Here is a 115343-nt window from a genome sequence, read left to right as displayed (position 1 = left end):
GGACGGCCGAACTCGCCGACGAGGACGTGCACATCTTCCTCCGCGACACCGCCGGCGGAGTCGTGGCCGAGCACCTCACCTACGGAGAGCTCGACCGGGAGGCGAGACGCATCGCCGCCTGCCTCCAGGGGTACGGGGCGGCCGGTCGGCCCGTGCTGCTCGCCTACTCCTCGACGGTGGAGTTCCTCAAGGCCTTCGCCGGCTGCCTGTACGCGGGGGCCGTCGCGGTCCCCGTACCGCTGCCGGGCGAGGCCGGCCGCGACAAGCGGCTCAACCGCACCACCGCGGTCCTCAAGGACACCGGCGCCGAGGTGGTGCTCACCGAGACCTCCGCCGCGCCCGAGGTCGCGCTGTGGCTCGCCCGCAACTCCGGTACGAACGCCGAGTGCCTGGCCACCGATGTCGCGGAGATCGGTGACGCCGACGGCTGGCAGCCCGTCGCGGCCCGCCCCGACGACCTCGTCTTCCTCCAGTACACCTCCGGCTCGGTCTCCGAACCGCGCGGGGTGACGGTCTCGCACCGCAACCTCCTCGCCAACCAGGCCGGCCTGCGCACGCTGCTGGGCACCACCCGCGAGGACGTCTTCGGCAGCTGGCTGCCCTACTTCCACGACATGGGCCTGGTCGCCCACTTGCTGCACCCGGTCTTCCTCGGCAGCCACAGCGTGCAGGTCACCCCGCTGTCCTTCGTCAAGCGCCCGCTGCGCTGGCTGCGGGCCATCGACGAGTACGGCGTCACCGTCGGCGGCGGCCCCAACTTCTGCTACGACCTGTGCGTGCACCGGGTCAAGGACGACCAGATCGCCTCGCTCGACCTGTCCCGCTGGCGCCTCGCCCTCAACGGCGCCGAGCCGGTGCGCGCCGAGAGCCTGGACGCCTTCGCCGAGCGGTTCGCCCCCGCCGGGTTCCGCCCCGAGGCCCTGCGCCCCTGCTACGGGCTGGCCGAGGCCACCCTGGTCGTCTCCGGCGGCACCCCCGGCACCCCGTACACGCGCAAGGTCTTCGACAGGACGGAGCTGGAGCACGACCGGGTCGCCGGAGCCGTCACGGAGGCGCGCCACCAGACCCTCGTGGGCTGCGGCGCCCCCGTGGACATGGAGGTGCGCATCGTCGACCCGCTGACCCACCACGAGCTGGCGCCCGGCGCCGTCGGTGAGATCTGGCTGCGCGGCTACAGCGTGGCGCGCGGCTACTGGCGGCGCCCGACCGAGACCGTACGGACCTTCCGCGCCAGCCTCAACGACGAGGAGAGCAACTTCCTGCGCACCGGCGACCTGGGCATGCTGGTGGACGGGGAGCTGTTCGTCACCGGGCGGCTCAAGGAAGTCATCATCATCAACGGCCGCAACGTCTACCCGCAGGACGTCGAGTGGGCCGCGCGCACCGTCAGCCCCGCCCTGACCTTCGGCGCGGGCGCCGCGTTCTCTGTGGACGCCGGGCGCGAGCACCTGGTCCTGGTCCAGGAGGTGCGCGGGGTCGGCAGCACCGAGCTGCGGACGGTCGCCCAGAAGATCCAGGCCCTGATCGGCCAGGAGTTCGAGATCCCGGCGGGCAACGTCCTGCTGGTGCGCCCCGGCACCGTCCGCCGCACCAGCAGCGGCAAGGTCCAGCGCACCCTGATGCGCAAGCTCTTCCTCGACGGTGTGGTGCGCGGCGAGTACGAGGTGCTCACCCCCGACGTATGGGCGCTGGCCCGTGCCGAGGACGTGCTGTTCGGAGGCGACCTGCTGCGGCCGGAAGGAGCCGACGGAGGAAGGCGGTGGTGACGACCCTGCTCGGCGAGCGGCCGGAGGCCACCGCCGGCGCACGGCGGCGCGAGAGTGCCGTCCGGGCCCGGGTGGCGGAGCTGGAGGCGCTGCTCGGCGACCCGTCGGACCCGGCCAACCCGGCCGGCTACACCGCGCTGCTCCAGGCCGACCGGGCGGCGGTGCCCTTCGCCGAGGGCGAGGCGCTGCTCGACGCGTTCGGGATCGTCGACGAGTACGTGCCCCGGTCGCTGGGCGGCCGGCTCGACGCGATGGACACCCTGGTCAGGGTCATGCGCCCGGTCATGCGCCGGGACGTGGGCCTGGCCATCGGGCACGGCATGACCACGTTCATGGCCGCATCCGACGTCTGGGCGGCGGGCAGCACCCGGCAGCGGAACTGGCTGGCCGGGCTGTTGCGCGCGGGCGGCAAGGCGGCCATCGCCCAGCACGAGACCGCGCACAGCAACGACTACGTACGCAGCCAGGTCACCGCGCGCCGCGGCGGCGACGGCTATCTGATCAGCGGCGGCAAGCCGATGGTCAACAACCTCGAACGGGCCGGCGCGCTCGTCCTGTTCTGCCGTACGGACCCGGCGCCCGGCAGCCGCAGCCACTCCGTGCTGCTGCTGGAGCCCGGACAGCTCACGGACGCCCGCGCCGCCGTCACCGCCCGCCGGACGCCGGTCGGGCTGCGCGGCTGCCGGTTCGCCGGGGTGGAGTTCGACGACTGTCCGGTGCCCGCCTCCGCGCTGCTGGGCCCCGAGGGCAGCGGCATCGAGACCGCGCTGCGCTCCTTCCAGATCAGCCGGACCGTGATCGCCGCGACCGCCGTCGCCGCCCTCGACACCAGCCTGCGCACCGCCGTCCGCATCGACCGGGAGCAGTCCGGCGGCTGGCAGGGCCGGGGGACCGACGGCAGCCGCACCGGCGCGGCCCTCACCAACGCCTTCGTCAGCCTGCTGCTCTACGACGCGCTCGCGGTCGTCGCCACCCGCGCCCTGCACCTGCTGCCCGCCGAGACGAGCGTCTACTCGGCGGCGCTCAAGTACCTGATGCCGCGCGTCCTGAGCGAGACCATGTACGACCTGTCCATCGTGCTCGGCTCGGACTTCTACACCCGCGAGGGCACCCTCGGTATCTTCCAGAAGCACGTCAGGGACGTGCCCGTGCTCAGCCTCGGCCATGCCGGGACCGTCGCCTGCCAGGCCACTGTCATCCCGCAGATGCCCCGGCTCGCCCGGCGCTCCTGGTTCGTCGAGGACGAGGCGCCCGCCGGTCTCTTCCGGCTGGACGGGGACGTGCCGCCGCTGCGCACCGAGCGCCTCGCGCTGGCCTGCGGACGGGACGCGCTGAGCGCCTCGATGCTCGGGGTCGCCGCACGGATCGACGGCCACGGCCCCGTGGAGCGCGCCCTGCGCACGCTGGCGGGGCTGCTCGTCGAGGAGTTCCGCGATGTGCGGGGCCGGGTGCTCCGGCTGGAGGCGGCGGGCCCGGCCACCGGCGCGCAGCCCGCGCGGTTCGCCCTGATGGACCGCTACACCCTGCTGCTCGCCGGGGCCGCCGTGCTCGGTGTGTGGGACCAGGCCCGCTACGGCTCCGACCCGTTCCTGGCCGACCCGTCCTGGGCGGCCGCCGCGCTGCACCGCATCTGCCTGCGGCTCGGCACCCGCGTCACCGACCTCCCGGCGGAGTGCGAGACCCGCATCCGGCACGAGGTCCAGCTCCGCTTCTCCACCCGGACCAGCTACGACCTCTACTCGACCCCGATTCCGGGTTGACCGAAGGAGTCCGCCATGACCATTCCCACCGGCCGGCACGCCGTGGCCGCCGACACCGCGAAGGCCGACGGCGTGTACGCATGGCTGTCGGCCCGCCTCTCGCTCTATCTGCGACGGGCGCCCGAGACCATCGACCCCACCGTGCCGCTCGCCGAGTACGGCATGGACTCGGTGGCCGCGCTCAGCCTGTGCGGGGACCTGGAGGAGGAGTTCGGCCTGGAGGTCGAGCCGACCCTGCTGTGGGACTTCCCGACGGTCGCGAGCCTCGTGCGCCATCTGACGGCCGTACTGCCGGACGCGCCCGCGGGCACCACCGCGGACCCGGCCCCCGCGCAGGGCCGGCACTGATGGGCGGCATCGCCGTCGTCGGGATCGACTGTGCGTTTCCCGGAGCGGCGGGCGTGCGGGCGTACTGGGACCTGCTGATGGGCGGCCGGGCCGGCATCGGCCCCGTGCCCGGACAGCGCTGGGAGGCGCGGGACTTCCCGGCCGTCGGCGACAGCGGCGGTTTCCTCGACGACGCCGATGTCTTCGACAGCGACTTCTTCTCCGTCACCCCGCGCGAGGCCGCGGCGATGGACCCGCACCACCGGCTGCTGCTGCCCTGCGCCTGGCGGGCCCTGGAGGACTCCGGCCGGGCGCCCGGGGCCCTCGCGGGCACCGAGACCGGGGTGTTCATCGGGGTGATGGGCGGCGAGTGGGGCCGACTGACCATGAGCGACCTGGCCAGGGTCACCCCGCTGCTCGGCGCCGGCAGCAGCGCCGGCATGGCCGCCAACCGGATCTCGTACCACTTCGACTTCACCGGGCCGAGCCTCGCCGTCGACACCGCCTGCTCCTCCTCGCTGGTCGCCGTGCACCTCGCGGCCAACTCGCTGCTCGCCGGGGAGTGCGACACCGCGCTGGCCGGCGGGGTCAACATCGTGCTGTCGCCGTCGCTGGGCCTGGTCTACGGACAGCTCGGCCTCGCCGCCGCCGACGGCCGCTGCAAACCGTTCAGCGCGGACGCCGACGGGATCGGCCGCAGCGACGGCGTCGGCCTGGTGGTGCTGCGCCGCCTGGACGACGCGCTCGCGGACGGTCAGCGGATCTACGCCGTGCTGCGCGGCAGCGCCGTCAGCCAGGACGGCCGCAGCAACGGGATGATCGCGCCCAACCGCTGGTCGCAGGAGCGCGTCCTGAAGTCGGCCTACCGGCGCGCCGGTGTCACCCCCGACCGGGTCGCCTTCGTGGAGGCCCACGGGACGGGGACCGTGCTCGGGGACGCCATCGAGTGCGCGGCCCTCGGCTCGGTGCACGGCGTCCCGCGCGAGAGCCCCTGCGCGATCGGCTCCGTCAAGGGCAACCTGGGCCACACCGAGGGCGCGGCCGGCATCGCCGGGTTCATCAAGACCGCGCTGGCCCTGCACCACCGCATCGTCCCCGCGAGCCTCTTCGCCGACCGGGAGAACTCCCGGCTGCGGCTGGGCGAGCGCGGTCTGCGGCTGCTGAAGTCGGCCGCCCGGCTGCCGCGCGGCGAGAACCTCGCGGGGGTCAGCAGCTTCGGCATGGGCGGGACGAACGCGCACGCCGTCCTCGCCAGCGCCCCCCGGACCACTTCGGCCGCCTCCGCCCGGACCCGTGACGACGCCGGGGCCGTCGGGGTGTTCACGGTCAGCGCCGACACCCCCGAGGCGCTGCGCCGCAACCTCGCCGCGCAGGCCGACGTCCTCGCCGCCCGGCCCAAGGGCGGGGCGGCCGCGCTGTGCTGGAGCAGCAACCGGGTCAAGACCGGTCTGCCGCACCGGTTCGCGGTCACCGCGCGCGACACCGGCGAGCTGGTGGCGGAGCTGCGCCGGGCGGTCACGCTGCGGACGCCCGTGTCACCGGAGGCGGCGGCGCCCACCGACCGCCCCTGGGGCCGGCCCGTGGTGGCATTCCTCTTCACCGGGCAGGGCAGCGAGTTCCCCGGCATGACGGCGGGGCTGTACCGCGAGTCCCCTCTCTACCGGCGCCACCTCGACGCGGCGGACGCGGCGCTCGCCGTGCATCTCGGCTCCTCCGTGCGGGAGATGATCCTCGGCGGCGAGGACCCGGCGCGGCGGCCCGAGGCCGTTCAGCCGGCGCTGTTCGCCGTCGGCTGCGCGCTGGCCGGGACCCTGACGTCGCTGGGCGTCACCCCGGCCGCCGTGCTCGGCCACAGCCTGGGCGAGTACGCCGCCGCCGTCACCGCCGGCGCCCTCGGCCTGGACGAGGCGGCCGGGCTGGTGGTCCGGCGCGCCCGGCTGACGGCCGCGCTGCCCTTCGGGGGCGGCATGTTCACCGCCGCCGCCGGGGCCGACGAGCTGGCCCCGGTCCTGGCGGCGGAGCCGGAGGTGGTGGCCGCCGCACTCAACGGGCCCGCGGACACCGTGCTCTCCGGACCGCTGGACGCGCTGGCCCGGGTCGGCAAGGAGCTGGCCGGGCTCGGCATCCGTACCCGTGAACTGGCCTCGGCCCACGCCTTCCACTCGCCCCTGATGTCCCCGGCCGCCGCCGGGCTGCGCGCCGCCCCCGTGCGGTGGGCGCCGCCCGCGCTGCCGGTGGCCTCCGCCCGGTACGGCCGGATGCTGCGCGACGAGCCCCTGGACGCCGGCTACTGGGCCGGCCAGATCGAGGAACCCGTGCTGTTCGACACCGCGATGGGGGCGCTCGTCCGTGACATCGCACCCACGCATCTGATCGAGATCGGGCCGCAGCCCCAGCTCACACAGCTCGCCGTGCGCGGCGGGCGCGTGGGCGGCGCCGAACTCCTGCATCCGGCGCCGGGCCCCGAGGGCACCGGCCGGGAGCTGGCCGAGGTGGTCGCCGCCCTGCACCGCTGCGGACTCGACCCGCACTGGGACGAGCTGTACGCACCGCAGGACCGGCGGACGGAACCGCTCGGTCCGTACGTCTTCTCGACCGCCCAGCGCTACTGGGACCGGCCCCCGACGCCCCCGGTCACGGCGCCGGCGGCGGCCGAGGCCTCCCCGGTCCCCGAAGCGCCCGAGGTCCCCGTCGTACGCGACGTGCCCGCCCCCGGCACGGGCGACCCGGTGCTGCTCGCCGTGGTCGAGGCCGTCACCGAGGTCGGCGGCTATCCCACGGAGCGGGTGGTGCGCGAGGCCCGCTTCCACGAGGACCTCGGTTTCGACTCCGTGATGATCATGCAGCTCAAGAACCGTGTGGAGGCCCGGCTTCCGCGCGTCGGCGAGGTGTCGGTCCAGCAGCTGCTGCCCGCGCTGCGGTCGGTCGGCTCCCTCGCCGAGTTCCTCGACGGCGTCATCATGGCGAGGTCGGCATGACGGCCGCCGTCCATATCGCCGCGACCGGCACCGCGCTGCCCGGCGACCCGGTGGACAACACCGCGCTCGGCGCGATGCTGGGCGTCGGCAAGGAGTGGATCGACCTCTTCGTCGGCACCAGGACCCGGCACTTCGGCTGGGACCCGGTCACCGGCGAGGTCCGCGGCTCCCTCGCCGATCTGTGCGCCGAGGCCGCGGCGCAGGCCGTCCGCGCCTCCGGGCTGGACCTCGCGGACATCGAGTTCCTGGTGCTCGCGACCGCCACCCCCGACACCCTCCTGCCGACCACCGCGACCGATGTCGCCGACCGGCTCGGCCTCGACCATCTGCCCGTCTACCAGCTCCAGGCGGGCTGTTCCGGCGCCGTCCAGGCGCTCGACCTCGGCCGCAGCCTGGTCCTCGGCGGCCGCCGGGCCGGGCTGATCATCGGGGGCGACGTCACGCACCGCTTCCTCTCGCCCCGCCGGGACGCGGCCCGCATCCCCACCGAGGAGCTGGTCAACTACGTGCTGTTCGGGGACGGGGCCGGGGCCGCCGTCCTCACCGACGAACCGGAGGGCGAGCGGATCGCCGTCCGGGCGGTGCTGAACTCCTGGACCGGGCGCGGCCGGGCGCCCGGCCAGCTCATCGACTGGTACGGCACGACCGACCGGGACTCGGACCGGCCGATGCTCGCGGAGGACTACAAGGCGATCGAGGAGCAGGTGCCCCCGATCGCGGCGGAGATCCTGTGGGAGCTGCTCGGCGGCCTCGGCTGGGGGCTCGACGACGTCGGCTTCCTGCTGCCGCCCCAGCTCTCTGAGCGGATGACCGCGCGGATCGTGGAACGGCTGCCGGCCGGCGCCGCCCAGCAGATCTCCTGTGTCGCCGACACCGGCAACACGGGCAACGCCCTGCCGTTCCTCCAGCTCGACCGGCTGCTGCCCCGGTTCTCGGTGGGGGAGCGGGCGCTCGGCCTGTGTGTGGAGTCCAGCCGGTGGATCAGAGCCGGGTTCGCCCTGGAGAAGGTGTGAGGCACGGATGACCACGGCCCTGGACCGGCTGCGCGACCTGCGCGGCAGAGGTCTGCTGGAGAAGGCGTACGACCGGGTCGCGGGGGTGCTCGCGCAGGAGGAGGCGGACGGCGGGGCGCCGGACGCGGCGGCCGCCGGCCGGCTGCTCGGCGGCGTCGACCGCGCCGCCGTGCTGACCCACCACCCGGCGATCCCGGTCGTCACGGTGGCCGTCACCGGCCAGTCCACGGTGGGCCAGGTGCTCGACCCGCTCCGGGGCGAACTGGCCCGCCACGGCATGCTCCTGCACGCGGTGCTCGGCGAGCACGGCACGTATCTGCGCGACCTGACCGACCCCGGGGGGGAACTCCACCGGGCCGCCCCCGACCTCACCCTGTGCCTGCTGGACGCCGAAACGCTGTTCGCCCAGGTGCCCGGGGTGTGGCGGCCCGAGGACGTGGCGGAGGCGGCGCGGGACGTGCTCGCCCGGTGCGCCGCGCTGGCCGGCGCGGCTCCCGGCACCCTGGTGCTCAACACCCTGCCGCTGCCCCGGACCGCCCTCCACCAGCTCGTCGACCACCGCTCGCGGGCCCGGCTGGGCGCGGTATGGCGTGAGTTCAACGCCCGGCTGCTGCGGCTCACCGAGCGGTTCCCCGCCCTGGTGGTGATCGACCTGGAGCCGCTGATCGGTGAGGGCGGGCCGGTCACCGACGACCGGCTGGCCCGGTACGCCAAGGTGCGGCTCGGCGCGGACCTCCTCGCCCGCTACGCCCGCGAGGTCGGCCATCTCGCCCGCGCCCTGCGCGGCGCGACCCGCAAGTGCCTGGTGCTCGACCTCGACCACACCCTGTGGGACGGCGTGCTGGGCGAGGACGGCCCCGACGGCATCGCCGCGGCCGGCACCCTGCGCGGGGAGGCCTTCGGCGCCTTCCAGAAGTGCGTGAAACAGCTCGCATCCCAGGGCGTGCTGCTCGCCGTGAGCAGCAAGAACGACCAGGAGCCGGTGGAACGGGTGCTCGCGGACCACCCCGATTTCGTCCTGCGGGAAAGGGACTTCGTCGCCGTCCGGGCCAACTGGGAACCCAAGGACGGAAATCTCGCGGACATCGCCCGGCAGCTGGACCTGGGCACCGACGCCCTCGTCTTCGCCGACGACTCACCGGCCGAGCGCGCCCAGGTGCGCCACGGCCTGCCCGGGGTCGCCGTCGTCCCGCTCGGCGAGGACCCCGCGACGCATGTGGCGCGGCTGCTGGCGGACGGCTGGTTCGACACGATGAGCCTGACCGAGGAGGACCGGGCCAGGACCGGTGAGTACCGGGCCCGACGGGAGCGTCGGGAGCTGCACGCCGGCGCGGGCTCGCAGGAGGAGTTCCTGCGGGCCCTGGACCTGCGCCTGGAGGTCGGCCCGCCCCGCCCGCACGAATTCGCCCGGATCTCCCAGCTGACCCTGCGGACCAACCAGTTCAACCTGGCCGGGGGCGGTCACCCCGAGGCCGTGCTGAGTGCGCTGGCCGCCGACCCGGGGCGCCTGCTGCTGGCGGCCCGCAGCGGGGACCGGTTCGGTGACAACGGGCTGACCGGGGCCGCGCTGCTCACCGCGGACGAGGGGCGCTGGCACCTGGACAACCTGTGGCTGAGCTGCCGGGTGCTCGGTCGTGGCATCGAACAGGCCTTCCTCGCCGTACTGTTGAGTAGGGCCCGGCGCCTCGGACTGAACACAGTGAGCGCCCGCTACGTACCCACCGTACGCAACCACCGGGCCAGGGACTTCTACCCGTCCTGCGGGTTCGTCGCCCGTGATCTCCCGGACCGGGAGGCGGACGGGGACGGAGCAGCCGTCGAGTTCCACCACGACCTGACGGTGCTCCCGGACATCCCGGCCCATGTCCGCGTCACCGAGTCCGGAAGGCGGCCCGATGAGCCCCGTTGATCCCGACGGCCCGGACGCGTTCCTGCGGACCGTGGGCGACGATCTCGGCCTGGATGTCGAGGGGCCCGCCGGAGCGGACACCGCGCTCGCGGACCTGCCCGGCTGGGACTCGCTGAATCTGCTCCGGCTGGTGGCCCTCCTGGAGGAGTCCGGCCACCGCGTACCGGTGCACCGTCTGCTGGAGGCGCGGAGCCTCCGGGACATTCACACCCTTGTGAAGGAGTACGGATGACCGCCCCGGGCAGCGTCACGCTCGGTTCACCGCTCGGTGAGCCCGTCGCCGTGGTTCCCGGAGGGGATTCGTGGGACAGAGTCAGAGAGGACCTCGCCACCCACGGGAGCGCGCTGGCCTACGCCTGGCTCAAGGACCTGGAGCCTGAGGTGCCGTCCGGTGACGGTCTGCGCGAGCTGCTGGGACGCGACTGGACGCGCTATCTCGACCTCACCCACGCCGATGTGCGCGGCCGTTACGTCGCCTCGCGGATGCTCCTCAAGCACGCCGCCGGGGCCGTGCTCGCCAGTGAACCGGCCGATCTGGAGCTGGCGTACGGCCCGACCGGGCGCCCGTACCTGCGCGGCTGCGACCAGATCGACATCAGCCTCAGCCACACCGAGGACCTCTTGCTCGTCGGGCTGACCACCTGCGGGCTGATCGGGGTGGACGCCGAGCGCGCCGACCGCGACATGTACGGCGGCGGACTCGTCCGGCACATCTGCACCCCGTACGAGGCGGTCCTGCTCTCCGGCATGCCGGAGAAGGAGCGCAACGGCGCCCTGGTGCGGCTGTGGACGCTCAAGGAGGCGTACAGCAAGGCGATCGGGCAGGGCATGCAGTTCCGCTTCACCGAGTTCGGCTTCGGCCCGGACGGCCGGCCCGTCCGGGTGCAGCGCCCGGACGGCACGGCGGGCACGGGTGAGGAGTGGACCTTCCGTACGTTCCCCGTGGCCGACGGCTATGTGGTCAGCGCGGCGGTGTACGACGCGGGGTTCGGCAGGCTCCAGGACGCCCATGTCACCACGATGCTCGACCAGGACTGCGTGGACGCGATCACCGAGGCCCTCGACTCGGACACCGACCCGTGAGGCCCGTGCGGCGGATGCGGCCCGTGCGGCGCGGGCCGGTGCCGGAGTCAGAAGGACTGCGTCGTGTCGTCGGGCAGCATCTCCTGGCGCGCCGCGTTGTACCCCGCCTGGAAGCGGCTGGTGGCCTCCAACTGCTCGGTGATCTCCGCGATGTGGCGCCGGCAGGTGCGCACGGACATGCCGAGCCTGCGGGCGACCATCTCGTCCTTGTAGCCCTTGGTCATCAGCCGGATGATCGACCACTTCAGCTCGTCCGTGGAGGCGGGGGGCCGCTGGGACTCCACGACGTACGGGGACGCGCCCTCCCACAGGTACTCGAAGACGGAGCACAGGAACGCCACGAGCGTGGGCTCGCGCACGACCGCGGCGCCCGGGGTGCTGCCGGCCTGCGCGGAACGCTCCGGGAGGAAGGCCACCTCCCTGTCGTAGATGATCAGCCGGTCGATGACTTCGTCGGCGGTACGGACCTCCGCGCCCTGCACCGTGACATCGCGGACGTACGACCGGGTGGGCAGGTCGTTGCGCGCGGTGTGCTGATAGATGGTCCGGATCCGGACACCCCGGCCGAGAATCGACAGGGCGCTTTCCCGGGCGTCCGCGAGGATGTCCGCCCGCCGCGCGCCCCCCGGCTGAACGGTGATCAGCTCGCTCTTGCAGTTCTGGCCCAGGTGGTCGAGCAGGGCCTGAATACGGGACGGATCGCTGATGACGTCGAACGCCTCGAGGTGATTGCGGACCCGCCGGCCCTCGAAGTAGAGGGGGGTCAGCGACATCAGCTTGGCGCGGACCTCGGTGACCGCCTGCTGGAGGTCGCGGATCTGCCGCTCGGCCGGTCCCACCAGGGACGCGGCCGCCGCGTCGGGGGTGACGGGGGTCAACTGGTGGGAGTGTCCGGGCACCGACTGGAGCAGCCGGACACCGGACAGCACGCTCTCGACACGGGCGATCTCGTCGTGCGAGAGCGACAGGTCCTTGGCAATCCGCTCCCGATCGAAGCGGCCGCACTCGACGGCCAGTCCGTATGCCGCAGCGCTCACGTCGTCCAGTTCGGCAAAGCCCGAATCTGCGTACTCCCCTTGGAACACGACAGCCCCCACTGATCGGTGTAATTGCTGCCACGTAACTTTACGCCAACGTGCAGGCCTTGGCGCGAATGATCGCTATCCGAGAGTCTATTCCCGTCACCCGGGGCCGCCAAAGCCGGAGATTTCGGGTGATGGAGATAGCAGAGGTAAGGCTCATTCGTCGACCGAGGGGAGTCGCAATGGCAAGTTATGGCAAAATATCTCTGGTCCGCTTGACTTTGGTTGTGGGTGCACTTCTGGCCGTAATTGGGGGGCAGTTCATGTCGGGCCTGGCGCTGCACGGGACGTCCGCGGGATCCGGCACGGGGGTGTCGGCGGCGAACGGGCTGCTCGTCCGGACAGGTCAGGACAGACCCAACGACGACCGCTGGGACTGACCTTCCCATCGGTTCTCCACGGACTCAGCCCATGCTCCCCGCGCCGGACAGGCGGGGGGCATCGCTGTGTACGGGGGCGGGCGCCGGCCGCCGGGCGGGCACCGCGATGGCGCTCAGCAGCACCCCGTCGCGCGCGGACCAGCGGCCGCTGAACACCGTGGGCCCCGCCGGGGAGAGCCCTTCGGGCCCCGGGATCAGCCGGGCGTGGAAGGTCTCCTGCGCGGCGTCCACGCTCACCAGCGCGTCGGTGAAGTCCAGCTCCTGGCCGGTCAGCGGGAACCAGGTCTTGTAGACCGACTCCTTGATGCTGAACAGCAGCCGGTCCCAGGCGATCTCCGGGGCCGACCAGGCCAGTTCACGGGTCCGGCGCAGCTCCTGCGGCAGGGCGATCGACTCCAGTACGCCGGCCGCGAGCGGAGCGTTTGGTTCCGCGTCGATCCCCACCGCGAGGAAGTCCCGCGTCCGGGCGAGCGCCACCCCGCGGAATCCCGCGCAGTGCGTCATCGACCCCACCACCGAGGGCGCCCACTGCGGGACCCCGCGCCGGCCCGGCAGCACCGGGGCCGGTGCCACCCCCAGCGCCCCCATCGCGCGCCGGGCGCACCACCGCACCGTGCCGAACTCCAGCCGGCGCTTGGCGACGGCATTGCGGATCAGGGACTCCTCCTCCGGGAAGAGGAACACATCGGCCGGGTCGGCGGTGGCCTCGGCGGTGGCGACGTTCGAAGGCAGGAGCTGGGTGAGCACGGCAGTCCTTCAGGTCGGGGCGTCGGGTGGACGTCTCCCACGCTCGCGCCGCCCCCACCGTCCCGGCCAGCGAAGACAGGGCCGCACGGCCGTTCCGGCCCGTCCCGCCCGCGGTTTCTCCCAGCCCGCTGCCATCCGCCGCACGCTCCCCGCCCCGCCGGGGTGCGCCCTGCCACCGGCCGCGGCGGGCCTTGCCATCTCCTTGTCATGTCCGGGGGCCCGGAGCCGCCGCCAACTGAGGGGTCCGGGAGGGGTGTTCGCCGCCCGGCGGCCCGTCCAGCCTGGGTGAATGGCGCACGGAAACCTCATGGGCATCAGCGACCTCCACGTCGCATTCCCGGAGAACCGCCGGATCGTGGCGGAGCTGTATCCCGACAGTCCCGCCGACTGGCTGATCGTGGCCGGTGACGTAGGGGAGTCGCCCGACGATCTGCGGTGGGTGCTCGATTTGCTGACGCGGCGTTATGCCACCGTGATCTGGGCGCCGGGAAACCATGATCTGTGGACTCTTCGCGAAGATCCCGTGCCCCTGCGTGGAGACGCGCGCTACCGGCGATTGGTCGAAATCTGTCGGTCGTACGGCGTGCACACCCCGGAGGACCCGTACCCCGTCTGGTCGGGACCGGGTGGCCCGCTGGTCGTGGCCCCGCTCTTCCTGCTGTACGACTACACCTTCCGCACACCCACCGCCGCCACCCGGGAGCAGGCGCTGGAACAGGCCTACGAGGCCGGCGTCGTGTGCACCGACGAGTTCCTGCTGCACCCCGACCCCTACCCCTCGCGCGAGGCCTGGTGCCGGGCCAGGGTCGCCGCCACCGAAGAGCGCCTGGCGGCCTGCGACCCCGAGCTGCGCACCGTGCTGGTCAACCACTTCCCGCTGGTCCGCACGCCCACCCGGATCCTGCGGCACCCCGAGTTCGCCCAGTGGTGCGGGACCGAGCTCACCGCCGACTGGCACACCCGCTTCCGGGCCGCCGCGGTCGTCTACGGCCATCTGCACATCCCGCGCACCACGTGGTACGACGGTGTGCGCTTCGAGGAGGTCTCCGTCGGCTACCCGCGCGAGCGGCGCCACCAGGGGCGCGCCACGGTCGCCCCGCGCCGCATCTTCCCGGCCGCCGCCGGGGATTGCTGACTGGCAGCTTCCGGCCACCGGGAGGACCGGATCCCGGCCTCTAGAGTGATCCTGGACCGTTTCTCACGCACAGCTCGATCGGTCCTGAATCCGATTCGCGTTCCCTTTTCTCTTCGAACGCGCGGAAAGTCGGTACGGGGGGATGGCATGGTTTTGTTCCGTCGGGCGGAGGAAGTCTCTCTTCTGGAAAAGCTGATCGAAGGCTGCGGAGAAGGGAATTCCGGATTAATTCTTGTCGAGGGTGCGGTCGGCTGCGGGAAGAGTGAATTCCTGGAGACCGTCGCCGTGAATGCGGAGAAACGCGGCGCTCTCGTGCTGCGCGGTATGGGCACCGCCGACGAAAGGCGGCACCCGCTCGGAGTGCTGCGCCAGCTGACCGCCGACGCCCCGGCCGGTGCGCTGCCGGCGCTCCCGTCCTCGCCCGCCGAGGCGGGCCGGGTCGGAGCCATGCGGGAGTTCGCCTCGGCCGTGCGCGAGCTGAGCACCACCGCACCGGTGGTCATCTGCGTGGACGACCTGCACCACGTCGACGAGCTCTCCGGCCGCTATCTGCTGCACCTCACCCGGGGCACCCGGCAGGCCAAGGTGCTGCTCGTGGTCACCGAGTCCGTCCACGAGCACGGGGACGACCCGCTGCTGCGCACCGAACTGCTGCGGCTGCCCCACTTCGTACGGCTGCGGCTGGAGCGCTTCACGCACGAGGCGGTCCGGGCGATGCTGCCCGAGCGCCCCGAGGGCGAGACCGCCCGGCTGCACCGGGCGAGCGGCGGCAATCCGCTGCTGCTCCGGGCCCTGCTCCAGGACCCGGCGGCCCGGCCCGGGGAGGCCTATGCCCAGGCCGTACGCGCCTGTCTGCACCGCTGCGGACCGGCCACCGGGGAGCTGACCGGGGCCATCGCCGTACTCGACTCCCTGGCCACGGCCTCCTTCACGGCCCGGCTCTCCGGTGCCACGGAGACCGCCGCCGCCCGGGCGCTCACCGCCCTCGCCGCCGCCGGCCTGCTCACCGCCGGGCCCGGCGGGGGCTTCTGCCACCCGGCCGCGCGGGACGCCGTGCTCGAAGGGATGGAGCCGGACGCCCGCCGGGCGCTGCACCGGGAGGCCGCCCTGCTGGCCCGGGCCCACGGCGCCCCCGACACCACCGTCGCGGCCCAGCTCCTCGCCGCACACCACACCGACGAGGACTGGGCCCTGCCCGTCCTGCGCTCGGCGGCCGACCAGCACGCGGCCGACGGCGCGCTCGACGAGGCCACCGCCCTGCTGCGGTTCGCCCGCGAGGGGTGCCCGGACGAGACCTGCCGCGCCGAGGTGAGCGTCCGGCTCAGCGTCGTCACCGGGCGCACCGACCCGGCCGCCGCCGAACGCCGGCTGGCCGAACCGCTGGCCGCCCTCGCCGCCGGCCGGCTGGAGCCGCGCGCGCTGGGACCGCTCGCCCGGGCCCTGGCCGCGCAGGGCCGCATCGACGAGTCGACCGAGGTGCTGGAACGGCTCGCGGCCGGCGAGGGCCGCCACCCCGGCGCCGAGCGCCGGCACGGGGACATCCCCGGCGACGACCCGCTCGACGGCCTCTCGGCGTTCCCGCAGTGGGGGGCCACCGGCCGCCGCTGCGCGCCCGTCGAGCCCGGCGGGCACCCGGTGGGCCGCGCCGTGCGCGGGGCCGTCCACCCCGCCGCGCTGTGGGCGCTGCCCGCCGAGGCGGAGGAGGGGGCCGCCGCGCAGGCCGCCGAACTCTTCCTGCGCGGGGCCACCCTGGCCGAGGGCATGGTGGAGCCGACCGTGCAGGCCCTGCGCACCCTGCTGTACCTGGACGGTGCCGAGCGGGCGCTGCCCTGGTGCGAGGCGTTCGCGGACCAGGCGGCGGCGCGCCGCGCCACCGGCTGGCAGACCGCCTTCGCCGGGCTGCTGGCCGAGGCCCGGCTGCGGCTGGGCGATCTCACCGGCGCGGTCGCCACGGCCGAGTCCGCCCTGTGCGCGGCGCCCGCCCGGGGCGGCGTCCAGCTGTGCGCCGTCACCGCGACCCTGGTGCGGGCGTACACCGCGATGGGCCGGCCCGAGGCGGCGGCCGCCGTCCTGAGCCGCCCGGTCCCCGCCCAGCTCACGGGCAGCATCCACGGTCTGGCGTATCTGCGGGCCCGGGGGCACTACGCCCTGGCGACCAGCCGCTTCCACGCGGCCCTCGGGGACTTCCTCGACATCGGCCGCCATATGAAGCGGTGGGGTCTGGACCGGCCGAGGGTGCTGCCGTGGCGGGCGGACGCGGCGGAGGCGCTGTTCCGGCTGGGTGAGACCCATCAGGCCGACCGCTTCCTCGCCGACCAGCTCACCACCCGGGACGCCAACGACCCCTGGGTGCGCGGGATGTCGCTGCGGCTGCGGGCGTCCCTGCGCGAGCCGAAGGAGCGGCAGGCGATGCTCACCAAGGCGGTGGACGACCTGCACCGCTCCGGCGACCAGTACGAACTGGCGCGGGCGATGGGCGACTTCGGCCAGGTCCTGCGGGTCCTGGGCGAACCCGCGCGGGCGGCCATGGTCAACCGCAGGGCCTGGCACGTGGCGAAGGAGTGCGGGGCCGATGCGCTGTGCGTGACGATCCTGCCCGGCCACACCGGCGAGGCCCCTGAGGCGGCCGCGGCGGCGGGGGCCCCGCAGGCCGATCTCGTGGCGAGCCTCAGCGAGTCGGAGAAGCGGGTCGCGCTGCTGGCCGTGCACGGCCACACCAACCGGGAGATCGCGCAGAAGCTGTACATCACGGTGAGCACGGTGGAGCAGCACCTCACCCGCGTCTACCGCAAGCTGGAGATCCCGGGCCGCCAGGCCCTCCCGGTCGACTTCCACCTGGGGGTCGCCGAGTTCATCTGAGCCCATGGCAAGGTCATGGCAAGCCCCGGCCGGTCCCGCCCGGCCATGGCAGGCAACTGGTGCCCCAAATCCCCTCCTTTGCCGCGTCCCGCGCCGCCGGTCCGCCGAGGTGGTTCGCGCCCGGCGGGTCCTGGAAGGTCGGTCCTGAGGCCGTAGCCCACCAGGGAGGGCACCATGACCACCACACCCACGCACGACCAGCCGGGGAGCGCGGCGACGCCCGGCCAGGTGCGCGACGCCATGCTCGACCGGGTCGAGGAGCGTCTCGCCCGGCTGCTCGCCGACGAGGGCCGCAGCCGCCGCACGGCCGATCCACGCAGCGCCGTGCTGGTGGCGGGCGTGGCGGAGCTGGTGCAGGCCGGAGCCGAGCGGGCCCACCCGGTCATCTGCCTCACCGGGTATCTCGCGGCCGGCGGCGACCCGGCGGGCGAGGACGTGGTGGCCGCGTCCGTCGCGCTCGAACTCCTCGACACCTGCCTGATGATCCGGGACGACGTCAGGAACAACGCGACCCTGCGCCGCGGCATCCCCACCCTGCACATCAGCCACGCCGCCGAGCACGAGCGCAACGGCTGGAGCGGGGAGTCCCGCCGCTTCGGCGAGGGCACCGCGGTCCTCGCGGGCGATCTCGCCCTCGCGTACGGGGACCGCTTCGCGGCCCGGCTGCCGTACGACGCCTGGCAGTTGTGGGACGGGCTGCGCACCGAGCGGGCCATCGGGGCGCACGCGGAGGCGGCCGCCGCGACCGAGTACCTCGACGACGCCTGGCCCGGCCAGTGCCTCGACGGCTGCGGCAGCGGCTGCGGCGCGGGCTGGTACGGGCTGCGCCACGCCCTGCTGATCGGGGCCGCGCTCGCGGGCCGGGACGACCTGCGCGAGACGTACGAGGAGTACGCCCGCGCCCTGCACGGGGCCTGGCGGATCCGGGGGTTCCTGCGCGGCGGACCCGGCTTCGACGGCGATGCCCAGTTCCTGCGGGACATCTTCTTCGACGCACGGGCCCGGGAAACCGCCGAGGAGACCATCGCCGGGCTGCTCGAACGGGCCGACGCGGCGGTGGCAGCCGCGCTCGTCACCCCCGGCTGGCGCACCGAACTCACCGCCTTCGCCCGCCGGGTGGCCGGCTGCGAGCAGTGAGGCCGCGCGCTACTCCGGGGCCGGGCGCGGGGTGCCGGGGTGGAGGCGGAGCAGCCAGCTGCGCAGGGCGGCGCGGCGGAGCCGGCCGTGCTCGTCGCGGGGCAGTGCGCCGACGATCTCCAGACGCGTGGGCAGAAACGCTTCTGCAACGCCCAGCGAGGTCAGGTGCTCACGCAGCTCGGCCGGGCCCGGCGGCCGGTCCCAGGCCACCGGCACCACCACCGCGCACGGCAGCTCCCCGTGCTCCGGATCGGTGTAGGCGACCACCGCCGCCTCCCCCACCCGGGGGTGCGTGAGCAGGCCCTCCTCCACCTCGGCGACCGGGACCATGAAGATCGCCCCGGTCCGGGTCCCCGCCCTGGCCAGCACCCGGAGCCCGCCGCCGGGGTCCGCCGTCGCCAGGTCACCGGTGTCCAGCCAGCCGTCCCCGTCCTCCCAGGTCGACACCGGGGCCGGGGAGCCGTGCCGCCAGGTCGCCAGGGCCACGGACGGCCCGCGCACCCGCAGCGGGGCGGCGGCCGAGCCGTCCTCGGCGGACACCTCCAGACCGCGCAGCAGCCGGGCGCCCCCGGAGGCCGAGAGGGCGCCCATGCCCAGCTCGGGCGCCCCCCACGCGGACAGCACCGGCACCCCGAACACCTCCCGCAGTTCGGCCGCGAGCGGCTCCGGCGTGCTGGTGCGCCCGCCCGAGAGGACCAGCCGCAGCCGCTCCAGCTCCCGGGGCCGCTGCCGCTGGACGGTGAGCAGTTCCGCGAAGTACGCCGGTTCCGCGTAGACCTGGTCGACCCCCGCCTCCGCCATCAGGTCGAGGCACCGGCCCGGGTCCCAGACGTCCAGATGGACACCGGTCCCGCCGACCGCCAGCGGCCAGCACACGGAGTAGATCAGCGAAGCCAGCGAGGTCAGCGGCAGAGTGCTGAGGAACACCTCGCCGGGCCGCTGCCCCGGACCCTGCGGATGGTCCTGGGCGGAGATGTTGGCGTACAGCGTGTCGGGGGAGTGCAGCACCGAGGTGTAGGAGTCCCGCAGCCCCATCACGCTGATCAGCAGGGCCGGCCGGTCCGCCTGCCCGGCGGGCCCTCTGCCGCGCCGGCCGGCCGCGGTCCGCTCGTGCGGGGTGCGCGCGAAGTGCTCCCCGAAGTCGACCGCCCCGGTCGCCGCCGCGTCACCCAGCACCACGCGGTGGCGCAACCACGGCAGCTCCGGGGCGAGTTCCGCCAGCGCCTCCGCATGCGCGAAGCCCTCCCAGACGTCCGGCACCACGCACACCCGGGCCCGCGTCCCGTCCAGGATCCGGCGCAGCCCATGGGCCCGCACGGTCGGCAGGACGGGCACCGCGACCGCCCCCGCCCGCAGGCAGGCCAGGGTGAGGGCCGTCGTCTCCCACCAGTTCGGCAGCTGGTAGGCCACCGGATCGCCCGGGGCCACCCCGAGCGAGGCCAGCGCACCCGCGAACCGGTCCACGTACAGGGCGAGCCGGCCGTAGGTCACGGTCACCCGGCTCCGGCCGGGCGGGCGCAGCACCCGCTCCGAGACGATGGCCGGCCGCTCCGGTGCGCAGGCCGCCGTGCGGTAGAGGTCGTCGAGGAAGGTCTCCTCGCGCCACCAGCCGGCCGCCCGGAACCGCTCGACGACGGGGACGGGTGCGGCCAGCGCCGTCACCCGGCGCTCGGCCGTCCCCGTGCCGTGGGTCAGGCCCATCGCCCCACCGCCCCGGCGACCTGCACCCGCGAAGTGCAGCCGAGCCGCCGCATCACCTGGCGGACATGGTTGACCACGGTCCACTCCGAGATGTCCAGCCGGGCCGCGATGTGCCGGTTGGTCAGCCCCTCCGCCACGAGCAGTGCCACCTGGGCCTGGCGCGGGGTGAGGGACTGCGCCCCGGCCGCCGCCCCGCCTGCCGGGCGCCGCGAGGGCGCGGACGCCGACAGCGCCTCGGCCACCGCCGTCGGCGCGGACATCCGCACCCCCTCGGCCCATGCGGTGGCGAAGTCGGGCCAGTCCAGCCGCGAGCCCAGTTCCGTACGGGCCCGCTCCGCCTTCGAGCGCCACTCCTGCGGGACCTCGGCGCCGGTCCGCCGGCGCAGGACGTCCGCCGCCGCCAGCAGCCGTACGGCACGAGGCCGCTGCGCGGGCTGGGTGCGGAGCAGCAGCAGCGCGAACTCCTCCAGGGCGCCCGGGAGTTCGGTCCGCTCGTCGATGGCCTCGTACAGCCGCAGCGCCTCCCGCAGCGCGGCCTCGGCCCGGTCCGGCTCCTCGCCCTCCAGCGCCATCGCCGCCCCGGCCCGCAGCGCGCCGGCGAGCCCGCGTCCGTCCCGGATCCGGCGGAAGGTCTCCTCGGCCCGCTCCAGTGTCTCCAGCGCCTTGCGGCGGTCGCCCTCGGCGTGCAGGGCGGCGGCGAGCGCGACCGCCGCCTCGGCGGTGCCGCCGGTGACGCCCATCGCGGACAGCGCGCCGAACGCGGTGACCAGCACGCTCCGCGCCCCCGGGGCGTCGCCGGACCGCAGCAGGGCCGCGCCCAGGCCGACGGAGGCGAGCGCGTTCTGCCGGCGGTCCCCCACGCTCTTGCCGAGCGCGAGCGCCTGCCGGTGCCGGCGCACGGCCTCCTGCGGGTCACCCAGCGCGAGCGCGAACACCCCGGACTGATCGGCCAGCCGGGCCCGCAGCGCCTCCGGGAGCTGCTGCCCCCGCCCCTCGGCCACGGCGTCGCACCACTCCAGGCCCTCCCGCAGCCGGCCCTGCGTCAGCCAGGGCAGCCGGCAGCCCAGCACCAGCGCGGTGGCTGCCTCGCCGTCGCCCCGCTCGTGCAGCCGCCGCAGGGCCGCGAGCACATTGGCGCTCTCCGCCGCCGACTCCCGCAGCAGCCGGTCCTGGCCGGTCCCCGCGAGCCCGGGCAGGGCTGCGGCCACCAGCCGGCGGTAGCGCTCCGCATGCGCGTCGCGCTCCGCGTCCGCGCCGTCGCCGGCCGGCCCGCCGAGGGCGTGGGACCGTACGGGTTCGGGCACGGCCAGCCGCAGTTCGCCCTGCTCCTGCCCGACCGCGGCGAGCAGCCCCCGGTCCAGCAGCGGTTCGATCCCCTCCTCGTCGGTGAGCCCGGCGGCGGCCAGCCCGAAGCCCGGCTCGTACACCGCCAGCCGCCCCAGCAGGGCACGCGCCCCGGGGTCCAGGCCCCGGCAGCTCCACTCGGCGAGCGCGCCGAGCGAGCGGTGCCGGGCGGGCGCGTCGACCGGACCGCCCGCCAGGACCGTCGTGCTGCCGCGCAGCCGGGCGGCCAGCAGATGCGGGGGCAGCAACCGCAGCCGCCGCGCGGCGAGTTCGAGGGCGAGCGGCAGACCGCCGAGCAGCGCGCAGATCTCGGTGACGGCCGCGCTGTTCTCCAGGGTCAGCGCGAACGACGGGTCGGCGTCCCGGGCCCGGCGCACGAACAGCGCCACCGAGGCCACGTCGTGCGGTGCCTCGTCGGTGTCCTCGCCGGGCACGGGCAGCGGCGCCAGGGGCAGCAGCTGCTCCCCGTACACCCCGAGCGGTTCCACGGCGGTGGCCAGCACCACCACGCGCGCGTCCTCGGCGAGGGAGACGGCGGCCCCGGCGGCGGCCGCGCGCGCCTCGTGGTCGCAGCCGTCGAGCAGTAGCAGGACGCGTCCTCCGCCGCCGCCCCCGGTGAGCTTCCGGACGAGCGCCGGCAGTGCGTCCGGCCCGGCACCGGCCGCCTCCGCCGCGTCCACCGCCTCCACCCGCTCGAACGCGTCGCCGAGCTTCCGTACGACCTCACGGGCCAGCCGGGTCTTGCCCACCCCGGCCCGCCCGGTGAGCGTCAGCAGCCGCACCGGGGAGAGCGTCAGCCGCTCCCGCAGCGCGGCGGCCTCGCGCTCCCTGCCGATGAGTGCCGTGTCCGGGCCGAGCGTTACCGACATGGTTCTCCGTACACAGGACGAGGAGCGGCGGCCCCGGTGAAGGGGCCGCCCTGATGGATCCGCCAGAGCCCGGGCCGTATCTCCACGGCCCCGAATCCCGGCCGCCCGTCCCCGGCCCCGGCCTCCAGCGCCCGCAGGGAGCGCCGGGCGTACCGCTCCAGCCGGGGGTCGCCGAGCGTGCCGGCGAGCCGCAGACACGCGTCGAACCAGACCCGGGCCGCCGCCGGGCCCTCCTGGGCCAGGGCGACCAGGGCCCGGACCCGGTGCGCCTCGTAGCCGCCCCGGGCGCTGCCGGGCGCGGACAGCGCGGCCAGCGCGGGTTCCAGCAGTCCGGCCGCCTCGTCGGCCGCCCCGTCGTCCAGCAGCAGTTCGGCCAGGCCCACCAGCGCGTGGCCCGCCTCCTCCTGGGCACCGGACTCCCGGGCCAGCACCAGGGCCCGGCCGAACAGCTCCCGGGCGTCCTGCGACCGCCGGTAGCGCCAGGCGAGTTCGGCGAGCGAGCGCAGCATCCGGGCCTGCGCCGGGCGGTCCGCGCCCCGGCGGGCGGCGTCCAGCGCCAGGATGTAGCAGGCCTCCTCGGCCGCCGGGTCCTGCTGCGCCGCCCCGGCCAGGGCGTCCGTCAGCCGTACGGCCAGCCCCCACAGCCCGGCGTCGTAGGCGGTGCGGGCCAGCCGCGCGAGACCGGGCCCGTCCGGCTCGGCCGCCGCACGGCGGGCCTGCCCGGCGGACCCCGCGTACGCCTCGCACACCCGGCGCGCCGCCGCCCGGACGGTCTGAGGCGGCTCCTCGCCGGCCAGCCGCTCGGCGGCGAGCAGCCGCAGCAGTTCAGGGATCCGCCAGCCGTCGCGGTCCGCCTCCACCAGCCGGTCGTCGGCCAGGGCTTCGAGGGCGGCGAGCGCGCCGGACTCGGTGAGGCCGAGCGCGGCGGCCGCCCGGCCTGCGCCGAAGCGGCCCGGCGGCAGCAGGGACAGCAGCCGCAAATCCCGCCGCCGCTCGGCACAGCAGCTCTCGTACGCCGCCGTGAGCCGGGCCCGTACGTCCATGTCGCCGGTGCGCAGCGCGTCCAGCCTGCCGTCCTCCGGGCGCAGCCGGGCGGCGAGCGTGTCCGGGGTCCAGTGCGGCCGGGCCGCGAGCTGGGCGGCGGCGGCCCGGACGGCGAGCGGGAGCCATCCGCAGAGCCCGGCGACGTCGGTGACCGTGTCCGGGTCGACGCGGTCGCCGCGGCGGTCGTCGCCGTGCGCGTCGAAGAGGCGGACGAGGCGGCGCGGTTCGGGGCGCCAGGGCCCCAGGAACACGGTGCGGAGCCCCGGAAGTCCGGCCGGGACCCGGCGCGCGGTGAGCAGCACGGCATGGCCCAGCGGCAGCAGCGGCCGGACCGGGGCCTCGGAGGTCACCCCGTCCACGACCAGCAGCGCCCGCCGGTCCGGGTCCCGGGCGGGTGCGGGCCGGGGCAGCCGCCCGCCGCCCGCGAGGTCCAGGAAGTGCACCCCGCCGGGGAAGGCGTCGGCCACCCGGTGCGCGGCCTCGACCGCCAGCGCCGTCTTGCCGGAGCCCGGACCGCCCGTCACGGCGACCGGCTCACCGCCGGAGGCCGAAGCGGCGCGCAGCAGGCGTTCCACCGAGGCGAGTTCGTCCGCGCGGCCCGTGAACCAGGGGTCGGCGGCCGGCAGCGCGTCCATGCCGGTGGGCCCGGCGCCCGGGGTGAGCCGCTCGGATCCGCCGGGCCGGGCCAGTTCGGGATCGCCCGCCAGGACGAGCTGCTGGAGCCTGCGGGAGCGCGGGCCCGGTTCGATGCCGAGCTCCTCCACCAGGGTCTGCCGCAGCCGCGTGAACACCCGCAGCGCCTCCGCCTGCCGCCCGCACCGGTACAGGGCCACCATCAGATGGGCGTGGAACTCCTCGCGCAGCGGATACTCGCCTGCCAGCTCGTGCAGTTCCGCGACGAGTTCGCGGTGCATCCCCAGGTGCAGTTCGGCCCGGACGCGTTCGTCCAGCGCGGTGGTGCGGGCCTCGGCCAGGCGCACGGCCGCGCCGTCCAGCAGCGGCCCGTGCGGGATGTCCGACAGCAGGGGGCCCCGCCACAGGGCGAGCGCGCGCCGCTGGAGGTCGGCGGCGGCGGCGAAGTCCGCCTCCAGCAGGGCCTGGTGGCCGCGCCGGGACAGCTCCTCGAAGGCCGTGCTGTCCAGTTCGTCCGGCGCGACCCGCAGCAGATAGCCGGGGCGCCGGGTGACCAGCGCCTCCCCGCCGTGCCGGGGATCGGCGGTACGCAGCGACTTGCGCAGATGGGACACGTACACCTGGAGGGTGGTCGTGGCGGTGCGCGGCGGCGCGTCCGGCCACAGCTCGTCGACGAGGCTGTCCACCGACACGACCTCGTTCGCCCGGACCAGCAGCGTCCCGAGGACGCCGCGCAGCTTGGCGGCCTGCGGGACGCCCCCGCTGACCTCCAGCGGGCCCAGGATCCCGAAACGCACGGTGTCCACGCGCTCAGTAGTCCTGGACCACGGAGGTGCGGGCCTCCGCGACCGCCCACCGCTGCTGCGTCAGCGTCAGCGTGACGGGCACCGTCGGCCGCCCGTCGGCGTCCCGGTCCAGCGGACCGGCCACCGCCACACAGCGCAGCGGCAGATCGCGGGCCGCCTGGCCCCGGAAGTGCACCTGGCAGGCCCCGAGGGTGCTGCGGGCCGGGTCGAGCCCGTGCGCCCGGCCCGCCGTGAGCAGGGAGGTCTGGCGCAGCGCCTCCAGCAGGTGCAGCCCCGAGAACTGCCCGTCCGGGTCGTCGAACACGGGGCTGACCTGCGCCGAGAGGACCCAGGTGCTGAGCCGGCCGCGCGAGGCGTCGGTGGGCTCGCTGATCACCACGTTGGCGTCGGCGTAGCGGCTCACCTCGCCGGCCCCGGCCGGGCGCGGGGGAGCGTCGGGCGCGTCGTCGAGTTCCGGGACGGCGCGCATGGCCTGCCGGGCGTGCGCCACGTGCTTGCGGTACAGCTTCGGCATGAGGAAGACCATCCCGGCCGAGCCGACGGCACAGGGACGTCCGTCGATCCGCACGTCGAGATGGAAGTCGAGCCCGCGCGGCACCTCGGCGACCACGTTCGCGGGCCGGGCCCTGATGCGGGTCTCCATGAGCACGGGCCGGGCGGCCGAGGGGTCCGTGCGCCAGGCGGAGAGATCGGTGAGGTCGAGCGCGAACCGGTAGAAGAGGCCGGGACGGTCCTCGGGCACGCCGAAGTAGCGGTGGCCGACGAGTTCACCGATGTCGCGGACGGTCCCGGTGGCGATCTGGGGGTCGTGGAAGTGGCCCGGGCCGTCGTTGAGGAGCGGGTGGGAGACGGGCGTCTCGCCGACGAGAGTGAAGTGCTCCTCACCGAGGCTGGGCGCATCGAGGGCGTAGTAGGACCGCGCGGACGGACGGTGGATCAGGTGCTGGGCGGTCCCCGCGCCCGCAACCGCTGTCGCATGTCCGTGGATGGCGGGAGCCGAGGTCGTGCGGTTGTCGACTGTCATGTCCCTCTCCTTCTCTCGGCACATGGTGGAGCGGCCTGACAAGCCCCAGCCACCCGTCCCCGATGGCCACAAGGTGCATGGCAGGAAGGTGCGTGCTGTTTGCGGCAGGCCCGGCCGGCATCCGCGCGGCCGGCTTAAGCGGCATCCATGCGGGGGCGGCCATGCTTCACCCCGACAGCCCCGCCGAGGACATCCCCCGCTCTCGGCGGGGCTTTCGGAGGGAGGACACCCCGATGGCCATCACCGACACCGGCGGCGACCGGCCCGCCGCGCCCGGCGCCCCCGCCCCGGCACCCGGCGGGCCGACCCGAGGGCTGCGGCTCGGCTATGCCTCGGGCGCGCTCGTCACCGGAACGTTCACCACCCTGCCGGGGCTGCTGCTGCTCCCCTATCTCACGGACACCCTGGGCGTCGGCGCCGCGCTGGCCGGGGCGGTCGTCTTCGTGCCCAAGGCGTGGGACGCCGTGCTCAACCCGCTCGTCGGCCGCGCCAGCGACCGTACACGCACCCGCTGGGGCTCCCGCCGCCCGTACGTGCTCGGCGGAGGGCTCGCCATGGCCCTGGCCTTCGCCCTGACCTTCGCGGGCCCGCTGCCCGGCACGGCGGGCGCCTGGTGCACCGCGGTCGGCTACTTCCTGACCGCGACCGCCTTCGCCTTCTTCCAGGTGCCGTACGCGGCGATGCCCGCCGAACTGGCCGACCGCGAGGAGGACCGGGTGCGCCTGGTCGCCGGCCGGGTCGCCGTCATCGGGATCGCCGCCCTGGTCACCGGCGCCCTCTCCCCGGTTCTGGTCGACGCGGGCGGGGGCGGGCGCGCAGGTCACCGCTGGGCCGGACTGTTCGGCGCCGCGGTCATCGCCCTCGGCGCGCTCTGGGTCTTCGCCGGCACGGCCCGCACGGCGAGCGGAACGGCCCGTGTGCCCTCCGACGAGCCCACGCTGCGCGCGCAGTTCGCCGCCGCCCGCGCCCATCCGCCGTTCATGGCACTGCTGCGCTGCGTGGTCGTCCAGTCCGTCGCCACCGGCGTCCTGCTCGCGGGCGCCCCGTACTTCGCCCAGCACGTGCTGCACGACTCCTCGGGCATCGGCGCCCTGGTGGCCGCGTTCGTCGCCCCGAACCTGCTCACCATGCCGCTGTGGTCACGGCTGCGCGGCCCGCGCGGCTACACGATCGCCTCCGCGCTGTTCGCCACCGGCTGTCTGCTCTTCCTCGCCTCCCCGGTCCTGCCGCAGGGCGCGGTGCTGCTCAGCATGGCGCTGGCCGGGACCGGTCACGCGGGCCAACTGCTCTTCCTGTACGCCATGCTGCCGGACTGCATCGCCCGCGACACCGCCCGCACCGACCACCACAGGGGCGGCATCCTGTCCGGGGTCTTCACCACCGGCGAGGGCCTGGGCGTGGCCCTCGGCCCGTTCCTCTACGGCCTGGTGCTCCAGCTCTCAGGCTACGTCTCCTCCGGCACCGGGCACGCCGCCGAACAGACCACCACGGCCCAACTCGGCATCCTGGCGGGCTTCGGAGCCCTCCCCGCCCTGGCCACCGGCATCGCCGTGCTGCTCCTGCGGGGGTACGACCGCCCCTACTGAAGCCCCCTAGGCCACGAACACGGGTAGGCGCGCCCCCGCGCCCGCAGCATGATGGGCACGGTCATGACGCGCGCATCGGGGGGTGGCTTTCGTGACGTACACGCGGGACCGGCACACGACCCAGGCCGGGTTCGGACCGGAGTTGCGCGAACGGGTCGCCCGGGCGCTGGCCCCCGACCCGTCCCTCGTGGTCCGCACCGGGACGTACGTCGTGGACCCGCCCTTCTTCGGCGACGGCGACATCGGCCGGCTCGCGGTCTGCGGCGCCGTCAACGACCTGGCCGCGACCGGCGCCGAACCCCGCCATCTGGCCCTCGGCTTCGTGCTGGAGGCCGGACTCCCGCTGGACCTGGTGCACCGGCTGACCGCCTCGGTGCGCGCCGCCGCCGACGAGGCGGGGGTCGCCGTCGCCGCCGTGGACACCAAGGTCGTCCGCGCGGGCGAGGCCGACCGGGTCTTCGTCACCGCGACCGCGTTCGGGGAGCGCGGCGGACCGCCGCTGGAGCTGGCCGCAGTCCGCCCCGGCGACAGCATCGTCGTCACCGGTCCGCTGGGCCATCACGCGGCCCATCTGCTCTCCCTGCGCGACGGGCTCGGTTACGAACACCACGTGCCCAGCGACTGCGCCCCCCTCGGCTGCCTCCTGCGCACCGTCCGGGCCGACATCCGCCACGCCCGTCCGGTGGCCGACGGCGGACTCGCGGAGGTCCTGCGGCTGAGTGCCGGGGGACGCGGGCTGACCCTGCGGGTCGACGAGGACGCGCTGCCCGTGCGGTACGAGGCGCGGGTGGCCCTCGCCACCCGAGGCCTGGCCCCGCTGGACGCGGCCTGCGCGGGCTGTCTGTGCCTGTTCGTCCCGCCGGAGCGCACCCCCCGGGTCCTGGCCGCCCTGCGCGGACACCGGTACGGGCGCCATGCCGCCGTCGTCGGTCAGGTGACCGACGACGCCCTGGGCGACGTCGAGTTCGTCACCCGGGACGGCGTCCGGCCCCGCGCCCCCAGCGCGGGGCCGCTCCCCGAACGCCTCCTGTGACCGGGTGCGGACGCCCGGTTCAGCCGCGTTCGGCGGCGGGGGCCGGGGCCGCCACCGTCGGGCGTTCCGGGAGGACCGGGCGGCGCCTGACCGGCAGGCCCATGGTCGGGTTGGCCACGCCCCAGGCCGCGCCCTTGCAGATCAGCTCCTTGTAGAGGGCGGCGGCCCGGCCCTTCAGCGTCGCGTTGAGCGAGCGGTCGTCGGCGGTGACGTACTGGATCAGTCCCTCCTTGCGGCCCAGCGAGACGCACTGGTTGAAGTAGCGCAGCGGGGCGTGCGGGAGTTTGGTGCCGGTCAGGCGGGCCGCGATCGAGTCGGCGGCCTGCCAGGCGGTGGGGCCGCCCGAGGCGCAGGACATCCGCAGCGGCTTGTCGCCCGGCCCCATCGCCAGGGCCGCGTCGCCGATCGCGTACACGTCGGGGTGGGAGAGCGAGCGCATGGTGCCGTCGACCACGATCCGACCGGTCCCGGTGACCTCCAGCTCGGTGGCCGCCGCGATCGGGTGGACCGCGAAGCCCGCGGTCCAGACGGTGACGTCGGCCGGGAGGGAGGTGCCGTCGGCGGTGACGACCCGGCCGGCTGCGACCTCGGCGACGGCGGTGTTCTCGTGCACGGTGATGCCGAGCCCGGCGAAGACCTTGCGCACATGTGCGCGGCCCTTGGGCGAGAGCCAGTCGCCGAGGCCGCCGCGGGCGGCGAGGGTGACGGCGAGGTCCGGGCGGGCCTCGGCGAACTCGGCCGCGGCCTCCAGACCGGTGAGGCCGCCGCCGACGACGACCACCGACTGCCCGGCGCCCAGCCCGGCCAGGCGCTCGCGCAGCCGCAGCGCCCCGGGGCGGCTCGCGATCTCGTGGGCGTGCTCCGCCGTGCCGGGGACGCCCTGCGGGTTCCAGCCGCTGCCGAGGGCGTAGACGAGGGTGTCGTACGCCAGCTCCTCGGGGCCGTCCGCGCCCTCGACGGCGACGGCCTTGCGGGTGACGTCGACGGCGGTGACCCGGGCGACCTTCAGCTCGACGCCGGTGCCCGCGAACATCGCGCGGAAGGTGCGTGGGGTGAGGTCCTGGCCGGTGGCCAGCTGGTGCATGCGGACGCGCTCGACGAAGTCGGGCTCGGCGTTGACGAGGGTGAGGGACACGTCGTCGCGGCGCAGCCGCTTGGCGAGGCGGCCCGCGGCGATGGCTCCGGCGTATCCGGCTCCGAGGACGATGATGCGGTGCTGCATGTGCCTGCTCCTGTCTCGCGCGGTTTCGCCCCTTGAACCGGACAGCCCGCGGTTTCCTGACAGGAGTGCGATGTGACCTGGGTCACATCGTGCTCAGTAGGCGCTGAACAGGGGCTCTCCGTGGTCGCCGGCCGCCCAGCGCCTGGTCGCCCGGTCGAGCTTGTCGGGGTTGACCTGGTTGAGGAAGGCGGCGATGCCCTCGGTGGTGACCTCCACGCACATCACGCCGATGACGCGGCCGTCGACGACGGCCAGCACGGCGGGCGCCCCGTTGGCGGTCGTGACATGGATGTCCGGCGAGCCGCCCGCCAGGGCCAGCTTGGCCTTGCTGGGCTTGAACAGACCCCGCATGAAGGTGGCGACCGCGCGGGCGCCCTCGAACGCCTTGGCCCGCGCCGGGACCTTCCCGCCGCCGTCGCCGACCGACACGGCGTCCTCGGTCAGCAGCCGTACGAGCGGCTCGGTCCGGCCGCTGGTGGCGGCCACCAGGAACTCCTCGATGACCCGCCGGGCGGCGGCCTCGTCGACCTCGGTGCGGGTGCGCCCGTCCGCGATGTGCTTCTTCGCCCGGTGGTACACCTGCTGGGCGGCCGCCTCGGTCAGGTCGAGGATGTCGGCGATCTCGCGGTGCGGACAGCCGAACGCCTCGCGCAGCACGTACACCGCGCGCTCGTTCGGGGAGAGCCGCTCCATCAGGGTGAGGACCGCGTAGGACACCGACTCGCGCTGCTCGGCCGTGTCGGCGGGGCCGAGCATCGGGTCCCCGGCGAGCAGCGGTTCGGGCAGCCACTGCCCGACGTACGTCTCGCGCCGGGCGCGGGCCGAGGTGAGCTGGTTGAGGCACAGATGGGTGAGGACCTTGGTCAGCCAGGCCTCCGGGACCTCGATCCGGTCCACATCGGCGGCCTGCCAGCGCAGGAAGGTGTCCTGCACGGCGTCCTCGGCCTCGCTCGCCGAGCCGAGCAGGCGGTACGCGATGGCCTCCAGACGGGGCCTGGCAGCCTCGAACCGGTCCACGTCCTGTGCGGTCAGCATGGCCCGGATCCTAATGCCCGGTGTCGGTGCCCGGCCGTAGGGTGGCGGCACAGGCACGGCGGTACGGGAGTTCGCGCATGGCATGGCAGTGCACCGGTCTGCGGTGGCCCGAGGAGTCCGGCCCGCCCGTCCTCGGCTGGCGGCAGGGCTCCCGGACGCGGGGCAGCGCGCTGGCCTACGGCACCGAGCTGGGCTTCCGGGCCGCCGGTGAGCGGCACTGCTCCGGGGCCCGGGGGAACGTCTGCCCGCTGGCGGCATCGGTGCCGGCCCGCAGCACCGGCGGGCGCTGCCCGGAGTGCGGGCGGCTGGACCGGGCGCACTCGGTGGCCGCCGACACGATCCCCGACGACCCCCGCACCTACCGCGTGTACCTCGCCTGGTTCGGGCCCGGGATGGTGAAGGTCGGGATCACCGCCGAGGAGCGGGGCGCGGCCCGGCTGCGGGAGCAGGGGGCGGTGGTCTTCAGCTGGCTGGGGCGCGGGCCGCTGATGGCGGCGAGGCGGGCCGAGGAGGTGCTGCGGGCCGCGCTCGGGGTGCCGGACCGCATTCCGTACGCGCGCAAGCGGGCGGTGCGGGCGGAGCTGCCGGATGCGGCCGTCCGGGGCGCCGAGGTCGCGGAGCTGTACGCGAAGGCCGCGGCGCTCGAAGGGCGCGGCTGGCCGGAGGCGCTGGAACGGCTGCCGTTCGGGGCCGTCGACCACACGGGCATCTTCGGGATCGGCGGGGCGGCCGGCGCGGCGAAGGCGGTGACCGGGCTGGTGGACGGGGGCGCGGTCGCGGGGCGGCTGGTCGCCGCGGCGGGGCCCGATCTGCATCTGGACACGGGCGCGGACGGGGTCGTGGTGGTCGACACCCGGCTGATGTCCGGCTGGGCGCTGACGGCGGCCGGTGCGGGGGCCGGGGCCGGGGTGAGCGTGCCGACCGTCGCCGTCGGGGGCGGCGCCGCGCAGGACGGGCTGTTCTGAGATCGTCGGGGGCGGGCGGCGAAGGGAGCGGGTCCGATGGACGACGAGCGCGACGACGTGGTGCGGTTCTGGCAGCGGCTCGGGCTGCCCGGGATCATCGATGTCCACACCCACTTCATGCCGGAGCGGGTGCTGCGCAAGGTCTGGGCGTACTTCGACTCCGCCGGCCCGCTGACCGGCACGGAGTGGCCGATCACCTACCGGCGCGACGAGGACGAACGCCTCGCGCTGCTCCGCTCGTTCGGCGTCCTGCGCTTCACCTCGATGCTCTACCCGCACAAGGCCGGCATGGCCCCCTGGCTGAACGGCTGGGCAGCGGAGTTCGCGGCCCGGGTGCCGGACTGCCTGCACACCGCGACGTTCTTCCCGGAGGAGGGCGCACGGCGGTATGTGGCCGAGGCCGTCGAGGCGGGGGCGCGGGTCTTCAAGGCGCATGTCCAGGTCGGGGCGTACGACCCCAACGACCCGCTGCTGGACCCGGTGTGGGGGCTGCTGGCCGACGCGGGCATCCCGGTCGTGACGCACTGCGGCTCCGGCCCGGCGCCGGGGAAGCACACCGGGCCGGAGCCGATCGCCCGGCTGCTGGCCCGGCACCCCCGGCTGCCGCTGGTCGTGGCGCATCTGGGGATGCCGGAGTACGCGCGGTTCCTGGCGCTCGCGGAGACGTATCCGCAGGTCAGGCTCGACACGACGATGGCGTTCACGGACTTCGCGCAGAAGCTGAGCCCGTTCCCGCCGGTGGAGCGCGGGCGGCTCGCGGCGCTCGGGGACCGCATCCTGCTGGGCACGGACTTCCCGAACATCCCGTATCCCTACGCCCACCAACTGCACGCCCTGGAGCGGCTGGACCTCGGCGACGACTGGCTGCGGGCGGTCTGCCACGACAACGCGAAGGCCCTGTTCGGCCGCTGAGCCGGCTTTCTCAGGGAATTCACAGAATCGGGAAAGAACTCTCTCAGAGGCGTCTCACAGGGTGGGGACATGACGACGACCTCGCCCCTGGGGCGTACCGAACTGCTCAGGCCGGACCGGACCCCCGTCCGGGTCCTGGTCGTGGACGACGAGGCCCCGCTGGCCGAGCTGCTCTCCATGGCGCTTCGTTACGAGGGCTGGGAGGTGCGCAGCGCGGGCGACGGCGCGGACGCGGTCCGCACGGCCCGCGAGTTCCGGCCCGACGCGGTGATCCTCGATGTGATGCTGCCCGACACGGACGGGCTCGCCGTCCTCGGCAGACTGCGCCGGGAGCTCTCCGACGTCCCCGTGCTGTTCCTGACCGCGCGCGACTCCGTGGAGGACCGGATCGCCGGGCTCACGGCGGGCGGCGACGACTACGTCACCAAGCCGTTCAGCCTGGAGGAGGTCGTGGCCCGGCTGCGCGGGCTGATCCGGCGCTCCGGCACGGCTGCGGTCCGCAGCGAGTCGACGCTCGTCGTCGGCGACCTGACCCTGGACGAGGACAGCCACGAGGTGAACCGGGGCGGCGCCAACATCCACCTGACCGCGACCGAGTTCGAGCTGCTGCGCTTCCTGATGCGCAATCCGCGCCGGGTGCTGAGCAAGGCGCAGATCCTGGACCGGGTCTGGAACTACGACTTCGGCGGCCAGGCCAATGTCGTCGAGCTCTACATCTCGTACCTGCGCAAGAAGATCGACGCGGGCCGGTCCCCGATGATCCACACCCGGCGCGGGGCGGGATACCTCATCAAGCCCGGTGAGTAGGGCCGTGCGGCGGCCGTGGACGCTGCGGACCCGGCTGGTGTTCTCGGCGGTGACCCTGATCGCGGTCGTCGCTGCGGTGATCGGCTCGGTCACCACCATCGCCTTCCACACGTACATGTACGGCAAGCTGGACGACCAGCTGCGCGACATAGCGGTACGGGCCGACTTCGGGCCCGGCGGCGGTGCGCGGCTGCCCGGCGTCCCGGGCGACAAGGACCCGCTCGGATTCATCGGCGGGGGCGGCCAGCCCTTCAACACCTTCGGCGCGCTCGCCTCGGACGGCGAGGTCACCGAGTCGGCGGTCGCGAAGGACAACGGGCCGGGCGCCAAGGAGACCACCGAGCCGCTGACCGCCGCGCAGGAGGCCGCCCTGGAGTCGGCCGGTGTCACCGCCGACGGCAAGGCGCACGACGCCGACCTCCCCGGGCTCGGCGGCTTCCGGGTGCGGGCGGTGCCCAAGGACGACGGCACGACCGTACTCGTCGGCATCCCCACCGCCGAGGTGAGCCGGGCGCTGACCACCCTGATCCTCGTCGAGGTCTGTGTGACCGCCGCCGGGCTCGTGGCCGCCGGGATCGCGGGCGCCGTCATGGTCGGCGTCGCCCTGCGGCCGCTGCGCCGGGTCGCCGCCACCGCCACCCGGGTGTCCGAACTCCCGCTGCACAGCGGTGAGGTGGCGCTCTTCGAACAGGTCCCGGCCGCCGAGGCGGACCCGAGGACCGAGGTCGGCCAGGTGGGCGCGGCGCTCAACCGGATGCTGGGCCACGTCGGTTCGGCCCTGGACGCGCGGCAGAAGAGCGAGATGCGGGTCCGCCGGTTCGTCGCCGACGCCAGCCACGAGCTGCGCACCCCGCTCGCCTCCATCCGGGGCTACGCCGAACTCACCCGGCGCGGCCGGGAGGACACCGGCCCCGACACCCGGCACGCGCTGGGCCGCATCGAGTCCGAGGCGGAGCGGATGACGGGCATGGTGGAGGATCTGCTGCTGCTCGCCCGGCTGGACGCGGGCCGCCCGCTCTCGTACGAGAGCACCGATCTCTCGCCGCTGGTCATCGACGCGGTGAGCGATGCCCGGGTCGCGGCCCGCACCGCCGCCCCGGAAGGACCCGGGCCCGGCCCGGTCCACCACTGGCGGCTCGACCTGCCCGAGGCGCCCGCGACCGTACGCGCCGACCCGACCAGGATCCAGCAGGTGCTGGTCAATCTGCTGGCCAACGCGCGTACGCACACCCCGCCGGGGACCACGGTCACCGTCCGGGTGCGCGCGGACGGCGGGAGTCCCTGGGTGACCCTGGAGGTCCGGGACGACGGGCCCGGCATCCCGCCCGAGCTGCTGCCGCACGTCTTCGAACGGTTCGCGCGCGGGGACGCCTCGCGCTCCCGGCACGCCGGCTCGACGGGGCTCGGCCTCGCGATCGTCCAGGCGGTGGTGACGGCCCACGGCGGCGCGGTGGAGGTGCGGTCGGCCCCGGGCGAGACGGTGTTCGCGGTGCATCTGCCCGCGGAGCGGGTCCCGCACGCTGTGCCGGCGCCGGCCGGTACCGCCGGCTGAGAAGGGGGGCCGGCCGCCCCGGCCCGCGCTCCCCCGTGCGGTGGAGGCGGATCATCATGCGGTAGGACGTGCCGGGCCGGGCGGTGCGGGAGATTCGCAGCATGACGACGGATCCCGCCCCGACCGCATCCCCCGTGCCGCCGCCCCCGCGCTGGGCCGTGCGAGCCGCCCATGTCGCGGCCTGGTCGACCGTGCCCTCCGGGGTGTGGCGCGTCGCGCTGGTGCTCGGGGTGCCGGTCGGGGTGATGGAGCGGGAGGAGTTCCTCGCCGCCTTCCCCCGCCACTCCCCGCTGATCGCCCTGGCCTACGTCCTGCTGATCGGCGCGGTCGCGGAAGCCGCCTCGTATCTCACGCTGGGCCTGGTACGGCCCTGGGGAGAGGTGGTGCCGCGCTGGATTCCGCTTCTCGGCGGCCGCACGGTCGACCGCAGGATCGCGGTCCTCGCCGCTTCACTGGGAGCCTTCGCGGTCGTCCTTCTGTGGTGGGTCCTCTTCTTCGGCGGACTGCTGACCTCCCCGAGCCCGGCTCCCGGCGTCTCCGCCGGCGAAGTCCTCTTCGTCGCCGCCTACGCGCCGCTCCTGTTGTGGGGCCCCCTGCTGGCGGCGGTGACCTGGTCCTACCACCGGCGGCACCAGGTGTGTGCGTGAATGTCACTGCATCCGGGATCCGCCGCCCACGGCCGGGAATCCCGGCTGAGGCCGCAGACCGAAGGAGGCACCATGGCCAGGGTCAGGGAGCTGATCAGCTACCCCGTCAAGGGCTGCGCCGGTACGTCGGTGAGTGATGCGCTCCTGACACCGGCCGGCCTCGCGTACGACCGCAGTTTCATGGTCATCGGCGAGGACGGGGTCTTCCGCACGCAGCGCCGGCATCCTCGTCTCGCCCTGATCCGGCCCGCCGTCAGCGCCGACGGCACCCGCCTCGCGCTCGACCTGGCCGACGACGCGGACGGTCACGGTGCGGTGCACCTCGACGTGACGACGTCCGCGCCGCGCCGTGACGTCGATCTGTTCGGCACCGCGTTCCGGGGGATCGACCAGGGGGACGACGTCGCCGCCTGGCTCTCGGGGGTCCTCGGCACCCCCAGCCGTCTCGTCCGTGTGCCGCCGGAGCACGACCGGATCGCCGACGGCCTGGTCTCCGGCCCGTCCGGCTACGCCGACAGCAGTGCCGTGCACCTGCTGTCCGTCGCCTCCCTCGACCTCCTCAACCGGCGGATGGCCGAGCGGGGCGCCCCGCCGCTGCCGATGAACCGCTTCCGCCCGAACATCGTCGTCGACAGCTGCGAAAGCGGCGACGACTGGGCGGCCGTACCGCACGCCGAGGACCGCGCACGCCGCGTCACCATCGGCGCCACCGAGCTGGGGTACGCCAAACTCGCGGTGCGCTGTGCCGTCACCCTGGTCGCGCAGGAAGCCGGAGCGCGGCGGGGGCCGGAGCCCCTGCGCACGCTCGCCGGCTACCGGCGGGCGGCGAGCGGGGGCGTCGTGTTCGGCGCGAAGTTCTCCGTGATCACGCCGGGGAAGCTGTCGGCCGGCGACGAGGTGGCCGTCACGGAGTGGGGCGACGCCGAGCGCTGAGGGCGGCATGACGCAGCACTCACAGACGGGTCACAGGCTCAGCACACAGGCGTGACAGCGCGGCTGGCGAGTGTCGTTCCATGCGAACCGACACTCCCTGGAGCACCCTGCCGGCCCGGGACCACCTCCTGGCCGGCGCGGCCGGTGCGGCAGGTGCCCCCGTACTCGATGTGGTGGTACCCGTCTACAACGAGGAGAAGGACCTCGAACCGTGTGTGCTCAGGCTCCACGACCACCTGGCACGCACCTTCCCGTACGCCTTCCGGATCACCGTCGCGGACAACGCCAGCACCGACCGCACCCCCGAGGTCGCCCGCCGGCTGGCGCGGACGCTGCCCGGGGTGCGGTCGTACCGGCTGGAGGAGAAGGGACGCGGGCGGGCCCTGCGCACCGTCTGGACCGACTCGGACGCCCCGGTCCTCGCCTATATGGACGTGGACCTGTCCACCGACCTCAACGCGCTGCTGCCGCTGGTCGCCCCGCTGATCTCCGGCCACTCCGATCTGGCCATCGGCTCGCGGCTGGCCCGGAGTTCGCGGGTGGTGCGGGGCACGAAGCGGGAGTTCATCTCCCGGGCCTACAACATCATCCTGCGCTCCTCGCTGGCCGCCCGGTTCAGCGACGCCCAGTGCGGGTTCAAGGCGATCCGCCGCGAGGTCGCGCAGCGGCTGCTGCCGATGGTCGAGGACACCGGCTGGTTCTTCGACACCGAACTCCTGGTGCTCGCCGAGCGGGCCGGGCTGCGCATCCACGAGGTGCCGGTCGACTGGGTCGACGACCCGGACTCCACGGTCCACATCGTGCGGACGGCCGCCGAGGACCTGAAGGGCGTGTGGCGGGTGGGGCGGGCGCTGGCCGTCGGCGCGCTCCCGCTGGACCGCCTCGCCCGGCCCTTCGGCGACGACCCGCGCGACCGGGGCATCGGCGGGGTGCCGCGCGGACTGGCCCGGCAGCTGGTCGGGTTCTGCGTCGTGGGCGCCCTGTCCACCCTGTTCTACCTCGCCCTGTACTCGCTCTTCCGGCTCGGAGTCGGCCCGCAGCTCGCCAACGGCGGCGCCCTGCTGGTCTCCGCCGTCGCCAACACGGCGGCCAACCGCAGACTCACCTTCGGGGTACGCGGCCGGGGCGGCGCGGTCCGCCACCAGGCGCAGGGCCTCGTGGTCTTCGCCATCGGACTCGCCCTGACCAGCGGCTCGCTGGCCGCCCTGGGCGCCGCCTCCGGATCGCCCGCGCACTCCACCGAACTCGCCGTGCTGATCGCCGCCAACCTCGCGGCGACCGTGCTGCGGTTCCTGCTCTTCCGCGCCTGGGTCTTCCCCGACCGCGACCGGGGCGGTGACACGGGCGGCCCGCCGGCCTCCCCGTCCGCCGGTCCCGCCGACGCCCCCCACCACGAACTGAGGAACGCCCGATGACCACGCTCGACCACCTCCCGGCACCGCCCCGGAGCGCGACGGCCCACGCACGGTCCGGCCCCTCGTGGGCCCGGCGCGCGTGGCGGGGCCGCCCCGAGGACGCCCGCTGGGTGCGCCCGGCCTTCCTCGCCCTGCTGCTCGCCATCACCCTGGCCTACCTCTGGAACCTCAGTGCCTCCGGCTACGCCAACTCCTTCTACTCGGCGGCCGTGCAGGCCGGGAGCCGGAGCTGGAAGGCCTTCTTCTTCGGCTCGCTGGACTCGGCCAACGCCATCACCGTCGACAAGCCCCCGGCCACGCTCTGGCCGATGGCCCTGTCCGTGCGGATCTTCGGCCTGAACTCCTGGGCCATCCTGGCCCCGCAGGTGCTGATGGGCACGGCGACCGCCGGGGTGCTGTACGCGGCCGTGCGCCGCCGCTTCAGCGCCGCCGCCGGGCTGATCACCATGGCGGTGTTCGCGCTCACGCCCGTCGCCGCGCTGATGTTCCGCTTCAACAACCCGGACGCGCTGCTGGCCCTGCTGATGACCGTCACGGTCTACTGCGTGCTGCGCGCCATGGAGCACGGCCGCACCAAGTGGCTGGTGTGGGCGGGTGTCGCGGTGGGTCTCGCGTTCCTGTCCAAGACGCTCCAGGCCTTCCTGATCCTGCCGCCGCTGGCGGTGCTGTACGCGGTGTTCGCCCCGGTCCCCGTACGCAGGAGGTTCGGCCAGCTGGGGCTCTCGGCGCTCGCCCTGCTCGTCTCGGGCGGCTGGTGGGTGGCGGTCGTCCAGCTGTGGCCCGCCTCCTCGCGCCCGTACATCGGCGGTTCGCAGAACAACTCCTTCCTGGAGCTGACCTTCGGCTACAACGGGCTCGGCCGGATCAACGGCGAGGAGACCGGCAGCGTCGGCGGCGGGGGCGGACCGGGCGGCGGAGCCGGCGGCCAGTGGGGCGAGACCGGCATCGGCCGGATGTTCAACTCCGAGATCGGCAGCCAGATCTCCTGGCTGCTACCGGCCGCGCTGATCCTGCTGGCCGCGGGCGTCTGGCTGACCTGGCGGGCGAAGAGGACGGACACCGCACGCGCGGCCTTCCTCGCCTGGGGCAGTTCGCTGCTGATGACGGCGGCCGTGTTCAGCTTCATGGCCGGCATCTTCCACCAGTACTACACGGTGGCCCTCGCCCCCTACCTCGCGGCGCTGATCGGCATGGGCGCCACGGTCCTGTGGGAGGAGCGGTCCCGCTGGTGGGCGGGTGCCGCGCTCGCCGCCGCGGTCGCGGTGACGGCCACCTGGTCGTACGTCCTGCTGGGCCGGACCCCGGACTACCAGCCCTGGCTGCGGCCTGCCGTGCTCGGCGTGGGAATCGTGGCCGCGCTGGGGCTGCTGCTCGTGGCCCGGCTGGGGCGCCGACTGGCGCTCGCCGCCGTGGGGCTGGGGCTCCTCGCGTCGCTGGCGGGGCCGACGGCGTACACCGTGAGCACGCTGAACACCGGCCACCAGGGCTCGATCGTCACGGCGGGTCCCTCGTCCGGCGGGATGGGCGGCGGCCCCGGCGGAGGCGGCGGGCGGGGCGGCTTCGGCGGGATGCGGCCGCCGGGCCAGGGCGCCCAGCAGGGCAACCAGCAGGGCGGCGGCACGGGACAGCCCCCGACCGGCACCCCGCCCGGCGCCTCACAGAACGGCCAGACCGGCCGGACGGGCCGGACCGGGCAGCAGCCCGGGGCCATGCCCGGCATGGGCGAGGGCTTCGGCGGCGGCCGGGGCGGCGGGGGCATGGGCGGACTGCTCAACGGCGCGTCCGTCGGCACCGAGGCCAGGAAGCTCCTGGAGAAGAACGCCGGCGACTACACCTGGGCCGCCGCCGCCATCGGCTCCCAGAACGCCGCCAGTTACCAGCTCGCCACCGGCGACCCGGTCATGGCGATCGGCGGCTTCAACGGCAGCGACCCGTCCCCGACGCTCGCCCAGTTCAAGAAGTACGTCCAGGACGGCCGCATCCACTACTTCATCTCCAGCGGCGGGGGCGGCGGCGGAGGCGGCATGGGCGGCAGCGGCACCTCCTCGCAGATCTCCTCCTGGGTGGAGAAGAACTACAAGAAGGTCACCGCTGGCAGCGCCACCTTCTACGACCTGACCCGGCCGACGGGCTGAGACTCAGCGCCGCAGCAACAGGTCGGCGACGACGGGGCGGTGGTCCGAGGCAAGCGTCTCGGGCACCGCCGCGTCGCGTACCCGCACGGTGTCCTTGGACACCGCGACATAGTCGATCCGCTGCGCCGGGTCCTGCGCCGGATAGGTGGGCGCGCCCGGTTCGACGTCGTGGAGGGTCTCCCAGAGCGGGGTCAGTTCCGGCGCGTCCGGCGCCGCGTTGAAGTCGCCGAGCAGGATCTGCCGGACCGGCCGCCGCTCCGCGCGCCGGTCCTCGGCCATGATGCGCCGGGTGTCGGCCACCTGGGCGATCCGTACGGAAGGGTCGCCCCGGTAGTCGAGGTGCGTCGCGTACACGTGCACCGGCAGCCCCCGCACCTTCAGCACCACCTCTCCGAAGCCGGGCGCGGGCGCCGGCACCGGGTTGGGGTCCTGGGTGGAGAGCCGGGTGATGGCGTGGTTCTCGGCGCTCACGATCCGGTACCGCGACAGCACGGCGACCCCGAACTCGCGCCGGGGAGCGCCCGGTTGTGCCGGATCCAGGCTGTAGATCGGGGCGAACGAGACCCGCATGCCGAGGCGCCGGGCCAGCTCGGACGCCAGGTCGCGCCACTCGCTGCGGGCGTCCCAGTGGACATCGACCTCCTGGAGCCCGATCACGTCCGCGTGCAGCGAGCGGAGCTCCGCCGTCTGCCGCTCCAGGTCGAAGACGTTGTCCATGCCGGCCCCCGCATGGATGTTGTACGTGGCGACCCGCAGGGGCACGAGCTGCCCGGGGCCGTGCCCGGCGGCCGTCGCGGGAGGTGTGAGCACCGTCCCCAACAGGCCTGCCGCCAGCAGGACTTCCACCGTACGACGACGCAGTGACATATCACTCCAGCCCTTGTCGGATCAGCGACCGGCACCGTATCGCGGGAAAGCCGGTTGTACGCGGCGCATGCGTGGCTATACGGTGTACAGCCGATTCCCTGTACACCGTATAGGGCCCAGACCGCACGCCCGGGAGTCCGAATGACGGCGACCTCCGCCGAGCAGAACCACCTCGCGTCGCCGAGCCATCCACAGCGCTGGCTGATCCTCGGCGTCATCTGTCTCGCCCAGCTCACGGTGCTGCTCGACAACACCGTCCTCAACGTGGCGATCCCCTCCCTCACCAGGGAGCTGGACGCCTCCACCGCCGATGTGCAGTGGATGATCAACGCCTACTCGCTCGTCCAGTCCGGCCTGCTGCTGACCGCAGGCAGCTCGGCCGACCGCTACGGCCGCAAGAAGATGCTGATCGCCGGGCTCGCCCTGTTCGGCATCGGCTCGCTGGTCGCCGGGCTCGCCCAGACGTCCGTGCAGCTGATCGCCGCGCGGGCGGGCATGGGCATCGGCGGCGCGCTGCTGATGACCACCACCCTCGCCGTCGTCATGCAGATCTTCGACGAGACCGAGCGGGTGAAGGCGATCGGCATCTGGTCGACCGTCAGCTCGCTCGGCTTCGCCGTCGGTCCGCTGATCGGCGGGGTCATGCTCGACCACTTCTGGTGGGGCGCGATCTTCCTGATCAACATCCCGGTCGCGGCCGTCGCGCTGGTGGCCGTGGCCCGGCTGGTGCCCGAGTCGAAGAACCCCAGCGGCGACCGCCCCGACCTGCTCGGCGCGCTGCTGTCCACCATCGGCATGGCCGCCGTCGTGTACGCGATCATCTCCGGGCCCGAGCACGGCTGGACCTCCGGCCGGGTGCTGCTGACCGCCTTCACCGGGGTCGCCGTCCTCACCGGCTTCGCGCTGTGGGAGCTGCACATCCCGTACCCGATGCTGGACATGCACTTCTTCCGGAACCAGCGGTTCATCGGCGCGGTCGCGGGCGCGATCCTGGTCGCGTTCGGCATGGGCGGCTCGTTGTTCCTGCTCACCCAGGAGCTGCAGTTCGTGCTGGGCTACGGGCCGCTTGAGGCCGGTCTGCGGACCGCCCCGCTCGCCCTCAGCGTCGTCGCGCTCAACCTCACCGGTCTCGGCGCGCGGCTGGTGCCCAGGCTCGGCACCCCCGTCACCATCGCCTCCGGGATGGGCCTGCTCGCCGCCGGTCTCGCCGTCATCGCCCTGGCCGGCGGGGGCGGGTACGGCGGCACGCTCTGCGGCCTGCTCGTGATGGGCGTCGGCATCGCCCTCGCCATGCCCGCCATGGCCAACGCGATCATGAGCGCGATCCCGCCGGAGAAGGCGGGCGTGGGCGCCGGGATCAACGGCACCCTCGCCGAATGCGGCAACGGCCTCGGGGTCGCGGTGCTCGGCGCCGTCCTCAACTCCCGCTTCGCCGCGCTGGTCCCGTCCGCCGTCGGCGCCGCCTCGCTGCCCGCCGCCCTGGCCGCCGCGGACGGTGCGGGGGAGCGGCGGGCGATCACGGACGCCTTCTCCTCGGGCCTGGAGACCAGCATGCTGGTGGGTGCGGTGGCCGTCCTGGCCGGCGGACTGCTGGCCGCGGTGCTGCTGCGCCGGGCGGAGCGGGGAGAATCGTCGCAGGCTGACCCGGCCGCGGCAGCGGCATAGCATCGGGCGGGACGTACCGGACCGTATGAATCCGTTTTTCGGGCAGGGAGTACGGATCCGGTTCGTCCCGCCGGCGAGACGAGGGAGTGCGCCATGGTGTCCGCGGCCGACCGCGTGAAGGACCCTGCCAGGACCAGCGTGTGGCTGAACCACCGGCCACCCGCGCGGGGCCGCAGATCGGCCCAGCCCGCCGGGCTCGACCGGGACAGGATCACGGCGGCCTCGGTCGGGCTGCTGGACGCCGAGGGCCTGGCGAAGTTCTCCATGCGCCGGCTCGCCGCCGAGCTGAACGTGACGGCCATGTCCCTCTACTGGTACGTCGACACCAAGGACGACCTCCTGGAGCTGGCCCTCGACTCCGTCTACAGCGAGTTCACCCCGCCGCCCCGGGACGCCCCCTGGGAGGCCCGGCTGCGCGCGGTGGCGACCGCCTACCGCGAGCTGCTGGTCCGGCACGTCTGGGTCTCGCCGCTGGCCGGGAAGTTCCTCAACCTGGGCCCGCACTCGATGCTGATGTCCCACACCGTGCAGGACGTGATCGGTGCGACCGGCCTGCCCCGCGAGAGCCGGACCGGCGCGCTCTCGGCGGTCTTCCAGTTCGTGTACGGATTCGGCACGGTCGAGGGCCAGTTCGCGCAGCGCAGCGCGGAGGCGGGGCTCACCCAGGACGAGTACTACCAGCAGGCGATGACGGCGGTCCGGGACCAGCCGCAGCTGGACGGGCTCGTGGAGTCGGGGCAGGACCTCATCGGGGCGCGCGGCGCCACCACCGTCCAGGACATGCACGAGCGGGACTTCACCTTCGCGCTGGACCTGCTGATCGCGGGCATCCACGCGATGCGCGAACGCGGCGCGAGCCCGGCCTGATCCGAACGGAAGGCCCCGCCGCCTTCTGCGACTCCTGCCGAGCCCGCCCCTGTCAGCGGTGCTTCCACGCTTTTCCACGCATCCGATCCGGCTTTCCCACGCAATCAGGAGATCTCTCATGTCCAAGCGCATTCTCTCTTCGTCGCTCGTCGCCGCGGTCGCCCTCGGCGCGGCGGCCTACGGCAGCCTCGCCCTGGCCTCGACCCCCACGGAGCCGACCCTGGAGCACGGATCGGCTCGCTATACGGCTCCGTCCGGCAGCAGTGCGGGCTCCTTCACCTACACCGTGGACGTGAGCGACGACTCGGGCATCCGCAGCCTCAAAGTCCTGCCCTGGCCCGCGAGTTCGCACCTCGACCCGACCGAGGCGGAGCTCGGCCGGGTGGAGGAGGCGAAGTGCCGGAGCACCTCGGACGGGGCCGCCCGCTGCACCTACACGATGAAGGTGACGAAGCGGGAGGCCGACCTGAACAAGGGCACCTGGCACCTCTCGGCGCTGGCGACGGCCAAGGACGGGGGCACGACGTTCGTGCCCCGTGCCACCACGTTCGACATCACACGCTGACACGCGGCACAACCGTCGCTCGGTGAGGCGGTCTGCCGGAAGTGCCTTCCGGCAGACCGTTCCCCGTACGCAGGCCGGATCAGTAGCCGCGCGCCGGGTCGACGGCGAGCGCCGGGACGCGCCCCGCCGACAACTCCCGCAGGCACACGGCGAAGTCCGTGACGATGTCCTCGTCCGCCGTGATGCCGGCGGAGTGCGAGGTGATCACCGTACGGGGCAGCCGCCAGCAGGGATCGCCGGGCGCCGCAGGCTCGTCGGCCAGCACGTCGAGCACCGCACGCCCCACCGCCCCGGTGCGCAGCGCCGCCTCCAGCGCCCCCAGGTCCGCGGTCGCGCCCCGGCCCACATTGAGGAACGTGGCCCCGCCCATCGCGGCGAACCGGTCCGCCCCGAAGTACCCGGCCGTCGCCCCGGTCAGCGGAAGCGCGGCGACCACCCAGCGGGCGGCCACCGGTTCGTCCGCAGCCACCACCGCGTCGAAGCCGGGCGGTACGGCGCGCGGGGTGCGGGTCACACCCACCGTCCGGACTCCGCAGGCCCGCAGCAGCCCGGCGACGGCGGAGCCGATCCGCCCGGTGCCGTGCACCGCGGCGGTCTGCCCGGCGACGAGCTCGGAGGGGATCCGGCGCCACTCGGCGCGGGCGTGCTGCGCGGCGAACTCCGGGACCGACTGGCACTCGGCCAGCACCCAGCCCAGCACGTACTGCGCGATCCGCTCGCCCATCCGGCCCACCGTCCGGGTCAGCAGCACCTCCTCGGGCCACGCCCCGGCCCCGAGCAGCGCGTCCGTACCGGCGTTCACGCTGTGGAACCAGAGCAGCCCCGCCCCGCGCGCCTCCTCGGGAAGCGAGGCGCCCACATACACCCGGGGGCCGCCGCCGCGCCGGTGCCGCGCTCCACGGGACGCCCGGCGGCCCGCGCCAGGGTGGCCGCCGCCGCGTCTCCGACCTCGGGCCCGGCCAGCAGCCGGGCCCGTGCCAGCTCGTCGGGCCGGGGCAGCGGGACGTTCACGGGATCAGGCCTCCGGGGCCAGGTGTGCCGGGAAGCCGCCGGTGGCGACCGGGCTCCACCGCTCGGGCGTGATCCGGATGATCGACTTGCCCTGCTTCACCATCGCCGCCCGGTACTCGTCCCAGTCCGGGTGCTCCCCCGAGATGTTCCGGAAGTACTCGACGAGCGGCTCGACCGAGTCCGGTGCGTCGATCACCTCGGCCGAGCCGTCGATCTGCACCCACGGGCCGTTCCACTCGTCGGACAGGACGATCACGCTGACCCGCTCGTCCCGCTTGGCGTTGCGGGTCTTGGCCCGCTCGGGGTACGTCGAGACGACGATCCGGCCCGCGTCGTCCACGCCGCAGGTGAGCGGGGAGCCCTGGGGACGGCCGTCGGACCGGGTGGTCAGCAGGATCGCCCGGTGCCGGGGCCGTACGAAGGCCAGCAAGTCGTCGAGTTCCACAGCGGTGTTGGTCGCGATGTTGGATGCCATGGCACGACCCTACGGTTGGGGGCGGTCAGACGGCCGGAAGGGCCTCGCCCTGCACGGCCTGGATGTCGAGCTTCACCCGCAGCGTCGTGCCGATCGCGGAGATGCCCGCCTGGACCACCTGGTTGTAGTTCATGGCGAAGTCCTCGCGGCGCAGCTCGGCCGTGGCGCTGAACGCGGCGCGCGTCCCGCCCCACGGGTCGGGGCCGGTGCCGAGGTAGCTGAGGCCGAGGTCGACCGGGCGCTCCACCCCGTGCAGCGCGAGCACACCGTGCACGGTCCAGCGGTCGGGGCCGGCCGGGGTCAGCCCGCCGGAGCGGTAGGTGATCTCGGGGAAGCGCTCGGTGTCGAGGAAGTCGGGCGAGCGCAGGTGCTTGTCCCGCATGCCGTTTCCGGTGTCGATGCTGGCCGCGTTGATGACCGCGTCCACCCGGGAGTTCTGCACGTCCTCCGCGATCTCGATCCGGCCGCCGAAGTCGGTGAACCGGCCGTGCACGCTGGAGATCCCCAGGTGCTGCGCGACCGCGCCCACCGAGGAGTGCGCCGGGTCCAGCGACCAGGCGCCCGGCGGCGGCAGTTCCACCCCGCCCTGGCGGGCCAGCACCACCGTGCCGGCCTCGACCCGTCCGCTCGCCGTGACGAGCGCGGTGGAGGCGGCGGGTGCGTACCCCACGGCCGTCACGATCACCGTGTACGCGCCCGCGGACAGCGGGGTGTCGGTCCGGACCGCCCCGTCCTCGTCGGCGGCGGCCCGCAGCACCTGCGTACCGGTCATGTCGGTGACCGTCACGACCGCGTGCTGGACGGCCCAGCCGTCCCGCGTGCGTACCTGTGCGCGAAGTCCCATCCCGTTTTCTCTCCTTGCTCCATGACCCGTCCGCTCACCGGACCCGGCCACTCAATGAGTCGGGCCCCGGGGCGGGGACGGCAGGCCGTCCCCTGCCTGCCGTCCCCACCGCCGGGGCCCATTTTTCCGCCGGCCGGGACAGCCTCTCCGCTCGAAGTGCCGTCCCGCCAGGGGTCTTGACTACTCGCCCGGGTGGACGAGCTCGATGTCGTGGCCGTCGACCCCGCGACCGGCCACGGTCAGGGCGCCGGCCACCGGCGGGTAGCCGGTCGCGATGACCGAGTACTCGCCCGCGTCCAGGTCGGCGAAGGCGTACGCCCCGTCCTCCCCGGTCGTCGAGGTGGCGACCACGTTGCCGGCCGCGTCGACCAGCGTGACGCGGGCGTCCGGCAGCGGGCGGCGGGCCACACCGGCCCGTACGACGCCCTGCACCAGCGCACCGGACTGCAGCGCGGCGTCGACCCGGGTGACACCCTGGCCGCCGATCTCCACGGGCAGTGCCAGCGGACGGAAGCCGGCCGCGTTGACCGCGACGGTCACCGCGCCGGGGACCAGCTCACCGAAGGTGAACTCGCCCGTCACGCCGGACTTCCCGGTGGCCAGTACGTCGCCGCGCACATCGGTCACGATGACCATGGCGCCCTCGACCGGGGTACCGGCGTCGGCCGCCCGCACGGTCCCGGCCAGGCCGCTCGTACCGGACAGCAGGATGTCGAAGGCCAGCGGCTCGTCGCCGACGACCACGGTGGACGCCTGCGGCTGGAAGCCGTCGGCGGACGCGATCAGGACGTACGAACCGGCGCCCGGGGCGTTCAGGGCGTAGCTGCCGTCGGCCTGCGCGGCGGCGATGCCGAGCTGGCGGCCGCCCAGCGAGATCAGGGTGACGGCGGCCCGCGCGACGGGCGTGCCCTCGGCTCCGCGCACCACACCGTGCACCGCAGTGCCCGGCGCGGTCACGGCCGGGGCGTCCTCCAGGGTGTCGACCGAGGTGACCCCGGCCGCTCCCTCGGAGACCAGCGCGGCCGTGCTGGACGGGACCTCGGCGAGCGCCTCGGCCTCGGCGGGTGCCGGGGCGTCGTTGCCGGCGTTGGTCCGCAGCGCGACCTCCTTGATGAAGATCGTGATCAGGAAGGCGACCAGCGCGGCCGGCGCGGCGTAGAGGAAGACGTCACCGACGCCGTGCCCGTAGGCGGCCTCCACGACCGTGCGGAAGGGCGGGGGCATCTTGTCCAGGTCGGGGATGCCCCCGCCGCCGGTGCCGCCGTGGCCCAGGGCCGCGCCCTGCGGACCGAGGTCCGCCAGGCCGTCCTTGACGTAGTGGGTGACGCGGTTCGCCATGACGGCGCCCAGGGCCGAGACCCCGATCGCACCACCGAGCGAACGGAAGAAGGTGACGACGGAGCTGGCGGAGCCGAGGTCCGACGGGGCCACCTGGTTCTGCGTGGCGAGCACCAGGTTCTGCATCATCATGCCGATGCCGAGGCCCATCACGAACATGTAGATCGCGATGTGCCAGTACGTGGTGTCGTACCGGATGGTGCCGAGCAGGCCGAGTCCGGCCGTGACCAGGAAGCCACCGCTGACCAGCCAGGCCTTCCAGCGGCCCGTCTTGGTGATGATCTGGCCCGAGACGGTCGAGGAGATGAACAGACCCGCGATCATCGGGATCGTCATCACACCGGACATCGTCGGCGACTTGCCGCGCGCCAGCTGGAAGTACTGGCTGAAGAAGACCGTGCCGGCGAACATCGCGACACCGACGAACAGCGAGGCGAGCGAGGCCAGGGTGATGGTGCGGTTGCGGAACAGCCGCAGCGGGATGATCGGCTCGCTGGCCCGCGACTCGGTGAGCACGAACAGCAGCCCGAGCACCACGGATCCGGCCAGCATCACGCCGGTCTGCCAGGACATCCAGTTGTACTTGTCACCCGCGAAGGTGACCCAGAGGAGCAGCAGGGAGACGGCGGCGCTGATGAAGAAGGCACCGGTCCAGTCGACCTTGACCTCGCGCTTGACGACCGGGAGCTTCAGGGTCTTCTGGAGCACGATCAGGGCGATGACCGCGAACGGCACACCCACGTAGAAGCACCAGCGCCAGCCCATCCAGCTGGTGTCGGTGATGACACCGCCGAGCAGCGGGCCGCCGACGGTGGCGACGGCGAAGACCGCGCCGAGGTAGCCGCTGTAGCGGCCGCGCTCGCGCGGGGCGATCATCGCGGCCATCACGATCTGGGCGAGGGCGGAGAGACCGCCGACGCCGATGCCCTGCACCACACGGCAGGCGATCAGCATGCCGCTGCTGGTCGACATACCGGCGACGATCGAGCCCGCGACATAGATGATCAGTGCTATCTGGACCAGCAGCTTCTTGCTGAACAGGTCCGACAGCTTGCCCCACAGGGGGGTGGTCGCCGTCATCGCCAGCAGCGAGGCCGTGACGACCCAGGTGTAGGCGCTCTGGCCGCCGCCGAGGTCGGAGATGATCTCCGGCAGGGCGTTGGAGACGACGGTGGACGACAGGATGGCGACGAACATGCCGAGCAGCAGCCCGGTCAACGCCTCCATGATCTGCCGGTGTGTCATCGGCGCGCCGTCGGAGGAGTCGTGTCCTCCGTGCTTGGCGTGGCCGCCCCGCACACCGGTTGGTGTGGTCGTAGCCATTTAGATCCTTCTCTTTGCTTCTGTTACACGGGTGTACGGGTGTACGAGCCGTCGTGGCTGTCGGCGTGCCGGGAGCGGCAGTCGACGCTGTGCTTCCCGGGGACGCACCCGCCGGCGCCGCGACAGGAGAAGCTGTCGCGCAGCCGGGCCAGCAACGTGTTGAGCTGTCCGACCTCTTCGTCGGACCAATCCTGAAGATGAAGGGCGAACATCTCGGTCGTCCGGCAGTTCAGATCGTCGAGTACGCCCTCGCCCGCGGGGGTCAGCCGCAGGATTCGGGAGCGTTTGTCCGCCGGGTCCGGGGACCGCTCGATCCAGCCCCGCTCCGCCACATGGGCCACATGGCGGCTGGTCACCGACATGTCCACGGCGAGGAGCTCGGCCAGCCGGCTGATCCGCATCTCACCGTGCTGGCTCAGCAGAGCCAGCACGGCGGCGGAACCGGCCGGGCACTCGGCGGGCAGGATGCGGGCGAGACCCCGTTTGACCGCCCCGATGGCGCTGAGCTGCCGGGCCAGTTCTTGGTACTGACTCCGTGCGGCCACGAGACCCCCAGACATCACCGGTCATCTTGTTGCTTAGGGCAAGCATAGAAGCTGTTGGTTGCTGCAGGCAAACGAAAAGGGGCTTGCAGAAGTAAAGGAACGCAAAAGGCTGCGTACGGTGCGAGTCAAACCCGCAGCGTCTGCGGTAGAGGAGGTACGGATGTGTCTCGCGCCACACGAGGGGCGCCCGGGGCGGCCTCCCGGCGCCCCAGGGGTTGGGCGGTAGGGACGAGTTCGCTAGGGTCCTGCGACATGGCACACAATCCCCACGCCCCGCAGGGTCCCGAGGGCACCAGTGACCCGGCAGGCAGCACCCAGATGTTCCGCGCGTTCGTCGACGAGGGCGAGCCGCGGCGCCGGCAGCAGCCCGCCGCCGTGTCCTCCGGACCGAGGACCGGACTGATCGCCGCCGTCGTCGCGGTGGTCGTCGTGCTCGGCGCGGTCGCCTGGCTCGCCTTCGGCTGATCCGCCCGCCGGTCCTCCCGTCCCCATCCGTCACTTCCAGACGGCGGTGACGTCCCGGGTCTCGACATGCATGCCCAGGGGCACCCGCCAGGTGTCCACACAGACGGTGTACGTCTTCCTCAGCGCCGCTCCCGCGCCGATCGGTCCGGGCAGCGGCGCTGACGTCTTCCGGGTCGCCCAGTCGATCCCCAGCCCGCCGATGATGTGCGTGGCGAAGGTGACGGTCCCCGAACGCACAGGCGTTCCCCCGGTATTGCGGAACTCCACGGTCACCTTCTCGCACCACCGCTCCTCGGCGGCCGCCCGCACCGGCGCCCCGACGTCGAGCACAGCGGGGCCTGCGGGGGGCGCGGAGGTGGTGGGGGCGCTGGGACTGCCGGAGCCGCCGGAGCCGCCGGAGCCACCGGAGGAACCCGAGCCACCGGACCCGCCGGTTGACCCCGAACCGCCGGATCCACCGGTTGACCCCGAACCGCCCGACCCGCCGGAACCCCCGGACCCGCCGCCCGGCCCCTTCGCGGGCGCGGAGCCGGAGCCGGAACCCGCACCGCTCGACGAGGCTCCCGGTCCCCGCCCCGGACGCGCCGCGTCCGCTCCCGCCTCACCCGAGCCGGGCGAAGGCGGGGCCGGGGAGGACGAGGGTGAACGCGAGGGCGAGGCGCCCGGGCGGCTCCCGCCGCCCCGCGCCCCGTCCAGCGGGACCAGCGTGACCTTGCCGGACGGGGCCACCGCCCCGGAGGGCGCCCCGGGGTGCTCGCCCGCCGCGCCGACGGCCGTGTAGCCGCCCGCCCCCGTATTGCCGCCACAGGCGGCCAGCGTTCCGCCCAGGCACAGGACGGCCGCCGAGGCGGCGATCACGGTGCCCCGGCGGCCGGTCCTGACGCAGGTCTGACGTCGCATCGCGCCAGTGTGGCTGACGGACCGTCAATTCGGAACCCACGCGCGGCTGTGCGCGGGTCAGTCGGCGATGAGCCCTTCCCTGAGCTGGGCGAGCGTGCGCGTCAGCAGGCGCGAGACGTGCATCTGCGAGATGCCGACCTCCTCGCCGATCTGCGACTGGGTCATGTTGGCGAAGAACCGCAGCATGATGATCTGGCGCTCGCGCGGCGGGAGTTTGGCCAGCAGCGGCTTGAGCGACTCGCGGTACTCGACGCCCTCCAGCGCCGCGTCCTCGTAGCCCAGCCGGTCCGCGAGCGAACCCTCGCCGCCGTCGTCCTCGGGGGAGGGGGAGTCCAGCGAAGAGGCCGTGTAGGCGTTGCCGACGGCCAGACCGTCGACGACGTCCTCCTCGGAGACCCCGAGCGCCTTGGCCAGCTCCGGCACGGTCGGCGAGCGGTCCAGCTTCTGGGCGAGCTCGTCGCTGGTCTTGGTGAGGGCGAGCCGCAGCTCCTGGAGCCGGCGCGGCACCCGCACCGACCACGAGGTGTCGCGGAAGAAGCGCTTGATCTCCCCGACGACGGTGGGCATCGCGAACGTCGGGAACTCCACGCCGCGTTCGCAGTCGAAGCGGTCGATCGCCTTGATCAGGCCGATCGTGCCCACCTGGACGATGTCCTCCATGGGTTCGTTACGGCTGCGGAACCGCGCCGCGGCGTAGCGCACGAGCGGGAGGTTGAGCTCGATGAGTGTGTCCCGTACGTAGGCACGCTCCGGGCTGTCGGTTCCCTCGGGGCCCGGAGCGGGGCCCAGTGCGGCGAGCCGCAGGAACAGCGAGCGGGACAGCGTACGGGTGTCGATGGCTTCCGGCGAGCTGGTGAGCACAACGGGTGCGGGAGCGCTCTTCGTGAGCGTGAGCACCTTCGAGCTGCCCTGTTCTGCGGACATGCCACCCCCTTGAGGTCGCGGACGGTCGCGGTGGCCGCGACCATCGGAGGAACGCTGCCTCCACCTGAATACCGGAGGGGAGGCTGCGGCAAACGCGGTTCCCGCAGAATGTCACATGTCGGCAACACGCTGTAGTGACATGTCGACAAGTCAAGGGGGAGTCTGCGCAGTTAACAAGGGGTGTGCGGCTTTTGGCCCGCGCCCGGCGCCCCGAGTGCGGTCTACCCGTTTCGGTTACGCCTCGATCCTGTTTGCGGATCGCAGTCGGGCGAAACTTCGGGCCAGGAGCCTTGACACATGCATCTGGGAGACACCCAGTTCGGCGCTGATCTGGGACTGCGTCAGATTGCTGTAGTACCGCAGCAGCAGAATCCGCTGCTCGCGCTCGGGCAGCTGGACGAGCAGATGACGGACCAGATCGCGGTGTTCGACGCCGGCCAGGGCCGGGTCCTCGTAGCCGAGCCGGTCCAGGAGGCCGGGCAGCCCGTCGCCCTCCTGGGCGGCCTCCAGCGAGGTCGCGTGGTAGGAGCGCCCCGCCTCGATGCAGGCGAGCACCTCCTCCTCGGAGATCTTCAGCCGCTCGGCGATCTCCGCGGTGGTGGGGGAGCGGCCGTGAGCGGTCGTCAGGTCCTCGGTGGCGCCGGTGACCTGGACCCACAGCTCGTGCAGCCGGCGGGGCACATGGACGGTGCGCACGTTGTCGCGGAAGTACCGCTTGATCTCGCCGACCACGGTCGGCATGGCGAAGGTGGGGAACTGGACGCCGCGTTCGGGGTCGAACCGGTCGATCGCGTTGATGAGGCCGATCGTGCCGACCTGGACGACGTCCTCCATCGGCTCGTTGCGGCTGCGGAAGCGGGCGGCGGCGTACCGCACGAGAGGCAGGTTCGCCTCGATCAGGGCGGCCCGTACCCGCCCGTGCTCCGCCGTGCCCGGCTCCAGCCCCTTGAGCTGTCCGAAGAGCACCTGGGTGAGCGCCCTGGTGTCCGCGCCCCGGGTCCTGGCGGGCGTGACCGTGTCGTCGGGTGTCTCGGTCTGGATCACCTGCGCCGAGGGCGCCGGGCGGGCGCCCTGCGCGGTCTGGGGAGGCACTTGAGGCGCTGTACTGGCCGGCACGGTGACGCCACCCCTCTGCGGTCAACTTCGGTCAACTCATCCGTCAAAAGCGGTCATAGCATCACAAGACATGACCACTATGTGCAAGCACCCCATAGCGCCGTGTTGACCTCGACATGGTTTAAACACAAAGAAAAGCCCCTCACCGCCGTGGTGAGGGGCTCGCAGGGCCGAAGGCGTCAGAACGGGTAGTCGGCGATCACCCAGGTGGCGAACTCGCGCCACTGACCGGCGGCCGCCTGATGGGCCGGATGCTCGATGTAACTCTTGAGCGCCGCCTCGTCCGCGACCGCGGAGTTGATGGCGAAGTCGTAGGCGATCGGCCGGTCGGTGATGTTCCAGGCGCACTCCCAGAACTCCAGCTCCGGGATCGTGCCGCCCAGCTCCCGGAAGGCGGCGGCGCCCGCGACGACGCGCGGATCGTCCCGCTGTACGCCCTCGTTCAGCTTGAACAGGACCAGATGGCGGATCATGCGGTACTCCTAGTTCACCAGCTCGGACATGAAGTCGCCCACGCCCTGTGCGGCACTCGAAATGCCCTCGAACCCTACCTGGACGAGATCGGCGGCCCGGGCCGGGGACGTGATGATCGTGTAGAGCACGAAGACGACTATCACGTAGAGAGCGATCTTCTTCGCTTGCACCATCAGCCCCTGACTCCCCTTCGATCCCCTGTGCGGTCGGGCGAGTCTATCCGCACGGATGGCCGTATCCCCCTGTGGTTTCCGATCACTCATCAGGTCTTTAAGGACCAAGGGCCCGGCGATCAAGGCCCTTTGCCCGCCCTCGTGGCTTCTGCGGCGCGGCAGCATGGGAGGTGAGCCCGGCGGATGTGGCAGGAATCCGCAGGGCGAGGAACGGGACCTCTCTGTGGGGTCCGCACTGCGGCCTCCCCCGATCGCGGCGCGGACCGGAGGACCTGTTCTCATCGGGGGAAGCGGCTTGTCCCCCCGATGCCGCTTCCCCCGACCTGATCGAGAAGGCGGAACCACGAAGGGCCCGACGCTGTACGTCGGGCCCTTCGTTCAAGAGCGGTAGCGGTGGGATTTGAACCCACGGTGACGGGTTACGCCACACTCGCTTTCGAGGCGAGCTCCTTCGGCCGCTCGGACACGCTACCGAGAGAGAGCTTAGACCATCTCGGCCGTCCGTCGAAATCCGATTCCGCGCGGTGCCCCGCGGACGGCGGGAGGCCAGGTCAGCGGTGGCGGAAGAAGCTGGTCAGCCGGGCCGCGCAGTCGGCCTCCAGGACCCCGTGGATCACCTCGGGGCGGTGGTTGAGGCGCCGGTCGCGCACGACGTCCCACAGCGAGCCGGCCGCTCCGGCCTTCTCGTCGCGGGCCCCGTAGACCACCCGGTCCACGCGGGACTGCACCAGGGCGCCCGCACACATCGTGCAGGGCTCCAGCGTGACCACCAGGGTGCAGCCGGACAGCCGCCAGGCACCGAGCGCCGCAGCGGCCCGGCGGAGCGCGAGGATCTCGGCGTGCGCGGTCGGGTCGCCGGCCGCCTCGCGTTCGTTGTGGCCCGTGGCGAGCAGGGTGCCGTCCGGGGCGAGGACGACGGCGCCGACCGGCACATCGCCGGCCGCCGCCGCACGGTCGGCCTCGTCCAGGGCGCGGCGCATGGGCGCCCGCCACGGGTCTCGTAGGGGATCGGTCGGGGGGCGAGGCGCTGAGGGCGGGTCGAGCGGGTGCGGTGCTTCGGTCACCCGCGGACCCTAACGGACGGTCTCCAGGACCTCGGCCGCTCCCAGCGCCTCCGCGATCTCGGCCAGGGCGTCCGTGCGCAGCATCAGCAGCTCCGCCTCGGCCAGGCCGAGGTCGGACAGCACCCCGGTCTCGCCGAGCGGCCCGGCCGGCACGGCGTCGGCGTCCGCCTCGTCGTCGGTGGTGTCGTTGTTGTTGTCGGGGGTGTCCGGATCGCCGTCCTCCGTGCCGTCGAGGCCGACGAGCTCCTCGAGGGCGGCGATCGTGTCCTCGGCCCCGGGTTCGCGGCCGAGCAGTTCATCGGTGAGCAGGATCTCCCCGTACGAGGAACGGGCGGCGGCGGCGGCGTCCGAGACGAAGATTCGGGGGTCCTCCTCGCCGTCCACGCGGACGACGCCGAACCAGGCGTCCTCCTGCTCGATGAATACGAGCACCGTGTCCTCGTCAACCGAGGCCTCACGGGCCAGATCCGTCAGGTCCGACAGGGTCTCCACATCGTCGAGCTCCGTGTCGCTCGCTTCCCACCCGTCTTCGGTGCGCGCGAGCAGTGCGGCGAAGTACACCGTGACTCTCCCACTGGTTTAGGGCCTAGGTGTGGTCCGGCGGGTGGCCAGTCGATGGTCCGGCTGCCCCTGCGTCCCGCCCATCGGAATCGTGGCAGAAACGAGGGCTCCGCGAGAGCAGTTCGGCCGTTGAGTCGGCCATCAGTTCTCTCCGACCCCGCCACCCGGGGGTTCTTCCGCAGGCCGGAGGGCTACCAGCGAAACGTCCTCATCCGCATGGCCTGGCGCATTCGGGCGGCCTTGACACGGCGCGGCTGGACCCGGTCGCGGAGCGCCTTGGCCTCGTGAAGTTCGCGGAGGAACTGGGCGCGGCGCCGCCGGCGCTGCGCGTCGGTCTCCTCCGCGTCCTGCGGGTCCGTCCCGTCCCGCTGCTGCTTCGCCCCGTCCGGCATCGGCTCGTCACCCCCAGGCTGGGTCCGTATGCCACCACCTTCCCCCCGAACGTGTGGTTGATGCCAGCGCATGGGTGCGGGAGGCGCGGCTACTGTGGGTGTCATGCGGATCCACGTCGTCGACCACCCGCTGGTCGCGCACAAACTCACCACCCTGCGCGACAAGCGCACCGACTCCCCGACCTTCCGGCGCCTCGCCGACGAGCTGGTGACCCTGCTCGCGTACGAGGCCACCCGCGATGTGCGCACCGAGCAGGTCGACATCGAGACCCCGGTGACACCCACCACCGGTGTGAAGCTGTCGCACCCCCGGCCCCTCGTCGTCCCCATCCTGCGGGCCGGCCTCGGCATGCTCGACGGCATGGTGCGGCTGCTGCCGACCGCCGAGGTGGGCTTCCTGGGCATGATCCGCGACGAGGAGACGCTCCAGGCGTCCACGTACGCGAGCCGGATGCCCGAGGACCTCTCCGGCCGCCAGGTCTATGTCCTGGACCCCATGCTGGCCACCGGCGGCACGCTGGTCGCCGCCATCCAGGAGCTGATCAAGCGCGGCGCGGACGATGTCACCGCCGTCGTGCTCCTCGCGGCGCCCGAGGGCGTCGAGGTGATGGAGCGCGAGCTGGCCGGGACGCCGGTCACGGTCGTCACCGCCTCGGTCGACGAGCGGCTCAACGAGCACGGCTACATCGTCCCGGGCCTCGGTGACGCCGGCGACCGGATGTACGGCACCGCCGACTAGGACACGACGCGCCGCCCCCGGCGCCCCTCCCCGACCGGAAGCCGGCAGGACTCAGGGCTTCCGGCAGGACTTCAGCAGGAGGACGGTGCCGGGGCCGGCGCGGTCAGCGCGGTCAGGGCGTCGGCGGCTGCCTTCGGCTTGCTGAACGCCCTGAACTTCGTGCCGATGATCAGATCGACCTCCGCGCTCTTGCGGGCGTCGGTCTTCGTCGCGGCCCCCGGCAGCTGGGTGCCGAGCACGGGGAACGTGCCGTTGACGGCGGCCGGGGCCCCCAGCAGCAGCCCGGTCCCCGGGACCTTCTTGTCGTACGCGGCGGTGGCGTTGCCCACCTTGCCGATCGTGAAGCCGCGCTTCTTCAGCTCGTCGGCGGCCGCCTTGGCGAGACCGCTGCGCGGCGTCGCGTTGTAGACGTTGACCGTGATCTTCGCGGGCTTCGGCAGCACCTTCGCGGGCGCGGACGGCTTCGCGGACGGGCAGTCCGCGCGGTCGGCGGCACTGGCCTTCTTGTCACCGCCCGTGAAGACGTCGATGAGCTGCAGCGTGCCCCAGCCGGCCAGCCCGAGGGCGACCACGGAGGCGATGGCCGTGAGGACGAGTTTGCCGCGGCGGCGGGGGCGTCGCATACGTGGGTACTTGTCACCCGTGATGCGGTACTTTCCGCCCATGCCGGGGGGAGTGAGCATGCTCATGGGCGCAGCGTAGTGCGACCCGGTGATGATGCCTATTTAATGATCGGCGGATCGCACCCGTCCGGGTGGTAAAGCACCCGAACGCCCCCCGCCGGAGGCCGTGTCGGGCCCTGTGCGCGGCGTCTCAGCCGAGTTCGAGCACGCGGGCGTGCAGCACCTGGCGCTGCTGGAGCGCGGCGCGGACCGCGCGGTGCAGCCCGTCCTCCAGATAGAGGTCGCCCTGCCACTTCACGACGTGCGCGAACAGGTCGCCGTAGAACGTGGAGTCCTCGGCGAGGAGGGTTTCGAGGTCCAGCTGGCCCTTGGTGGTGACGAGCTGGTCGAGGCGGACCGGGCGCGGCGCGACATCCGCCCACTGCCGGGTGCTTTCCCGGCCGTGGTCGGGATAAGGCCGCCCATTTCCGATGCGCTTGAAGATCACACGGAAAGCCTACCGGTCAAGAGCCTCCGGGCGCAGCCATGGGGTGGGACTGCGGTGCCGGTGGCGACGGCATATAGGCGTGCATTCCGGAATTGGGGCCGCGCCGCACGGATGTTGCGCACAGGCTGTGGACGGCGAGCCGGCTCACTTCCCCTTGGCCGCCGCCTTGGCGCCCTTCGCGGCGGCCTTGGCCTCCTGCTTGTACGCGCGCACCTCGGCGAGCGACTCGGGCCCGGTGATGTCGGCGACCGAGCGGTGCGAGCCCGCCTCGCCGTACGAGCCCGCCGCCTCCCGCCAGCCCGGCGGCCGGACGCCGAACTGCTTGCCCAGCAGCGCCAGGAAGATCTGCGCCTTCTGCGTACCGAACCCGGGCAGGGCGTTCAGCCGTTTGCGCAGCTCGGCCCCGGTGGCGGCGTCGCGCCATACCGCGCTCGCGTCGCCGTCGTACTGCGCCACCAGGTACTGGCACAGCTGCTGCACCCGCTTGGCCATCGAGCCCGGGTAGCGGTGCAGCGCGGGTTTGTCGGTGAACAGGGCGGTGAACGCCTCGGGGTCGTACGAGGCGATCTCATGGGCGTCCAGATCGTCCCCGCCCATCCGCCGCGCCAGGGTGTACGGGCCGGAGAAGGCCCACTCCATCGGCACCTGCTGATCCAGCAGCATGCCCACCAGGGCGGCGAGCGGGCTGCGGGCGAGAAGCGCGTCCGCCTCCGGCTGCTGGGCGATCCGGAGGGTGAGGTCTCGGCCTTCGTCGCTCTTGGTCATGGCCCCGATCATCGCGAGCCGGGGGTGCCACGGCCAGCACAACCACGGCCGGGTGAGCGGTTTGCAGCCGTTTGCCGGTGTCGGGCGCTCACGTCCGGCCGGGGCGCGGCAGTTTGTCAGGGTTGGCGACGTTGTAGATGTCGCTGACCTGTTCGCCGTCCGGCGTCAGGTCGAGGACCATCACGGCGAACGGGGTGTCGCCGCTGAACAGCACTGCGGCGGGATCGCCGTTGACCTGCCGGTAGGAGACCTCCAGGCCGTCGCGGTGGGCGGCGCGGTTGATCAGGAGCCGGGCGACGTTGTCGCGGCCGTGCACCGTGCGCGGGCTCGCGGCCCGCGTCTTGCCGCCGCCGTCGGCCCACAGCGTGACGTCGGGGGCGAGGAGGCGCATCAGGGCGGCCATGTCCCCGCCGAACACGGCGGCCAGGAAGTGTTCCGTCACCTGCCGGTGGAGCAGCGGATCGGGGCGGTAGCGGGGCCGGCGGGCCTGGACGTGCTCGCGGGCGCGGTGGGCGAGCTGGCGGACGGCGGCGGCGCTGCGGCCCAGGATCTCCGCCGTCTCGGTGTGCGCGTAGCCGAAGACCTCGTGCAGGACGAAGACCGCACGCTCCAGCGGCGTCAGGGTCTCCAGCACGACCAGCATCGCCATCGACACGGACTCCGAGCGCTCCGCCCGCTCGGCGGTCTCGTCGGCGGGCGGCGGCGGGGTCTCGGCGCCGGCGACGAGCGGTTCCGGCAGCCATGTACCGACATAGGTCTCCCGGCGGCGGCTGATGGCGTCCCGCCGGGAGATCGCCTTGTTCACGGCGATCCGTACGAGGTAGGCGCGCGGGCTCTCGATCCGGTCGGCGCCGGGCGCCTCGTTCCTGGCCGTCCAGGCGAGCCACGTCTCCTGGAGGACGTCCTCGGTGTCGGAGACGCTGCCGAGCATGTTGTAGACGAGCGAGAACAGCAGTTCGCGGTGGACGACGAACACCTCGGTGGTGGGGCCGGTGCCGGTGCCGGGGCCTTGCTCGGACATCTGGTGCCTCCTGTCGCGGTCCCACCCTGAGAGCGCTGCCGGGGCAGGAGTGTGACATCGGGGTGCGTACGGGGGCCGTCAGCCGCCGGTGCCCCCGTCGAGGCGGTCCGCGCGGCCGTGCAGATAGCGGGCCTCCGGGATGCTCAGGGTCGCGGCGGCCGCCGCGCGGTAGGCGGCGCGGGCGGCCTCGGTGTCCCCGGCCCGTTCCAGCAGATGGGCGCGGACGGCGGCCAGCCGGTAGTGGCCCGCCAGCCGGTCCGCGAGCGTGTCGGCCTCGGCGAGCCCGGCACGCGGCCCGTGGACCATGGCGACGGCGACGGCCCGGCCCAGTGCGGCCATGGGCTCGGGCGCGATCCGCAGGAGCTCGTCGTAGAGCGCCAGGATCTGCGGCCAGTCGGTGTCCTCGGCGCGGTCCGCCTCGTCGTGCAGCGCCGCGATGGCCGCCTGCACCTGGTAGGGCCCGGCGGGGCCCTCGCCGAGCGCCTCCTCGACCAGGGCGGTCCCCTCGGCGACGGCGCTCCGGTCCCACAGGTCCCGGTCCTGTTCGTCGAGCGGGATCAGCTCGCCGTGCGGCCCGGTGCGGGCGGGGGTGCGGGCGTCGGTGAGCAGCATCAGCGCCAGGAGCCCGGTCACCGCGCCGTCCCGGGGCAGCAGCCGGCGCACCGAACGGGTCAGCCGGATCGCCTCCCGGGCCGGCCCCGCGCGGTGCAGGGCCTGGCCGGAGGTGGCGGTGTAGCCCTCGTTGAAGATCAGGTAGAGCACCTGGAGCACGGCACGCAGCCGCGCGTCCCGGTCGGCGGGCCCGGGCTGGACGAAGGCGGTCCCCCGCACTTTCCGCTTCGCCCGGCTGATCCGCTGCGCCATCGTCGCCTCGGGCACCAGATGGGCGCGGGCGATCTCGGCCGTGGTCAGCCCGCCGACCGCCCGCAGCGTGAGCGCGATCTGCGCGGCCGGGGCCAGCTCGGGGTGGCAGCACAGGAAGAGCAGGGTGAGCGTGTCGTCCTCGGACGGCGCCCGGTCCCCGCCCGGCGCGGCTTCGTCGGGCGGCGGCGCGGTGAAGGCGTCCCGGGGCGTGAGCGCCGCCGCCTCCTCGCGGGCGCGCCGGGCGTCGTCGCCGCGCAGCCGGTCCACGAGCCGCCGGGAGGCCACCCGGATCAGCCAGCCGCGCGGATTGTCCGGCACCCCCTGCACCGGCCACTGCCGGGCGGCGGCGATCAGGGCCTCCTGCACCGCGTCCTCGGCCGGATCGAAGTGCCCGTACCGGCGTACCAGCGCGCCGAGGACCTGCGGGGCGTGCAGCCGCAGCAGGTCCTCGACCTCGGTCGTACGGGTCACGCGTCCCCTCTCACACATCGCCTCCGCCGCCGTCGATGGGCCGGATGGCGACCGGCCGGACGGGCGCACCGGCGGGCGCCGGGCAGGTCGCGATGCGCGCGGCGATCTCCGTGACCCGCTCCAGGCTCTCGCATTCGAGCACCCAGAACCCGGCGAGCAGCTCCTTGGTCTCACCGTAGGGCCCGTCGGTGATCACCGGCCGGCCGTCCTCGCCGGTGTGCACGAACCGGGTACGGGCGGGCTCGGCCAGCCCGTACCCGCTGATGAACTCACCGCTCTCGGCGAGATCGTCGTTCACCGCGCCCATGAACGCGAACATGGCCTGCACATCCGCCTCGCTCCAGCCCGGATTGCCCTCGCTGCCCTTGCCACGCATGGCCTCGTAGTCGGTCTGCGAGCCCTGCACCATCACCAGGTACTTCATGATTCCGCTCCCTCGGTGTCCCGGCCGCCCCGTGCGGGCGGCTCTCACAGGGGACGTCGGAGCGGGGCGGGGGTTCTCGACATCGCGCCGAAGAAATCTTCCGGAGACCGCAAGATGTCCCGCAACGGCCGAGGCGCGTCGGGCGTACGAGGTGCGGGTCGTGCTGGGCGTACGGGTCGTGCTCAGGCGTTCACCGGCGCGGGCGCCCGCGAGGCCACCGGCTCCGCATCCCGCTCCGGCGCCACGGACCGCCGCACCGGGCGGCGGTCGCCCTGCGGCAGACAGGCGATGACATGGGTGTGGAACCGCCCCACGGCGTCGTCGACACTGCGGATGAAGCCGGAATCGGCGTTGCCGCGCGAGGCGCCCATGCCCTTGAAGAGGGAGAGCCGGAACCCGGTGATGGGGCTGCCGTCCCGGGGCAGCACGTCGCCCGGTTCGGGACGCAGCCGCTCCAGGGTGCCGCGCGGGCCGCTGTGCCCCTCGACGAGCGTCTCGACATGGAGATCGGCGGGAGCCTCCGCCAGCTGCCGCATCAGCCGCTTGGCCGAGGTCAGCGGGTACGCGCCCTCCGGCACGGGGATCTCCACCGAGGTGCGCAGCTTCCCGGTGCGCAGGTCGGCGACGATCGTGATGATGCCGGGGGAGCCGTCGACCCGGAGTTCCGCGGCGAGCCGCCCCTCCTCGCAGAGCCGGTCGGCGAGCGCCTCCCGCCGTGCGCGGGGTGTGGTGCCGCGCGGGGTGCGCTGGACGGGCAGCGCCTTCTGGCCCAGCTCACCGCCGAGCCGCAGACAGACCTGCCGGATCAGCCGCTCCCAGCTCTCGACGACCTCGACGGCGCGCGGGTCGCCCTGGCTGAGGGTCTCCGTGTCGATGCCGTTGCGCACGGGAACCCAGGAGGGGCCCATGTTCTGGAAGCCGTGGCAGCCGGAGTTCTCGTGCTGGAGGTAGTGCACCAGCTCCTGGAGCAGCCAGGCGTGGGCGGCGTTGCCGACCCCCTCGTGCCGGATCAGCATGTGCGCCTGGTGGGCCACCTCGGCCCAGGAGAGGTGCCGCAGGGCGACCTTGTGCTTGCGCCGCCCGTCGGCCTTGACCTTGACGAGCGGACTGCCCTCCAGCGCGACGTCGTTGGAGAGCGTGATCACGGCCTCGTAGCCCCGGCGGGCGGCGATGTCCATGTAGTTCTGGACCTGCTCGGACTTCAGCCCGTTCCCGTTCGTCTTCGTCTCGACGAGCGCGGTCCACAGCTTCCCGGCCCGCTCCACCCGGATCACCCCGTCCGGCCGCTTGGGGGTGTCGCCGTGCGGCAGTGAGACCTCGGTGAAGGTCTGCATGCGCCCGGCCGGGGCCCCGAAGCCTGCCGTCAGCCGGCGCCCGAACTCCGGCACCTGCGCCATGACCGACAGCAGGACGGAGGTCGCCCGCACCTCCCGCTCCCGGTCGCTCTTGAGCGTCGGCGCGGGGAACAGCCGGGCGGCCCGCCACGCGTCGTTCTCGGCGAGCGACTTCTTCTCGACGGCCGGGAGCGTCACCTTCTTCTTGACGGTCCGGGGCCGCCGGGCGCGCCGGGCGGGTGCGGCGGCCCCGGCGGCGGGCGTCTCGGGAACGGCCTGCGCGGGGACGGGAACGGGAGCGGCGCCCGCCTCGACAACGACGCCGGGGATCTCCCCCTCGCTCTCCCCCTCCCCCTCTCCCTCGTCGTCGACATCGATACCGAAGTCGGTGGCGAGGCCCGCGAGGCCGGTCTCGTATCCCTGGCCGATGGCCCGGTACTTCCACTCCGTACCGCGCCGGTACAGCTCACCGAAGATGAACGCGCTCTCGACCGAGGCATCGGCGATGGAGAACCCGAGCAGGACCTCGCCGGAGCGGTCGGCGACGGTCATCCGGAGGTCGTCGAGCTCACCGAAGCGGGAGCCGCCGTACCGGCTCGCGGCCACCACGAGGCGCTCGACGTCGGCGGGCACGGCGGTCAGATCGAGGCTGATGCGGTCCTCGCTGCCGCTGTCCGTGGGCGTCTTGCCGAGCAGCTGCACGCTGCCGTCGGCCGCGGCGGGGTTGTTGTAGTAGAAGAAGTCGGCGTCGCTGCGGACCTTGCCGCCGCTGTCCAGCAGCAGTACGGACACATCCGCGTCGCCGTCCCCGGCGGTACTGCTCCAGCTCAGACTGGCGACGACCGATCCGGCATCGTCGCTCAGTTCCGCAAGCCCGACGTTGGCGCCCTTGGTCATCTCACGCATGCGGTCCCCCAGACGCGCGGCCGCGTCGGGTCCCGCCCAGGCAACGGCAGCAAGTTGTTCCGTGACACAGCGCGACCCGCTGTACACGAGGAGAACGGTAGCGCTCGAATGGAGTACACGTGAAGGAATCGTGAAGTCCGGATGTGCCCTGCACGGATCCGCCCCGGACGGCCCGTCAGGCCGCCCGCCCCAGGACGTACCCTGCCGCGAGCGGACGGCACGACAAGAGGGGGGACCGGCCATGGCGTTCGGCAGGAGCAGGAGGCCGCAGGAGCCACCGGTGGAGCAGGTGGCGTGGCCGGACGTCCGCAGGTTCCTCATCAGCGACGTGGAACGCCCCGCGACGCCCAAGCGCAAGGCGATAGGCTGGGGGCAGCGCGCGGTACGCGTCCCCAAGGGCGGCCGCGACCACCGGATCAACGCCCCGTGCGCGTACTTCGCCTCCGCAGGCACCCCGTCCCCCGGCCCCTCCGCCCCCGCACTCACCCTGTACGAGGACCCGGAGGCGCGACGCCTGCTCTGCTACGTCGAAGCCGCCCGGGAGACGGACGGGGAGCGGCACCACGTGGTGCGCGACGGCCGGGGCGAGGTGGTGGGCACGCTGCGCCGGATCCCACCCAGGCGCCCCTTCCGGCACACCTGGCGCATCGACCAGCCGGGCCGCCCGGAGATCGTCGGCCGCAATGAGTGGGCGGCCGGCGGCTCCCCGGCGGAGGCCGCCGGCCGGGTGGCCGTGAAGGCCGCGCTCGGGGTGGTGGGGGCGGTGCTGGACCTCGGCGGAGGGCGGCGACCAGCCGTCGAAGCCGCGCACGCTGGAGTGGACGGCGGACGGGGCGGTGGTCATGGTGTCGGAGGGCAGCAAGGAGATCAGGGTGAAGGCGGACTGGCTGGACCGCCGGCTGGCCTTCGCGTTCGCGCTCGTGGGAGACCGCTGAAGCCCTGTGCCCCGGGCGGACGGGGCGAATATTCCGGATCGGAAGGGGCGTGAGGATTGCTACCGTCGTTTCCACCACCCGCAACCCCGCGATGTCACCGACCCACGCGGCAACGCACGGCCCCACCACCTCGCCGGACCAAGAAGGATCTCCCTGATGCATGATGCCCGCGCCCTGATCGACATGGGTGCCGAAGCGGTACGTCGGCTCGCTCGTCGCGGTTACGCTCTGGACCTGTCCGCGCTGGAGGACCTCCAGTCCCGGCGCAACCAGAACATCCGCTCGGCCGACGAGCTGCGGGCCGAGTCCAAGCGGGTGGCGGGCGAGGTCCAGCAGACGGCGAAGGCCGGCGGTGACATCTCCAAGCTGAAGGAGCGGGCCCGCGAGCTGAAGGACGAGATCCGGGCGATCGAGGCCGGTCAGGAGCAGGTTCAGGAACAGCTGCGCGACCTCCTGCTCAGCATCCCGAACCTGCCGGACGACACGGCCCCGGACGGCACCACCGACGCGGACGCGGTCGAGGTCAGGCGCGTGGGCACGCCGCCCGTGTTCTCCTTCGAGCCGAAGGACCACGTCGACCTGGGCGAGGCGACGGGCATCCTCGACTTCGCCCGTGCGACGAAGCTGTCGGGCCCGCGCTTCGCGGTCTCCCGGGGCGCGGGAGCCGCACTGGAACGCGCCCTGGCGACGCTCTTCCTCGACCTGCACACCCGTCGGCACGGGTACGTCGAGTACGCGGTCCCGTACCTGGTCACCCGCAAGACGATGACCGGGACGGGCCAGCTCCCCAAGTTCGAGGAAGACCTCTTCAAGACGGGCGTCGCGGACCGCGAGCTCTTCCTGATCCCCACGGCCGAGGTCCCGCTGACGAACCTGTACGCCGACGAGATCATCCCGCCCGCCGAACTGCCCCTGGCCCTCACGGCGCACACCCCGTGCTTCCGCTCCGAGGCGGGTTCGTACGGCCGGGACACCCGGGGCCTGATCCGCCAGCACCAGTTCTCCAAGGTGGAGATGGTCCAGATCGTCGACCCGGCGACCGCGGACGCCGCGCTGGAGACGATGGTGGCCCACGCCGAGGCCTGCCTGAAGGAACTTGGCCTCGCCTACCGCGTGGTCAAGCTGGCGGCCGGCGACACGGGCTTCTCCGCCCGGCTCACGTACGACATCGAGGTCTGGATCCCGAGCCAGGACACGTACCGCGAGATCTCCTCGATCTCCAACTTCGGCACGTTCCAGGCCCGCCGCGCCAACATCCGCACCCGGGGCGAGGACGGCAAGCCCAAGCTCGTCGCCACCCTCAACGGCTCCGGCCTCCCCATCGGCCGCACCCTGGCCGCCCTCCTGGAACAGTCCCAACAGGAAGACGGCTCCCTCCTCCTCCCCGACGCCCTGACCCCGTACCTGGGCTTCCACCGCATCACGGCGGACGGCACACCGGAGGCGTAGGCATCACCGCTCAGCCGAGGGCCCCGCAGTGTGCTGCGGGGCCCTCGGCGTTGCTCACACCCCAACACTGCTCCGCCTAGCGCCTCTTACGGATCGCGCGCTTCCTCGCCTTGGCTTCCTTCTCCTTGCGCTGCGCGACGCCGTAGGCCGACCAGGGCCCCTGATGCTTCGCGCAACGAGAGGTGCCGACCACGGCGAGGTTCCGGCACGCCTTTCCCGCTTTGGTGGGTGCGCCACACCTGGACTGAGATGCCACTTCATACCCCCTACCAAGAGGCCAGGTAACTCCAGACCTCATCGAGGGTTCCATGCGGCATGTGGCGTGGGGAGGCGTACGCGCGACGCATCGAAGCACGCTTCGAGCCGCAGCTCTCACCGTGGGAGCCGTGCCGCTACCCCTATCCCGTACGGCAGACCGGACACCGGTGCCTACGCAGGTACCGCGAAGCCGGTACAGAGCAGGCGGATGCTCCGGGTGAACTTCTCGTCCTGGCTCAGGCGTGGTGTCGACGGGCTCATGAGCAAGGGGAACCGCTCGCACAGTTCGGCGTAGCGCTCGGCGGTGACGGCGGGTGGCGTGGCGGGCTGGTTCTGTTCCTGGAGCACGAAGCCGGTGACGTGGCTGAGCAGGGTGTCGGCGGCGACGGCGCAGTGGTCGGCGGGCAGGCCGGCGTCGAGGAGGGTGCGCAGCAGGCGTTCCATCAGGGAGAGCGCGCCGGTGCTGAGCGTGCCGGGGCTCTCGGCGAGGAGCTGGGCGCCGCCCGGGTGCTGCTTGATGCTCAGGCGCAGCGCGGCGGCCTGGGCCGCGATGTGGTCCTGCCAGGGGGCGGCGGGCGGTAGCGCGGCGAGGGCTTCGGTGCCGGCGTCGTAGGCGCGGCGGCAGACCTGGTCGGCCATCAGGTTGAGCAGTTCGTCCTTCCCGCGCACGTGGTAGTAGAGGCTGCCCGCGTGGGTGTCCAGGCGGTCGGCGACCTGACGCATGGACAGATTCTGGTAGCCGACCTCGGCGAAGACGGCCATGCCCGCATCGACGATGCGCTCCTTGGTGAGCTTCATGCCGCCCACCGTACAAGATTTTCCAACACCGTTCGAAAGCTGTGCTAGCTTTGCGTCGTCAGGTTTTCGAACGGTGTTGGAAAATGCCGCGACGGGGGGAGGGCCAGGCCATGGAGGCGATCGTCTTCAACGTGACCACGGCAGCGCTGATGGTCATGATGGTCAACTGCGGGCTCGGTGCGGTCGGCCGCGACACCCTGCGCGCACGGCCGTTGCCCCGGGCGGCGATCGCGCTGACCGCGATCGCCGTCGGCGGTGTCCTGCTCCAGCTGGTCTGGTCCGGCGCCATGGACGCGCTGGACGCCGACCCGGCCAAGTCCGGCTGGTGGCGCGAGTTCACCTCGGTGTTCATGCAGAACGGCGGCTTCTTCGGCGGCCTCTGGAACCTGCTCACCCTGGCCGCCGTCGCCGCGCTCGCCCAGTGGTACTGGGGCGGCCCGCTCACCCTGGCGTTCTTCCTCGCCGGCATTCTGCTGCCCGCCCGCATCGACGCCCTGCTCGGCCTGGGCGAGGGCCCCAGTACCGACCCACGCAACTTCGCCGGCAGCTCCGGCGCCACCTACTTCCTCGGCGCCACCCTCGCCCTCGCCTTCCTCACCCGCACCCGCCTGCCCAAGGAGATCGCCCTGGCGGCCGGCGTCCCGGCACTCGGCCTCGCGATGTGGCTCACCCAGGACAACGGCCACGGCCTGGTCGCCGCCTACGGCTTCGCCCTCGGCGCTGCGGCGTGGACCGTCCGCCGCCGCTGGGCCCCCCCAATTACCTTTTTGGTGGTCCCGCAATGGGGCTCCCGGCCTTCGGGCCCGGCATGACTTCCCCCCCTTGTTAACCATGATCCGGGGGGTGGTGTCACCGGGCCCGGAGGCACTGACAGACCGCTGATTAGGGGCATGACCACCGACTCTTCGCAGGTCGGGAGGCTCTTCGTAATGTGGATGTGGCGATCGGTGCCGTGGGCGAGGCCGGGCGGAAGCACGACCGGAGGACGCACGTGATCGAAACCGGCGACATCGACGTCTTCCTCGGCCTGGACGTCGGCAAGAGCGAACACCACGCCACCGCCGTCACACCAGCCGGGAAGAAGGCGTCCGACAAGCGCCTGCCCAACACCGAACCCAAGCTCCGCGAGCTGTTCGCGAAACTCCAGGCCAAGCACGGGACGGTGCTGGTCGTGGTCGACCAGCCGGCCTCGATCGAGCCCTGCCGCTCGCGGTCGCCAGAGACATGGGCTGCCCCGTCGCCTACCTGCCCGGCCTGACGATGCGGCGGATCGCCGACCTCTACCCCGGCGAGGCCAAGACCGACGCGAGGGACGCGTTCATCATCGCCGACGCCGCCCGCGCGATGCCCCACACCTTGCGCTCGGTCGACCTCGAAGACGAGACGATCGCCGAACTGGAGATGATCGTCGGCTTCGACGACGACCTGACCGGCGAGGCCACCCGCGTCGCGAACTGGCTCCACGGCCTGCTGACCCAGATCCACCCGTCCCTGGAACGGGTCCTGGGCCCGCGACCGCAGCACCCGGCCGTCCTGACCCTGCTGGAACGGTTCGGGTCCCCCACCCAGATCCGCAAGGCAGGCCGCCGACGGCTGATCACGCTGCTGCGGCCGAAGGCACCCCGTATGGCCGAGCGCCTGGTCGAGGACATCTTCACCGCGCTGGACGAACAGACCGTGGTGGTCCCCGGCACCGACGCGGCCGCGCTGATCATCCCGAGCCTGGCCGCCTCGCTCGCCGCCGTCCTCGACCAGCGCAAACTCCTCGCCGGCCGGATCGAGGAACTGCTGGAGACCCACCCTCTTTCCCAGGTCCTGATCTCGATACCGGGCATCGGGATCAGGACCGGAGCCAGGATCCTCATCGAGGTCGGCGACGGCAGCAGCTTCCCCTCCGCAGCCCACCTCGCCGCCTACGCCGGACTCGCCCCGGCGACCCGCAACTCAGGCTCCTCGATCCGAGGCGAACAACCATCCCGCAGAGGGAACAAGCAGCTCAAACGGGCCTTCTTCCTCTCCGCGTTCGCCGCCCTCGGCGACCCGGCATCCCGCGCCTACTACGACAAGAAGATCGCCCAGGGCAAACACCACACCCAAGCCCTCCTCTGCCTCGCAAGACGACGAGCCGACGTCCTCCTCGCGATGCTCCGCGACGGCACCTTCTACGAACCCCAACACGCCCAACCAGCTTGACCAAACCCATAGGAGCACCCCCCGGCACACGGCCGGAGGGCCTGAGCGCGGCACACGGTTCGAACGAGGGCCCTGTGGACCGCGACTGAGACGGACGGAAGACCACGAAGAGGCCGCCGCCCTCTTGGCGCGGGTTCCCGGCGGAGGCGTTCTTGTTCCGGGACGCGAAGAAGGCCCTGACAGATCGGAACCGGTCAGGGCCTTCTTCGTATTGCCCGGTGAGAGCAATGGCGGAGGATACGAGATTCGAACTCGTGAGGGGTTGCCCCCAACACACATTCCAAATGTTCGCCTGGGGGTTCGGCGGCGGGCGTACCCGTCCTGACCTGCGGCGGGACGTTCGGGGTGGCCCCGTTCGGACGGTCCCGGAAGGGGGTGAACGAGACCAGGAGTGAGACTGCGAACAGAGAAAGCTCGGCGTCTTCCTGCCTACTTGCCGGTGTCCGGTCCGTACCAATAAAGGGCCTGGCCGGTGACCGCCGCGATGCATTCGAAGTCGCGGTCGCAGTGCAGGAGCGTCAGCCCTTGCAGTTCCGCCGTAGAGGCCACGACCAGATCCACGGCTCCGGCGCTGTGGTGCTGTCCTCGCTCGGTGAGCGCTTCCTGTACCTGCCAGGCGCGGTCGTAGGCGCGGTCATCGACCGGCACCCATCCGAACAGCAGACGCATGTCTTCGATGCCTTGAGCGCGGTCTGCCGCGGAGCGGGCGCTGTAGAAGAATTCGAGCTCCGTGATCGGGCACGTCGCGATGAGTCCGGCGGCGGCTGCCTGGTCCCAGCCGAACTGCTCGGCGTCGGTGCGCATGAAGCGTGCCAGGGCGCTGGTGTCGATCAGGAACTGTGCGGCGTTCACCGACGGTAGTGACCCTTCTCCTGGAAGTGCTCCAGGTCGAAGGCTCCGTCGGCGGAGGCCGCGCGCAGCCGGGCGAGTGCGAGCGCCCTCCGCCGGTTTTCCAGTACTTCGCGCAGCGCGGTGTTGACTGTCTCCTTCTTGGTACGGGTGCCGAGCGCTCGGGCGACATCGGCCAGCAGCTCGTCGTCGAGGTCGATCACGGTTCGACTCATGAGGCATCCCTTCTGATATCACCTATGCCATCAAATATATCTCGATGGATGGCAGGTGTCCCGGATTCCGTCGGGGAGTGATGCCGACGCTCCTCGGTGTGGGCGTTATGGCAGGTCGTCTGCCCACGCCGGCGTGACGCCGTGGATGCGGGAGAGGGCAAAGACACGCTCGACGTCCCGAAGATGGCACCACGCTTCCAGGTAGGGCGGGTCGAGTTCGAGGCGGCCGAGGGTGCGCACGGTGCGGCTGCCCGAGGCTGCGACGTACTCGACGGTGATGGCGGTGCCCGTGTCGATGGCGTGTGCCAGCTGGCGGATGTCGGTGTACGGCAGATGCTTTGCGTATCCGGCGACGGTCTCTTCGGTGTCCGTGCCGAAGGGAACCCCGGTGCCGAATGGATCGGGCTCCGGAACGGCCGGTGGGGTGACCAGCAACCGGGCCGCCGCTGCGGACGGGTCGACTGCGGGCGCCTCCGCTGTTCGGCGTGCTGAGTGTCCGGTGCCGGCCTTGGTGGTGGCCTTCCGAGGGGCCGGGACGGCGGCGGTCCGTCGAGACGGCGCCTTCTCGATGCGTACGGTTCCGTCCGCGGCTTCGGCGACGGGCGCGTAGCCCTGGCTCCGGAGTGAGGCGAGGGTCTTGTCGGGCGAGCTGCCGCTGACGAGCACCGTCGGGGCGAGCTGCCGCAGCCCGAGTGCGGCGAGTGCCCGGTGGGCGGCGAGCTCGGCCAGGAGTGCGGGTTCGTCGCTGTGGATGACGCAGGCGGCGGGGGCGATGCGCATGCGGCCGTGACGGCGGGCGGCGTCGGTGACGAGATAGGACAAGGGCTGCGGCAGGGGCCCGTCGGCGACGGCGGCCAGCTCCGCCGAGATCTCGGCCGGAGTGCGACCGGTGTCCAGGGCGCGGCGGACGCTGTCGCCGCTGAATCGCCATACCGAGGCCGTGCCGCTGGTCTCCCGGTCGGCGGCCGAATCCAGGAGCTCGGCCAGGTACACGGAGGGCGTGCCGGTGACGACGGCGGTGAGGTCGCCGCCGAACCGGGCTGTTCTCGTGGCCTCCGGCAGCAGCTGCCGACATGCGACGGCCAGTTTCTCCCGGTCACCGGTCGCCAGGGCCGCACCGAGCCGGGAGAGGGCGCCTCGGGCGATGACGCCCGTCAGCTCGGCCTCGCGGACTGCTGCGGCGAAGGGCGTCTCGTCCTGGAACGACGGATGGGCGAGCGGACGGTGCCAGGCCACGAGCGGACCCAGATCGGTGCCGACCCGCACACCCTGGCCCTCCGGAAGTGCTGCCGCCGCTGCGAGCAGCCCGCGTCGGGCCTGCAGGCAGGCGCCGCAGCGAGGGGCCCCGGCCACGGCGGCAAGCGACTTGTTGTCCTCGTCGCGGGACTGCGAAGGAGTGAGCTGCAGGCTCCACCAGGCATGAAGCAGGTCGGCGAACTGCGCTGCAGGTTCCTGCACCGCCCAGGTGTCGTATACCGCGGTGGGTGCGATGCGGTCACCGTCGGCGCCCAGCAAACCGACCGAGTAGGCGACCTCCAGGGTGATGCGTACCACCGCGTCGTCGGCCTGCGCGGCCTTGCTGATCCGCCCAAGCTGACGCGCGCCGATCCCGCCGGACTTCAGCCGGACCGGTGGAGCCGCCGAGCAGGCCGACAGGACCGAGGCGGCGTGGATCGCGAAGGCCGTGGCAGCTGCGGCCGCCTCCCGTTCCACCTCCACAGCGGTGACGGGCACCAGCTCCGCCACGGGCGGTACGGGATCGAACGGCGCACTCCAGTCCGGCCCGCGCAGCGCGAGCGCCACTTCGGCGGGCATGCGGCCCGGCCCGTATCCGTGGCGGCCGCGGATCAGGAACCCCCTGTCCAGGGCCCATCGCTCGCCCGGCGGGACATTGGCCACGGCAGCCTCGAACATGACGAATTCAGTGTCCCGTGGTGCGGACTTCGCCCGTCGCTCCAGCAGCTGCCGGGCGGCCGAAGGCGCCTTCGCGATCACTGCGGCGACGCGCTGTGGATCGCTGTGGTGATCCAGGACGGTGGCCGTGCGCTGCCGCCTGGTGCCGGGCGGCTTGATGCCCAGCGCCACGAGCATGCCGCGCAGCTCCTCGGAGGTCACGCCTTCCAGTAGCTCCTCCAGCGGTGCGTCCAGCCCGAGGGGCGCGTCCCACGCCCGCCGCAAGTGGGCGACCATGTGGAGGTTCCCGTCGCCGTCAGGCCAGACCAGCGCGTGATCGGCCAGAGCCTCCAGAACGACGTCCAGTTCCCGAGAGGCGGCGGGTGCCGTCGCTCCCAGTGCCCTCGCCAGGGCGCCGCGCGACAGGGGAGCTCCCGAGGCAGCCAAGGTCTCGGCCACTTGGAGGCAGGGCAGCGGTAGCTGTGGCAGGACGAGCGCCACCGAGCGTGGCCGCAGGAGACGTTCCGCCGACTCCTCCATGGAACGTGGCTCCGGTGGCGCCAGAGTGTCTTTACGTATCCCGAGTACGCGCGACAGCCGTGGCGCGTCGAGACCGGCCAACCAGGCTGCCAGCGTGGACCGGGACGTCATGGGGAACACCTCGCGAGGTCGGGGAACGCGGCTTCGCTCGGGGCGGCCCCGAGCGAAGTCAAGAATCGCGCATTCGACGGGTCCACCGCCGCCATCCGGTGGGGAGTTCACCCGCACAGGGCGCTTGTCGACGAGGATGGAGTGTGGACGACCCTGGCACGCCGTGCGAGATATCGCGAATGCCTGAGACGGGCGAGCCTGGAACTGAGACCCGGACATACCGAAGAACCCGGCCGCCGAAGCGGTCCGGGTTCTCCGTTTCATCTGGTCAGACGCCCCATGTCGTTTGGTGTCAAGCAGCGTGGGGGGTGTGCGTGGTGCGACCAGGCGGTCGCTTCGTGGGGGCCTGTCAAACGAGCGTTGTAACTCGGGTTGTTGAGGGTTACCAGCGGGCCTGGCCCTTGCCGGTGGGGTCGAGGGACATGATCGCCATGTAGATGCACTTCAGTGCGGCCTGCTCGTTGGGGAAGTGGCCGCGGGCCTTGACCGCCCGGCGGATCCTGGCGTTGACGGACTTGATCGCGTTGGTGGTGCAGACGATGCGACGGATCTCGGTATCGAAACGCAGGAACGGAAATGAACTCCTCCCACGCGTTCTCCCGGAGCCGCACGATCGCCGGATACTTCTTGCCCCAGGCGTCGGCGAACTCGGCGAACCGCTCAAGGGCCGCGTCATCGGTCGCTGCGGTATGGACGGGCTTGAGGACCTTCGCGATCTTGTCCCGGTCCTGGCGGGCCGCATAGCGGAAGGAGTTCCGCAGCAGGTGGACCACACAGGTCTGGACAATCGTCTTCGGCCAGACCGTCCCGACTGCTTCGGGCAGCCTCTTGACTCCGTCGCAGACGAACATGAGGACATCGTTCACGCCGCGGTTCTTGATCTCGGTGAGGATCTGCATCCAGTGCTTGGCACCCTCGCCTCCGTCGCCGGCCCACAGCCCGAGGATGTCGCGCCGTTGCTCGGTTGTGACGGCCCGGGCCACGTGGACGGGCCTGTCGGCGACCGCGCCGTCGCGATCTTCACGTGGATGGCGTCGATGAATACCACCGGGTGGACGGCGTCCAGGGGCCGGTTCTGCCATTCGGCCATGCCGTCGAGGACCTTGTCGGTGATTGTGGAGATGGTCTGGCGGGACACTTCAGCGCCGTGGACCTCGGCGAGGTGGGCTTGGACCTCGCCGGTGGTGAGGCCCTTCGCCGCGAGCGAGGTGACCATCTCGTCCACGCCGGACAGACGCTTCTGCCGATTCTTGACGATCTTCGGTTCAAAGGAGCCCTCGCGGTCGCGTGGCACGGATGTCTCCACCGGTCCGACGTCGGTGAGCACGGTCTTGGCGCGGGTGCCATTGCGGCTGTTGTCGCCGTTCTTTGCGGCGGGATCGTGTTCGTCATAGCCGAGGTGGTCGGTGATCTCGCCCTCGAGAGCGGACTCCAGGAGCCGCTTGGTCAGCTGCTGGAGCAGCCCGCCCTCGCCGGTCAGCTGAAGGCCCTCGGCCTGAGCCCGGCCCACCAGCTCGTCAATCAGCCGGTCGTCCGCGAGCTTCGAAGGCACCGCATCAGGTAGCTCGACAGACCTGGCCTCGGTCACGTTGTCGCTGGTCATCGATGCATCTTCCATGATCGGGAGTTACACCGAACGATTTACAGTCCCGTTCCTTATGGTCTTCGTCCCCTCTGTCACTCCTATGTTCTACGCTGCCGCCCATGATTCGCGCAGTGGTATTCGACGTCGGTGAGTGCTTGGTGGACGAGACCCGTGAATACGGGACGTGGGCGGACTGGTTGGGGGTGCCGCGGCACACGTTCGCGGCGATGTTCGGGGCTGTCATCGCGCAGGGCCGGGACTATCGGGAGACGTTCCAGGTCTTCCGGCCCGGCTTCGATCTGACCGAGGAGCGGCAGAAGCGGGCCGATGCCGGGCTGCCCGAGTGGTTCGGGGAGGGCGATTTGTACGCGGACGTACGGCCTTCATTGGAGGAGCTGCGCCGGGACGGGCTCTGGGTGGGGATCGCAGGAAACCAGACCGTGCGCGCAGGCGGGCTGCTGCGCGGGCTCGATCTGCCCGCCGACATGATCGCTACCAGCGACGACTGGGGTGCCTCCAAGCCGGACGTGGCGTTCTTCGAGCACGTCATCGAGGCGACCCCGGCAGAGGCCGGGGAGATTCTGTACGTGGGTGACCGGCTCGACAACGACATCCGGCCCGCTGTGCAGGCCGGACTCTTGACGGCGCTGATCTGTCGTGGTCCCTGGGGGACCATTCAGCAGGACGCCCCGGATGCGGGCGCCATTACGACGATGCGGATCGACTCTCTGGCTGAACTTTCGGCGAGAGTGGCGAAGTTCAACGCTGGAGAGCGCTAATTATCATTCCCCAATCGTAGAGCCGGTCGTCGAGGGTTCGTACGCACTGCTCGTTCTGCCAGGGAGCAAGGGTGCGACGGACCTCGCGGATGCGGTCCATGCCGGTTGCGTACCAAGTCAGGGCGAGCTGATCAAGGGCTTGGCCGACGAAGGCACAAGCCGGCTGCGGATTGTTGTCGGCGACCTCGACGGCGGCGAGGTCGCCGAGGACGACGGTGCGCTGTTTGTCTGACTCGGGTGGCAGCGCTTCGAGGACCTGGAGGAGTGTTTCGCGGGCTTGCGGGATGTGACCGGCTTTGAGCTGGGTGTTTCCCTTGAATGCGGCCAGGCGGGTAGGGCTGAACCAGTCCATCCACGGGGGCGTCGTGTGCTCCGAGCCGTCGGCGAGTACGTCTTCGGCGTGGCCTATGAGGTGCAAGGCGATGCGGGTATTGCCGCAGCGGGTCTCGCATTCGGCCTCAACGGCGTCGAGCCAGGCCCAGAACTCGGCGGAGGCAGGGCCTCGGCGGGCGTAGGCGCGGGCGGCGACCATGCGCTCGACCGCCGCATCGCGGTCCTCGGCCCAGCCGGAGATGAACGCGGTGTGGGCGAGGGCGGCAGCGCCCATGAGGGGATCGTCCGCTTCTCCTGCTGCCTGTAGGGCCCTGAGCAGGGTCTCGCTGGCCTGCTCGGGTTCGCGCAGGTCGAAGAATTCGATGCGCCCGGCCAGGAGGTACGTCTCCGCCAGCGCGGCCGCCAGACGGGGGCGAGTGGCCGAAGTGACTTCGGGGAGCAGGGCACAGCCGAGCCGTGAGTGTTCCAGGACGGCCGGGTGGAGGGTGGCCGGGGCGACAGACCAGTAGAGGTGTCGGTGAGAGCGGGTAACGGTCTCGAAGTCTGTACTGACGGTGGCCGGCTGTGTGATGAGCACGGTCCGTGTGGGCACTGTGGGCAGGCGCATCCAGGGGACGGGAGCGCCCGTTGAAGCTGTGTGGCCGGTTTCCTGCGGCCCCTGGCCGGCGCCCCAGGGGGCCGTGAAGCCGAGGTCCTCGACGTCCTGGCCCAGGAGATGAGTGAGAACGCGACGGACGTCAGGCTGCGGCCACGGCGGGTTGGCGGACTCCCAACGCCGGACCTGACGGACGCCAACGGCCAAGCCCCGAATGCCTAGTTGAGAAGCCGTACGCGTAATGACATCGGCCAGGGCCTGTTGGGAGTTGTACCCGGGCCTTGACCCCTGATCCTGGACACACGAGACACTGGATCCTGAGGATCTGAGAACGGACATCTCGTGGTCATGAAGAACTACCCGCCGGAGTTCAAGGCGGACGCGGTCGCGCTGTACGAGTCGCGGCCGGAAGCGACGATCAGGTCGGTCGCGGCCGATCTGGGGATCAACCCGGAGACCCTGCGGAACTGGGTGAGGGCAGCCGGGGTGAGCCGTCCCCGAGGACGACGGACGCAAGAACCGGCCCAGCCGCCGGTACCGCTGGAGGCGGAGAACGCCGCCTTGCGAAAGAAGGTCCGCGAGTTGGAGGAGGAACGGGAGATCCTGCGGAAGGCGGCGAAGTATTTCGCCGGGGAGACGCGCTGGTGAACCGCTTCCAGTGTGTCGCCGACCTCCAGCGCCGTCACGGCGTGAAGCGGCTCTGCAGGATCCTCGGCGTCAGCCGCTCGAGCTTCTACTACTGGCAACGGACAGCCGCTGACCGGGCCGCCCGGCAGGTGGCCGACGCCCGCCTGGCAGCCCGGATACGGGCGGTGCACCAGGAATCGGACGGCACCTACGGAGCCCCGAGGATCACCGCCGAGCTCCGCGAGGAGAACGGTGTCGCGGTCAGCCACAAGCGCGTCGCCAGGATCATGCGGGCGTCCGGGATCCAGGGATCCGGTTGCGGCGCCGGCACCGCACCACCGTCTCTGACCCGGCCGCGCCAAGGCCCCGGACCTGATCGGCCGCGACTTCACCGCGGACAAGCCGAACACGAAGTACGTCGGTGACATCACCTACCTGCCCGTCGCCGGCGGGAAGTTCTGCTACCTGGCGACCGTCATCGACCTCGCATCGCGCCGTCTCGTCGGCTGGGCGATCGCCGACCACATGCGCGCGGATCTCGTCACCGACGCCCTGGCCGCGGCGATCCGCACCCGCGGCAGCCTTGCCGGATCGATCATGCACACCGACCACGGAGCCCAGTACACGAGCAGGAGTTTCGCCGAAGCCTGCAGGTCAGCAGGGGTGCGGCGAAGTATGAGCGCGGTCGGGTCCAGCGCGGACAACGCACTCGCCGAGTCCTTCAACGCGACCTTCAAACGCGAGACCCTGCAAGGACGAAAGAGCTGGCCGACCGAGCGCGAGGCCCGACTCGACGCCTTCCGATGGCTCCACCGCTACAACACCCGACGCCGACACTCCCGCCTCGGACAACGACCACCGATCACCTTCGAAAACGCCCTCCGCCACACACCAACTACGCTGGCACAAGCCGCATAACCCGTGTCCAGAATTCGGGGTCAAGGCCCCCCCGCCGCTACACGCGCGGCCTTCAGGCGAGTGTTGCCTATGGGGCGGGACATGGGCACCTCCGTGACGCGACGGGCTCTGTTCTGAGGGTCCCACGCAAGGTCCCATATGGAGCTCATAATCACCAACAAGCCTGAAGCAAAGCCCTATTGAGGTCCTCTAGGTGACCTCTGTAAGTCCTTGAAGAGGACTTGCTCGATCGCGACGATGGCAGCTCCACATTCCAGCCATCCGGCTAGGAGCCCTACGTCATGACACGATCACGAGAGAAGGCGGTTCCGCCCTCAAATACCGTCGGCGGCTACACGCTCCAGGCCGTCGGTGTGTGCTGGGACGCCATCCGCGTCCCGCGCAGTGCGGGCGTACGTGCCCTGGAGCTGCTGGGCCCCCGCAACGGCGCCGTCATCGAGGACCCGCACAAACCCGCTCTCTACTGGTTCGTGCCGACCGGCACCGCGGACTCCTGGGACATCGCCGGTACCCGTCCGCTCGGCTTGGCTCAGCACCTTGTCGTCCCACCCTCGGGGCGCGTTCAGGGCCCCGGCCCGCACTGGCGGATTGGCCCCGCCGACGGCGCGCTCTTCACCGACGCCGACGCCCTCCGTGCTGCTGTCCGGGACGCCATGGCTCCTCTCCGGGCATCACTCAAGGAGACGACGTGCCCCCCACCGCAGCCCCCACAGGACCCCCAACGCGCTTTGCCGTCCCGGACTACAGGGCTTGGTGTCCCTGGTTCCCGCTCCGTCCGCCGGACGGGACGTGCTCGGCACGCTTCTCGGCGCTGTCTGGGCCCTGGGCTCGCTGATCTGCGTGGCCTGCCTCGGCTACCTGATGCAGGAAGCAACGCCCGCCAGCGCCGACAAGTCTGCCGCGGTCTCCCCGGACCTGCCGGTCACCTCATGACGGCAGGCGGCGGCCCTCGTGCCCGGCCGCCTCTTCGTCTCCCCTCGCGCCATGAACCACTCCCGTCTCGAAGGAGCAGCGGCTCATGTTCCAGCACCATGCCTTACGGCAGATCAGCAGCGACGTACCCCTACGTATCTCGATGGACCGGACACTACGTGTGAAGGTCATCGACTCCTGTGGCCTGACCTGCACCTTCTGCCACAACGAGGGAACCCCTGTCAGCGCGGACAACCCCGGTCGCCGATCAGCCCCCTTCGCATCCGCAGGTAGATCCGGACGGACGTCGATCTACCTCGGCTCGAATGGCGCCCACTTCCTCAGCGCCCCCGTCATCCCCGACGAGTCCTTCCGTACCGCCCTTGCCCAGCTGCGAGAGGCGCTCGGCTTCGACGAGGTCCACCTCACCGGCGGTTGTTCGCGCAGTCGTGGTGTCCCTCGCAGGTCGTGTCGCTTCAGTTGCGGGCGGAGAGGCCCGGCCGTGTTGCCATGACGACTCGCATCGTGTCCCTTTCGAAGGCGGCGACGACCGTAGCGCGTGAGGAAGGTCACCTCGAATGCCCGCTGTCCGCCGACCGTACGCGGATTCCCTGGGACGTCAGCTGCAGGAGCCGATTGCCTGCTCTTCGTCTTGAGGCGGCGGGTGGTGTAGCGGGCTGCGTCGGCGGTGATCGCCGTGGCGCTCACGCGTCGGCCCCGAGAGAGTCGTCGATCCGGTTGAGGAGGACGGCGGCGCCGGCGATGGCGAACCATTCGACGCCGTGGACAACGTGGTCAAGGACGACGAGACCTGTCCGTGAACGGGCGAGGGCAGTGGGGTGGGTGGCTCGGTGTTCGGACGCTGGGGAGCAGCAGTTCAGGCAGAGGGAGCAGGCGGTGCTCTTCTGCAGGGGAAGATCTGTGCGTGACTGACTTCCTTGAGGAGCACCAGGCGCTCATAGTCTGGCTCTTTCCCATCGTGCTCGCCTTTGCCGGAGTCTGGCTCGGAGCCTGGATCCAGGCCCGTGGGGGCCACGCGCAGGCCAAGGCTGCGGAGAAGGCAGCAACTACGGCTGCTGCAGCAACCCTCCAAGCGGTCCGCGAACAGGCCGACCACGCTGCGGCCGCCGCCCACGCCACGGCTCTGCGCGAGCAGCGGATCAGCGCAGCGACGAACCTGATCCGCTCTGACAGGGCCTTCGGCCGAGTGCTGCACTCGCTGTTCCGGCAGCCCGACGCGGGAGCTTCCACGCCCGCATACGACGAACTTCTCCACGCCTGGGGGGTGGTCCAGCTTGTCGCACCCGCCTCCCTCACCGCAGTGTCCTCCCGCGTTCTGCATGCGTCGCAAGACCTTCAGCGTCTTGCGCGCGAACGAGGTGAGGCGTACCGGTCCCACATGCAGTTGACGGGCGTACGTGTCTGGATGCCCGAGTACGAGGATGCTCGTCGAGCCGTGGAGGCCCTGGATGCTTGGCGCGCCGCGTACGAGGCCGAGGACTCGAACATGGTGGATGCACACGATGCGGCGTCAGCGGCTCTCGACCGGATCCCTAATCTGAGCCCAGAGGGAAAGTCGGCTCTGCTCAACGACGGCTTGGAGCCTGAGATCGGCCCCTTGCTTGAGCAGTCCTGGCGGGAGCACAACGAGGCCATGGACGAATTCGTCCGCTGTGCGCGCGCAGCGCTGGGTGTCACCGACTAGTACTCCAGCCGGACTTCTCCACCCCGCCGACCGCGGTGCTGTCTAGAGTGTGCTCATGCCGTCGCTCATCAAGCGTTCCCTTGTCGTGCCCTGGCTCCTCGTGCTGCTGGCCGGTTGTGCTGGTGGCACGGACTCGCCCACCGAGAGCAAGGTGAAGCCGAGTTCGGGTAACACCCCTGGCGGGTACGGCGACATTCTCGTCGCCGGCAGGCCCGTCACAGGGTCCAAGCCGAGCGGGAACAAGAAGATTCCATATCAACGCACCTACACAGAAGGCGCGTTGTATGCACCCGTGACCGGCTATCGGTCGCTCGCCTTCGGCGCCGCGGGGCTGGAGTCCATCTACGAGGACACCTTGACCCACCGCAAGGGCGACGTAGAAACCACCATTGATCCGGAGGTGCAGAAGGCAGCCTTCGAGGCGCTCGGTGAGCGGCGTGGGGCGGCGGTCGCGCTGAATGCCAGGACAGGGGCACTGCTGGCTGTCGTGAGCACGCCTTCCTACGACCCGGCGGCGTTCAGCGGCAACTTTCCCAAGGACCAAGATGCCTGGCGGAAGGCGGGCGACGACAAGAACAGGCCCATGCTCAACCGGGCACTGCTTGAGGCGACCGCGCCCGGCGAGACCTTCGACATCGTGATAGCCGCGGCGGCTCTGGACCACGGCCTGTACGACACGGTGGACGAGCCCACGCGTGGCGGCTCGGGTGAGTGCGCGAACGCCACCATCCGTGAGGCCCTGGCCAGGTCCTGCAACGAGAACATCGCAAAGCTGGGCACGGAACTGGGCGAGGAAAAACTTCGCGATACCGCAGGCGCGTTCGGCTTCGGCGATGACGAGCTTTTGGTCCCGAACCGGGTTACAGAGAGCAGGTACGGGAGCTACGGCAACGGGGACATCACCGTCACCCCGCTCCAACTGGCCAGGGTGACGGCGGCCCTCGCCAACCGCGGCCTGCTGAAGGGCCCGCACCTGGTTGCCGAGGACGAGGAGGGGCTGGTCACGCAGAGTGTCCCGGCAGCCACGGCGGGCCTGCTGCTCCCCGCGGTGCGGGGGAAGAAGGAATGGGCGCCGACCGACGCCGGTGACGGAACCCCATCCTCCTGGTCCCTCACCTATGCCCGGACCGAGAAGGGCGACACCGTCGCACTCGCGGTCCGCGTGGCAACCTCGGACGCAGCCACGGCCGCCCATGTCACGGCGGCGATGGCCGAGGCGCTTTCCTGAGGAGGCTTGCGGAGGTGCTGAGGACAGCCTGCGTGACGGTTGTGATCAGGCTTCGCGAGCGGACACCATCCGCGCATCCCCTCCCGCCGCGCTGCTGCAACCAGCCGTTAACCAGCACGAATGAAGAAGTCCGGCTGGAGTACTAGGCCATGTCCGGCGGATCAAGCTTATGGGCACTGCGTCAGGTACGACCGCGGCCCGAAGCTGCACCGATCAGGGCATCCGCTGTCCCAGGATCGCCGGAGAGCCGTGCAGCTTCGCGGATCTGTGCCTCGTCCAGGGCCCCGGCCTTCGCCATCTGTATCGCCTCGTGAATGCCGTCTCCGTCGCCGTGCGCGAGCATGACGAGGAACCAGCGCACTGCCTGTACCGGATCCGGAGTGGTGCCGAGGCCGTCGCGGTACCAGCAGGCGGCGGCCTTCATCGCCCCGGTCAGTCCGCGCTCGGCCGCCCAGACGTACCAGCCCAGAGCCTCCTCGTCCCGGTCCAGCGCCGACAGTCGGTCGGCGAGGATGGCACCAGCAGCGACGATCCCCTTGCGTGCGGCCGTCTCGAGAAGCCGCAGAGATTCGGTGGGATCAATTGTCAGTTGGGCAAGGTTGAATATGGCGTACGTGTCCCCGCCTTCGGCGGCAGCTCGGAACAGCTCGGCGGCACGCGTGCGGTCCGGTTTGATACCGAGCCCCCTTACCAGCATGTGTCCATAGATGCGTTGTCCTGCAGGGAGCCCGGCCTCGGCCGCTGCACGGGCATAGTGCACGGCCCTGGGGAGGGCCGATTCATTGAAGTACTCCAGATAGATCCCGGCAAGCAACACGGCGGCGTCCGCTGATCCGCCATCTGCCAATGGAAGGAGCTCGACTGTTACTTGAGTTGCAAGCCTGGCACCCTCCGCACTGCCCTGTTTTGCAGCCTGCACGAAGGCGTTCCCTGCGGCCACCCAGTCCTCGTCCTTGGCTGCTCTGCGGCCCTCGTCCAAATGCATGCGGGAACCCTATGGCATTGTCTGGTGGTGCTTCCTGCCGTAGCGGGACAACGCTTCGGTAGGGATTCGCCGGACAGGCCCTAGGCAGCCGCCCCTCGCGCTGCTCGGCAACCGAGGGTTGGCGGCCAGGCACTCACGGATCACCTCTTGGACGATGGGGGGCTCCATGGGCCCAATGTTCCCCCGATCCGAAATCGGGGGAACACCTGACAGATCAGGGACAAGTCCGATAGATCTGTGCCCGTGAGCGACTCCATGCCCGAGGACGGGAAGCCCGAGAACAGCAAGCCCAGGTCCGTGACCGAGAAGGCGAAGGCCCTGGCCGAGAGGCACAAGGGCAAGCTCATCGCCGCCGGGAGCGTCCTCATAGCCGTCGGCGCCGTGGTTACCAAGACAACCCTTGAGCAGCTCGCTCAGCGTGACGAGGACACCGAGGACGCCCCCGTCGCAGACGCCGAGGACTTCACCGAGGTCAAGGAGACTGAGTCGGACTCCGCCTCCGGCAAGCCGCGAAGCTCCCCAGTCGAGCACGGCGTGAAGAAGCACACGAGGACCCTCCGCGACGGGCGTGTCATCGAGATCCCGCCTTACAGACGGGGCGCCCGGAACGACGACGAGGCCTCCGGCGAAGCCGCAGCCTGAACGGCCGCGCCGGAGCTGCCCGCGGCGGCCGGCTAGATGATCTATTCCAAGGGGCCAGTGATCGTAAGCGATCAGTGAGCGCAGGAAGTTTGGTCCGGTGGCGTCGTTGTGCCAGATCGCGGCGGTCAGCGCGAGGATGCTTTGCATGACGCGTGCTATAACCCCTCCGGGTGTGCGCCCTCGGTACCGTTCGAGGTCGAGCTGCCCAACGATCTTGGACACCCTCGTTCTCGTCTCCGCCGGCACCCCTTGGACCACCCCACCAGGAGGAACCAGTGTCATACCTGCAACCGCTCACCCCCGAGGGGAAACTCGCCGACGCGAAGAGCCAGTTGAGCCTCCCGCGTATCGTCGTGATCTGCGGCTCCACCCGTTTCATGACCGAGATGACCGAGGCCGATCTGCGGGAGACCAAAGCCGGAAGGATTGTCGTCAAGCCGGGTTGCGACATGAAGTCGCCGCACGAACTTTGGTCCGATCCTGTCGAGGCCGAGACACTGAAGGTTCGACTCGACGATCTACACCGGGCGAAGATCCGGCTCGCTGATGAGGCACTCGTAGTCGGCGACTACATCGGAGACAGCACCCGAGCCGAAATCACCTACGCCCGGTCGCTGGGCAAGCCCGTGCGGTTCACGCACCCCGAAGTCGACCCCGACGCCTGACCGCCCGCCCTCCGCAGGCATCCCTTGGAGTTGATCACCTGGGTAGCGGAGTGACCTTGCTTCCTGCTCCGATCTGAGCACGTAGGCGCTCAATCTCCTGGTGTTGTGCAGCGATACGAGAGAGTGCTCGCTGCTTGAACTCGGTCAACCCGGAGATCTGCATGTTGCGTTCGGCGACCCGTTCCTTGAGTTCGCCCACGTGAGCTTGGAGTCGATCGATCTGCGCGGCTCGTGGGTCGACGAGCTGGCCGGCCGCTTCGAGGGCCAGCAGGCGGCGGCTGAACTCCTCGGCGAGGTGCTGGTAGGGGCCGGGGCGGGAGGAGCCGTCACGGTTCTTCTTCGGGTAGAAGCCGGTGCGGGTGACGCCGGCCATTGCGGCAAGGGTTTTGATGTCGCGTCGGCTGTCCTCGGGTAGGTCCCCGGCAAGTAGCCGGTCCATCGCGGCACGGATCGCCGTCTCGTTGTGCTGGCGGTCCTGATCGGTGATGCGTCCCATGTCAGGCTCCGTTCCCGGCGGTGCTATCGATTTCGGCGAGAACGTGCTCGCAGCGGGCAAGATCGGATTCCAGGCGTTCACGCTCGGCTCTGTGTCCGCGGCCGAGGTTGCCCAGGAAGACCTTGGTGGTTGTCTGTTGCTCGGCCCAGACGGGTCGATGGCAGGCGTGGTGGGTGGCCTGCGGGCAGCGCGTTGAGTCGCACATCCCGATCAGCGGCTTCTTGGCGTTCGGAGTCTGGGCGAGCTTCAGGCAGAGTGCCCGTGACGGGTCCGTGAACCAGCAGTAGTTGGCGACGCCGAGGTGGAGGGACGAGGCCCGCTTGGAGAGCATGGTGCGGATCTGCTGATCGTTGAGCACGACGTGTGGGGCCTTCGCCATCTGTTCGTGCAGAGAGCTGTCCACCGAGTCGAAGAACATCACGAGGTCCCTCGCGCCTGGCCCGGAGGGCCGGATCCCCTGTTGGTGCTTACGGTATTCGGCAAGCACCAGGTCAAGGTTGCGCTGCTGTTCCTCCGCGGTGACCTCGGCCAGGAGCCGGGACTGAGCGCCGCCGGGCCGATTCGCGTACCCCTCCGTCGTCGCCACGGACACATGCTTCAAAGCGATCTTGGTGGCGAGCACTCCGCCGGGCCGGTAGGCCAGGGCCACGGCCAACGTCCTGCGGAACATACGCAGGCTGACCTGGTGCTCAGGGATCGGAGACAGGCCGAGCCTTTGCCCACTGGGGCCGTTGACCCAACGACAGAACCGTTCGTAGAGCAGGTTGAAGGCGAAGTTCCCGAACAACAGGGTTCCTGGTTCCTCTGAGCCCATGAGATCCTCGGCGACCTTGACGGCGTGGTGGACCTCTTCCGTGACGATCCACTCGTCATCCGTGCCGCCCAGCGGCTGTCCCTTGATCACCTTGCTCGCCAGGCGATAGCGAACCATGCCCGGGACCGGCTCCTCGGTCAGACGGCAGCCCACGGCAAGCTCGGCGATCTCGCTGATCCTCATCCCGGAGACCGACGCGGTGACGATGATGCATGCCGTCCGCAGCTGACGCTCCAGAGTCCGGACCTGATCTTCGGGAATCGGGACCGTCCACGGGATCTCGCCCTGTTCGTCCGCCCGGATGACCTCAACAGCGTCCCGGCCCCATGGCTGCTCGACTCCCACCGCGTCCAGGGCCCGCAGGAGCACGGGACGCAGCGCCGGTAGGTGGCGGTAGTCGAAGCCGGAGCGTCCCGCTTCACGGGCGAGCGAGTCGAGTGACACTTGCAGGAGTGGATCGTCCGGCGCGAACGTGCCCTTGGACAGACGCAGGGTGATACGTCCCTGCGGAAGCCGGTCGAGGGGCCGGGTCTCGGCGATCCGACGGCGTACGACTTCCTCCAGTACGGCCACGCCTCGGACGCGTGGTTCTGGACTCGGGGCCAGCTGCTGAAGGTCACGGACCTGGTCACGCAGCGCGAGGATGTGCGGGGCGAGGATCTGCACCATGTAGAGCGCGGCACTGAGCAACGGCTGCAGGACCTCGTCGGGGATGACGGGGGTGGAGTTCTCCCCGTTTCTGGTCCTGCGGAGGCCCGCGACCGTCGACGCGGCTCGCCCGCCGAAGGGCTGCAGGTCAACTGGGTAGCGGTCGGTACTGAAGAGCTCCTGGTAGTGAGCCAGTTCGATGACAACGTTCGCGGCCCTGGCCATGGTCGGGCTCTGCTGTCCGATCACCTCGCCCTTCTTGTCGAGACGTCGCGCGCGTTCCGCCACGTAGGCGGTGCAGTGGTACTCCGTTACGTCTCCGAGTCGGGAGATGCCGTGGCTGGTGAGCCAGTTCAGCCACCGAGCGGTCTCCTTCAGCTTCAGGTTGCACGTCTGCACGGTATGGCGTGTGCGGACGGCTTTTGGGAGTTCCCGGACCCGCTCATGGCCCGGGAGCATCAGGGCCGCGACGTACTCCTTGGCGACCACCCGCCAGAGCGGGTTGCGGATCGGAGTGAAGTCCAGGATTCGATCAGCCGTCTTCATATAGGCGGGGAGCCCAGTGACCTGACTGAAGTCCCAGACGTCCTGCCCGAAGACGGGCCCGGCCTGCCCGGGAGGAAGCGCGAATCCGACCGCCGGGCAGAGAGCGAGCCCGGCGAATGCGGAGCCCCGGGGCTCCGCGGTGCTCACGGCAGGGTGGCGTCTGATCACTGTGTGCGCTCCTCGGGAAGCAACGGCAGTTCGTCGTCGGTATCGGCCACCGCGGCGGCCGCGCGGAGGACCAGTTGCGCGTCACGCGCGCGAAAGACGTCGAGGACTTCATCGACGCGTTGCGCGTAGGGGCCGAAGACGGCCATGAACTGGGCGGCAGGCGTCTGCTTCCACTGGCGGGAGAAGAATGCCTTTATCCGCAGCAGATTCGGGACGTGCCGTGGCGCGAAGATCGCCAATGGGCAGAGTAGGCAGATCCACGGTCGTGCCGGGCAGGGCTTGCCCGCCGGACCGTGCAGGCCGCTGAGTGGATCGGTGCAGGCTGCCACGAACACGTCGCGCTCGCCGCCGAGCAGCTCGGCAAGCGCCGAATCGTCCAGGTCCATCCCGGCGACCAGCCCGGGAAGTTCCCCCGCAAGGTCCGCCGCCTGATCATCCGTCAGGATCAGCGGGGGACGGGATTTGCGCAGCAGGTCGGCCTGAGCTTCTTCGATGATGGTCTCGACGGCGTCTTTCTGGGCCGGTGTGGTCACGGTCAGGTAGTGATCGCCTTCCACACGGGGAGTGTGGTTCGGGTCCACAGTGGCCCGGGTGCTGCCGAACCAGCTTCGCCGTTCACGCAGAGATTGGTAGGTGGTCCGGATGCGGGACTCGTGGATCTTGAGCGGCTTTCCGTCGTCGCCGACTACTCGGTGCTTGGTCATCCAGGCCCGCACCGGATACGTCGAAATGGGGGTCGTGTGCCACGGCCCCCCGACGCTGCCGGGCACGTGCCGCAGCCACAAGGCATCACGGAACTCGCGAGGAGCGTGGCGCCGGGACAGTTCGGAGTGCCGCAGCCACTGTTCCAGCAGGCGCACGCCGCGCCGGTTCAACGTCGTACTCTCCTTGGCCGTGCGGCCCTTGAGGTAGTCGAGCAGGACCACCCCGTCGCCGGCCCAGTCCAGGCCCTCGACGCTGAGATCGTCGACACCGTCGGGAACGACCCCGGTGTAGGTGGCGAAGAGGAGCCGGTAGGCCAGCGTCGCAGAGACGTCGGGGAACAGAGCGGTGGTCGCCCGCCTGAGCTCGGGGATCTGCCGGTTTACCCATGGCGTGCTCCAGCCGAGCTCCGCGCCGATCTCGGCAGCGGTGGTCGGGCCGCGATGAACAAGCTGCCAGTGCACGTTCGGTTCGCTCCACCCACCCTCGCTGGGATCCTGGCCTTCCTCGGCGGCGGCGAGCGCCTGCTGGTGAACGGCGTAGGACTCTCGAACCACAGCACGGCATGCTTCCTGCAGTCGCTGCCACTCCCGCTCTCCGTAGGGAGCCAGCGGTGCCCTGGTCACGGTCCGGTTGAATGTCCGGCCGCGGACGAGTTCACGCACCTCGGGCCGCAGTACCTGTACGTCCTCATCGAAGACGGCCAGCATGCGGCGGCAGGCAGCTTCAGCCTGATGAGACAGGCCCCACAAGTACTCTGCGAGACGTGCCCGGGAAAGCCCCGCAGCAGACCCCGTGAAGCCGCCAGCGTCCAGGGTCTTGACCATCGCGCGGGCGGCGTTGACGTACATCTCCACGGTGGAGGGCGCATCGACCCGTCCGTGCGGGTGGACCAGTCCAACCAGGCCGCTGAGCAGCTCGCGGGCTAGGACCGAATTGGGGCACGTGCCGAAGGTCAAGGTGACCGTGGTGGCGTTGCTCAGAACGCATTCGATGCCCAGCGGCTCGTCGACGATACGCGCGGGCATCAACTCTCCTCGTCTTCGTCGAACTCGTCGTCGGCCTCGTGGGCGACTGCCTCGCGGCCGATGGGATCGTAGAGGCGTTCCGCCCGGTCGTAGGCGTCCTTGTAGATGCGGGTCATGTCCAGGCGCCGGAGGTATGTTTCCGTGACGAGCACACTGGAGTGCCCCAGCAGGTCGCGCAGCACCATCAGCGGATCGGCCTTGCTCAGGTAGAGCGCCAGCGCGGCATCGGCATCCGTGTCGCGAACGAGCTTCGCTGCCTGCGTGTAATAGCCGCCGACCAGCAGTTCCAACGCGCGCATCGCGAAGCTGTGACGCAGCCGGTGGGCAAAGACGTGAGGGAACCGGGGTTCGTGCCGGTCACGGATCCGCGTCGAAGTGCGGGCGAAGACGGTGGGCCAGGCCGTGAACGGGCCGCCGTCGTGCCGGACCGCCAGCAACATGCTGCCTCCGTCCGGGGCGACCAGGCGCCGCCGCTCGACCGGCCGCAGCGAAGCCCACTGCGTGCGCTTGCCATTGACCCTCCCGCCTCGCGCATCCGCTTCGGTAACCACCAGCGGCTCCCCCCATCGCGCAGGCGGACGCCACGACGAACCCTCGACGGAGAGGGGCCGGAACAGGTCCATGTAGCCGTGCACTTCGGCCAGCGCCGCATAGTCGATCCAGGTCGTGCGGTACTTGCGTCCCTTCGTGATGCCGGCCGCTACCGGGAAGGGGATCGGCAATGCCGTCGACGCGGGAGGAAGCGGCGGAACCTCGGTCGTGAGCAAGTAGGTGAACTCCTGTCGGCGCAGGCCAGTCGACAACGCCAGCCGACCGATCGCCGCGTTGCGGGCAGTCTCCCTCCCGCGGAAGCCCTTGTCCTCGCCTCCGTCGGGCCGCAGCCCCGCCAGAGCACGCAGGAACAACTCGGCGAAGTCGTTCTCCAGGTACTTGATCGTCACGTGGGCCTTCGGGGTACGACGGTTCGCCAGGTTCACCGACCGCTCGCGTACCTGATCGCCGTAGAACGTCTGAGCCTGCTTGTAGGTGAACGGCTCGGCCGAAGCGACGCCTTCAGCCACCGCCCACCGGTAGAAGCCGGACAGGATGCTCATGTGCTGGTTCCACGTCGTGGCCTCGATCCGCTGTTCCAGCGGACCGCTCGCCCGGAACACCGCGTACGAACTCAGCGCCGCCTTCAGACGGGTCCGCTCCTCAAACGGGCCGAACCCGTGGGCGGCAAGATGCTCCAACCACCCACGCAACACCTGCGCGTAGTACCGCCACGACCGCGGTGACGGGCAGCCACTCGACGGCAGCTCACTCAGCCACCGATTCACAGCGACGGTCGGCCGTGGTACCCCACCATCCTCAAACAGCAGGTCGTCATCGACGAGCACCGGCATGCCCTCGGGGATCACCGGCCTGTCATCGAGACCCCAGGACTCCCAGCCATCAGCCGAGAAGAATGTCTGTTGCATGACGGGTGACTCTAGGTATGAGACACAGTTGACTGCAAACGACAGAAAACTAATTGGACGGATCTCAATGCTCGCGCAGGGATTGAAAGAGACACCGCAACTAAGCAGCGACAACGGCGGTGAGCCGACACTCCACTCCCGCCTTGCCCAGATCATCACCCTCGCCAGGAGCGCTGGTTACACGACCAGCGTCACCTCGAACGGCGAGAATGGCGCGCGGTCGCTACCCGAGTGCGCCCGGGCGGGACTCGACCACGCCAACTTCTCGATCTTCGGCACGACTTCCGAGGAACTCGCCCAGGTCCAGGGCGATCGGTACCACTCTCGACAGCGAGCCACCCGCAAGATCAAGGCACTGGAGCAGTCGCTACGTCTGGCAACCTCTCTCGGTATCGGCGTTCGCGCGAACATCGTCATCCCCAATCACAGCCACATCCCCCGCGTACATCGCCTCCTGGAGAGGTACTCGCCACAGGTGTCCGTACGAGTCCTGACGTCGCTGGCTGACGGCAACGCTTCCCTCGACGCCGTCGACGTGCTTCTGGACCAGCTCGATGCCGAGCCTGAAGAAGTCCGGCTGATCGCGGGCACGTCCGGATTTCGTATCGGATACCGGCTGCCTGATGGACAACGACTGGTCGCCAAGCACATACGCCCGCTGCGGCTGCCGGAGACTTGCACGAGGTGCCCTCTCAACAACAACACCACCGACTGCCAGGAGGGCTACTACGGCGTCCGGTTGTACCGCGACCCGGAGGGTGTGTTCCACGTCGGCGTGTGCATTCAGCGCATGGATCTCTGCCTACCCGTGGAAGAGTTCGTGGGCAGCGAGATATGCGCCGAGGTTCGCAAGGCCCGCGAGCAAGATCTGCATGAACTCCAGGCCCTGGCCGCGTAGAACCGTCGTAAGACCTCCGTGGCCCCGTAAGACACGGACGACACCTCCAACACACCGAAAGCGAGAGAGCCTTGGCTCAGCACGAATACGAAGCGAAGTTCCTGCGGATCGACGTCGACGCCGTCCGAGACCAGCTGCGGGCTGCCGGCGCCGAGCGATCCTTCGACAAGACGATGTTCACCCGGCTCATCTTCGAGAACGATGCGGTCCAGGGCGAGCAGTGGCTGCGCCTGCGCGATGAGGGCGGCAAGACCACGCTGACCCTCAAGCAGGTTAGCGACGCCACCCACATCAACGGCACCACTGAGATCGAGATCGAGGTCAACGACCTGGAGCGCACTGCGGAACTCCTCGCAGCCCTTGGCCTTCGTCAGGTGCGGTACCAGCAGAACTACCGCGAGGAGTGGCAGCTCGACGGCGTCGCCTACGACCTCGACACCTGGCCCGGCCTCCCTACCTTCCTGGAGGTCGAAGCCGGCTCCGAGGAAGCTGTCCGCAAGGCTGTGTCCGATCTCGGCCTCGACTACGAACAGGCCCGCTTCGGCAGCATCGACCTCATCTACAAGAGCGAGCTGGACCGCGACATCCTCGCTGAACCCACTTTGCTCTTCGCCTGACGGGTATCCGGCGACAGCACCGAGCCGCCTCTTGTAATGGCCCCGGCCCTCACAGCCTCAGATTCGCTGCTGCGCAGGGGCCGGGCCGGGGCCGTGACGTCAACCTTCACGGTGCAGCTCAGGATGTGGCAGGCCCGGCCGGTGCTTCGGTCGGGCCTGCAGCGTGTTCGGAGTCAGGGACGCTGGCGTAGTCCGGAGCAGTGGCCTGGGGCTGCCGGGGATGCGTGGTGTCAGTCCGATCCATGAAGGGCGCGATACTCAAGGGTGTCCTGTGCTGTGACGAGCGGGAGCATGCGCTGGAACTCCGTGTAGTCCTCGGCGGTCATGATCTCGACGGCATCCTCCCGTGACAGGCCGAATCGAAGTCGACTCCCACAAGTTCCTGCCAGTTTTCATCGGCGTCGAGCACGCCGGCCGCCTCCGTGCACACATGAGACCGAGTGCGCACGGCGAGTGGCTGGAGTCCTCCTCGGCCCGCGTCGACCACCCCGAGGCACAGGAGTGCGTCCTTCACGTCTTCGCGTGTGAGGTGGCCGTCTTTCACCTCGTTCAGCCGCACCAGCCTGCCGCGCTCGTGGCGGTACCGCTCCTACGCCTCCGACCTGCCCTGGGCACGAGACAAGCTCCGCGACCTCCTGGACGAGGAACCCGCCGGCGTTCCCAACCCCGAGTACGTCCTCTCCCTCTACTGGCTCACCTCTGGCCCCTGGTCCGGCGACGCCCACGACACCGCACTGCGCCTGCTGTCCACGCCCTCTGTCCTGGTCGACCGCGGCGCCCCGGACGGCCCCGCTCCTCTGGGCGGTACGGTCGAGGAGTCTCTCTTACGAGCTCGTGCACGGTAGGCGGTGAGACGTCGAGCTCCTGATCCTCGATCATGGTCTTGTGGTGGGGAACTCAACGCGTGCGGTGATCATCAGCAATCGGCGGATCACGGGCCTGGCTGTGGGAGTGATTGCTGAACTCGTCGAGGAGATCAGCCCGTTGTGGCAAGAGCGTCACCAGGCCCGGCTCACCTCCCGGCCGCGGAAGCGGGCCGTGGGCACCGGCGCAAAGCACCGGCTGGTGTTTGTCGATCGGCTGCTGGCCACGCTCGTCCATCTTCGTCACGGGGTCACCCACGACGTGCTGGCCTGCTGGTTCGGCGTGGACCGCTCCACCATCACCCGGGCCGTCGGCGAGGTGCGGCCCCTGCTCGCCGAGCGAGGCTGCACGGTCAGCCCCGACGTGCGGCTGCGAACTCTGGCCGACGTCGTCGACCACCTCGGCGCGAGCGGGACGACCGGCATCATCGACGGCACCGAGATCCGCGTCCGTCGGCCCGCCGCCGGACGGACGGACCGCGACAAGTTCATCTCCGGCAAGAACAAGCAGAACGCCGTCAAGTCCATGGTGGTCACGGACGCCGAAGGCCGCGTGCTGTGGTGCAGCCCAGCACGACCCGCAAGCTGCGCGGACATCACTCACGCCCGCCAGTTGGGGCTGGTCAAGCTCTTGGCCGACGGGCCCGCGGTCGAGATTCCCGCCGATGCTGGCTACCAGGGCCTTGGCGCGCAGACCGGCGGCCGGGTGATGACACCACCGCACCGCAAGTTCAAGAAGAACGCCCCGGAATGGTACGAGGAGATGTACGAACGCCAGCGCAAGGCACACTCCTCAAGGCGGATCCGAGTCGAGCACGGCATTGCCCATCTGAAGAATTGGCGTGCCCTGGCCCGCCACCCCGGCTGCCGCGAGCACATGAGCGACACCGTCCAAGCCGTCGCCGGCCTGCTGTCCCATCAGCAGACCGCGGACCTGACGTCGACACGCCAGAGGTGAACACCGAGCCCCGCCGACAGCCTCGACGTCCCACCGCCTACCGTGCACGAGCTCGTTAGCCACCGGCTTCGACCACCCCGACATCGTGTCCTTCGGCGTACGGGGTGTGTCCACCGCCTATGCGGGCTGGTCAGGCGTCGCCTACGCCTCTCACTCCCGCGAGCGCAGCCTCACGATCGACGAGTTGGATACCTGCGAACTGACCGTCCAAGCCCTCTGGTGCTTCACTCGCCAGGTGCAGCAGATGATCGAGGACGGCCAGGACCCCTTCATGCCCGAGGAGTACGGCTGGCGCTTCCTGCGTGCCGCCTCCTCCCGGCTCACCACGGCCCGAGCCCAGGAGACCGCTCAACACGTTCTGATGCGGGAGGCCATCATGAAGACCAGCGGGCTGGCCGAACGGCTGCGCGCCGCGCAGGACGCTCTGCGAGAGGGCGTCGGGTGAGAACACAGGGCAGGAGAAGCAACGGATGGACATCGGCAGCGCTGCGCTGGTCGTGATTGACATGCAGAACGGCTTCGTGAACGAGCGAAGCCGTCACGCCGTGCCTGCGGTCTCCGATCTCGTCGCCGAGTGGACCGGCGCCGGCCGACCCGTGATCTTCACCCGGTACTTCAACTATCCGGACAGCCCGTACGAGCGCTTCTTCCAGTGGCACCGACTCCAGGAACCACCGGAGACCGACATCGTCCCCGATCTCGCGGAGGCGGCAGCCCGCGCGCACGCGGTCGTCGACAAGACCGGCTACACGCTCTTCACCCCCCAGGCAGCCGAACTGGTCCGTGGGGGCGGCTGGACCGACCTCGTCTTCTGCGGAATCGCTACTGAGAGCTGCGTCCTGAAGTCCGCGGCCGACGCCTTCGAACACGGCCACGCACCCTGGATCGTCACCGACGCCTGCGCCAGCGACGCCGGCCCCGACGTACACGACGCCGGACTCGTCGTCGCGCGCCGTCTGATCGGAACCGGCCAACTTGTCACCACCGACCACGTGGTCGGCCAACTCACCGCGTATGCAGGGGCCCCAGTGCTGGAATAGCCCCATGGGCGACACGCTGTACGACACCGACCTGATCATCATCGGCGGCGGACCCGCCGGATGCGCTGCCGCACGCATGGCCGCCAGCGTCGGCATGCGCTCGATTCTGGTCGAGCCGGACCGGCTGTGCCGGAACCTGTACCGGATCCCGGCCTTGAACAACGTCCTCGGCGGCTACACCGGCGGCCCCGAGCTGGCCGACGCCATCGTCGCCGAGCTGAAGGGCACGGAGCTGTGCCGCCTTGAACTCGGTCGGTACGTCACCGAGCTTCGCGCTGACGACGCCCAGGTGACCGCCACGCTGGACACGGGCGCTTCCCTCACCGCCTCGTACGCCATCGTTGCCACGGGCGTCGGCCCTCTCCAACCCCGCGACGCGACTTGGATCACCGCCCGCGCCGGTCTGCCCCTGCCCGCGCTCTGGCAGGCCAACGCCGACGACGCCCAAGGCCGCACCCTCCTCGTACTCGGCGGCGACCGCCCGATCGGCACCTTCCTGCGCGCCCATCCGACCAGGGACACGCGCCTCCTCGTGGCGTACCCGGCGACCGACGCGTACAAGATCGACGAGATCCGCGAGGACCCACGGGTCACGCTGCTCCCCGTCGATCACCTGACGCTGCACGGTGGAGAAGGTGCCCCGCTGTCGGCCGAGGCAGTGGGAAGGGACGGTACCCACCGCACGATCACGGCGGACGCGGCCTTCCTCAGCCTGGGAAGCGCCCCCGCCGCCCCACCCGGAGACCTGACCCGCAGCACGGACGGATACTGTCCGCCCACCGACCAGCACCCCCGCCTCATCGTGGCCGGCGACCTCCGCTCCGCCCGCTTCCAACGGATCATGACTGCCCTGGGCTCCGGCAGCGAGGCGGCGCTGCAGGCGTACTACGCGGCCCGGGACCTGCCCATCAAGGGGTGAAGCCACGGTGTTGCGCGTCAGGGGATGGCTCTTGGAGGGGGAACCCTTGTGACCAGTAAGGCAGAAGTGGCGGTCGCTGCTGCCATCGTCGCTCGGGACGCGCGCGTTCTGCTCGTACAACGACGCGTTACGGAAGGCGACCTGTCATGGCAGTTCCCGGCGGGGAAGATTGAACCCGGTGAAAGGGACTGCTGCAGGCGTAGGTGCCAGCGGGGTTATGCAGCCAGGGCTGCGGGTGGGGTGATGGTGGCTTCGTGCTCGACGGGGGTCAATCGGGCCAGGCGTTTCTGGCGTCGGCGGTGGTGGTAGGTGCGTTCGATCCAGGTGGCGATCGCGATTCGCAGCTCCTGACGGGTGGCCCAGGTACGGCGGTCGGGAACGTTCTTCTGCGGTAGCGCGAAGAAGCTCTTCATGGCCGCGTTGTCGTCGGCGGCACCGACTCTCCCCATTGATCCGAACATGCTGTGGCGTGCGAGAACGGCGACGAATTTCCGTGAGTGAAAATGCGACCCGCGGTTGGAATGCGCGATGCGTCCTGCAACCTGGCCCCGACGGGCCACCGCGGATTGAAGAGCCCTCACGGCGAGGCTGGATTTCATCCGGGCGTCGATGGAGTAGCCCACGATACGGCCGGAGTACACATCCTTGACCGCGCGCAGGTAGAGTTTTCCCTCGCCGGTGGCGTGCTCGGTGATGTCCGTCAGTCACAGCCGGTTCGGCCCGGCAGCGGTGAAGTCCCGCCTCACCCGGTCGTCATGGACCGGCGGGCCGGCCTTGGTGTTCCTGCCCCGGCCTTGGCGTTTGCCGAACGCGCTCCACCAGCGGTTGTCGCGGCAGGTCCGCCAGGCGGTCCGCTCGGCCATGGTCTCACCGGCCGCAGGGGCCTCGTCGGCCAGGAAGCGGTGTCCGAACTCCGGGTCGTCGCGATGCGCGTCGAACAGGGCGTCGGCCCGGTATGCCTCGGCCCTCTCGGTGTCGGTGACCGGTGAGGCCAGCCACCGGTAGTAGGGCTGGCGGGCCAGATTGAGTACCCGGCACGTCACCGCCACCGGCACCCTGCGTGGGGCAGCGGCGGCGGCCAGCTCGCGGACGGGCGGGTACATCATTTTGACGGCAGGTTCGCCTGCGACAGATACGCCGCGGCCCTGCGCAGGACCTCGTTCTCCTGCTCCAGGAGCCGGATGCGCTTGCGGGCCTCGCGCAGCTCGGCGGACTCACCCGACACCGGTGCGGGCTTGGCGCCGCCTTCGTCGGTGTCGGCGCGGCGCAGCCACTTCGACAGCGTGATCGGGTGGACGCCGAAGTCGGCGGCGATCTGTTCCAGCGTGACGCCGGGCTCGCGGTCGCGCGCGACACGCACGACGTCCTCGCGGAACTCTTTCGGATACGGCTTGGGCACTGCGACATCCTTCCAGGCCGCCTCTCAGCAAGCCAGGTCAAGATGTCACCTATCCCTGCAGCAGTCCCCATCGTGATACCGACAGCGTGGTCGGAGAGCTTGAAGTCCTCCGCAACCTTCGTCTTGCCATAGACCTCTTTGCAACGCTTCTCCAGCCAGGCCAGTGCCGTCGAGACGTCGATGGTGGGATCGCCGACGCGCAGGTACGCGGCGACATCCGCGTCAGACCCTGTGCCGCGCCTGCGACGGATCGCTGTGTGCTTGGCCGTGCTGCCGGATGCTCGGAGCTTCACGAGGTCGAAGTCTGGGTGGGCTGCGATGTAGTCCTCCAGCCGCTCCCGCAGGTAGTTCACCTGGCGGCGGCGTTCCTTCGCCTCCTCCTTCGGCACGTTCACCTTGTTCTTCGCGTATGCCTTGAGGACCTCGTGGTCGACGTAGCTCTCCCCCGCCATGGCTGTCCGACCCTTCACCCGAGAAGCCGATCGGTAGGAGAACAGAGTTACCACTCACCACCGACAAAGCCGGTCGAAGTTGCGAGGGAGGGCCTTGACCCCGAATTCTGGACACGGGTTATGCGGCTTGTGCCAGCGTAGTTGGTGTGTGGCGGAGGGCGTTTTCGAAGGTGATCGGTGGTCGTTGTCCGAGGCGGGAGTGTCGGCGTCGGGTGTTGTAGCGGTGGAGCCATCGGAAGGCGTCGAGTCGGGCCTCGCGCTCGGTCGGCCAGCTCTTTCGTCCTTGCAGGGTCTCGCGTTTGAAGGTCGCGTTGAAGGACTCGGCGAGTGCGTTGTCCGCGCTGGACCCGACCGCGCTCATACTTCGCCGCACCCCTGCTGACCTGCAGGCTTCGGCGAAACTCCTGCTCGTGTACTGGGCTCCGTGGTCGGTGTGCATGATCGATCCGGCAAGGCTGCCGCGGGTGCGGATCGCCGCGGCCAGGGCGTCGGTGACGAGATCCGCGCGCATGTGGTCGGCGATCGCCCAGCCGACGAGACGGCGCGATGCGAGGTCGATGACGGTCGCCAGGTAGCAGAACTTCCCGCCGGCGACGGGCAGGTAGGTGATGTCACCGACGTACTTCGTGTTCGGCTTGTCCGCGGTGAAGTCGCGGCCGATCAGGTCCGGGGCCTTGGCCGCGGCCGGGTCAGAGACGGTGGTGCGGTGCCGGCGCCGCAACCGGATCCCTTGGATCCCGGACGCCCGCATGATCCTGGCGACGCGCTTGTGGTTGACCGCGACACCGTTCTCCTCGCGGAGCTCGGCGGTGATCCTCGGGGCTCCGTAGGTGCCGTCCGATTCCTGGTGCACCGCCCGTATCCGGGCTGCCAGGCGGGCGTCGGCCACCTGCCGGGCGGCCCGGTCAGCGGCTGTCCGTTGCCAGTAGTAGAAGCTCGAGCGGCTGACGCCGAGGATCCTGCAGAGCCGCTTCACGCCGTGACGGCGCTGGAGGTCGGCGACACACTGGAAGCGGTTCACCAGCGCGTCTCCCCGGCGAAATACTTCGCCGCCTTCCGCAGGATCTCCCGTTCCTCCTCCAACTCGCGGACCTTCTTTCGCAAGGCGGCGTTCTCCGCCTCCAGCGGTACCGGCGGCTGGGCCGGTTCTTGCGTCCGTCGTCCTCGGGGACGGCTCACCCCGGCTGCCCTCACCCAGTTCCGCAGGGTCTCCGGGTTGATCCCCAGATCGGCCGCGACCGACCTGATCGTCGCTTCCGGCCGCGACTCGTACAGCGCGACCGCGTCCGCCTTGAACTCCGGCGGGTAGTTCTTCATGACCACGAGATGTCCGTTCTCAGATCCTCAGGATCCAGTGTCTCGTGTGTCCAGGATCAGGGGTCAAGGCCCGGATGCCTAGGCGCCGGTAGTGGACCGTCTGGCGGGTCCAGGCTGGGCCGCCACACGGACTGCAACCAGAACTGCAACCACCAACGTCGAAGGCCCCCGCAGCGAGCTGCGGGGGCCTTCGACGTATTGCCCGGTGAGAGCAATGGCGGAGGATACGAGATTCGAACTCGTGAGGGGTTGCCCCCAACACGCTTTCCAAGCGTGCGCCCTAGGCCACTAGGCGAATCCTCCGCCGCAAACAATACAAGACGTTGAGGAGTGCTCGCGAACCCGTTCCCCGGGGAGGGGGTCCGGGCGGTCCCGGAGGTCTTCCGGAGGGCGGGGGAGGTGGACTTGCGGGGGTGGGGATCGGTTAAGGTGGGCGTCAGCCCCTCACGTGGCGCTATCTGACTGAACTCCCCCAGGGCCGGAAGGCAGCAAGGGTAGGTTGGCTCTGGCGGGTGCGTGGGGGGCCCTTGCGTGTCCGGGGCGGTGGGTGAGCCCGCCGGACCGGGTCGGGTGCGGGTGGCGCTGCGCGTCGGGCGGCGGCCGGTTTTCGGGGCGCGAGAAGGGCCGGAGGCCGTGGTGTGCCCGGTCCGGAGCCGGTTGTCAGTCGGCCCCGATAACCTCGTAGGTGTGTCGTCCCTTGCGCTGTACCGCCGCTACCGCCCCGAGTCGTTCGCCGAGGTCATCGGTCAGGAGCATGTCACTGACCCCCTGCAGCAGGCCCTGCGGAACAACCGGGTCAATCACGCGTACCTGTTCAGCGGCCCGCGAGGCTGCGGCAAGACGACCAGTGCGCGCATCCTGGCCCGCTGTCTGAACTGCGAGCAGGGGCCCACGCCCACGCCGTGCGGGGAGTGCCAGTCCTGTCAGGACCTCGCGCGCAACGGGCCGGGTTCGATCGACGTCATCGAGATCGACGCCGCATCGCACGGTGGCGTGGACGACGCCCGCGATCTGCGCGAGAAGGCGTTCTTCGGGCCCGCCTCGAGTCGTTACAAGATCTACATCATCGACGAGGCCCACATGGTCACGTCGGCGGGGTTCAACGCCCTGCTGAAGGTGGTGGAGGAGCCGCCGGAGCACCTCAAGTTCATCTTCGCGACCACGGAGCCCGAGAAGGTCATCGGCACCATCCGGTCGCGTACGCATCACTACCCGTTCCGCCTCGTGCCGCCGGGGACCCTGCGCGAGTACCTCGCCGAGGTCTGCGGCAAGGAGAACAGCTACGTCGAGGACGGCGTGCTGCCGCTGGTCGTGCGGGCCGGCGCCGGTTCCGTCCGTGACTCGATGTCCGTCATGGACCAGCTGCTGGCCGGCGCGGGCGACGAGGGTGTGACGTACGCCATGGCGACGTCCCTGCTCGGTTATACGGACGGCTCCCTGCTCGACTCGGTCGTGGACGCGTTCGCGGCGGGTGACGGGGCCGCGGCCTTCGAGGTCGTGGACCGCGTCATCGAGGGCGGCAACGACCCGCGCCGCTTCGTCGCCGACCTGCTGGAGCGGCTGCGCGACCTGGTGATCCTGGCCGCCGTGCCGGACGCGGGGGAGAAGGGGCTCATCGACGCCCCGGCCGATGTCGTCGAGCGGATGACGGCGCAGGCGTCCGTCTTCGGCGCCGCCGAGCTGAGCCGCGCGGCGGACCTGGTCAACGAGGGGCTCACGGAGATGCGCGGCGCGACCTCGCCCCGGCTCCAGGTCGAGCTCATCTGCGCCCGGGTGCTGCTGCCCGCCGCCTTCGACGACGAGCGCTCGCTGCAGGCCCGGCTGGACCGGCTGGAACGGGGCGCGTCCTTCGCGACCACCGGCCCCGGGCCCGCCATGGGGTACGTCCCCGGGCCCGAGGCCCTGGCCCACGCCCCCGTCCCGCAGACACCGCAGACCGCCGCCCCCGCTCCCGCCCCGGCAGCAGTGCAGCCCGACGCCGGTTCGGGACCCGCCGCCGCGCGTGCGGCGGCCCGGGGGGAAGCGCCCCCGCCGCCCACCGCCCCGGCCCCGGCCCCGGCACAGGCGACCCCGGCGCCCGCCCCCGTACAGCAGTCGCAGCCGCCCGCCGAGGCGCCCGCCGCTGGGCAGCGGCCCGGGGCCTGGCCCGCAGCGGCCGCGCCCGAGCAGGGGCGCCGGCCCGGCGGCTGGCCGACGGCCTCCACCCCGGGCCAGGCACCGCCCCCGCAGGCGGCCCCCGCACCGGCCCCGGCCCCGGCCGCTGCCGCAGCGCCCGCCCCGGCTCCCGTCCCGGAGTCCGCCCCGGGCATGACGCAGGGCGCCGGACAGGTGCGCAACATGTGGCCCGACATCCTGGAGGCGGTCAAGAACCGCCGCCGGTTCACCTGGATCCTGCTCAGCCAGAACGCCCAGGTCACCGGGTTCGACGGCGCCACCCTGCAGATCGGCTTCCTCAACGCCGGCGCCCGCGACAACTTCGCGAGCAGCGGCAGCGAGGAGGTGCTGAAGCAGGCGCTGGCCGAGCGGTTCAACGCGCAGTGGAAGATCGAGGCGATCGTCGACCCCTCCGGCGGCGCCGGACAGCCCCCGCCGGTCGGCGGCGGCCGCCCCTCCGCACCGCCGCCTCCGCCCCAGCGCCCCGCGCCCGCCCCCGCTCCGCAGTCGTACGAGAGCCGGCCCGCCCCCGAACAGCAGCGGCAGCAGCCCGGTGGCGGCGCGCCCGCGCCCGAGCCGCCGCCCCCCTCGTACACCGCTCCCGAACCGCCGAGATCGGTCGCACCCGAGGACGACACCCCCGAGGCCGACGACCCCGACCTCGTCGATTCCGCCCTCTCCGGCCACGACCTGATCGTGCGCGAACTGGGCGCGACGGTCGTCGAGGAATTCACCAACGAGTAGCCCGGCGCCGCCCGCTCCCGGGCCTGCGGTGCGCCGTGCCCCGGGTGTCCACGGACCGGCGCCCGTCAAGGGCGCCCCGCCCCGGCGGCTAGGCTGCACCCCGTGAAGGTCCTCGTCATCGGCGGCGGCGCCCGCGAACACGCCCTGTGCCGCTCTCTGTCCCTCGACCCCGACGTCACCGCTCTGTACTGCGCCCCCGGCAACGCCGGCATCGCAGAGGTGGCCGAACTGCGCCCGGTCGACGCCCTCGACGGCGCCGCCGTCGCGCGCCTCGCCACGGAACTGGGCGCCGAGCTGGTGGTCGTCGGCCCGGAGGCGCCGCTTGTCGCCGGGGTCGCCGACGCGGTGCGTGCCGCCGGCATCCCCTGCTTCGGCCCGTCCGGCGAGGCCGCCCGGCTGGAGGGCTCCAAGGCATTCGCCAAGGACGTGATGGCCGGGGCCGGCGTCCCGACCGCCCGCAGCTATGTGTGCACCACCCCCGCCGAGATCGACACGGCCCTCGACGCGTTCGGCGCTCCGTACGTCGTCAAGGACGACGGGCTCGCCGCCGGCAAGGGCGTCGTCGTCACCGATGACGTCGATGTGGCCCGCGCCCACGCGCTGGCCTGCGACCGCGTGGTCATCGAGGAGTTCCTCGACGGCCCCGAGGTGAGCCTCTTCGCGATCACCGACGGCACGACCGTGCTCCCGCTCCAGCCCGCCCAGGACTTCAAGCGCGCCCTGGACGGCGACGAGGGCCCGAACACCGGCGGCATGGGCGCGTACTCCCCGCTGCCGTGGGCCGACCCCAAGCTGGTCGACGAGGTCCTGCAGTCGGTCCTCCAGCCGACCGTCGACGAGCTCCGCCGCCGCGGTACGCCCTTCTCCGGGCTGCTGTACGCGGGTCTCGCGATCACCTCGCGCGGCGTACGGGTCATCGAGTTCAACGCCCGCTTCGGCGACCCGGAGACCCAGGTGGTCCTGGCCCGGCTGAAGACCCCGCTGGCCGGTGTCCTGCTGGGCTCCGCCAACGGCACCCTGGACACGCTGCCCCCGCTGGCCTGGCGCGACGACGCCGCCGTCACGGTGGTCATCGCCTCCCACAACTACCCGGACACCCCGCGCACGGGTGACCCGATCGAGGGGCTCGACGAGGTCGCGGCACAGGATGCGCCGCACGCGTACGTCCTGCACGCCGGGACCCGGCGGGACGGCGACGCGGTCGTCAGCGCGGGCGGCCGCGTGCTCTCCGTGACGGCGACCGCCAAGGACCTCGCGGGCGCCCGTGAGCGTGCCTACGCGGCGGTGGAACGGATCCGTCTCGACGGCTCCCAGTTCCGTACGGACATCGCGAAGAAGGCCGCGGAGGCCTGAGCCGTACCGGTCCGCACCCCTCAGCACCTCAGCCGACGCGCCGCTGCCCTATGGGCGGCGGCGCGTCAGCACCTTTACCCAAAGCCATTCCATCGAGTGACGGCTAAGCCATCCGGATGACGCCTGCCGAACCCCCAACTAGGGTGCGGCGCAAGCATTCCGGCACTTGGCCCACCGGCATTGCGATGTCAGTGACGGGTGCCACAGTGGGGGTGTGAGCAACACCGCCGTGGGGGCAGAGGGGGTGACGTCCGGCCGTGTCCGGTACCGGTACAGATGAGGAGCTGGGTGCGCGGGCAGCGCGTGCCAGGGCTCTCGCCCTGCTGCGCATCCGCAGCAGGGCAACGGCAGTGGCACTGCTGCCGGCCGCGTTCGCCGTCGTGCTGTTCGCCGCCGGCGCGCAGGGCTTCGCCGAGGGCAGCGGCTGGGACGCGGCGCGCTGGGCCGTGACGGGCCTCGCCGTCGTCGTCCTGCTGGTCGCGGCGGCCGTCGCGATCGCGGTCGTACGGGCGAAGCCCGCGGTCAGCCCGACCGTCGCGCTCAGCGAGGCGGCGGCCCCCGATCTCTACCGGCTGGTCCACGACCTGGCGGAGCGGCTCGGTGTGCCCGCGCCCTCGGCGATAGCGCTCACGCCGGACTGCGACAGCTGGCTGGAGGACCGCTCCCACCCGGCCGCCGGCCGGGCGGCCAAGGACGCCGCGCACCGCGAGGCGGGCGGCACGGGACGGCCTCCCGGACGCCTTCGCCGGGTGCCGGCGGCGCCCGTGCTGGTCATCGGGTCCCCGTTCCTCTGGTGGATGCGGGTCGCGGAGCTACGGGCGGTGCTCGCCCCGGTCGTCGCCGGCACCGGCCCCGCCGCCCACCCCGACATAGCCGCCGCCCGGCGCTTCGTGCGCGGGCTGGACGGTGCCGTGGCCGATGCTGCCGTGCCCGTCCAGGGGCCGGTGCGTCGGGTACTGATGCTGCCGCGTGCCTTCACCGGCCGGATCGCGCGGATCCTGCTGCGCAGCTGCCGCCGCCATGCCGCCGAGATGGAGCGGGGAGTCGCCGCCGCCGCGTCGACGCGCGCCCAGGCGGTGGACTACGGACTGCGGATCGTCGCCCAGGAGCAGGTCGGCCTCGCCTACGCGGGCTGGGACCGGCTGCTGACCCGGGTCGCGCTTCCCGCCTGGCGGATGGGGCGCTGGCCCTCCCAGCTGGACGCGGGCGTCGTCTCCGCCCTCACCGAGCTGTCCCGGCGCGACCGGCTGGCCGAGGGGTTCACCTCCCGGCTCGGCGAGCGTCCCGCCTGCGATCTGCTGGAGGAGCCGGGCGTGGCCGACGAGGCGGCCTCGCTGCTGGCCGCCCGGCTCTTCCACGGCGGCCCTGCGGAGACGGGCCCCGACTGGTCCCCGGTGGAGTGGCAGCAGTACCCGGAAGAGGTCGTCGACCGGAAATGGCGCTCGGAGGCGGCCCGGCTGCACCGCGTGCTGGACACCATGGGCGTACCGCCCGCGTCCGCCACCGGCGGGGTGCCGACGCTGGCGCGGGTCGTGGAACACCTGTCGGCGGGGGAGGGCGGAGGCGAGGAGCTCGCGGCCGGGATCAGCGCTGCGGTGGCCCGTGACGAGGCGGTGGCGCAGGAGCGTGGCCCGGTTCCCGGCGGCTCCGGCGCCGGGGGAGGCGCCGACGACGTACTGGAGCTGTGGGGACCCGATCCCCTTCCGCTCTTCCCGCTCCAGCCGCCGCGCACGGGGACGGAGCTGCTGGCCGACCATGTCGCGGCGATGGTCTGCTGCGCGGCCGTCGACACGGCGGGCGCGGCACCCGGCCTGGACTGGCTCGACGGTCCCGCACTGCTGGTCGACGGCGAGCGCCGGGCCGACCTCGGCAGCCCGGTCCTGAGCCTGGTCGAGGACGGCGACGCGGGGCCGCTGCGCTCCTGGCTCGCCTCGGTCGGCGTGCGCACCGACAAACCCGTGCGTCTCGTCTGAAACAGCCCTGGAAGGACGGCTGTTGAGGCGGTCCATGCCCCTCTATCCGGAACGATAGGTTCCGTTCACGTCAATTCGCGACGAACGGTGACGGAGTGCGTGCGTTATGTGATGTGCTGGGGAACGACGCTGACAGCCGGCGTACCAATGTTGTTCCGGGGGCCTGAGGGAGGGAAGGCGTTATGGGGGCGGAGCAGATTCGTCGTTGGGAATCGGGTGCCCTCGCGCATGCCGTCACCGATCCGTTCGGACAGGGCCCCCTCCCCTGGCTGCGTGGCAGCGAGAACTACTTCGACGACACCGGCCAGGTGGTGCCCTGGTATGCGGACCCCACCCTGCCCCGCGGCTCCACGGGCGGCGGCACCCGTACCGCCGACGACGTCCGCCGCCAGATCAAGGGCTTCATCTCGACCGGTGCCGCGGCGCCCGGCGAGGCGATCGACTTCCACATCACGGTGGACCCGCCCCAGCAGTTCTCCGTGGACATCTACCGGATCGGTCACTACGGGGGCGACGGCGCCGCCAAGATCACCACGAGCCCCCGCCTCTCCGGGATCGTCCAGCCCGCCCCCCTCACCGCCGACCGCACGGTCTCCTGCCACCACTGGTGGCAGTCCTGGCGGCTGCAGATCCCCACCTACTGGTCGATCGGCGCGTACGTCGCCGTACTGACCACGGTCGACGGCTACCGCTCCCACATCCCTTTCACCGTCCGCGACGACCAGCCGGCCGATCTGCTGCTGGTGCTCCCGGACATCACCTGGCAGGCGTACAACCTCTACCCGGAGGACGGCCGCACCGGCGCCAGCCTCTACCACGCCTGGGACGAACAGGGCCGGCTGCTGGGGGAGGAGGACGCCGCGGTCACCGTCTCCTTCGACCGCCCCTACGCGGGCGCGGGCCTCCCGCTCCATGTCGGTCACGCCTACGACTTCATCCGCTGGGCCGAGCGCTACGGCTACGACATCGCCTACGCCGACACCCGCGACCTGCACGCGGGCCGGATCGACCCCAGCCGCTACCGGGGCCTCGTCTTCCCCGGCCACGACGAGTACTGGTCGGTCCCCATGCGCCGCACCGCCGAGCGCGCCCGCGACAACGGCACATCGCTGGTCTTCCTCTCCGCCAACACCATGTACTGGCAGGTCAGCCTCACACCGTCGCCCTCCGGGGTGCCCGACCGGCTGCTCACCTGCCGCAAGCGCCGGGGGCCGGGGAAGCCCGCGCTCTGGCGCGAGATCGACCGCCCCGAGCAGCAACTGCTCGGTATCCAGTACGCGGGCCGGGTCCCCGACCCCCACCCGCTGGTCGTGCGGAACGCGGAGCACTGGCTCTGGGACGCCACCGGCGCGATCGAGGGCGACGAGATCGACGGCCTGGTCGCCGGTGAGGCCGACCGCTACTTCCCGCGCACCACACTGCCCGAGCACGACAACCGCATCCTGCTCGCCCACTCCCCGTACCAGGACAGCGACGGCGTGACGCGCCACCAGGAGACCTCGCTGTACCGGGCCCCGTCCGGCGCGCTCGTCTTCGCCTCCGGCACCTTCGCCTGGTCCCCGGCCCTGGACCGCCCCGGCCATGTGGACCCGCGCATCCAGCGGGCCACCGCCAACCTTCTCGACCGCATCTGCAAGCGCGCCTGAGCCCCGGACCTGCGGGGGCCTCCCCGCTCACCGGGACCCCATCGGCACCCCTCCGCAGCCGACCGCGCCCGGATACGGGACAATCGGAACAGCTCCTGGATCAACCTACGCGGAGGCAGCGTGTCCGGATTTGTAGAAAAGCCCGAGCCGGTGCAGGTACCGGGGCTCACCCACCTGCACACGGGCAAGGTGCGCGACCTGTACCGGAACGAGGCCGGTGACCTCGTCATGGTCGCCAGCGACCGGATCTCCGCGTACGACTGGGTGCTGCCCACCGAGATCCCGGACAAGGGCCGCGTGCTGACCCAGCTTTCGCTGTGGTGGTTCGACCAGCTGGCCGACCTCGTGCCCAACCACGTCCTGTCCACCGAGCTGCCCGTCGGCGCCCCCGAGGACTGGGCCGGCCGCACGACGGTCTGCCGGTCGCTGCGGATGGTCCCGGTCGAGTGCGTGGCCCGCGGTTATCTGACCGGCTCCGGCCTGGTCGAGTACAACGCCTCCCGCACCGTCTGCGGCCTCGCGCTCCCCGAGGGCCTTGTCGACGGCTCCGAGCTCCCGGCGCCGATCTTCACCCCCGCCACCAAGGCCGCCGTCGGTGACCACGACGAGAACGTGAGCTACGAGGAAGTCGCCCACCAGGTCGGCACGGAGACGGCGGCCCTGCTGCGCCGCGCGACGCTGGACGTCTACGGCCGGGCCCGCGACATCGCCCGTGAGCGCGGGATCATCCTCGCGGACACGAAGTTCGAGTTCGGCTTCGCGCCCACCGCCGACGGCGGCGAGGAACTGATCATCGCCGACGAGGTGCTGACCCCGGACTCCTCCCGCTTCTGGCCCGCCGCCGACTGGGAGCCGGGCCACGCCCAGCCCTCGTACGACAAGCAGTTCGTGCGCGACTGGCTCACCTCCCCGGCCTCCGGCTGGGACCGCAAGAGCGAGCAGCCGCCGCCCGCCCTGCCCCAGGAGGTCGTCGACGCGACGCGTGCCAAGTACCTGGAGGCGTACGAGCTGCTGACCGGGCTCCCCTGGCAGTAGCCGCCAGCCCCAGCACACGAAGAAGCCCCCGGCCGAAAGGCCGGGGGCTTCTTGCTGAACCGAGCGGACGACCAGGTTCGAACTGGCGACCTCAACCTTGGCAAGGTTGCGCTCTACCAACTGAGCTACGTCCGCAAGCGCCGAAGCGCGAGGACTACTATACCCAACCCCGCTCGCGTGCGAGACGCACTGCCGCATGACGGTTCTCCGCCCCGAGCTTCGAGGCCGCCGCCGAGAGGTAGTTCCGCACGGTCCCCTGGGAGAGCGCCGCCCGCTCGGCGATCTCGGCGACCGGCGCCCCGTCGGCCGCCAGCTCCAGCACCTCGGTCTCGCGCACGGTCAGCGGCGAGTCCCCGGCCGCGATCGCATCGGCCGCCAACTCCGGGTCCACATAACGGTTTCCGTCATGCACGGTACGGATGATCCCGGCGAGCTGCCGTGCGCTGACGGTCTTCGGCACGAATGCCCGCACGCCTGCGGCGAGGGCCCGCTTGAGATGCCCCGGCAGCCCGTGGCTGGTCACGATCATGGTCCGGCAGCCCGGGAGTTCGGCCCGCAGTGATGTGGCCACGCTCACACCGTCCGCCCCCGGCATCTCCAGGTCCAGGACCGCCACATCGGGGCGGTGCGCCCGGGCCATGGCGAGCGCCTCGGGGCCGGTCGCCGCCTCCGCCACCACGACGAGATCGTCCTCAAGCGCGAGCAGGGCGGCGAGCGCACCCCGGATCAGATGCTCGTCATCGGCGAGCAGCACCCGTACCGCGGTCATCGTCTCTCCTCCACAAGGGCCGCAGCCGCGCGCGCCGTGTCCTGGTTGCCGGGCCCGGAACCCGGCCCGGACGTGTCCTCGGGCGCGGTCTTGTCCTCGTGTCCGGACCTGTCCCCGGGCGCGGGCGCGAGCTGGTCCTCGGACGGGGGCCTGTCTTCGGGTGCGAGCTTGTCTTCGGAAGCTGGGGCAGCCCCGCCCGGAGTCCCGGCGTCTCCGGTCGGAGTCTTGGTGGCCCCGCCCGGATTCCCGCCGCCCCTGGCCGGAGCCCCGGCGGCCCCGGCCGGCGCGTCAACGTCCTCAACCGGAAACCCGGAGCGCCTCAGCGGGATGCTTGCCGTCAGCCGGAACAGCCCGCCATGAGCACGGCCCGCGTTCAGCGAACCGTTGAGCGCGCCGAGCCGTTCGCGCAGCCCGGCCAGGCCCGAGCCGTTGCCCTCGGCAGGGGTGGCGGGCACCCCGTCGTTCTCCACGTTCAGCACCACGGCGTCCTCCGCGACGCCGATCCGGATCGTGCAGCGTCGTGCGTCGCCGTGCCGCAGCACGTTGGTGGCCGCCTCGCGGACCACCCAGCCGAGCGCGGCCTGCACGGGTGCGGGCAACCCCTCGCCGCTGTTGCCGGTCACCGTGCACTCGATGCCTGCGGCCCGCAACACCCCTTGGGCCCCCGCCAGTTCCGTAGTGAGGTCGGCCTCCCGGTAACCCCGTACGACCTCGCGCACCTCCTGCTGCGAGGCACGCGCTATCCGCTGCACCTCGACCATCTGGTCCACCGCCTCGGGCCTCCCGCGCTGCGCGAGCTCCACCGCCAGCTCGCTCTTCAGCGCGATCACCGCGAGGTTGCGGCCCAGTACGTCGTGCATGTCCCGGCCGAACCGGAGCCGCTCCTCCGCGACCGCCAGCCTGGCCTGTATGTCCCGGGCCTCCTCGGCCTGCCACATCACGCTCAGGCTCCAGGCACTGGGCCGTACGGAGATCAGGACCAGCGCGCAGCCGAACAGTGTGGCCGGCACCACGCCGGCCAGAGGGCCGCCCCGGAGCCCGGCTGCGGCGAGCACACCGGTGGTCAGCACGATGAGGCACAGAGACTCGACCATGAATGTACGGACCGGGACCAGGAGCACCCGTGTGATCACGAAGGCCATGGGAGCGTTCAGCACCATGAGGAGCAGCCCGGCGTCCTTGATTCCGTCCACCGCGACCAGCGCCGCCAGCAGTCCCAGTCCCAGCAGCAACAGGGCCAGCGGCCCGATCAGCCGCCGCCCAGGGAAGGCGGAGACGCCGAGGTAGTGCTCCAACGCCGCCTGGACGTTGCGGTTGCTCAGCAGGCACTGCGCCAGGCTCACCATGAGGAGAGCCGAGCCCAGCGCCAGCGGGAGGGGCTCATGCCGGATGTCCGACTTGAAGGGGGCCAGCTGCCACGACAGGCTGAAGAGCCAGGGGATCACGCAGATGGTCAGCCGCGAATACTGGTCGATCCGCTCCATCTTGCCGCGCTCCTGCCAGCGGCGGCGCCAGCCGCGCACGCGCATCAACACCGCACAAACCCCCTTCAGCTTCGCGGATCCCACCGGAACCACCGCTGCACAGCAAACACCGCGAGCGCCGTCCAGACCAGCCCGGTCAGCGCGGGCGCGAGCAGGCCGGTGGTGCCGGTGGTGCCGAGCCAGCCGGCCCGTATGAGCGCCATCGCCCCGGTCAGCGGAAGGAACTCACATGCCCTGGCGAGCGGGTCGGGAAAGATCTCCAGCGGGACGAAGAGGCCCGAGCCCATCAGGGAGACGAGGAACAGCGGCAGGGTGGTCAGCTGGGCCGTCTGCACGGTGCGGGTGACCACGGAGGTGGTCGCGGCCAGTGCCGTCAGCAGCACCACGCCCAGAACCAGACCTGCGAGGAGCAGTTCGGGCCGCTCGGGCGCGCCGAGGCCGAAGAAGGCCGTCCCGGCCACCACGATCACCGCGGTCTGGGCCAGGGCCAGCGCGGCCGAGGGCAGCGCAGTCCCGGCGAGGATCTCCCCGTCGGTGACCTCTCCCGTGCGCAGGCGCTTCAGGACCAGTTCCTCACGCCGTGCCACATAGGCGGCGGACATGTTCATGTAGACGGCCTGGATCAGCACCGTGCCGATGGCGCCGGTGAGGGCGGCTCCGGCGACAGTGAGCCCCGTTCCCGCGAGATCTATCTTGGCGAACGTCGACTTCATGGCCATGACCATGGCCGCAGGCATGATCAGCGCGACGAAGACGGCCGTTCTGTTGCGGGCGAGCAGTGTCAGTTCGGCCCGGCCGAGAGCGGCCAGCCGGCCGGGGACGGTCGTGGTGCGCGCAGCGGTTGTCGCGGTCGTCATGAAACTGCCACCTCTTCGGTCCGGTGCTCGGGTTCGGTCTGGGACGCGGACTTGGCGATGTCGAGGAAGGCCTCTTCGAGCGAGGCGGACCGGGCGTCGAGTCCGATCAAGGAAATGTTCGACTCCGCTGCCCAGCGCAACAGTTCGGTCAGTGAGCCCTGCAGCCGATGCGTGCGTATCTCGATCCGTGGGCCATCGGCGGCGGCGCGCAGCTCCAGCGGGAGTCGTGCCGCAGGTATCCCCGCAGGCAGCTCGAAGCGGATACGGGCCGGCCGGGCGGCGGTCACCTCGGCTGTGGTGCCGGAGGCCACGATCCGGCCCCGGTGCATGATCGCCAGCCGGTCGGCGAGCGCCTCGGCCTCCTCCAGGTAATGCGTGGTGAGCAGCACGGTGACGCCGTCCTCCTTGAGAAGGCGCACCAACTCCCAGGTGTCGCGTCGCCCCTCGGCGTCGAGGCCGGTGGTCGGCTCGTCGAGGAAGAGCACCTCGGGGCGGCCGAGCAGAGCCAGCGCCAGATCCAGCCTCCGCCGCTCACCGCCGGAAAGCTGCTTGACCCGGACACCTGCCCGGTGGCCGAGCCCCACCAGGTCCAGGGCCTCGCCGGTCGGCCGGGCACCGCTGGTACAACCCGCCCACATCCGTATGGTCTCGGCCGCTGTCAGTTCGGACGGAAAGCCGCCCTCCTGAAGCATCACCCCGATCCGTGGGCGGACCGCGGCACGGTCGCCGTACGGGTCGTGGCCCAGCACTCGCACGCTGCCCCCGTCGGGACGGGCCAGGCCTTCCAGCATCTCGACGGTGGACGTCTTGCCGGCGCCGTTCGTACCGAGCAGGGCGAACAGCTCGCCGCGCGCCACGGTGAAGGAGGCACCGGCCACGGCCTCGAAGCCGCCCGCGTAACTCCGCCGGACACCGTCCGCCTCGATCACGCACTCACGGGAAATCTCGTCGCTGGTCATGACTCAAGGCTTCCTCCCGCTACGGCTCGGGAGCAGTGCGACCTGTCATCGCTCCCCATGACAAACGTCATGGGTGCGCGGTCGGCGCCACGGGCATGCATGCCACACGGGCAGGCCCGCCGGACAGGAGCGAGGCCCGGACGGGAGCGGGGCCCGGACGGGAATGAGACCTCGGCAGGAATCACACACGAGCAGGGAGGCGCGAGATATGAGCGGACGGGATATGAGCGGAATGGAATACGACGAAGGCCCCGGTCGAAATCGACCGGGGCCTTCGATCAAGAGCGGACGACCAGGTTCGAACTGGCGACCTCAACCTTGGCAAGGTTGCGCTCTACCAACTGAGCTACGTCCGCATTGCAACCACTCGGCTCTCACCGGTGGAGCGAGCACTACTCTACCTGATCCACCGGAGTGGTTGAGGAGAGCGATGCAGAGCGGGTGACAGGAATTGCACACTGCGCCTTCCCCCTGGAAGGGGGATGTTCTACTACTGAACTACACCCGCACGCGGCGTGAGGTTCGGCTTTGCGGCCTTGCCCCTCGGCGTGCTCCAGACTCTAGCCGACCTGCAGGGGTGTCGCGCAAGTCGGCTCCCGCGCGGTGTCGCGGGGGGCCCTGCTGACGGGCCGTCGGGCGCTCCCGGCCGGGCCCTGTGGCCCGGACCGTCGGATCAACTGGCTTCCTGGAACGCCTCGTAGACCTTCTTGGGAATCCGGCCGCGGGCCGGCACGTCCATCCGGTGCGAGCGGGCCCAGGCGCGGACGGCCGCCGGATCGGGTGCGAGCGAGGTGTGCCGGTAGGAGACGGGCACCTTGCCGTGCTTGCCGGCGTTCGACTGCTTCCGGCCGGCCGCCACGTACGGTGCCAGGGCTTTGCGCAGTTTCTTTGCATTGGACGGATTGAGGTCGATCTCGTACGACTTTCCGTCCAGGGCGAAGGTAACCGTTTCCGCCGCCGCTCCCCCGTCGATGTCGTCGGAGAGTGTGACCACTACGCGCTGAGCCACGGATATCGGTCCTTTCCTACGGCACGGGCGCGTCTGACATGCGCCGATGCCGGCCTTCCGGCTGTGAGCGCGGATGCGGGCCGACTGGTGTCGGTGCTGCAGGGGCAATGCTGCTTTCCCCGGTAATCATTTGTACAGCGATAGGTGCCGCATTGTGAAGCCCGCCCAATTACCTGCGCGTGTCAACCCGCTATGTGTGCTGCTGATGGGGATTTTTTTCGCAGGATTTTCCGTATCCGTTGTCACGGCCGATATCTCGGCGTGATCTGGGCCGTTTGATATCTACCCGCGTAGAATTTCCGGCCAGGTACGCTGAGTGGACCCGCGGGGGTCTGGGGAACCCCCCGGAGAAACAGCCGCACCACACCACCACACCGGGAGTGCCAGTGGCACGCGTCGTAGTCGACGTCATGCTCAAGCCCGAGATCCTCGACCCGCAGGGACAGGCGGTGCAGCGTGCACTGCCCCGTCTCGGCTTCGAGGGAATCGCGGACGTACGTCAGGGAAAGCGTTTCGAGCTGGAGGTCGAGGGACCGGTCGATGACGCCGCCCTCGCCCGCATTCACGAGATGGCCGAGACGTTCCTCGCCAACACCGTGATCGAGGACTTCACCGTGAAGGTGGAGAAGGCCGAGGAGTCGAAGTGACTGCTCGTATCGGAGTCGTCACCTTTCCGGGCACGCTCGACGACCAGGACAGCCTTCGGGCCGTGCGGGTCGCCGGCGCCGAGCCCGTGTCCCTGTGGCACCGCGACAAGGACCTGCACCAGGTCGACGCGGTCATCCTGGCGGGCGGTTTCTCCTACGGCGACTATCTGCGGGCCGGAGCCATCTCCCGCTTCTCGCCGGTCATGGAGACGGTGATCGAGCAGGCGAAGGCGGGCATGCCGGTCCTCGGCATCTGCAACGGCTTCCAGATCCTGACCGAGGCGCATCTGCTCCCCGGCGCGATGCTGCGCAACAACCACCTGCACTTCATCTGCCGCGACCAGACCCTGCGCGTCGAGAACGCGGAGACCGCCTGGACCTCGGACTACTCCGCGGGCCAGGAGATCTCCGTACCCCTCAAGAACATGGACGGCCGCTACACCGCCGACGAGCGCACGCTCGACGAGCTGGAGGCCGAGGGCCGCGTCGCGTTCCGCTACGTGGACGTGAACCCCAACGGCTCGCTGCGCGACATCGCGGGCATCACCAACGCCGCGGGCAACGTCGTCGGCCTGATGCCGCACCCGGAGCACGCTGTGGAGCCGCTGATCGGTACCGGTCGTACCGACGGTCTCGGTTTCTTCACCTCGATCATCAAGAAGCTGGTCAACGCATGAGCCTGGACACGGTCAAGCACGCGGCCGAAACCCCGGACACCGCGCAGCCCTGGAAGGAGCTCGGCCTCAAGGAGGACGAGTACGCCCGGATCCGCGAGATCCTGGGCCGCCGTCCGACGGGCGCCGAGCTCGCCATGTACTCGGTGATGTGGTCCGAGCACTGCTCCTACAAGAGCAGCAAGGTCCACCTCAAGCAGTTCGGCGAGAAGGTCCCCGTCAACGACGCGATGCTCGTCGGCATCGGCGAGAACGCCGGTGTGGTCGACGTCGGCCAGGGGTACGCAGTCACCTTCAAGGTCGAGTCGCACAACCATCCCTCGTACATCGAGCCGTACCAGGGCGCGGCGACCGGCGTCGGCGGCATCGTCCGCGACATCCTCGCCATGGGTGCCCGTCCGGTCGCGGTCGTCGACCCGCTGCGCTTCGGTGCGGCCGACCACCCCGACACCAAGCGCGTCCTGCCGGGTGTCGTCGCCGGCATCGGCGGCTACGGCAACTGCCTGGGCCTGCCGAACATCGGTGGCGAGGTCGTCTTCGACGCCTGCTACCAGGGCAACCCGCTCGTCAACGCCGGCTGCATCGGTGTGATGAAGCACGAGGACATCCACCTCGCCCAGGCCTCCGGGCCCGGCAACAAGGTCATCCTGTACGGCGCCCGCACCGGTGGCGACGGCATCGGCGGCGTCTCGGTGCTGGCCTCGGAGACCTTCGAGTCGACCGGCCCAGCCAAGCGCCCGGCCGTCCAGGTCGGCGACCCGTTCCAGGAGAAACTCCTCATCGAGTGCACCCTGGAGATCTTCAAGGAGAAGCTCGTCGCGGGCATCCAGGACCTCGGCGGCGCCGGGCTCTCCTGCGCCACCTCCGAGCTGGCTTCCGCCGGCTCCGGCGGCATGCGCGTCGAGCTGGACACCGTGCCGCTGCGCGACTCCTCCCTCTCGCCCGAGGAAATCCTCATGAGCGAGTCACAGGAGCGCATGTGCGCGATCGTCGAGCCGCAGCACGTGGACCGCTTCCTGGAGATCTGCGAGAAGTGGGACGTCATCGCCACCGTCATCGGTGAGGTGACCGAGGGCTCGCAGCTGGAGATCTTCTGGCACGGCGAGCAGATCGTGGACGTGCCGCCGCGGTCCGTCGCCCACGAGGGCCCGACCTACCACCGCCCGTTCGCCCGCCCGTCCTGGCAGGACGCGCTGCAGGCCGACGACGCCGGCAAGCTGGCCCGTCCCGCCGACGGCGCCGAACTGCGCGAGCAGGTCCTGCGGCTGGTCTCGTCGCCGAACCAGGCGTCGAAGTCATGGATCACGGACCAGTACGACCGGTTCGTGCAGGGCAACACCGTGCTGGCGATGCCCGAGGACGCCGGCATGGTCCGCATCGACGAGGAGTCCAACCTCGGCGTGGCCATGGCAACCGACGGCAACGGCCGTTACGCGAAGCTCGACCCCTACACGGGCGCCCAGCTCGCGCTGGCGGAGTCGTACCGCAACGTCGCCGCCTCCGGTGCCAAGCCGCTCGCCATCTCGGACTGCCTGAACTTCGGTTCGCCCGAGGACCCGGACGTCATGTGGCAGTTCGCCGAGGCCACGCGCGGCCTGGCGGACGGCTGCCTGGAGCTGGGCACCCCGGTCACCGGCGGCAACGTCTCGCTGTACAACCAGACCGGTGAGACGGCGATCCACCCGACGCCAGTCGTGGCCGTGCTCGGTGTGATCGACGACGTCACGCGGCGTACGCCGGTCGCGCTCAAGGAAGCGGGCCAGCTTCTCTACCTCCTGGGCGAGACGCACGAGGAGTTCGGCGGCTCGGCCTGGTCCGAGGTCGTCCACAACCACCTCGGCGGCATGCCGCCCAAGGTCGACCTCGGCCGCGAGAAGCTGCTGGGCGAGATCCTGATCTCGGCGTCCCGTGACGGCATGATCGACGCGGCGCACGACCTGTCCGACGGCGGCCTGATCCAGGCGGTCACCGAGTCCTGCCTGCGCGGCGGGAAGGGTGCCCGGCTGGTCGTGCCGGACGGACTGGACGCGTTCACCTTCCTGTTCTCCGAGTCGGCGGGGCGTGCGATCGTCTCGATCCCGCGCAGCGAGGAGCTCCGCTTCAACGACATGTGCGGGGCGCGGGGTCTGCCCGTGACCCGGATCGGTGTCGTGGACGGCGAGGAGATCGAGATCCAGGGCGAGTTCAGCATCCCGCTGAGCGAGCTGCGTACGGCGCACGAGGGGACGATCCCCGCGCTGCTCGCGTAGCGCACCGGCGAGCCGCCGCCTTCGCAGAAGCCCCCGCCCGGTCCGGCCGGGCGGGGGCTTTCGCGTGCCGGGAGGCGGATACCTCTTGACGAGGATTACGTAATTACGTAATTTAGAGGAATGGATCTGGAGGAACGCGTCTCGGAGCTGGAGCGACGGCTTGAGGCGCTCGTGGGTGACCGCCCGGACGTCCCACGCCCGACGGGCG

95 protein-coding genes, 5 tRNA genes, 1 other RNA gene and 7 pseudogenes (2 of these 108 cut by a window edge) are annotated in these 115343 nt (G+C 71.5%); 55 read left to right on the top strand and 53 right to left on the bottom strand.

Annotated elements, in window-relative coordinates; translation table 11 throughout:
- The 8 genes in view from RLT58_RS17280 to RLT58_RS17245 are tightly spaced (at most 15 nt apart) and all read left to right on the top strand, a layout consistent with a single transcriptional unit that may run on beyond the window.
- Positions 1-1766 carry the 3' portion of a fatty acyl-AMP ligase gene (locus RLT58_RS17280; RefSeq protein ID WP_399131641.1) on the top strand. The gene continues 55 nt to the left of window position 1, outside the view, so 1766 of the gene's 1821 nt are visible here — the last part of the coding sequence; its start codon lies beyond the left edge, outside the window; it ends in the stop codon at positions 1764-1766.
- Positions 1760-3526, top strand: a complete 1767-nt coding sequence (locus RLT58_RS17275; RefSeq protein WP_311311276.1) for an acyl-CoA dehydrogenase family protein — start codon at positions 1760-1762, stop codon at positions 3524-3526. Before RLT58_RS17280 ends, RLT58_RS17275 begins: the two co-directional genes overlap by 7 nt.
- 15 nt (positions 3527-3541) lie before the next feature.
- The gene (locus RLT58_RS17270; RefSeq protein ID WP_311311275.1) at positions 3542-3874 is read left to right on the top strand and encodes an acyl carrier protein; all 333 of its coding nucleotides are present in this window, start codon (positions 3542-3544) and stop codon (positions 3872-3874) included.
- Positions 3874-6831, top strand: coding sequence for a type I polyketide synthase (locus RLT58_RS17265; RefSeq protein WP_311311274.1), 2958 nt, complete (start codon positions 3874-3876; stop codon positions 6829-6831). The genes RLT58_RS17270 and RLT58_RS17265 overlap by 1 nt, the downstream gene beginning before the upstream one ends.
- On the top strand, positions 6828-7844 hold the full coding sequence (locus tag RLT58_RS17260) for a 3-oxoacyl-ACP synthase III family protein (RefSeq protein ID WP_311311273.1): 1017 nt from the start codon (positions 6828-6830) through the stop codon (positions 7842-7844). The genes RLT58_RS17265 and RLT58_RS17260 overlap by 4 nt, the downstream gene beginning before the upstream one ends.
- A 7-nt stretch (positions 7845-7851) precedes the next feature.
- Positions 7852-9753: an HAD-IIIC family phosphatase gene (locus RLT58_RS17255; RefSeq protein WP_311311272.1), complete on the top strand. Its 1902-nt coding sequence runs from the start codon at positions 7852-7854 to the stop codon at positions 9751-9753.
- The gene (locus RLT58_RS17250; protein WP_311311271.1) at positions 9740-9985 is read left to right on the top strand and encodes a phosphopantetheine-binding protein; all 246 of its coding nucleotides are present in this window, start codon (positions 9740-9742) and stop codon (positions 9983-9985) included. Before RLT58_RS17255 ends, RLT58_RS17250 begins: the two co-directional genes overlap by 14 nt.
- A complete protein-coding gene (locus RLT58_RS17245) occupies positions 9982-10836 on the top strand; it encodes a 4'-phosphopantetheinyl transferase family protein (protein ID WP_311311270.1) in 855 nt (284 codons plus the stop codon). The genes RLT58_RS17250 and RLT58_RS17245 overlap by 4 nt, the downstream gene beginning before the upstream one ends.
- A 47-nt stretch (positions 10837-10883) precedes the next feature.
- Here the strand turns inward: RLT58_RS17245 and RLT58_RS17240 are convergent, their stop codons facing one another.
- Positions 10884-11873, bottom strand: a complete 990-nt coding sequence (locus RLT58_RS17240) for a LuxR C-terminal-related transcriptional regulator (RefSeq protein ID WP_311311269.1) — start codon at positions 11871-11873, stop codon at positions 10884-10886.
- Positions 11874-12322: 449 nt separating this feature from the next.
- The gene (locus tag RLT58_RS17235) at positions 12323-13045 is read right to left on the bottom strand and encodes a 4'-phosphopantetheinyl transferase family protein (RefSeq protein WP_311311268.1); all 723 of its coding nucleotides are present in this window, start codon (positions 13043-13045) and stop codon (positions 12323-12325) included.
- Positions 13046-13334: 289 nt separating this feature from the next.
- Here RLT58_RS17235 and RLT58_RS17230 point away from each other — a divergent pair, with 289 nt between their 5' ends.
- The 3 genes from RLT58_RS17230 to RLT58_RS17220 all read left to right on the top strand — a co-directional run bounded on the left by RLT58_RS17230 (position 13335) and on the right by RLT58_RS17220 (position 18176).
- On the top strand, positions 13335-14180 hold the full coding sequence (locus tag RLT58_RS17230) for a metallophosphoesterase family protein (protein ID WP_311311267.1): 846 nt from the start codon (positions 13335-13337) through the stop codon (positions 14178-14180).
- Positions 14181-14327: 147 nt separating this feature from the next.
- Positions 14328-17039 (top strand): helix-turn-helix transcriptional regulator, encoded by a 2712-nt coding sequence (locus tag RLT58_RS17225; protein WP_311311266.1) that lies wholly within the window; start codon positions 14328-14330, stop codon positions 17037-17039.
- A 174-nt stretch (positions 17040-17213) separates the two neighbouring features.
- The gene (locus tag RLT58_RS17220) at positions 17214-18176 is read left to right on the top strand and encodes a polyprenyl synthetase family protein (RefSeq protein ID WP_311311265.1); all 963 of its coding nucleotides are present in this window, start codon (positions 17214-17216) and stop codon (positions 18174-18176) included.
- A gap of 9 nt (positions 18177-18185) precedes the next feature.
- On the opposite strand, the gene RLT58_RS17215 is transcribed toward RLT58_RS17220, so the two are convergent.
- The 4 genes from RLT58_RS17215 to RLT58_RS17200 are packed head-to-tail and all read right to left on the bottom strand — an operon-like array spanning position 18186 to position 25597.
- A complete protein-coding gene (locus RLT58_RS17215; RefSeq protein ID WP_311311264.1) occupies positions 18186-19877 on the bottom strand; it encodes an AMP-binding protein in 1692 nt (563 codons plus the stop codon).
- Positions 19868-22090, bottom strand: a complete 2223-nt coding sequence (locus tag RLT58_RS17210) for an ATP-binding protein (protein WP_311311263.1) — start codon at positions 22088-22090, stop codon at positions 19868-19870. Before RLT58_RS17210 ends, RLT58_RS17215 begins: the two co-directional genes overlap by 10 nt.
- A complete protein-coding gene (locus RLT58_RS17205; RefSeq protein WP_311311262.1) occupies positions 22081-24573 on the bottom strand; it encodes an AfsR/SARP family transcriptional regulator in 2493 nt (830 codons plus the stop codon). The genes RLT58_RS17210 and RLT58_RS17205 overlap by 10 nt, the downstream gene beginning before the upstream one ends.
- Before the next feature lie 4 nt (positions 24574-24577).
- On the bottom strand, positions 24578-25597 hold the full coding sequence (locus RLT58_RS17200) for an AfsA-related hotdog domain-containing protein (protein ID WP_311311261.1): 1020 nt from the start codon (positions 25595-25597) through the stop codon (positions 24578-24580).
- Positions 25598-25830: 233 nt separating this feature from the next.
- Here RLT58_RS17200 and RLT58_RS17195 point away from each other — a divergent pair, with 233 nt between their 5' ends.
- A complete protein-coding gene (locus RLT58_RS17195; RefSeq protein ID WP_311311260.1) occupies positions 25831-27183 on the top strand; it encodes an MFS transporter in 1353 nt (450 codons plus the stop codon).
- A 91-nt stretch (positions 27184-27274) separates the two neighbouring features.
- Entirely contained in the window at positions 27275-28216 is a 942-nt protein-coding gene (locus tag RLT58_RS17190) for an AIR synthase-related protein (protein ID WP_311311259.1), read from the top strand.
- Between the two features lie 19 nt (positions 28217-28235).
- Here the strand turns inward: RLT58_RS17190 and RLT58_RS17185 are convergent, their stop codons facing one another.
- A complete protein-coding gene (locus RLT58_RS17185; RefSeq protein WP_311311258.1) occupies positions 28236-29438 on the bottom strand; it encodes an NAD(P)/FAD-dependent oxidoreductase in 1203 nt (400 codons plus the stop codon).
- A 93-nt stretch (positions 29439-29531) separates the two neighbouring features.
- Complete coding sequence (locus RLT58_RS17180; RefSeq protein ID WP_311311257.1) at positions 29532-30473, bottom strand: RNA polymerase sigma-70 factor; 942 nt, start codon at positions 30471-30473, stop codon at positions 29532-29534.
- A 77-nt stretch (positions 30474-30550) separates the two neighbouring features.
- Here RLT58_RS17180 and RLT58_RS17175 point away from each other — a divergent pair, with 77 nt between their 5' ends.
- The 8 genes from RLT58_RS17175 (at position 30551) to RLT58_RS17140 (ending at position 39839) form a co-directional block, all read left to right on the top strand.
- Positions 30551-31438, top strand: coding sequence for a DUF2797 domain-containing protein (locus RLT58_RS17175; protein ID WP_311311256.1), 888 nt, complete (start codon positions 30551-30553; stop codon positions 31436-31438).
- Between the two features lie 36 nt (positions 31439-31474).
- The gene (locus RLT58_RS17170; protein WP_311311255.1) at positions 31475-32350 is read left to right on the top strand and encodes an amidohydrolase family protein; all 876 of its coding nucleotides are present in this window, start codon (positions 31475-31477) and stop codon (positions 32348-32350) included.
- Positions 32351-32419: 69 nt separating this feature from the next.
- Positions 32420-33157, top strand: coding sequence for a response regulator transcription factor (locus RLT58_RS17165; protein ID WP_311311254.1), 738 nt, complete (start codon positions 32420-32422; stop codon positions 33155-33157).
- Positions 33158-33161: 4 nt separating this feature from the next.
- Positions 33162-34709: a sensor histidine kinase gene (locus tag RLT58_RS17160; protein ID WP_311314542.1), complete on the top strand. Its 1548-nt coding sequence runs from the start codon at positions 33162-33164 to the stop codon at positions 34707-34709.
- 101 nt (positions 34710-34810) lie between these two features.
- On the top strand, positions 34811-35356 hold the full coding sequence (locus RLT58_RS17155; RefSeq protein WP_311311253.1) for a hypothetical protein: 546 nt from the start codon (positions 34811-34813) through the stop codon (positions 35354-35356).
- 72 nt (positions 35357-35428) lie between these two features.
- The gene (locus RLT58_RS17150; protein WP_311311252.1) at positions 35429-36289 is read left to right on the top strand and encodes an MOSC domain-containing protein; all 861 of its coding nucleotides are present in this window, start codon (positions 35429-35431) and stop codon (positions 36287-36289) included.
- An 80-nt stretch (positions 36290-36369) separates the two neighbouring features.
- Positions 36370-37704 (top strand): bifunctional glycosyltransferase family 2/GtrA family protein, encoded by a 1335-nt coding sequence (locus RLT58_RS17145; RefSeq protein WP_311311251.1) that lies wholly within the window; start codon positions 36370-36372, stop codon positions 37702-37704.
- Positions 37701-39839 carry an ArnT family glycosyltransferase gene (locus RLT58_RS17140; RefSeq protein ID WP_311311250.1) on the top strand — a complete coding sequence of 713 codons (2139 nt, stop codon included), beginning with the start codon at positions 37701-37703 and terminating at the stop codon, positions 39837-39839. The genes RLT58_RS17145 and RLT58_RS17140 overlap by 4 nt, the downstream gene beginning before the upstream one ends.
- A 3-nt stretch (positions 39840-39842) precedes the next feature.
- Here the strand turns inward: RLT58_RS17140 and RLT58_RS17135 are convergent, their stop codons facing one another.
- Positions 39843-40706: an endonuclease/exonuclease/phosphatase family protein gene (locus RLT58_RS17135; protein WP_311311249.1), complete on the bottom strand. Its 864-nt coding sequence runs from the start codon at positions 40704-40706 to the stop codon at positions 39843-39845.
- 141 nt (positions 40707-40847) lie between these two features.
- Between RLT58_RS17135 and RLT58_RS17130 the strand changes: the two genes are divergently transcribed.
- The 3 genes from RLT58_RS17130 (at position 40848) to RLT58_RS17120 (ending at position 43803) form a co-directional block, all read left to right on the top strand.
- Positions 40848-42371 carry an MFS transporter gene (locus RLT58_RS17130; protein WP_311311248.1) on the top strand — a complete coding sequence of 508 codons (1524 nt, stop codon included), beginning with the start codon at positions 40848-40850 and terminating at the stop codon, positions 42369-42371.
- Positions 42372-42464: 93 nt separating this feature from the next.
- Positions 42465-43238, top strand: a complete 774-nt coding sequence (locus RLT58_RS17125; RefSeq protein WP_311311247.1) for a TetR/AcrR family transcriptional regulator — start codon at positions 42465-42467, stop codon at positions 43236-43238.
- Between the two features lie 118 nt (positions 43239-43356).
- The gene (locus RLT58_RS17120; RefSeq protein WP_311311246.1) at positions 43357-43803 is read left to right on the top strand and encodes a DUF5707 domain-containing protein; all 447 of its coding nucleotides are present in this window, start codon (positions 43357-43359) and stop codon (positions 43801-43803) included.
- 79 nt (positions 43804-43882) lie between these two features.
- Here RLT58_RS17120 and RLT58_RS17115 read toward each other — a convergent pair.
- The 5 genes and pseudogenes from RLT58_RS17115 to RLT58_RS17095 all read right to left on the bottom strand — a co-directional run bounded on the left by RLT58_RS17115 (position 43883) and on the right by RLT58_RS17095 (position 49339).
- A pseudogene (locus tag RLT58_RS17115) lies at positions 43883-44814 on the bottom strand (NAD(P)-dependent oxidoreductase).
- Between the two features lie 4 nt (positions 44815-44818).
- Positions 44819-45289 carry a PPOX class F420-dependent oxidoreductase gene (locus RLT58_RS17110; protein WP_311311245.1) on the bottom strand — a complete coding sequence of 157 codons (471 nt, stop codon included), beginning with the start codon at positions 45287-45289 and terminating at the stop codon, positions 44819-44821.
- A gap of 25 nt (positions 45290-45314) precedes the next feature.
- A complete protein-coding gene (locus tag RLT58_RS17105) occupies positions 45315-46133 on the bottom strand; it encodes a YceI family protein (RefSeq protein WP_311311244.1) in 819 nt (272 codons plus the stop codon).
- A gap of 180 nt (positions 46134-46313) precedes the next feature.
- Entirely contained in the window at positions 46314-48794 is a 2481-nt protein-coding gene (locus RLT58_RS17100) for an MFS transporter (protein WP_311311243.1), read from the bottom strand.
- A 23-nt stretch (positions 48795-48817) separates the two neighbouring features.
- Positions 48818-49339, bottom strand: a complete 522-nt coding sequence (locus tag RLT58_RS17095) for a MarR family winged helix-turn-helix transcriptional regulator (protein WP_311311242.1) — start codon at positions 49337-49339, stop codon at positions 48818-48820.
- Positions 49340-49591: 252 nt separating this feature from the next.
- Here RLT58_RS17095 and RLT58_RS17090 point away from each other — a divergent pair, with 252 nt between their 5' ends.
- Positions 49592-49804: a hypothetical protein gene (locus tag RLT58_RS17090; protein WP_311311241.1), complete on the top strand. Its 213-nt coding sequence runs from the start codon at positions 49592-49594 to the stop codon at positions 49802-49804.
- A 30-nt stretch (positions 49805-49834) separates the two neighbouring features.
- Here RLT58_RS17090 and RLT58_RS17085 read toward each other — a convergent pair whose 3' ends face one another.
- The 9 genes from RLT58_RS17085 to RLT58_RS17045 all read right to left on the bottom strand — a co-directional run bounded on the left by RLT58_RS17085 (position 49835) and on the right by RLT58_RS17045 (position 55408).
- Complete coding sequence (locus tag RLT58_RS17085) at positions 49835-50704, bottom strand: hypothetical protein (protein ID WP_311311240.1); 870 nt, start codon at positions 50702-50704, stop codon at positions 49835-49837.
- Between the two features lie 57 nt (positions 50705-50761).
- Positions 50762-51628, bottom strand: a complete 867-nt coding sequence (locus tag RLT58_RS17080) for an RNA polymerase sigma factor SigF (protein ID WP_311311239.1) — start codon at positions 51626-51628, stop codon at positions 50762-50764.
- 234 nt (positions 51629-51862) lie between these two features.
- Positions 51863-52744: an RNA polymerase sigma factor SigF gene (locus RLT58_RS17075; protein ID WP_399131640.1), complete on the bottom strand. Its 882-nt coding sequence runs from the start codon at positions 52742-52744 to the stop codon at positions 51863-51865.
- 179 nt (positions 52745-52923) lie between these two features.
- Entirely contained in the window at positions 52924-53217 is a 294-nt protein-coding gene (locus tag RLT58_RS17070) for a Dabb family protein (RefSeq protein ID WP_311311237.1), read from the bottom strand.
- Positions 53218-53226: 9 nt separating this feature from the next.
- Positions 53227-53391 (bottom strand): hypothetical protein, encoded by a 165-nt coding sequence (locus RLT58_RS17065; protein ID WP_311311236.1) that lies wholly within the window; start codon positions 53389-53391, stop codon positions 53227-53229.
- A gap of 385 nt (positions 53392-53776) precedes the next feature.
- A tRNA-Ser gene (locus RLT58_RS17060) sits at positions 53777-53864 on the bottom strand.
- Between the two features lie 78 nt (positions 53865-53942).
- A complete protein-coding gene (tadA, locus tag RLT58_RS17055; RefSeq protein ID WP_311311235.1) occupies positions 53943-54371 on the bottom strand; it encodes a tRNA adenosine(34) deaminase TadA in 429 nt (142 codons plus the stop codon).
- Between the two features lie 93 nt (positions 54372-54464).
- Positions 54465-55016, bottom strand: coding sequence for a tRNA adenosine deaminase-associated protein (locus RLT58_RS17050; RefSeq protein ID WP_311311234.1), 552 nt, complete (start codon positions 55014-55016; stop codon positions 54465-54467).
- 191 nt (positions 55017-55207) lie between these two features.
- On the bottom strand, positions 55208-55408 hold the full coding sequence (locus RLT58_RS17045; RefSeq protein ID WP_311311233.1) for a hypothetical protein: 201 nt from the start codon (positions 55406-55408) through the stop codon (positions 55208-55210).
- Positions 55409-55511: 103 nt separating this feature from the next.
- Here RLT58_RS17045 and upp point away from each other — a divergent pair, with 103 nt between their 5' ends.
- The gene (gene upp / locus RLT58_RS17040; RefSeq protein WP_311311232.1) at positions 55512-56147 is read left to right on the top strand and encodes a uracil phosphoribosyltransferase; all 636 of its coding nucleotides are present in this window, start codon (positions 55512-55514) and stop codon (positions 56145-56147) included.
- A 71-nt stretch (positions 56148-56218) separates the two neighbouring features.
- On the opposite strand, the gene RLT58_RS17035 is transcribed toward upp, so the two are convergent.
- The 7 genes from RLT58_RS17035 to RLT58_RS17005 all read right to left on the bottom strand — a co-directional run bounded on the left by RLT58_RS17035 (position 56219) and on the right by RLT58_RS17005 (position 63042).
- Positions 56219-56812, bottom strand: a complete 594-nt coding sequence (locus tag RLT58_RS17035) for a LytR C-terminal domain-containing protein (RefSeq protein WP_311314541.1) — start codon at positions 56810-56812, stop codon at positions 56219-56221.
- Between the two features lie 148 nt (positions 56813-56960).
- A complete protein-coding gene (locus tag RLT58_RS17030) occupies positions 56961-57257 on the bottom strand; it encodes a type II toxin-antitoxin system VapB family antitoxin (RefSeq protein ID WP_003955420.1) in 297 nt (98 codons plus the stop codon).
- Positions 57258-57401: 144 nt separating this feature from the next.
- The gene (locus RLT58_RS17025) at positions 57402-58022 is read right to left on the bottom strand and encodes an HhH-GPD-type base excision DNA repair protein (RefSeq protein ID WP_311311230.1); all 621 of its coding nucleotides are present in this window, start codon (positions 58020-58022) and stop codon (positions 57402-57404) included.
- 88 nt (positions 58023-58110) lie between these two features.
- Positions 58111-59043 carry an RNA polymerase sigma factor SigJ gene (sigJ, locus tag RLT58_RS17020; protein ID WP_311311229.1) on the bottom strand — a complete coding sequence of 311 codons (933 nt, stop codon included), beginning with the start codon at positions 59041-59043 and terminating at the stop codon, positions 58111-58113.
- A gap of 78 nt (positions 59044-59121) precedes the next feature.
- Entirely contained in the window at positions 59122-60396 is a 1275-nt protein-coding gene (locus RLT58_RS17015) for an RNA polymerase sigma factor (RefSeq protein WP_399131639.1), read from the bottom strand.
- Positions 60389-60802: a YciI family protein gene (locus tag RLT58_RS17010; protein ID WP_311311227.1), complete on the bottom strand. Its 414-nt coding sequence runs from the start codon at positions 60800-60802 to the stop codon at positions 60389-60391. Before RLT58_RS17010 ends, RLT58_RS17015 begins: the two co-directional genes overlap by 8 nt.
- 182 nt (positions 60803-60984) lie before the next feature.
- Entirely contained in the window at positions 60985-63042 is a 2058-nt protein-coding gene (locus RLT58_RS17005; protein WP_311311226.1) for a TerD family protein, read from the bottom strand.
- A gap of 280 nt (positions 63043-63322) precedes the next feature.
- On the opposite strand from RLT58_RS17005, the gene RLT58_RS17000 reads away from it, so the two are divergent.
- Both RLT58_RS17000 and serS read left to right on the top strand, forming a co-directional pair.
- Positions 63323-64030, top strand: coding sequence for a hypothetical protein (locus RLT58_RS17000; RefSeq protein WP_311311225.1), 708 nt, complete (start codon positions 63323-63325; stop codon positions 64028-64030).
- A gap of 103 nt (positions 64031-64133) precedes the next feature.
- Positions 64134-65426: a serine--tRNA ligase gene (gene serS, locus RLT58_RS16995; RefSeq protein WP_311311224.1), complete on the top strand. Its 1293-nt coding sequence runs from the start codon at positions 64134-64136 to the stop codon at positions 65424-65426.
- Between the two features lie 429 nt (positions 65427-65855).
- On the opposite strand, the gene RLT58_RS16990 is transcribed toward serS, so the two are convergent.
- Positions 65856-66482, bottom strand: a complete 627-nt coding sequence (locus RLT58_RS16990; RefSeq protein WP_311311223.1) for a TetR/AcrR family transcriptional regulator — start codon at positions 66480-66482, stop codon at positions 65856-65858.
- A gap of 83 nt (positions 66483-66565) precedes the next feature.
- Here RLT58_RS16990 and RLT58_RS16985 point away from each other — a divergent pair, with 83 nt between their 5' ends.
- Positions 66566-67294 carry a hypothetical protein gene (locus RLT58_RS16985; protein ID WP_311311222.1) on the top strand — a complete coding sequence of 243 codons (729 nt, stop codon included), beginning with the start codon at positions 66566-66568 and terminating at the stop codon, positions 67292-67294.
- 179 nt (positions 67295-67473) lie between these two features.
- A pseudogene (locus tag RLT58_RS16980) lies at positions 67474-68675 on the top strand (IS110 family transposase).
- Between the two features lie 429 nt (positions 68676-69104).
- Here RLT58_RS16980 and RLT58_RS16975 read toward each other — a convergent pair.
- The 4 genes and pseudogenes from RLT58_RS16975 to RLT58_RS16960 form a co-directional block, all read right to left on the bottom strand.
- Entirely contained in the window at positions 69105-69527 is a 423-nt protein-coding gene (locus RLT58_RS16975; protein ID WP_311311221.1) for a PIN domain nuclease, read from the bottom strand.
- Positions 69524-69739, bottom strand: coding sequence for a type II toxin-antitoxin system VapB family antitoxin (locus RLT58_RS16970; RefSeq protein ID WP_311311220.1), 216 nt, complete (start codon positions 69737-69739; stop codon positions 69524-69526). The genes RLT58_RS16975 and RLT58_RS16970 overlap by 4 nt, the downstream gene beginning before the upstream one ends.
- Positions 69740-69844: 105 nt before the next feature.
- On the bottom strand, positions 69845-72283 hold the full coding sequence (locus RLT58_RS16965; protein WP_399131638.1) for a WYL domain-containing protein: 2439 nt from the start codon (positions 72281-72283) through the stop codon (positions 69845-69847).
- A 385-nt stretch (positions 72284-72668) separates the two neighbouring features.
- Positions 72669-73886, bottom strand: a pseudogene (locus RLT58_RS16960) (IS256 family transposase); the annotation flags it as partial.
- A 101-nt stretch (positions 73887-73987) separates the two neighbouring features.
- Between RLT58_RS16960 and RLT58_RS16955 the strand changes: the two are divergent.
- Positions 73988-74647, top strand: coding sequence for an HAD family hydrolase (locus RLT58_RS16955; RefSeq protein ID WP_311311218.1), 660 nt, complete (start codon positions 73988-73990; stop codon positions 74645-74647).
- Here the strand turns inward: RLT58_RS16955 and RLT58_RS16950 are convergent.
- A complete protein-coding gene (locus RLT58_RS16950) occupies positions 74628-75914 on the bottom strand; it encodes an NsdA family TPR-like regulatory protein (protein WP_311311217.1) in 1287 nt (428 codons plus the stop codon). The genes RLT58_RS16955 and RLT58_RS16950 overlap by 20 nt on opposite strands.
- A gap of 3 nt (positions 75915-75917) precedes the next feature.
- Here RLT58_RS16950 and RLT58_RS16945 point away from each other — a divergent pair.
- The 4 genes and pseudogenes from RLT58_RS16945 (at position 75918) to RLT58_RS16930 (ending at position 80965) form a co-directional block, all read left to right on the top strand.
- Positions 75918-77120, top strand: a pseudogene (locus tag RLT58_RS16945) (IS3 family transposase).
- A 753-nt stretch (positions 77121-77873) separates the two neighbouring features.
- A complete protein-coding gene (locus RLT58_RS16940; protein ID WP_311311216.1) occupies positions 77874-78053 on the top strand; it encodes a hypothetical protein in 180 nt (59 codons plus the stop codon).
- A gap of 904 nt (positions 78054-78957) precedes the next feature.
- A complete protein-coding gene (locus RLT58_RS16935) occupies positions 78958-79737 on the top strand; it encodes a hypothetical protein (RefSeq protein WP_311311215.1) in 780 nt (259 codons plus the stop codon).
- Between the two features lie 55 nt (positions 79738-79792).
- Positions 79793-80965: a penicillin-binding transpeptidase domain-containing protein gene (locus RLT58_RS16930; RefSeq protein ID WP_311311214.1), complete on the top strand. Its 1173-nt coding sequence runs from the start codon at positions 79793-79795 to the stop codon at positions 80963-80965.
- Positions 80966-81146: 181 nt separating this feature from the next.
- Here the strand turns inward: RLT58_RS16930 and RLT58_RS16925 are convergent, their stop codons facing one another.
- Positions 81147-81950: a tetratricopeptide repeat protein gene (locus tag RLT58_RS16925; protein ID WP_311311213.1), complete on the bottom strand. Its 804-nt coding sequence runs from the start codon at positions 81948-81950 to the stop codon at positions 81147-81149.
- 243 nt (positions 81951-82193) lie between these two features.
- Here RLT58_RS16925 and RLT58_RS16920 point away from each other — a divergent pair, with 243 nt between their 5' ends.
- On the top strand, positions 82194-82592 hold the full coding sequence (locus RLT58_RS16920) for a hypothetical protein (RefSeq protein ID WP_311314753.1): 399 nt from the start codon (positions 82194-82196) through the stop codon (positions 82590-82592).
- Positions 82593-82649: 57 nt separating this feature from the next.
- On the opposite strand, the pseudogene RLT58_RS16915 reads toward RLT58_RS16920, so the two are convergent.
- Positions 82650-82799: pseudogene (locus tag RLT58_RS16915) on the bottom strand (IS982 family transposase); the annotation flags it as partial.
- A gap of 68 nt (positions 82800-82867) precedes the next feature.
- On the opposite strand from RLT58_RS16915, the gene RLT58_RS16910 reads away from it, so the two are divergent.
- A complete protein-coding gene (locus RLT58_RS16910; RefSeq protein WP_311311212.1) occupies positions 82868-83257 on the top strand; it encodes a hypothetical protein in 390 nt (129 codons plus the stop codon).
- 34 nt (positions 83258-83291) lie between these two features.
- Here the strand turns inward: RLT58_RS16910 and RLT58_RS16905 are convergent, their stop codons facing one another.
- The 4 genes from RLT58_RS16905 to RLT58_RS16890 are packed head-to-tail and all read right to left on the bottom strand — an operon-like array spanning position 83292 to position 89119.
- A complete protein-coding gene (locus RLT58_RS16905; RefSeq protein WP_311311211.1) occupies positions 83292-83753 on the bottom strand; it encodes a hypothetical protein in 462 nt (153 codons plus the stop codon).
- Between the two features lies 1 nt (position 83754).
- Positions 83755-85908 (bottom strand): site-specific integrase, encoded by a 2154-nt coding sequence (locus RLT58_RS16900; RefSeq protein WP_311311210.1) that lies wholly within the window; start codon positions 85906-85908, stop codon positions 83755-83757.
- 17 nt (positions 85909-85925) lie between these two features.
- The gene (locus tag RLT58_RS16895) at positions 85926-87659 is read right to left on the bottom strand and encodes a hypothetical protein (RefSeq protein ID WP_311311209.1); all 1734 of its coding nucleotides are present in this window, start codon (positions 87657-87659) and stop codon (positions 85926-85928) included.
- Positions 87659-89119, bottom strand: a complete 1461-nt coding sequence (locus RLT58_RS16890; protein WP_311311208.1) for a tyrosine-type recombinase/integrase — start codon at positions 89117-89119, stop codon at positions 87659-87661. The genes RLT58_RS16895 and RLT58_RS16890 overlap by 1 nt, the downstream gene beginning before the upstream one ends.
- A 28-nt stretch (positions 89120-89147) precedes the next feature.
- On the opposite strand from RLT58_RS16890, the gene RLT58_RS16885 reads away from it, so the two are divergent.
- From RLT58_RS16885 to RLT58_RS16850, 8 genes and pseudogenes are all read left to right on the top strand, one after another.
- On the top strand, positions 89148-90017 hold the full coding sequence (locus RLT58_RS16885; RefSeq protein ID WP_311311207.1) for a radical SAM protein: 870 nt from the start codon (positions 89148-89150) through the stop codon (positions 90015-90017).
- A gap of 71 nt (positions 90018-90088) precedes the next feature.
- Positions 90089-90634 carry a class IV adenylate cyclase gene (locus RLT58_RS16880; RefSeq protein ID WP_311311206.1) on the top strand — a complete coding sequence of 182 codons (546 nt, stop codon included), beginning with the start codon at positions 90089-90091 and terminating at the stop codon, positions 90632-90634.
- A 524-nt stretch (positions 90635-91158) separates the two neighbouring features.
- Positions 91159-91479, top strand: a complete 321-nt coding sequence (locus tag RLT58_RS16875) for a hypothetical protein (protein ID WP_311311205.1) — start codon at positions 91159-91161, stop codon at positions 91477-91479.
- A gap of 64 nt (positions 91480-91543) precedes the next feature.
- Entirely contained in the window at positions 91544-92455 is a 912-nt protein-coding gene (locus tag RLT58_RS16870) for a transposase family protein (protein WP_311311204.1), read from the top strand.
- A gap of 49 nt (positions 92456-92504) precedes the next feature.
- Positions 92505-92900, top strand: a pseudogene (locus RLT58_RS16865) (hypothetical protein); the annotation flags it as partial.
- Positions 92901-92925: 25 nt separating this feature from the next.
- Positions 92926-93495 carry a cysteine hydrolase family protein gene (locus RLT58_RS16860; protein ID WP_311311203.1) on the top strand — a complete coding sequence of 190 codons (570 nt, stop codon included), beginning with the start codon at positions 92926-92928 and terminating at the stop codon, positions 93493-93495.
- A gap of 4 nt (positions 93496-93499) precedes the next feature.
- On the top strand, positions 93500-94414 hold the full coding sequence (locus RLT58_RS16855; RefSeq protein ID WP_311311202.1) for an FAD-dependent oxidoreductase: 915 nt from the start codon (positions 93500-93502) through the stop codon (positions 94412-94414).
- 24 nt (positions 94415-94438) lie between these two features.
- A complete protein-coding gene (locus tag RLT58_RS16850) occupies positions 94439-94723 on the top strand; it encodes an NUDIX hydrolase (protein ID WP_311311201.1) in 285 nt (94 codons plus the stop codon).
- Here RLT58_RS16850 and RLT58_RS16845 read toward each other — a convergent pair.
- From RLT58_RS16845 to RLT58_RS16835, 3 genes and pseudogenes are all read right to left on the bottom strand, one after another.
- A pseudogene (locus RLT58_RS16845) lies at positions 94630-95813 on the bottom strand (IS3 family transposase). The gene RLT58_RS16850 and the pseudogene RLT58_RS16845 sit on opposite strands and share 94 nt — an antisense overlap.
- Positions 95814-96383: 570 nt before the next feature.
- Positions 96384-97588 (bottom strand): IS3 family transposase gene (locus RLT58_RS16840; RefSeq protein ID WP_311309275.1). Its coding sequence is split into 2 segments (ribosomal slippage): positions 96384-97297 and positions 97297-97588, totalling 1206 coding nucleotides; the frame shifts between segments, so codons are not numbered across the junction.
- Between the two features lie 209 nt (positions 97589-97797).
- Positions 97798-97885: transfer RNA gene (locus RLT58_RS16835), tRNA-Ser, on the bottom strand.
- Positions 97886-98017: 132 nt separating this feature from the next.
- Here RLT58_RS16835 and ffs point away from each other — a divergent pair.
- From ffs to RLT58_RS16805, 6 genes are all read left to right on the top strand, one after another.
- An RNA gene (ffs, locus tag RLT58_RS16830) (signal recognition particle sRNA small type) lies at positions 98018-98114 on the top strand.
- Positions 98115-98269: 155 nt separating this feature from the next.
- Entirely contained in the window at positions 98270-100480 is a 2211-nt protein-coding gene (locus RLT58_RS16825) for a DNA polymerase III subunit gamma and tau (RefSeq protein WP_311311200.1), read from the top strand.
- Between the two features lie 102 nt (positions 100481-100582).
- A complete protein-coding gene (purD, locus tag RLT58_RS16820; protein ID WP_311311199.1) occupies positions 100583-101833 on the top strand; it encodes a phosphoribosylamine--glycine ligase in 1251 nt (416 codons plus the stop codon).
- Between the two features lie 257 nt (positions 101834-102090).
- On the top strand, positions 102091-103806 hold the full coding sequence (locus RLT58_RS16815) for a hypothetical protein (RefSeq protein ID WP_311311198.1): 1716 nt from the start codon (positions 102091-102093) through the stop codon (positions 103804-103806).
- Between the two features lie 182 nt (positions 103807-103988).
- Positions 103989-105452, top strand: a complete 1464-nt coding sequence (locus tag RLT58_RS16810) for a N,N-dimethylformamidase beta subunit family domain-containing protein (RefSeq protein WP_311311197.1) — start codon at positions 103989-103991, stop codon at positions 105450-105452.
- Between the two features lie 120 nt (positions 105453-105572).
- Complete coding sequence (locus tag RLT58_RS16805) at positions 105573-106487, top strand: phosphoribosylaminoimidazolesuccinocarboxamide synthase (protein WP_311311196.1); 915 nt, start codon at positions 105573-105575, stop codon at positions 106485-106487.
- Between the two features lie 62 nt (positions 106488-106549).
- Here RLT58_RS16805 and RLT58_RS16800 read toward each other — a convergent pair.
- The 8 genes from RLT58_RS16800 to RLT58_RS16765 all read right to left on the bottom strand — a co-directional run bounded on the left by RLT58_RS16800 (position 106550) and on the right by RLT58_RS16765 (position 111565).
- Positions 106550-106622 (bottom strand) — tRNA-Gly (locus tag RLT58_RS16800).
- Positions 106623-106644: 22 nt separating this feature from the next.
- Positions 106645-107256 (bottom strand): response regulator, encoded by a 612-nt coding sequence (locus tag RLT58_RS16795; RefSeq protein WP_311311195.1) that lies wholly within the window; start codon positions 107254-107256, stop codon positions 106645-106647.
- Positions 107253-108785 (bottom strand): sensor histidine kinase, encoded by a 1533-nt coding sequence (locus RLT58_RS16790; RefSeq protein WP_399131903.1) that lies wholly within the window; start codon positions 108783-108785, stop codon positions 107253-107255. Before RLT58_RS16790 ends, RLT58_RS16795 begins: the two co-directional genes overlap by 4 nt.
- 20 nt (positions 108786-108805) lie before the next feature.
- Positions 108806-109597 carry an ABC transporter permease gene (locus tag RLT58_RS16785; RefSeq protein ID WP_311311194.1) on the bottom strand — a complete coding sequence of 264 codons (792 nt, stop codon included), beginning with the start codon at positions 109595-109597 and terminating at the stop codon, positions 108806-108808.
- Positions 109594-110556, bottom strand: a complete 963-nt coding sequence (locus tag RLT58_RS16780) for an ABC transporter ATP-binding protein (RefSeq protein WP_311311193.1) — start codon at positions 110554-110556, stop codon at positions 109594-109596. The genes RLT58_RS16785 and RLT58_RS16780 overlap by 4 nt, the downstream gene beginning before the upstream one ends.
- Before the next feature lie 283 nt (positions 110557-110839).
- Positions 110840-110912: transfer RNA gene (locus RLT58_RS16775), tRNA-Gly, on the bottom strand.
- Between the two features lie 80 nt (positions 110913-110992).
- A tRNA-Gly gene (locus RLT58_RS16770) sits at positions 110993-111064 on the bottom strand.
- A 165-nt stretch (positions 111065-111229) separates the two neighbouring features.
- Positions 111230-111565 carry a histone-like nucleoid-structuring protein Lsr2 gene (locus RLT58_RS16765; protein WP_311311192.1) on the bottom strand — a complete coding sequence of 112 codons (336 nt, stop codon included), beginning with the start codon at positions 111563-111565 and terminating at the stop codon, positions 111230-111232.
- Between the two features lie 386 nt (positions 111566-111951).
- Here RLT58_RS16765 and purS point away from each other — a divergent pair, with 386 nt between their 5' ends.
- The 4 genes from purS to RLT58_RS16745 form a co-directional block, all read left to right on the top strand.
- The gene (gene purS / locus RLT58_RS16760; protein ID WP_311311191.1) at positions 111952-112212 is read left to right on the top strand and encodes a phosphoribosylformylglycinamidine synthase subunit PurS; all 261 of its coding nucleotides are present in this window, start codon (positions 111952-111954) and stop codon (positions 112210-112212) included.
- On the top strand, positions 112209-112889 hold the full coding sequence (gene purQ / locus RLT58_RS16755; RefSeq protein ID WP_311311190.1) for a phosphoribosylformylglycinamidine synthase subunit PurQ: 681 nt from the start codon (positions 112209-112211) through the stop codon (positions 112887-112889). The genes purS and purQ overlap by 4 nt, the downstream gene beginning before the upstream one ends.
- On the top strand, positions 112886-115135 hold the full coding sequence (purL, locus tag RLT58_RS16750) for a phosphoribosylformylglycinamidine synthase subunit PurL (protein ID WP_311311189.1): 2250 nt from the start codon (positions 112886-112888) through the stop codon (positions 115133-115135). Before purQ ends, purL begins: the two co-directional genes overlap by 4 nt.
- 120 nt (positions 115136-115255) lie before the next feature.
- Positions 115256-115343: the start of a helix-turn-helix domain-containing protein gene (locus RLT58_RS16745; protein WP_311311188.1), read on the top strand. It continues 455 nt past the right edge of the window; 88 of the gene's 543 nt are visible here — the first part of the coding sequence; it begins with the start codon at positions 115256-115258; its stop codon lies off the right edge, out of view.

The organism is Streptomyces sp. ITFR-16 (genome assembly GCF_031844705.1).
Lineage (GTDB): Bacteria > Actinomycetota > Actinomycetes > Streptomycetales > Streptomycetaceae > Streptomyces.
Note: the sequence above shows the minus strand (reverse complement) of the source record. Positions and strands in the feature narration are given on the sequence as shown.

Bases quoted from the DNA above. Each gene is read 5' to 3' on its own strand.
- RLT58_RS17250 (WP_311311271.1), top strand. From the start codon at position 9,740: ATGAGCCCCGTTGATCCCGACGGCCCGGACGCGTTCCTGCGGACCGTG.
- RLT58_RS16925 (WP_311311213.1), bottom strand. From the start codon at position 81,950: ATGCATTTGGACGAGGGCCGCAGAGCAGCCAAGGACGAGGACTGGGTG.
- RLT58_RS16890 (WP_311311208.1), bottom strand. From the start codon at position 89,119: ATGCAACAGACATTCTTCTCGGCTGATGGCTGGGAGTCCTGGGGTCTC.
- RLT58_RS16965 (WP_399131638.1), bottom strand. From the start codon at position 72,283: ATGACGTCCCGGTCCACGCTGGCAGCCTGGTTGGCCGGTCTCGACGCG.
- RLT58_RS16780 (WP_311311193.1), bottom strand. From the start codon at position 110,556: ATGACCAGCGACGAGATTTCCCGTGAGTGCGTGATCGAGGCGGACGGT.
- RLT58_RS17035 (WP_311314541.1), bottom strand. From the start codon at position 56,812: ATGGGCGGAAAGTACCGCATCACGGGTGACAAGTACCCACGTATGCGA.
- RLT58_RS17015 (WP_399131639.1), bottom strand. From the start codon at position 60,396: ATGTGTGAGAGGGGACGCGTGACCCGTACGACCGAGGTCGAGGACCTG.
- RLT58_RS17270 (WP_311311275.1), top strand. From the start codon at position 3,542: ATGACCATTCCCACCGGCCGGCACGCCGTGGCCGCCGACACCGCGAAG.
- RLT58_RS17175 (WP_311311256.1), top strand. From the start codon at position 30,551: ATGGCATGGCAGTGCACCGGTCTGCGGTGGCCCGAGGAGTCCGGCCCG.
- RLT58_RS16790 (WP_399131903.1), bottom strand. From the start codon at position 108,785: ATGCGCGTGCGCGGCTGGCGCCGCCGCTGGCAGGAGCGCGGCAAGATG.
- RLT58_RS17180 (WP_311311257.1), bottom strand. From the start codon at position 30,473: ATGCTGACCGCACAGGACGTGGACCGGTTCGAGGCTGCCAGGCCCCGT.
- RLT58_RS17145 (WP_311311251.1), top strand. From the start codon at position 36,370: ATGCGAACCGACACTCCCTGGAGCACCCTGCCGGCCCGGGACCACCTC.
- RLT58_RS17210 (WP_311311263.1), bottom strand. From the start codon at position 22,090: ATGTCGGTAACGCTCGGCCCGGACACGGCACTCATCGGCAGGGAGCGC.
- upp (WP_311311232.1), top strand. From the start codon at position 55,512: ATGCGGATCCACGTCGTCGACCACCCGCTGGTCGCGCACAAACTCACC.
- RLT58_RS16905 (WP_311311211.1), bottom strand. From the start codon at position 83,753: ATGGGACGCATCACCGATCAGGACCGCCAGCACAACGAGACGGCGATC.
- RLT58_RS17225 (WP_311311266.1), top strand. From the start codon at position 14,328: ATGGTTTTGTTCCGTCGGGCGGAGGAAGTCTCTCTTCTGGAAAAGCTG.
- RLT58_RS17265 (WP_311311274.1), top strand. From the start codon at position 3,874: ATGGGCGGCATCGCCGTCGTCGGGATCGACTGTGCGTTTCCCGGAGCG.
- RLT58_RS17135 (WP_311311249.1), bottom strand. From the start codon at position 40,706: ATGTCACTGCGTCGTCGTACGGTGGAAGTCCTGCTGGCGGCAGGCCTG.
- RLT58_RS17165 (WP_311311254.1), top strand. From the start codon at position 32,420: ATGACGACGACCTCGCCCCTGGGGCGTACCGAACTGCTCAGGCCGGAC.
- RLT58_RS17105 (WP_311311244.1), bottom strand. From the start codon at position 46,133: ATGGGACTTCGCGCACAGGTACGCACGCGGGACGGCTGGGCCGTCCAG.
- purL (WP_311311189.1), top strand. From the start codon at position 112,886: ATGAGCCTGGACACGGTCAAGCACGCGGCCGAAACCCCGGACACCGCG.
- RLT58_RS16970 (WP_311311220.1), bottom strand. From the start codon at position 69,739: ATGAGTCGAACCGTGATCGACCTCGACGACGAGCTGCTGGCCGATGTC.
- RLT58_RS17025 (WP_311311230.1), bottom strand. From the start codon at position 58,022: ATGACCAAGAGCGACGAAGGCCGAGACCTCACCCTCCGGATCGCCCAG.
- RLT58_RS17245 (WP_311311270.1), top strand. From the start codon at position 9,982: ATGACCGCCCCGGGCAGCGTCACGCTCGGTTCACCGCTCGGTGAGCCC.
- RLT58_RS16795 (WP_311311195.1), bottom strand. From the start codon at position 107,256: ATGACCGCGGTACGGGTGCTGCTCGCCGATGACGAGCATCTGATCCGG.
- RLT58_RS17155 (WP_311311253.1), top strand. From the start codon at position 34,811: ATGACGACGGATCCCGCCCCGACCGCATCCCCCGTGCCGCCGCCCCCG.
- serS (WP_311311224.1), top strand. From the start codon at position 64,134: ATGCATGATGCCCGCGCCCTGATCGACATGGGTGCCGAAGCGGTACGT.
- RLT58_RS17080 (WP_311311239.1), bottom strand. From the start codon at position 51,628: ATGTCCGCAGAACAGGGCAGCTCGAAGGTGCTCACGCTCACGAAGAGC.
- RLT58_RS16990 (WP_311311223.1), bottom strand. From the start codon at position 66,482: ATGAAGCTCACCAAGGAGCGCATCGTCGATGCGGGCATGGCCGTCTTC.
- RLT58_RS17220 (WP_311311265.1), top strand. From the start codon at position 17,214: ATGACCACCACACCCACGCACGACCAGCCGGGGAGCGCGGCGACGCCC.
- RLT58_RS17170 (WP_311311255.1), top strand. From the start codon at position 31,475: ATGGACGACGAGCGCGACGACGTGGTGCGGTTCTGGCAGCGGCTCGGG.
- RLT58_RS17110 (WP_311311245.1), bottom strand. From the start codon at position 45,289: ATGGCATCCAACATCGCGACCAACACCGCTGTGGAACTCGACGACTTG.
- RLT58_RS17090 (WP_311311241.1), top strand. From the start codon at position 49,592: ATGGCACACAATCCCCACGCCCCGCAGGGTCCCGAGGGCACCAGTGAC.
- RLT58_RS17260 (WP_311311273.1), top strand. From the start codon at position 6,828: ATGACGGCCGCCGTCCATATCGCCGCGACCGGCACCGCGCTGCCCGGC.
- RLT58_RS17125 (WP_311311247.1), top strand. From the start codon at position 42,465: ATGGTGTCCGCGGCCGACCGCGTGAAGGACCCTGCCAGGACCAGCGTG.
- RLT58_RS17010 (WP_311311227.1), bottom strand. From the start codon at position 60,802: ATGAAGTACCTGGTGATGGTGCAGGGCTCGCAGACCGACTACGAGGCC.
- RLT58_RS17070 (WP_311311237.1), bottom strand. From the start codon at position 53,217: ATGATCCGCCATCTGGTCCTGTTCAAGCTGAACGAGGGCGTACAGCGG.
- RLT58_RS16810 (WP_311311197.1), top strand. From the start codon at position 103,989: ATGGGGGCGGAGCAGATTCGTCGTTGGGAATCGGGTGCCCTCGCGCAT.
- RLT58_RS17200 (WP_311311261.1), bottom strand. From the start codon at position 25,597: ATGACAGTCGACAACCGCACGACCTCGGCTCCCGCCATCCACGGACAT.
- RLT58_RS17230 (WP_311311267.1), top strand. From the start codon at position 13,335: ATGGCGCACGGAAACCTCATGGGCATCAGCGACCTCCACGTCGCATTC.
- RLT58_RS17100 (WP_311311243.1), bottom strand. From the start codon at position 48,794: ATGGCTACGACCACACCAACCGGTGTGCGGGGCGGCCACGCCAAGCAC.
- RLT58_RS16930 (WP_311311214.1), top strand. From the start codon at position 79,793: ATGCCGTCGCTCATCAAGCGTTCCCTTGTCGTGCCCTGGCTCCTCGTG.
- RLT58_RS16860 (WP_311311203.1), top strand. From the start codon at position 92,926: ATGGACATCGGCAGCGCTGCGCTGGTCGTGATTGACATGCAGAACGGC.
- RLT58_RS17130 (WP_311311248.1), top strand. From the start codon at position 40,848: ATGACGGCGACCTCCGCCGAGCAGAACCACCTCGCGTCGCCGAGCCAT.
- RLT58_RS17005 (WP_311311226.1), bottom strand. From the start codon at position 63,042: ATGCGTGAGATGACCAAGGGCGCCAACGTCGGGCTTGCGGAACTGAGC.
- sigJ (WP_311311229.1), bottom strand. From the start codon at position 59,043: ATGTCCGAGCAAGGCCCCGGCACCGGCACCGGCCCCACCACCGAGGTG.
- RLT58_RS17255 (WP_311311272.1), top strand. From the start codon at position 7,852: ATGACCACGGCCCTGGACCGGCTGCGCGACCTGCGCGGCAGAGGTCTG.
- RLT58_RS16955 (WP_311311218.1), top strand. From the start codon at position 73,988: ATGATTCGCGCAGTGGTATTCGACGTCGGTGAGTGCTTGGTGGACGAG.
- RLT58_RS16950 (WP_311311217.1), bottom strand. From the start codon at position 75,914: ATGTCCGTTCTCAGATCCTCAGGATCCAGTGTCTCGTGTGTCCAGGAT.
- RLT58_RS17045 (WP_311311233.1), bottom strand. From the start codon at position 55,408: ATGCCGGACGGGGCGAAGCAGCAGCGGGACGGGACGGACCCGCAGGAC.
- RLT58_RS16855 (WP_311311202.1), top strand. From the start codon at position 93,500: ATGGGCGACACGCTGTACGACACCGACCTGATCATCATCGGCGGCGGA.
- RLT58_RS17215 (WP_311311264.1), bottom strand. From the start codon at position 19,877: ATGGGCCTGACCCACGGCACGGGGACGGCCGAGCGCCGGGTGACGGCG.
- RLT58_RS17065 (WP_311311236.1), bottom strand. From the start codon at position 53,391: ATGGTGCAAGCGAAGAAGATCGCTCTCTACGTGATAGTCGTCTTCGTG.
- RLT58_RS16850 (WP_311311201.1), top strand. From the start codon at position 94,439: ATGGCTCTTGGAGGGGGAACCCTTGTGACCAGTAAGGCAGAAGTGGCG.
- RLT58_RS17150 (WP_311311252.1), top strand. From the start codon at position 35,429: ATGGCCAGGGTCAGGGAGCTGATCAGCTACCCCGTCAAGGGCTGCGCC.
- RLT58_RS17085 (WP_311311240.1), bottom strand. From the start codon at position 50,704: ATGCGACGTCAGACCTGCGTCAGGACCGGCCGCCGGGGCACCGTGATC.
- RLT58_RS17195 (WP_311311260.1), top strand. From the start codon at position 25,831: ATGGCCATCACCGACACCGGCGGCGACCGGCCCGCCGCGCCCGGCGCC.
- RLT58_RS17120 (WP_311311246.1), top strand. From the start codon at position 43,357: ATGTCCAAGCGCATTCTCTCTTCGTCGCTCGTCGCCGCGGTCGCCCTC.
- RLT58_RS17140 (WP_311311250.1), top strand. From the start codon at position 37,701: ATGACCACGCTCGACCACCTCCCGGCACCGCCCCGGAGCGCGACGGCC.
- RLT58_RS17185 (WP_311311258.1), bottom strand. From the start codon at position 29,438: ATGCAGCACCGCATCATCGTCCTCGGAGCCGGATACGCCGGAGCCATC.
- RLT58_RS16785 (WP_311311194.1), bottom strand. From the start codon at position 109,597: ATGACGACCGCGACAACCGCTGCGCGCACCACGACCGTCCCCGGCCGG.
- RLT58_RS16895 (WP_311311209.1), bottom strand. From the start codon at position 87,659: ATGCCCGCGCGTATCGTCGACGAGCCGCTGGGCATCGAATGCGTTCTG.
- RLT58_RS16985 (WP_311311222.1), top strand. From the start codon at position 66,566: ATGCCGCGACGGGGGGAGGGCCAGGCCATGGAGGCGATCGTCTTCAAC.
- tadA (WP_311311235.1), bottom strand. From the start codon at position 54,371: ATGCGCCGCGCCCTGGACGAGGCCGACCGTGCGGCGGCGGCCGGCGAT.